98 protein-coding genes and 1 riboswitch (2 of these 99 running past the window's edge) are annotated in these 113540 nt (G+C 72.1%); of the genes, 32 read left to right on the top strand and 66 right to left on the bottom strand.

Annotated elements, in window-relative coordinates; translation table 11 throughout:
- Positions 1-146: the 5' portion of a serine hydroxymethyltransferase gene (gene glyA, locus ABZY12_RS01480; RefSeq protein WP_356885913.1), read on the bottom strand. The gene continues 1123 nt to the left of window position 1, outside the view; only the first 146 of its 1269 coding nucleotides appear in the window; its start codon is at positions 144-146; its stop codon lies beyond the left edge, outside the window.
- A 71-nt stretch (positions 147-217) separates the two neighbouring features.
- Positions 218-308: riboswitch (ZMP/ZTP riboswitch) on the bottom strand.
- 108 nt (positions 309-416) lie between these two features.
- Here glyA and rocD point away from each other — a divergent pair.
- A complete protein-coding gene (rocD, locus tag ABZY12_RS01485) occupies positions 417-1622 on the top strand; it encodes an ornithine--oxo-acid transaminase (RefSeq protein ID WP_356885915.1) in 1206 nt (401 codons plus the stop codon).
- 74 nt (positions 1623-1696) lie between these two features.
- On the opposite strand, the gene ABZY12_RS01490 is transcribed toward rocD, so the two are convergent.
- From ABZY12_RS01490 to ABZY12_RS01500, 3 genes are read right to left on the bottom strand one after another with little or no spacing between them, the layout of a single operon-like run.
- A complete protein-coding gene (locus tag ABZY12_RS01490; RefSeq protein WP_356885917.1) occupies positions 1697-2881 on the bottom strand; it encodes a glutathionylspermidine synthase family protein in 1185 nt (394 codons plus the stop codon).
- Positions 2882-2890: 9 nt separating this feature from the next.
- Complete coding sequence (locus ABZY12_RS01495; protein WP_356885919.1) at positions 2891-3169, bottom strand: hypothetical protein; 279 nt, start codon at positions 3167-3169, stop codon at positions 2891-2893.
- 57 nt (positions 3170-3226) lie between these two features.
- Positions 3227-4666: a PLP-dependent aminotransferase family protein gene (locus ABZY12_RS01500; protein WP_356885921.1), complete on the bottom strand. Its 1440-nt coding sequence runs from the start codon at positions 4664-4666 to the stop codon at positions 3227-3229.
- A 47-nt stretch (positions 4667-4713) separates the two neighbouring features.
- Between ABZY12_RS01500 and ABZY12_RS01505 the strand changes: the two genes are divergently transcribed.
- Positions 4714-5226: a carboxymuconolactone decarboxylase family protein gene (locus ABZY12_RS01505; protein ID WP_356885923.1), complete on the top strand. Its 513-nt coding sequence runs from the start codon at positions 4714-4716 to the stop codon at positions 5224-5226.
- 89 nt (positions 5227-5315) lie between these two features.
- Here ABZY12_RS01505 and ABZY12_RS01510 read toward each other — a convergent pair whose 3' ends face one another.
- From ABZY12_RS01510 to ABZY12_RS01520, 3 genes are all read right to left on the bottom strand, one after another.
- The gene (locus ABZY12_RS01510) at positions 5316-6305 is read right to left on the bottom strand and encodes a malate dehydrogenase (RefSeq protein WP_356885925.1); all 990 of its coding nucleotides are present in this window, start codon (positions 6303-6305) and stop codon (positions 5316-5318) included.
- 339 nt (positions 6306-6644) lie between these two features.
- On the bottom strand, positions 6645-7310 hold the full coding sequence (locus ABZY12_RS01515) for a DUF3017 domain-containing protein (protein WP_356885927.1): 666 nt from the start codon (positions 7308-7310) through the stop codon (positions 6645-6647).
- Positions 7311-7312: 2 nt separating this feature from the next.
- Entirely contained in the window at positions 7313-8173 is an 861-nt protein-coding gene (locus ABZY12_RS01520) for a bifunctional methylenetetrahydrofolate dehydrogenase/methenyltetrahydrofolate cyclohydrolase (protein WP_356885929.1), read from the bottom strand.
- 244 nt (positions 8174-8417) lie between these two features.
- On the opposite strand from ABZY12_RS01520, the gene ABZY12_RS01525 reads away from it, so the two are divergent.
- Entirely contained in the window at positions 8418-9044 is a 627-nt protein-coding gene (locus ABZY12_RS01525; protein ID WP_356885931.1) for an RDD family protein, read from the top strand.
- Positions 9045-9137: 93 nt separating this feature from the next.
- Here ABZY12_RS01525 and ABZY12_RS01530 read toward each other — a convergent pair whose 3' ends face one another.
- From ABZY12_RS01530 to purN, 3 genes are all read right to left on the bottom strand, one after another.
- Positions 9138-10646: a DUF2079 domain-containing protein gene (locus tag ABZY12_RS01530; RefSeq protein WP_356885933.1), complete on the bottom strand. Its 1509-nt coding sequence runs from the start codon at positions 10644-10646 to the stop codon at positions 9138-9140.
- Between the two features lie 94 nt (positions 10647-10740).
- Positions 10741-12303, bottom strand: coding sequence for a bifunctional phosphoribosylaminoimidazolecarboxamide formyltransferase/IMP cyclohydrolase (gene purH, locus ABZY12_RS01535; protein WP_356885935.1), 1563 nt, complete (start codon positions 12301-12303; stop codon positions 10741-10743).
- Complete coding sequence (gene purN, locus ABZY12_RS01540; protein ID WP_356885937.1) at positions 12300-12914, bottom strand: phosphoribosylglycinamide formyltransferase; 615 nt, start codon at positions 12912-12914, stop codon at positions 12300-12302. Before purN ends, purH begins: the two co-directional genes overlap by 4 nt.
- 256 nt (positions 12915-13170) lie before the next feature.
- Between purN and ABZY12_RS01545 the strand changes: the two genes are divergently transcribed.
- Positions 13171-13872, top strand: a complete 702-nt coding sequence (locus ABZY12_RS01545) for a hypothetical protein (protein WP_356885939.1) — start codon at positions 13171-13173, stop codon at positions 13870-13872.
- Between the two features lie 51 nt (positions 13873-13923).
- On the opposite strand, the gene ABZY12_RS01550 is transcribed toward ABZY12_RS01545, so the two are convergent.
- Positions 13924-15477: a DUF6350 family protein gene (locus ABZY12_RS01550; RefSeq protein ID WP_356886276.1), complete on the bottom strand. Its 1554-nt coding sequence runs from the start codon at positions 15475-15477 to the stop codon at positions 13924-13926.
- Positions 15478-15605: 128 nt separating this feature from the next.
- Here ABZY12_RS01550 and ABZY12_RS01555 point away from each other — a divergent pair, with 128 nt between their 5' ends.
- Entirely contained in the window at positions 15606-17003 is a 1398-nt protein-coding gene (locus ABZY12_RS01555; protein ID WP_356885941.1) for a sigma factor-like helix-turn-helix DNA-binding protein, read from the top strand.
- 77 nt (positions 17004-17080) lie between these two features.
- Here ABZY12_RS01555 and sucD read toward each other — a convergent pair whose 3' ends face one another.
- The 6 genes from sucD to ABZY12_RS01585 all read right to left on the bottom strand — a co-directional run bounded on the left by sucD (position 17081) and on the right by ABZY12_RS01585 (position 25120).
- The gene (gene sucD / locus ABZY12_RS01560) at positions 17081-17965 is read right to left on the bottom strand and encodes a succinate--CoA ligase subunit alpha (RefSeq protein WP_356885943.1); all 885 of its coding nucleotides are present in this window, start codon (positions 17963-17965) and stop codon (positions 17081-17083) included.
- Positions 17966-17986: 21 nt separating this feature from the next.
- Positions 17987-19165: an ADP-forming succinate--CoA ligase subunit beta gene (gene sucC, locus ABZY12_RS01565; protein ID WP_356885945.1), complete on the bottom strand. Its 1179-nt coding sequence runs from the start codon at positions 19163-19165 to the stop codon at positions 17987-17989.
- Between the two features lie 563 nt (positions 19166-19728).
- The gene (locus tag ABZY12_RS01570; protein ID WP_356885947.1) at positions 19729-20910 is read right to left on the bottom strand and encodes a VWA domain-containing protein; all 1182 of its coding nucleotides are present in this window, start codon (positions 20908-20910) and stop codon (positions 19729-19731) included.
- Complete coding sequence (locus ABZY12_RS01575) at positions 20907-23477, bottom strand: DUF5682 family protein (protein WP_356885949.1); 2571 nt, start codon at positions 23475-23477, stop codon at positions 20907-20909. Before ABZY12_RS01575 ends, ABZY12_RS01570 begins: the two co-directional genes overlap by 4 nt.
- The gene (locus tag ABZY12_RS01580) at positions 23474-24598 is read right to left on the bottom strand and encodes an AAA family ATPase (RefSeq protein WP_356885951.1); all 1125 of its coding nucleotides are present in this window, start codon (positions 24596-24598) and stop codon (positions 23474-23476) included. The genes ABZY12_RS01575 and ABZY12_RS01580 overlap by 4 nt, the downstream gene beginning before the upstream one ends.
- A gap of 111 nt (positions 24599-24709) precedes the next feature.
- Positions 24710-25120: a hypothetical protein gene (locus tag ABZY12_RS01585; protein ID WP_356885953.1), complete on the bottom strand. Its 411-nt coding sequence runs from the start codon at positions 25118-25120 to the stop codon at positions 24710-24712.
- 161 nt (positions 25121-25281) lie between these two features.
- Here ABZY12_RS01585 and ABZY12_RS01590 point away from each other — a divergent pair, with 161 nt between their 5' ends.
- Both ABZY12_RS01590 and ABZY12_RS01595 read left to right on the top strand, forming a co-directional pair.
- Complete coding sequence (locus ABZY12_RS01590; RefSeq protein ID WP_356885955.1) at positions 25282-26676, top strand: SWIM zinc finger family protein; 1395 nt, start codon at positions 25282-25284, stop codon at positions 26674-26676.
- A gap of 271 nt (positions 26677-26947) precedes the next feature.
- Complete coding sequence (locus ABZY12_RS01595; RefSeq protein ID WP_356885957.1) at positions 26948-28549, top strand: DUF5691 domain-containing protein; 1602 nt, start codon at positions 26948-26950, stop codon at positions 28547-28549.
- Between the two features lie 578 nt (positions 28550-29127).
- Here ABZY12_RS01595 and ABZY12_RS01600 read toward each other — a convergent pair.
- Positions 29128-29535: a cobalamin B12-binding domain-containing protein gene (locus ABZY12_RS01600; protein WP_128976030.1), complete on the bottom strand. Its 408-nt coding sequence runs from the start codon at positions 29533-29535 to the stop codon at positions 29128-29130.
- A 300-nt stretch (positions 29536-29835) separates the two neighbouring features.
- Between ABZY12_RS01600 and ABZY12_RS01605 the strand changes: the two genes are divergently transcribed.
- Together ABZY12_RS01605 and ABZY12_RS01610 are read left to right on the top strand one after the other, a co-directional pair.
- On the top strand, positions 29836-30627 hold the full coding sequence (locus ABZY12_RS01605) for an alpha/beta fold hydrolase (protein WP_356885959.1): 792 nt from the start codon (positions 29836-29838) through the stop codon (positions 30625-30627).
- Positions 30628-30858: 231 nt separating this feature from the next.
- Positions 30859-32238, top strand: a complete 1380-nt coding sequence (locus tag ABZY12_RS01610; protein ID WP_356885961.1) for a peptidoglycan DD-metalloendopeptidase family protein — start codon at positions 30859-30861, stop codon at positions 32236-32238.
- A gap of 88 nt (positions 32239-32326) precedes the next feature.
- On the opposite strand, the gene pcrA is transcribed toward ABZY12_RS01610, so the two are convergent.
- Positions 32327-34774 (bottom strand): DNA helicase PcrA, encoded by a 2448-nt coding sequence (pcrA, locus tag ABZY12_RS01615; RefSeq protein ID WP_356885963.1) that lies wholly within the window; start codon positions 34772-34774, stop codon positions 32327-32329.
- A 274-nt stretch (positions 34775-35048) separates the two neighbouring features.
- Here pcrA and ABZY12_RS01620 point away from each other — a divergent pair, with 274 nt between their 5' ends.
- Entirely contained in the window at positions 35049-36221 is a 1173-nt protein-coding gene (locus ABZY12_RS01620; protein ID WP_356885965.1) for a C40 family peptidase, read from the top strand.
- A gap of 15 nt (positions 36222-36236) precedes the next feature.
- Here the strand turns inward: ABZY12_RS01620 and ABZY12_RS01625 are convergent, their stop codons facing one another.
- Entirely contained in the window at positions 36237-36590 is a 354-nt protein-coding gene (locus tag ABZY12_RS01625) for a hypothetical protein (RefSeq protein WP_356885966.1), read from the bottom strand.
- Between the two features lie 348 nt (positions 36591-36938).
- Between ABZY12_RS01625 and ABZY12_RS01630 the strand changes: the two genes are divergently transcribed.
- A complete protein-coding gene (locus tag ABZY12_RS01630) occupies positions 36939-38018 on the top strand; it encodes an NlpC/P60 family protein (RefSeq protein WP_356885968.1) in 1080 nt (359 codons plus the stop codon).
- A 41-nt stretch (positions 38019-38059) separates the two neighbouring features.
- Here ABZY12_RS01630 and ABZY12_RS01635 read toward each other — a convergent pair whose 3' ends face one another.
- Both ABZY12_RS01635 and ABZY12_RS01640 read right to left on the bottom strand, forming a co-directional pair.
- Complete coding sequence (locus ABZY12_RS01635; protein WP_356885970.1) at positions 38060-38767, bottom strand: response regulator transcription factor; 708 nt, start codon at positions 38765-38767, stop codon at positions 38060-38062.
- A complete protein-coding gene (locus ABZY12_RS01640) occupies positions 38764-40032 on the bottom strand; it encodes a PspC domain-containing protein (protein ID WP_356885972.1) in 1269 nt (422 codons plus the stop codon). Before ABZY12_RS01640 ends, ABZY12_RS01635 begins: the two co-directional genes overlap by 4 nt.
- 171 nt (positions 40033-40203) lie before the next feature.
- On the opposite strand from ABZY12_RS01640, the gene ABZY12_RS01645 reads away from it, so the two are divergent.
- The gene (locus ABZY12_RS01645; RefSeq protein WP_356885974.1) at positions 40204-41559 is read left to right on the top strand and encodes a PspC domain-containing protein; all 1356 of its coding nucleotides are present in this window, start codon (positions 40204-40206) and stop codon (positions 41557-41559) included.
- Positions 41546-41806, top strand: a complete 261-nt coding sequence (locus ABZY12_RS01650) for a hypothetical protein (protein WP_356885976.1) — start codon at positions 41546-41548, stop codon at positions 41804-41806. Before ABZY12_RS01645 ends, ABZY12_RS01650 begins: the two co-directional genes overlap by 14 nt.
- Here ABZY12_RS01650 and ABZY12_RS01655 read toward each other — a convergent pair.
- From ABZY12_RS01655 to guaA, 4 genes are all read right to left on the bottom strand, one after another.
- Complete coding sequence (locus ABZY12_RS01655; protein ID WP_356885978.1) at positions 41716-42258, bottom strand: DoxX family protein; 543 nt, start codon at positions 42256-42258, stop codon at positions 41716-41718. The two genes, ABZY12_RS01650 and ABZY12_RS01655, sit on opposite strands and share 91 nt — an antisense overlap.
- A gap of 119 nt (positions 42259-42377) precedes the next feature.
- Positions 42378-43586: a hypothetical protein gene (locus ABZY12_RS01660; RefSeq protein ID WP_356886278.1), complete on the bottom strand. Its 1209-nt coding sequence runs from the start codon at positions 43584-43586 to the stop codon at positions 42378-42380.
- Positions 43587-43758: 172 nt separating this feature from the next.
- Positions 43759-44547 carry a class II aldolase/adducin family protein gene (locus tag ABZY12_RS01665; RefSeq protein ID WP_356885980.1) on the bottom strand — a complete coding sequence of 263 codons (789 nt, stop codon included), beginning with the start codon at positions 44545-44547 and terminating at the stop codon, positions 43759-43761.
- A 125-nt stretch (positions 44548-44672) separates the two neighbouring features.
- Positions 44673-46274, bottom strand: coding sequence for a glutamine-hydrolyzing GMP synthase (gene guaA, locus ABZY12_RS01670; RefSeq protein ID WP_356885982.1), 1602 nt, complete (start codon positions 46272-46274; stop codon positions 44673-44675).
- A gap of 328 nt (positions 46275-46602) precedes the next feature.
- On the opposite strand from guaA, the gene ABZY12_RS01675 reads away from it, so the two are divergent.
- The 3 genes from ABZY12_RS01675 (at position 46603) to ABZY12_RS01685 (ending at position 49176) form a co-directional block, all read left to right on the top strand.
- Positions 46603-46938 carry a chorismate mutase gene (locus tag ABZY12_RS01675; RefSeq protein ID WP_356885984.1) on the top strand — a complete coding sequence of 112 codons (336 nt, stop codon included), beginning with the start codon at positions 46603-46605 and terminating at the stop codon, positions 46936-46938.
- A 626-nt stretch (positions 46939-47564) separates the two neighbouring features.
- The gene (locus ABZY12_RS01680) at positions 47565-48503 is read left to right on the top strand and encodes an RHS repeat-associated core domain-containing protein (RefSeq protein ID WP_356885986.1); all 939 of its coding nucleotides are present in this window, start codon (positions 47565-47567) and stop codon (positions 48501-48503) included.
- Between the two features lie 97 nt (positions 48504-48600).
- Positions 48601-49176 carry a hypothetical protein gene (locus tag ABZY12_RS01685; RefSeq protein ID WP_356885988.1) on the top strand — a complete coding sequence of 192 codons (576 nt, stop codon included), beginning with the start codon at positions 48601-48603 and terminating at the stop codon, positions 49174-49176.
- Between the two features lie 219 nt (positions 49177-49395).
- Here the strand turns inward: ABZY12_RS01685 and ABZY12_RS01690 are convergent, their stop codons facing one another.
- The 6 genes from ABZY12_RS01690 to ABZY12_RS01715 all read right to left on the bottom strand — a co-directional run bounded on the left by ABZY12_RS01690 (position 49396) and on the right by ABZY12_RS01715 (position 62474).
- A complete protein-coding gene (locus ABZY12_RS01690; RefSeq protein WP_356885990.1) occupies positions 49396-51228 on the bottom strand; it encodes a GMC family oxidoreductase in 1833 nt (610 codons plus the stop codon).
- A 48-nt stretch (positions 51229-51276) separates the two neighbouring features.
- Entirely contained in the window at positions 51277-52905 is a 1629-nt protein-coding gene (locus tag ABZY12_RS01695) for a succinic semialdehyde dehydrogenase (RefSeq protein WP_356885992.1), read from the bottom strand.
- Positions 52906-53060: 155 nt separating this feature from the next.
- Positions 53061-54659: a serine/threonine-protein kinase gene (locus tag ABZY12_RS01700; RefSeq protein ID WP_356886280.1), complete on the bottom strand. Its 1599-nt coding sequence runs from the start codon at positions 54657-54659 to the stop codon at positions 53061-53063.
- Positions 54660-54879: 220 nt separating this feature from the next.
- Entirely contained in the window at positions 54880-57765 is a 2886-nt protein-coding gene (locus tag ABZY12_RS01705) for a protein kinase (protein ID WP_356885994.1), read from the bottom strand.
- Positions 57766-57936: 171 nt separating this feature from the next.
- Positions 57937-60453 (bottom strand): protein kinase, encoded by a 2517-nt coding sequence (locus tag ABZY12_RS01710; RefSeq protein ID WP_356885996.1) that lies wholly within the window; start codon positions 60451-60453, stop codon positions 57937-57939.
- A gap of 314 nt (positions 60454-60767) precedes the next feature.
- Positions 60768-62474, bottom strand: a complete 1707-nt coding sequence (locus ABZY12_RS01715; RefSeq protein WP_356885998.1) for a glycerol-3-phosphate dehydrogenase/oxidase — start codon at positions 62472-62474, stop codon at positions 60768-60770.
- Positions 62475-62698: 224 nt separating this feature from the next.
- Here ABZY12_RS01715 and ABZY12_RS01720 point away from each other — a divergent pair, with 224 nt between their 5' ends.
- Positions 62699-63940, top strand: coding sequence for a nucleotide sugar dehydrogenase (locus tag ABZY12_RS01720; RefSeq protein ID WP_356886000.1), 1242 nt, complete (start codon positions 62699-62701; stop codon positions 63938-63940).
- Between the two features lie 66 nt (positions 63941-64006).
- Here ABZY12_RS01720 and ABZY12_RS01725 read toward each other — a convergent pair whose 3' ends face one another.
- The 4 genes from ABZY12_RS01725 to ABZY12_RS01740 form a co-directional block, all read right to left on the bottom strand.
- Positions 64007-65131, bottom strand: coding sequence for a GuaB3 family IMP dehydrogenase-related protein (locus tag ABZY12_RS01725; RefSeq protein ID WP_356886002.1), 1125 nt, complete (start codon positions 65129-65131; stop codon positions 64007-64009).
- 107 nt (positions 65132-65238) lie between these two features.
- Entirely contained in the window at positions 65239-66741 is a 1503-nt protein-coding gene (gene guaB, locus ABZY12_RS01730; protein ID WP_356886004.1) for an IMP dehydrogenase, read from the bottom strand.
- Between the two features lie 139 nt (positions 66742-66880).
- Positions 66881-67483, bottom strand: coding sequence for a sigma-70 family RNA polymerase sigma factor (locus ABZY12_RS01735; RefSeq protein WP_356886006.1), 603 nt, complete (start codon positions 67481-67483; stop codon positions 66881-66883).
- A gap of 308 nt (positions 67484-67791) precedes the next feature.
- Entirely contained in the window at positions 67792-68403 is a 612-nt protein-coding gene (locus ABZY12_RS01740) for a response regulator transcription factor (RefSeq protein ID WP_003948568.1), read from the bottom strand.
- A gap of 450 nt (positions 68404-68853) precedes the next feature.
- Between ABZY12_RS01740 and ABZY12_RS01745 the strand changes: the two genes are divergently transcribed.
- Positions 68854-69195 (top strand): WhiB family transcriptional regulator, encoded by a 342-nt coding sequence (locus tag ABZY12_RS01745; RefSeq protein ID WP_356886008.1) that lies wholly within the window; start codon positions 68854-68856, stop codon positions 69193-69195.
- 75 nt (positions 69196-69270) lie between these two features.
- On the opposite strand, the gene ABZY12_RS01750 is transcribed toward ABZY12_RS01745, so the two are convergent.
- Positions 69271-70164 (bottom strand): LysR family transcriptional regulator, encoded by an 894-nt coding sequence (locus ABZY12_RS01750; protein WP_356886010.1) that lies wholly within the window; start codon positions 70162-70164, stop codon positions 69271-69273.
- Positions 70165-70244: 80 nt separating this feature from the next.
- On the opposite strand from ABZY12_RS01750, the gene ABZY12_RS01755 reads away from it, so the two are divergent.
- Both ABZY12_RS01755 and ABZY12_RS01760 read left to right on the top strand, forming a co-directional pair.
- Positions 70245-70919 (top strand): MOSC domain-containing protein, encoded by a 675-nt coding sequence (locus tag ABZY12_RS01755; protein ID WP_356886012.1) that lies wholly within the window; start codon positions 70245-70247, stop codon positions 70917-70919.
- 85 nt (positions 70920-71004) lie between these two features.
- On the top strand, positions 71005-71778 hold the full coding sequence (locus ABZY12_RS01760) for an SDR family oxidoreductase (RefSeq protein WP_356886014.1): 774 nt from the start codon (positions 71005-71007) through the stop codon (positions 71776-71778).
- Positions 71779-71816: 38 nt separating this feature from the next.
- On the opposite strand, the gene ABZY12_RS01765 is transcribed toward ABZY12_RS01760, so the two are convergent.
- Positions 71817-73709 (bottom strand): DUF2264 domain-containing protein, encoded by a 1893-nt coding sequence (locus ABZY12_RS01765; protein WP_356886016.1) that lies wholly within the window; start codon positions 73707-73709, stop codon positions 71817-71819.
- A gap of 175 nt (positions 73710-73884) precedes the next feature.
- Between ABZY12_RS01765 and ABZY12_RS01770 the strand changes: the two genes are divergently transcribed.
- The 5 genes from ABZY12_RS01770 (at position 73885) to ABZY12_RS01790 (ending at position 79222) form a co-directional block, all read left to right on the top strand.
- Positions 73885-74991 (top strand): substrate-binding domain-containing protein, encoded by a 1107-nt coding sequence (locus tag ABZY12_RS01770; protein WP_356886018.1) that lies wholly within the window; start codon positions 73885-73887, stop codon positions 74989-74991.
- A 108-nt stretch (positions 74992-75099) separates the two neighbouring features.
- Positions 75100-76431, top strand: coding sequence for a sugar ABC transporter substrate-binding protein (locus ABZY12_RS01775; RefSeq protein WP_356886020.1), 1332 nt, complete (start codon positions 75100-75102; stop codon positions 76429-76431).
- A 3-nt stretch (positions 76432-76434) separates the two neighbouring features.
- The gene (locus ABZY12_RS01780; protein WP_356886022.1) at positions 76435-77325 is read left to right on the top strand and encodes a sugar ABC transporter permease; all 891 of its coding nucleotides are present in this window, start codon (positions 76435-76437) and stop codon (positions 77323-77325) included.
- Positions 77322-78176 carry a carbohydrate ABC transporter permease gene (locus ABZY12_RS01785; protein WP_356886024.1) on the top strand — a complete coding sequence of 285 codons (855 nt, stop codon included), beginning with the start codon at positions 77322-77324 and terminating at the stop codon, positions 78174-78176. The genes ABZY12_RS01780 and ABZY12_RS01785 overlap by 4 nt, the downstream gene beginning before the upstream one ends.
- Positions 78177-78193: 17 nt before the next feature.
- Complete coding sequence (locus ABZY12_RS01790; RefSeq protein WP_356886026.1) at positions 78194-79222, top strand: hydroxyacid dehydrogenase; 1029 nt, start codon at positions 78194-78196, stop codon at positions 79220-79222.
- Here ABZY12_RS01790 and ABZY12_RS01795 read toward each other — a convergent pair.
- Positions 79199-82750, bottom strand: a complete 3552-nt coding sequence (locus ABZY12_RS01795; protein ID WP_356886028.1) for a hypothetical protein — start codon at positions 82748-82750, stop codon at positions 79199-79201. The genes ABZY12_RS01790 and ABZY12_RS01795 overlap by 24 nt on opposite strands.
- 77 nt (positions 82751-82827) lie before the next feature.
- Here ABZY12_RS01795 and ABZY12_RS01800 point away from each other — a divergent pair, with 77 nt between their 5' ends.
- A complete protein-coding gene (locus ABZY12_RS01800) occupies positions 82828-83526 on the top strand; it encodes an ester cyclase (RefSeq protein WP_356886030.1) in 699 nt (232 codons plus the stop codon).
- 141 nt (positions 83527-83667) lie between these two features.
- On the opposite strand, the gene groL is transcribed toward ABZY12_RS01800, so the two are convergent.
- The 4 genes from groL to ABZY12_RS01820 form a co-directional block, all read right to left on the bottom strand.
- Positions 83668-85296, bottom strand: coding sequence for a chaperonin GroEL (gene groL, locus ABZY12_RS01805; RefSeq protein WP_356886032.1), 1629 nt, complete (start codon positions 85294-85296; stop codon positions 83668-83670).
- Between the two features lie 111 nt (positions 85297-85407).
- Positions 85408-85716: a co-chaperone GroES gene (groES, locus tag ABZY12_RS01810; protein ID WP_057584642.1), complete on the bottom strand. Its 309-nt coding sequence runs from the start codon at positions 85714-85716 to the stop codon at positions 85408-85410.
- Between the two features lie 174 nt (positions 85717-85890).
- Positions 85891-86118, bottom strand: coding sequence for a hypothetical protein (locus ABZY12_RS01815; RefSeq protein WP_356886034.1), 228 nt, complete (start codon positions 86116-86118; stop codon positions 85891-85893).
- On the bottom strand, positions 86115-87050 hold the full coding sequence (locus ABZY12_RS01820) for a polysaccharide deacetylase family protein (RefSeq protein WP_356886036.1): 936 nt from the start codon (positions 87048-87050) through the stop codon (positions 86115-86117). Before ABZY12_RS01820 ends, ABZY12_RS01815 begins: the two co-directional genes overlap by 4 nt.
- A 126-nt stretch (positions 87051-87176) precedes the next feature.
- On the opposite strand from ABZY12_RS01820, the gene ABZY12_RS01825 reads away from it, so the two are divergent.
- The gene (locus ABZY12_RS01825) at positions 87177-88358 is read left to right on the top strand and encodes a class I SAM-dependent methyltransferase (RefSeq protein ID WP_356886038.1); all 1182 of its coding nucleotides are present in this window, start codon (positions 87177-87179) and stop codon (positions 88356-88358) included.
- Positions 88355-88894: a hypothetical protein gene (locus ABZY12_RS01830; protein ID WP_356886040.1), complete on the top strand. Its 540-nt coding sequence runs from the start codon at positions 88355-88357 to the stop codon at positions 88892-88894. The genes ABZY12_RS01825 and ABZY12_RS01830 overlap by 4 nt, the downstream gene beginning before the upstream one ends.
- Here ABZY12_RS01830 and ABZY12_RS01835 read toward each other — a convergent pair.
- From ABZY12_RS01835 to tsaB, 7 genes are all read right to left on the bottom strand, one after another.
- Positions 88888-90129 carry an RNA polymerase sigma factor gene (locus ABZY12_RS01835; RefSeq protein WP_356886042.1) on the bottom strand — a complete coding sequence of 414 codons (1242 nt, stop codon included), beginning with the start codon at positions 90127-90129 and terminating at the stop codon, positions 88888-88890. The two genes, ABZY12_RS01830 and ABZY12_RS01835, sit on opposite strands and share 7 nt — an antisense overlap.
- A 29-nt stretch (positions 90130-90158) precedes the next feature.
- Positions 90159-90515 (bottom strand): YciI family protein, encoded by a 357-nt coding sequence (locus ABZY12_RS01840; RefSeq protein WP_356886044.1) that lies wholly within the window; start codon positions 90513-90515, stop codon positions 90159-90161.
- Positions 90516-90611: 96 nt separating this feature from the next.
- Positions 90612-91463 (bottom strand): polysaccharide deacetylase family protein, encoded by an 852-nt coding sequence (locus ABZY12_RS01845; RefSeq protein WP_356886046.1) that lies wholly within the window; start codon positions 91461-91463, stop codon positions 90612-90614.
- Between the two features lie 23 nt (positions 91464-91486).
- Positions 91487-91744 (bottom strand): hypothetical protein, encoded by a 258-nt coding sequence (locus ABZY12_RS01850; RefSeq protein ID WP_356886282.1) that lies wholly within the window; start codon positions 91742-91744, stop codon positions 91487-91489.
- 14 nt (positions 91745-91758) lie between these two features.
- On the bottom strand, positions 91759-92856 hold the full coding sequence (gene tsaD / locus ABZY12_RS01855; RefSeq protein ID WP_356886048.1) for a tRNA (adenosine(37)-N6)-threonylcarbamoyltransferase complex transferase subunit TsaD: 1098 nt from the start codon (positions 92854-92856) through the stop codon (positions 91759-91761).
- Complete coding sequence (rimI, locus tag ABZY12_RS01860; protein ID WP_356886284.1) at positions 92856-93314, bottom strand: ribosomal protein S18-alanine N-acetyltransferase; 459 nt, start codon at positions 93312-93314, stop codon at positions 92856-92858. Before rimI ends, tsaD begins: the two co-directional genes overlap by 1 nt.
- A gap of 29 nt (positions 93315-93343) precedes the next feature.
- Positions 93344-94000 carry a tRNA (adenosine(37)-N6)-threonylcarbamoyltransferase complex dimerization subunit type 1 TsaB gene (gene tsaB, locus ABZY12_RS01865; RefSeq protein ID WP_356886050.1) on the bottom strand — a complete coding sequence of 219 codons (657 nt, stop codon included), beginning with the start codon at positions 93998-94000 and terminating at the stop codon, positions 93344-93346.
- Between the two features lie 156 nt (positions 94001-94156).
- Here tsaB and ABZY12_RS01870 point away from each other — a divergent pair, with 156 nt between their 5' ends.
- A complete protein-coding gene (locus tag ABZY12_RS01870) occupies positions 94157-94696 on the top strand; it encodes a hypothetical protein (RefSeq protein ID WP_356886286.1) in 540 nt (179 codons plus the stop codon).
- A gap of 103 nt (positions 94697-94799) precedes the next feature.
- Here the strand turns inward: ABZY12_RS01870 and ABZY12_RS01875 are convergent, their stop codons facing one another.
- From ABZY12_RS01875 to ABZY12_RS01910, 8 genes are all read right to left on the bottom strand, one after another.
- Complete coding sequence (locus tag ABZY12_RS01875; RefSeq protein WP_356886052.1) at positions 94800-94988, bottom strand: hypothetical protein; 189 nt, start codon at positions 94986-94988, stop codon at positions 94800-94802.
- A gap of 164 nt (positions 94989-95152) precedes the next feature.
- A complete protein-coding gene (gene tsaE / locus ABZY12_RS01880; protein WP_356886054.1) occupies positions 95153-95644 on the bottom strand; it encodes a tRNA (adenosine(37)-N6)-threonylcarbamoyltransferase complex ATPase subunit type 1 TsaE in 492 nt (163 codons plus the stop codon).
- A gap of 10 nt (positions 95645-95654) precedes the next feature.
- Positions 95655-96830: an alpha/beta hydrolase gene (locus tag ABZY12_RS01885; RefSeq protein WP_356886056.1), complete on the bottom strand. Its 1176-nt coding sequence runs from the start codon at positions 96828-96830 to the stop codon at positions 95655-95657.
- A 72-nt stretch (positions 96831-96902) separates the two neighbouring features.
- Positions 96903-98057, bottom strand: a complete 1155-nt coding sequence (gene alr, locus ABZY12_RS01890; RefSeq protein ID WP_356886058.1) for an alanine racemase — start codon at positions 98055-98057, stop codon at positions 96903-96905.
- Between the two features lie 255 nt (positions 98058-98312).
- Positions 98313-99740 carry an NAD(P)H-hydrate dehydratase gene (locus ABZY12_RS01895; protein WP_356886060.1) on the bottom strand — a complete coding sequence of 476 codons (1428 nt, stop codon included), beginning with the start codon at positions 99738-99740 and terminating at the stop codon, positions 98313-98315.
- A 50-nt stretch (positions 99741-99790) separates the two neighbouring features.
- The gene (locus ABZY12_RS01900) at positions 99791-100159 is read right to left on the bottom strand and encodes a holo-ACP synthase (RefSeq protein ID WP_356886062.1); all 369 of its coding nucleotides are present in this window, start codon (positions 100157-100159) and stop codon (positions 99791-99793) included.
- Positions 100160-100166: 7 nt separating this feature from the next.
- Positions 100167-102014 (bottom strand): glutamine--fructose-6-phosphate transaminase (isomerizing), encoded by a 1848-nt coding sequence (gene glmS / locus ABZY12_RS01905; protein WP_356886064.1) that lies wholly within the window; start codon positions 102012-102014, stop codon positions 100167-100169.
- Positions 102015-102053: 39 nt separating this feature from the next.
- A complete protein-coding gene (locus ABZY12_RS01910) occupies positions 102054-102809 on the bottom strand; it encodes a hypothetical protein (protein ID WP_356886066.1) in 756 nt (251 codons plus the stop codon).
- 198 nt (positions 102810-103007) lie between these two features.
- Here ABZY12_RS01910 and coaA point away from each other — a divergent pair, with 198 nt between their 5' ends.
- Together coaA and ABZY12_RS01920 are read left to right on the top strand one after the other, a co-directional pair.
- Positions 103008-104063 carry a type I pantothenate kinase gene (gene coaA / locus ABZY12_RS01915; protein WP_356886068.1) on the top strand — a complete coding sequence of 352 codons (1056 nt, stop codon included), beginning with the start codon at positions 103008-103010 and terminating at the stop codon, positions 104061-104063.
- 20 nt (positions 104064-104083) lie between these two features.
- The gene (locus ABZY12_RS01920) at positions 104084-105043 is read left to right on the top strand and encodes a DUF389 domain-containing protein (RefSeq protein ID WP_356886070.1); all 960 of its coding nucleotides are present in this window, start codon (positions 104084-104086) and stop codon (positions 105041-105043) included.
- 13 nt (positions 105044-105056) lie between these two features.
- Here ABZY12_RS01920 and glmM read toward each other — a convergent pair whose 3' ends face one another.
- The 4 genes from glmM to ABZY12_RS01940 form a co-directional block, all read right to left on the bottom strand.
- Entirely contained in the window at positions 105057-106415 is a 1359-nt protein-coding gene (gene glmM / locus ABZY12_RS01925; protein ID WP_356886072.1) for a phosphoglucosamine mutase, read from the bottom strand.
- A 174-nt stretch (positions 106416-106589) separates the two neighbouring features.
- Positions 106590-107108, bottom strand: coding sequence for a 30S ribosomal protein S9 (gene rpsI / locus ABZY12_RS01930; RefSeq protein WP_260229382.1), 519 nt, complete (start codon positions 107106-107108; stop codon positions 106590-106592).
- Positions 107109-107150: 42 nt separating this feature from the next.
- Positions 107151-107594 carry a 50S ribosomal protein L13 gene (rplM, locus tag ABZY12_RS01935; RefSeq protein WP_260229383.1) on the bottom strand — a complete coding sequence of 148 codons (444 nt, stop codon included), beginning with the start codon at positions 107592-107594 and terminating at the stop codon, positions 107151-107153.
- Between the two features lie 219 nt (positions 107595-107813).
- Positions 107814-109436: an ATP-binding cassette domain-containing protein gene (locus ABZY12_RS01940; protein ID WP_356886075.1), complete on the bottom strand. Its 1623-nt coding sequence runs from the start codon at positions 109434-109436 to the stop codon at positions 107814-107816.
- Positions 109437-109492: 56 nt separating this feature from the next.
- Between ABZY12_RS01940 and ABZY12_RS01945 the strand changes: the two genes are divergently transcribed.
- Positions 109493-110392 (top strand): hypothetical protein, encoded by a 900-nt coding sequence (locus tag ABZY12_RS01945; protein ID WP_356886077.1) that lies wholly within the window; start codon positions 109493-109495, stop codon positions 110390-110392.
- Here ABZY12_RS01945 and truA read toward each other — a convergent pair.
- The 4 genes from truA to rpsK form a co-directional block, all read right to left on the bottom strand.
- Positions 110363-111220 (bottom strand): tRNA pseudouridine(38-40) synthase TruA, encoded by an 858-nt coding sequence (gene truA, locus ABZY12_RS01950; protein ID WP_356886079.1) that lies wholly within the window; start codon positions 111218-111220, stop codon positions 110363-110365. The genes ABZY12_RS01945 and truA overlap by 30 nt on opposite strands.
- An 80-nt stretch (positions 111221-111300) precedes the next feature.
- Complete coding sequence (gene rplQ, locus ABZY12_RS01955) at positions 111301-111792, bottom strand: 50S ribosomal protein L17 (protein WP_356886081.1); 492 nt, start codon at positions 111790-111792, stop codon at positions 111301-111303.
- Between the two features lie 258 nt (positions 111793-112050).
- A complete protein-coding gene (locus ABZY12_RS01960) occupies positions 112051-113073 on the bottom strand; it encodes a DNA-directed RNA polymerase subunit alpha (RefSeq protein WP_003956430.1) in 1023 nt (340 codons plus the stop codon).
- Between the two features lie 121 nt (positions 113074-113194).
- Positions 113195-113540, bottom strand: the 3' portion of a protein-coding gene (gene rpsK, locus ABZY12_RS01965) for a 30S ribosomal protein S11 (RefSeq protein ID WP_003956432.1). It continues 59 nt past the right edge of the window; the window shows 346 of its 405 coding nt (coding positions 60-405); the start codon falls outside the window, past its right edge; the stop codon is at positions 113195-113197.

Below are 113540 nucleotides of genomic sequence, written 5' to 3' on the forward strand. Positions count from 1 at the left end.
GAGGCTTCGAGCACGGCCTGGGAGACGTAGTTCTCGCTGGGGATCAGCCGCAGGGTCTCGGCCTGCAACCGCTCCTCGGCGCCGACGAGCGCGGCGAGTTCGGGGTCGGCGGCGGACAGCGCGGGGTGGTGGACGGGGTGGTTCACGGCGTTCCTCCGGGCGTTCGGCGGATCCCGGGGCACTGCGTCGCATCGCGGCGCCACACGGGAATGGGGTCCCGTGGTGCCCAGGCGGGCGGCACCTCGTGTGGTCTGCCGCGCACGGCTCCCCCGGGGTCGCTTCCCCGTACGCCAGTCGCCGTGCGTGTTTCCAGCCTATCGGGCGCGCCGTCACCCAGGTTTCTTCGTCCGTCATCCGACCGACGATAAGAAAGGGGGCCACACCCACCCCAGGGCCGCAGGACGAACGGAGAACCCGTGTCGAGGACGCAAGACGCGATCGCTTCCGCGGAGGCGCGCAGCGCACACAACTACCACCCCCTGCCCGTCGTGGTCGCCTCGGCGGACGGGGCCTGGATGACCGATGTCGAGGGACGCCGCTATCTCGACATGCTCGCCGGTTATTCGGCGCTCAACTTCGGACACGGCAACCGCCGGCTGATCGACGCCGCGCGGGCGCAGCTGGAGCGCGTGACGCTCACGTCGCGGGCGTTCCATCACGACCGTTTCGCGGAGTTCTGCACGCGGCTCGCGGAGCTGTGCGGCAAGGAGATGGTCCTGCCCATGAACACGGGCGCGGAGGCGGTCGAGACGGCCGTGAAGACCGCGCGGAAGTGGGGGTACGAAGTCAAGGGCGTGCCGGACGGGCACGCGAAGATCGTGGTCGCGGCGAACAACTTCCACGGCCGTACGACGACGATCGTGAGCTTCTCCACGGATCACGAGGCGCGGGACCACTACGGCCCGTACACCCCGGGGTTCGAGATCGTTCCGTACGGCGATCTCACGGCGATGGAGGCCGCGGTCACCGAGAACACGGTCGCGGTGCTCCTGGAGCCGATCCAGGGCGAGGCGGGGGTGCTGGTGCCGCCGGCCGGTTATCTGCGCGGGGTGCGGGAGTTGACCCGGGCGCGGAACGTGCTGTTCATGGCGGACGAGATCCAGTCGGGGCTCGGCCGGACCGGGAAGACCTTCGCGTGCGAGCACGAGGGCGTGGTGCCGGACGTGTACATCCTGGGCAAGGCGCTGGGCGGCGGCGTCGTCCCGGTCTCCGCGGTGGTGGCGGACCGCGACGTCCTCGGGGTGTTCCGGCCGGGTGAGCACGGCTCGACGTTCGGCGGCAATCCGCTGGCCTGCGCGGTGGCCCTGGAGGTGATCGCGATGCTGCGGACCGGCGAGTACCAGCAGCGCGCGACCGAGCTGGGCGAGCATCTCCACGCCGAGCTGGGGCTGCTCGTGGGCGGAGGAGCCGTGGAGGCGGTGCGCGGCCGAGGACTGTGGGCGGGGGTGGACGTCGTCCCGTCCCGGGGCACGGGCCGGGAGATCTCGGAGAGGCTGATGGCCCGGGGGGTGCTGGTGAAGGACACGCACGGTTCGACGATCCGGATCGCTCCCCCGCTCGTGATCAGCAAGGAGGACCTGGACTGGGGCCTGGAGCAGTTGCGGACGGTCCTGTCGGACTGAGCGGACACGGCGGAAGGAGGGACGCCGGGGCGGCTGTCACGTACAGCGCTCCGGCGGCCCGTCCGCTCCGGGTCTCAGAGGATGACGTGCGGCAGGAAGCGGGCGTACTCGTCCGTGATCAGGCCCGCCGACTCCCGGATGCCGAGCCCGGCCGCCTCGTCCTCGACGACCCACGCCCCGAGCACGACCCGGTTGCCGTCGAAATCCGGCAGGGGGCACAGCTCCTGGTAGCAGCAGGGCTCTTCGCGTACGACGGCCGGGGCGCCGGGCTCGTGGATCGTGACGCCCGCGCCCTCGCGGCCGAGGAGCGGCTTGGCGACGTAGCCGCCGTGCGCGGCGAGTTCGCGCGGGCCGTCCAGGTAGGCGGGCAGCAGGTTCGGGTGCCCCGGGTACAGCTCCCACACCACCGCGAGCAGCGCCTTGTTGGACAGGAGCATCTTCCAGGCGGGCTCGATCCAGCAGGTGGTTCCGGTGCCGCCGCCGTTGTCGAGGGTGTCGAGGACGTAGGGGCCGAAGCGGTCCGTGGTCAGCCACTCCCACGGATAGAGCTTGAAGCAGCTGCGGATGAAGCGGAGCCGGTCGTCCACGAACCGCCCCGAAAGACGGTCCCAGCCGATGCGTTCGACCGACAGGGCCTCTGTGTCGAGTCCGGCCTGCTGGGCGGTCTCGCGCAGATACGCGACCGTCATCAGGTCCTCGCCGAGCTCGTCCCCGTCGGAGTGGACGAAGTGGACCGGGCTGCCGGGCGGCAGCAGCGCCGCCTGCCGCTTCCAGGCGTCGACGAGCCGCTCGTGGAGGGAGTTCCACTGGTCGGCGCCGGGGAAGCGCTCCTCCATCCAGAACCACTGCGGGCTCGCCGCCTCGACGAGGGACGTGGGGGTGTCGGCGTTGTACTCCAGCATCTTGGCCGGGCCCGTGCCGTCGTAGCGCAGGTCGAAGCGGCCGTAGAGGGAGGGAAGTTCGGCCCGGCGGTGCCAGGACTCGGCGACGAGGGAGGCGAGCCGGGGATCGGTCAGGCCCAGATCGGCGAAACGGTCCTTCTCGACGATGTGGGCGGCCGCCGCCAGGCACATGGCGTGCAGCTCCTCGACGACCTCCTCCAGCGCCTCGACCTCGGGGAGGGTGAAGGAGTAGTACGCGCTCTCGTCCCAGTAGGGGCGCAGCGAGCCGTCGGGGTAGCGGGTCAGGGGGTAGACGAGTCCCTGCTCCTCCACGGTCCGCTGCCAGCCGGGGCGGGGTTCGATGGTGTGGCGTTCCATGAGGGTGTGTCAGCCGCCGCCGGAGCCGGAGCAGCCGAAGCCGCCGGTGTCGACGGCCGACTTGTCGAAGCTGCCGCCGCTGACCCTGTTGTCGCTCACGCTGCCGCCGTAGTAGTACGTGCCGCGCGTGGAGCTGCCGCTGCGGCTCTCGCACTCGTAACTGGGCAGCTTCTCCCGGGTCAGCGGGTCGACGCACCGCTTGTCCGGCTCGGATCCACAGGAGGTGATCGTCGCCGCGAGCACCCCCATGCCGCCGAGCACCACGGTGCTCGACCTCAGCCTGCGCATGTCCGTCCTCCCCATCCCGTGTCGCGACCGCACAGTGTAGGCCGAGCGGTGTGTGCGCTACGGCAGCACCCGGCACAGCGCCCCCAGCGCCCCCGCCCAGCCGCTGTCGGGAGGTGTCGCGTAGCCGACGACCAGGCCGTCGAGCGTCCTGGGCACGTCGGGGTGGCGGAAGCGGTCGAGGCCGAGGACGGCGAGGCCGTGCCAGGCGGCGGACCGCAGGACGTCGGGCTCGGACCCCGGTCGGAGTCGCAGGACGGCGTGGAGACCGGCCGCGATGCCGCTCACCCGCGTGTCCGGGGAGTGTGCGGCCACCGCCGCCACCAGCTCGTCCCGCCGCCGCCGGTACCGCAGCCGCATCGCCCGTACATGGCGGTCGTACGCCCCCGAGGCGAGGAACTCCGCGAAGGTCAGCTGTTCCAGCGCACTGGACATCCAGTCCACCGTCCCCTTGGCCGCCGCGACCTCGTCCACCAGGCTCTCCGGCAGCACCATCCAGGCCAGCCGGAGCCCCGGCGCCAGGGACTTGCTGGACGTCCCCATGTAGACGACCCGCTCGGGGTCGAGGCTCTGGAGGGCGCCGACGGGCTGGCGGTCGTAGCGGAACTCGCCGTCGTAGTCGTCCTCCAGGACGAGGCCGCCCGAGCCGCGCGCCCAGTCGATGACGGCGGCCCGCCGGTCCGGAGGGAGGGCGCCCCCGAGCGGGAACTGGTGGGCGGCCGTCATCAGGACCGCGCCGACGTCCTTCATCCCGCCCAACTCCTCGGTGCGGGTGCCGAGTCCGTCGAGGGGCAGCGGCTGCAGCCGCAGCCCCGCGCCGGTCAGCACGTCCCGGTGCACGGAGAGCCCGTACGACTCGACCGCCACCTCCCGCACCTTCCCCCTACGCCCTGAGGGCGTGGGGGGACCCCCAGCCCGCAACACCTGTCCCATCAGCATCAGCCCGTGCACGAACCCGGAGCAGATCACGATCCGCTCCGGCCGCGCGTACACGCCCCGCGCCCGGGCCAGGTACTCGGCCAGCACGGTGCGCAGTTCGATCCGGCCGCGCGGATCGCCGTAACCGAACGCCTCGTGCGGCGCGGCCGTCAGCGCGCGCCGCGACGCCTTGAGCCACTCGGCGCGCGGGAAGGACGCGAGATCGGGCACGCCCGGCTTCAGGTCGTACGCCGGGCGTGCGGTGACCGGGCGGGCCGGCGCCGGCCGCGCGCCGGGCCCGGCCGCCGGGCGCGGGGCGGCCCGCCGGGCGACCCGCGTCCCGGAGCCCTGCCGGGCCGTGAGCCAGCCCTCGGCGACCAGCTCGGCGTAGGCGTCGGCGACGGTGTTACGGGCCACCCCGAGGTCGGCGGCGAGCGAACGCGACGACGGCAGCCGTACGCCCGGCTCCAGACGGCCGCTGCGGATCGCCTCCCGCAGGGCGTCCATCAGCCCCGTGCGCAGCTTGGGACCGCGGAGTTCCAGATGGAGGTCGGCCCCGAAAGTGGCCCAGCCATTCACCATGGAAATGGACCATACTCCCCGGCCATCCGGCTCGTACGGTGATCAGCATGACCACGATCGCGCACGACGCCGCACCGACCGGATACGCCCACGAGCACGCCCCCCGCCTCGCCCTCGCCGAGCTGGTCCCGGACTTCTACCGGGCGATGGTCCGGCTGGAGGCCGCTGCCGCGAAGGACCTCGACCCCACTCTGTACCACCTGATCAAGCTCCGGGCCTCGCAGATCAACCACTGCGCCTTCTGCATCGACATGCACAGCAAGGACGCGCTGGCGGAGGGCGAGTCGATCGAGCGGATCGTCCAGTTGTCCGCGTGGGAGGAGTCGCGCCACTTCTACACGGAGCGCGAACTCGCCGCGCTGGCGCTGACGGAGGCCGTCACCGTCCTCACCGACGGCTACGTCCCCGACGAGGTGTACGCGAAGGCGGCGGCCCACTTCGACGAGACCGAACTCGCCCGGGTCATCGCAGGAATCACCGTCATCAACGCCTGGAACCGGATCGGCGTCACCACCCGCATGACCCCCGGCCACTACGTCGCCGGGCAGTACCGGAAGTGAGCGCCGGCGCTCGGGCGGAGGCACCGGGCGACGCGAAGCGCCCCCGGCCCTGAGGACCGGGGGCGCTTCGCTCACTCAGTGCGGCGGGCTCAGATGAGGCCGAGCTCGCGGACCGCGTCGCGCTCCTCGGCCAGCTCCTGGACCGAGGCGTCGATGCGGGCGCGGGAGAACTCGTTGATGTCCAGGCCCTGGACGATCTCGTACTTGCCGTCCTTGCAGGTGACGGGGAAGGAGGAGATCAGGCCCTCCGGGACGCCGTACGAGCCGTCCGACGGGATGCCCATGGAGGTCCAGTCGCCCTCGGCGGTGCCGTTGACCCAGGTGTGGACGTGGTCGATGGCAGCGTTCGCGGCCGAGGCGGCCGAGGAGGCGCCACGGGCCTCGATGATCGCGGCGCCGCGCTTGGCGACGGTCGGGATGAAGGTGTCGGCCAGCCAGACCTCGTCGTCGACGACCTCGGCGGCGTTCTTGCCGGCGATCTCCGCGTGGAAGATGTCCGGGTACTGGGTCGCCGAGTGGTTGCCCCAGATGGTGAGGCGCTTGATGTCGGAGACGGCGGCGCCGGTCTTGGCGGCCAGCTGCGAGATCGCGCGGTTGTGGTCCAGGCGGGTCATCGCGGTGAAGCGCTCGGCCGGCACGTCCGGGGCGGCGGCCTGGGCGATCAGGGCGTTGGTGTTGGCCGGGTTGCCGACGACGAGGACCTTGATGTCGTCCGCGGCGTTGTCGTTGATGGCCTTGCCCTGCGGCTTGAAGATGCCGCCGTTGGCGGAGAGCAGGTCACCGCGCTCCATGCCCTTGGTGCGCGGGCGGGCACCGACGAGGAGGGCGACGTTGGCGCCCTCGAACCCCTTGTTCGGGTCGTCGAAGATGTCGATGCCGCGCAGCAGCGGGAACGCGCAGTCGTCGAGCTCCATGGCGGTGCCCTCGGCGGCCTTGAGGCCCTGCGGGATCTCGAGGAGGCGCAGCTTGACCGGCACGTCCGCGCCGAGCAGGTGGCCGGAGGCGATGCGGAAGAGCAGCGCGTAGCCGATCTGGCCGGCCGCGCCGGTCACGGTGACATTCACGGGAGTGCGGGTCATGGCGATCTCCGTAAGACAGCTGGCGGTGGGGGTCCCTGCCCCTGATCCTGGACGTCTCTCTTGATCGATCGGTGTCTCGATGTGAAGAGATATCCAGCGGTCAGGCTATCCGACCCGGGCCCGGTCGAACCCCCACCCCCTTGTGGTCCGGCTCACTGCCACCCGACTGCCTCCCCGTGTGCGCACCGGAGGTACCGGAATGGTCACCTCCGTGCCACAGGCCGCTGACGCCCCTTGAAGCCCTGTTGGCGCGTACATGACCCTGAATACCAGACGGCGCCCGTCCTCCCTCGGGGGAGAGGACGGGCGCCGTCGTTCGTTCCGAACCGGACCGGACTCTCAGGTGATCGTGAGGTGGAGGACGTCCTCCAGGAACGGGATCCTCAGCCACGGGGCCGGTTGCACCATGAGCGCGAGCAGCACGATGAGGGTGCCCATCAGCCCGTACGTGATCATGTCGGTGAAGCGCGACCGCACGGCGAGCATCCCCACCGAGGGCAGCGCGCGGCGCAGTCCGGCGCCGGTGAGCAGGGCGACTCCGACGAGGAGCGTGCCCACCCGGAACGACTGCGGGAACAGGTCGGTCCCGACGACGAGCAGGCCCAGGGCGGCCAGCCCCAGGACCGTGAGCAGCGGCCACTGCCGGGCCGGCGCGGGCGCGTCACCGGCCGCGGCACGTCCGCCGCCCTCCGGCCGCGCGGTGTCGGTGGTCATGGCGGGCGGCCGCCGGGACCGCGCGGAAGCAGCGCCTGTGGCGGCCTGCGCCCCGGCGGCGCGGGACCCTTCGATGCCGGGCTCATCGACACCGAGTCCGTCGACACCGGCCCCTTCGGCGGCGGCCTCCGGCCCGGGAGCGTCCACGGCCTCCGGCCCGGGCGCACCCGCCGCACCCGCCGCACCCGCGTTCGGCTTCGCACCGCCCCGGGGAGCCTTGGGCACCGGCCGCCGGGAGTCGCCCACGCCGTCGGCCCCGGCCCCGTCCGAAGCGGGGGTCCGGGCGGCCATCGTCAGAGCGCCGCGGCCGCGCGCTCGGCGGCCTCGACGACGTTGACCAGGAGCTGCGCCCGGGTCATCGGGCCCACGCCGCCGGGGTTCGGGGAGATCCAGCCGGCGACCTCGGCGACCCCGGGGTGCACATCGCCGACGATCTTGCCCTCGCCGTCGCGCGAGACGCCGACGTCGAGCACGGCCGCGCCCGGCTTCACGTCTTCCGGCCTGATCAGGTGCCCCACACCGGCGGCCGCGATGACGATGTCGGCCCGGCGCAGGTGCGCGGCCAGGTCCTTGGTCCCCGTGTGGCACTGCGTCACGGTCGCGTTCTCCGAGCGGCGGGTCAGCAGCAGCGGCATCGGGCGGCCGATCGTCACTCCGCGGCCGACCACCACGACCTCGGCGCCCTTGATCTCCACTCCGTGCCGGCGCAGCAGCGTGATGATGCCGTTCGGCGTGCACGGGAGCGGCGCGGGCTCGTTCAGGACGAGACGGCCGAGGTTCATCGGGTGCAGACCGTCCGCGTCCTTGGCCGGGTCCATCAGCTCCAGGACGCGGTTCTCGTCGATGCCCTTGGGCAGCGGGAGTTGGACGATGTACCCCGTGCACGCGGGGTCCTCGTTGAGCTCCCGTACGACGGCCTCGATCTCCTCCTGGGTCGCGGTGGCGGGCAGTTCACGCTGGATGGAGGCGATCCCGACCTGCGCGCAGTCGCGGTGCTTGCCGGCGACGTACTTCTGGCTGCCCGGGTCGTCGCCGACCAGGATCGTGCCGAGGCCGGGCGTGACGCCCTTCTCCTTCAGCACCGCCACGCGGGTGGTGAGATCGGACTTGATCGCGGCTGCGGTGGCCTTGCCATCGAGAATCTGGGCGCTCATGCGGCCATCCTCCCGGATGAACCCTGCCTTGTTCCAATTCGCCGCCGACGGACCCCCGGCGCGCGGATCTTGAGGTTGCACTTGCACAACACCCGCGCCACCGACTGGACAAAAAGTCGACGTTGCGACGACGATGATCCGCGCAGTGTCGCGGCAGCGCAGGGGGGCGGACCGCTCGAAATCAGTGATGTTCCTCCGCTCGGACCGCACAGTCCCCGCACCACCCCCACGGAGGAAACCCGTCATGAGCTTCGGTGAACCGAACAACCCGTACGGCCAGCAGCCGCAGCAGCCCCAGCAGCCCCAGGGGCAGCCGGGTTACGGCTACCCGCAGCAGGCCCCGCAGGGTGTGCCGCCGCAGTACGGGTACCCCCAGCAGCCCGCCCAGCCGTACGGCGCGTACCCGCAGGCCCCGCAGTACTCCCAGGCTCCGATGGGCTACGGCGCCATGCCCCCGCTGGCGCACTGGGGCTGGCGCGTCCTGTCCCGGCTGATCGACAGCGCGGTCCTGCTCGGCCCGTTCTACCTGCTGTCCGGCATCGGCGCGGCGGTGGGTGGCAGCGAGGGCAGCGCCGCCGCGACCATCCTCGGTCTGATCGGCTTCCTGTACCTGGTCTTCATGTTCTTCTTCCAGATCTACAAGGAAGGCTCCACCGGGCAGACGATCGGCAAGAGGGCCGTCGGCACCCGCACGCTGCGCGAGTCGGACGGCCGCCCGCTCGGCTTCGGCATGGCGTTCGTGCGTCAGCTGGCCCACTTCCTCGACGGCATCGCCTGCTACATCGGCTACCTGTGGCCGATCTGGGACTCGAAGAAGCAGACCTTCGCCGACAAGGTGTGCAGCACCCTGGTCATCAAGGAGAACGGCTGACAGCGGCCGCTCCCCGCAGCCGAAGGGCCCCCGGTTCGACGAACCGGGGGCCCTTCGCCGCTTCCTCCGCGCGAACGCCGCGGCGCTCGCCGGTCAGGCGCGCCGGAGCACCACGAAGTGTCCCGCCTGGAACGACACCTCGTAGCGCGCCTCCGGATGCAGCGACGCCGCCAGTTGGACCGGGTCCGCCACCGGTTGCGACCAGCCCGAGGCGAGGTCGAAAGCCAGGTAGTCGGGGGTGACGCCCTTCGCACCGCCGACCCAGTAGACCGTGTGGTCCGCGGTCAGATGCGCCATGAGCGTCACGTTGGTCTCCACGCTCGCCCCCTCGGGCACCGCGTCCACGGCCTTGCGCGCCTCCAGCGTCCGGGTGTCCGTGCGGTACGTCTCCGGTCGCAGCAGGTCCCGCAGCGGCAGGTCCAGGGCGAGCACGATCGAGACGGCCGTGACGACGGGGACGACGACCTTCCCGTACGAGACGAGCCAGCCGCGCGGCGAGGTGCGGACGGCCCGGACGGCGTCGACCAGGGCGAGGAAGACGACCGGCATCAGGATGGCGCTGTAGTGCCAGAGCATCCCCCAGTGGTTCGGGTCCTGGGAGAGGAAGCGCCAGCCGAGCGTCGGCAGCACGAGCAGCATCAGCGGGGAGCGCAGGGCGAGGAAGCCGGTGATGCCGACGAGGAAGAAGAGCATCTCCCACTTCTCGCCGGCGCCGAGCGAGGTGAGCAGCACCTCGGTGAAGGGGACGTCCGTGCCCGCGCTCGACTTCTCGATCTTGGCCCAGTAGTCGTACTGGCCGACGCGGCTCGCGGCCGGGATCAGGACCAGGACCGTCAGGGCGAAGGCGGCGACGCCGAAGGCGGCCAGGGCCGCGCCCAGCCGGCGGCCGCCGCGCAGGAAGAGGACCGCGCCGACCATGGCGACGGTGAGCCCCATGTCCTCCTTGACCAGGACGAGGGGGGCGGACCAGGCGACGGCGGCGGTCCAGCGTCCCAGGAGCAGGGCACGGCAGGTCAGGGCGAGCATCGGGACGGCGAAGGCGATCTCGTGGAAGTCGGATTTGACCGCTTCCTGAAGGCCCCAGGACAGGCCGTAGGCGACGGCGAGGCCCAGGCCCGCGGCCCGGCTGCCGAGCACCTGCTGGGCGGTACGGCCCACGACGGCGGCGGACGCGGCGAAGAGCGCGGCCTGGGCGAGGAGGAGCGCGAGCGGGGAGGACCAGATCCAGTACAGGGGCGCCAGGAGGGCGGTCACCGGACTGAAGTGGTCCCCGAGTATGAGGAAGCCGGGGCCCTTGATGTCGACGATGGGCGCGCGGAGCTCGGAGTAGGCCCGGACGGACTGCTCGAAGATCCCGAGGTCCCAGGAGGGGGTGCGGAACCGCTCGTACTGCACCCAGGAGTAGAGGAAGTAGAGGACGCCCAGGGCCCCGGCGAGGAGCGCGTACGGGCGGACGGGGACGCCGGGCCGGCTCTCCTCCGCCCGGGCGCGGGCGGTCTCCCGGCCGGCCGTCTCGGGGGCGGAGGTCGCCGTCGCGGCCCCGTTCTGCACATCCAACACCGCGAGCCCCCAGTACCAGCCGCCGACGAAAGAGCAACCCATTAGACCAGAGAGCCCAAGGCCGGTGGAATCGCCGATCATGGGCAGGGCCCGCCGGTACGTTCGCGTACCGGCGGGCCCTCGGCCCGTTCGCGGATCAGTGGAAGAAGTGGCGCGTGCCCGTGAAGTACATCGTCACGCCCGCCTTCTTCGCCGCCTCGATCACCAGCTCGTCCCGGACCGATCCACCCGGCTGCACGACCGCCTTGACGCCGGCCGCCGTGAGGATCTCCAGGCCGTCGGGGAACGGGAAGAACGCGTCCGACGCGGCGTACGCGCCGCGCGCCCGCTCCTCGCCCGCGCGCTCGACCGCGAGCTTCGCGGAGTCGACGCGGTTGACCTGGCCCATGCCGACGCCGACCGAGGCGCCGTCCTTGGCGAGCAGGATCGCGTTGGACTTGACCGCGCGGCAGGCCTTCCAGGCGAAGGCGAGCTCGGCGAGCTCCTCGGCGGACAGGGCCTCGCCGGTCGCCAGGGTCCAGTTCTCCGGCTGGTCGCCGTCGGCCTGGAGGCGGTCGGTGACCTGAAGCAGCGCACCGCCGTCGATCGGCTTGACCTCGACCGGGTTGGCCGGAGCGCCCTCGGCGCGCAGAACGCGGATATTCTTCTTCCTGGCCAGGATCTCGACCGCGCCGTCCTCGTACGCCGGGGCGACGATGACCTCGGTGAAGATCTCGGCGACCTGCTCGGCCATCGCCACGGAGACCGGACGGTTGACCGCGATCACACCGCCGAACGCCGACAGCGGGTCACAGGCGTGCGCCTTGCGGTGGGCCTCGGCGACGTCGGCGCCGATCGCGATGCCGCACGGGTTGGCGTGCTTGATGATCGCGACGCAGGGGTCGGAGTGGTCGTACGCGGCCCGGCGCGCGGCGTCGGTGTCCGTGTAGTTGTTGTACGACATCTCCTTGCCGTGCAGCTGCTCGGCCTCGGCGAGGCCGCCCGTGCCGTCGACGTACAGCGCGGCGCCCTGGTGCGGGTTCTCGCCGTAGCGCAGCACGTTGTTCCGCTCGTACGTGGCGCCCAGGAAGTCGGGGAAGCCCGAGTCGTCGACGGCGGCGTAGTCGTCGGCGAACCAGGAGGCGACGGCGACGTCGTACGCGGCGGTGTGCTGGAAGGCCTCGGCGGCCAGGCGCTTGCGGGCGGCGAGCTCGAAGCCGCCCTCACGGGCCGCGGTGAGCACGTCGGCGTAGCGGGCCGGGCTGGTGACGACCGCGACGGAGGGGTGGTTCTTGGCGGCGGCGCGGACCATCGAGGGGCCGCCGATGTCGATCTGCTCGACGCACTCGTCGGGGGAGGCGCCGGAGGCGACGGTCTCCTTGAACGGGTAGAGGTTCACGATCACCAGGTCGAAGGGCTCGACGCCCAGCTCGGCGAGCTGGTTGCGGTGGTCCTCCAGGCGCAGGTCGGCGAGGATGCCGGCGTGCACGCGCGGGTGGAGGGTCTTCACCCGGCCGTCCAGGCACTCGGGGAAGCCGGTCAGCTCCTCGACCTTGGTGACCGGGACGCCCGCCGCGGCGATCTTCGAGGCGGTGGAGCCGGTGGAGACGAGGGAGACACCCGCCTCGTGCAGACCGCGGGCCAGCTCCTCCAGGCCGGTCTTGTCGTAGACGCTGACGAGTGCGCGGCGGATGGGGCGCTTCGTACCTTCGGCGGTCACGGGATTGTTACCTTTCGTCCCTCAATGCGGTAGCCGTGCCGGGCCAGACGCCCCACGACCTCGACGAGCAGCGAACGCTCGACTTCCTTGATGCGCTCATGGAGAGCGGCTTCATCGTCCTCGTCCCGGACCTCGACCACGCCCTGGGCGATGATCGGGCCGGTGTCGACACCGTCGTCGACGAAGTGGACGGTGCATCCGGTGACCCGCACCCCGTAGGCGAGTGCGTCACGCACTCCGTGGGCACCGGGAAAACTGGGCAGCAGCGCGGGGTGCGTGTTGACGATCCGGCCGCCGAAACGGGAGAGGAATTCCTTCCCGAGGATCTTCATGAAGCCCGCCGAGACGACGAGGTCGGGCTCGTGGGCGGCGGTGGCCTCGGTGAGCGCGCGGTCCCAGTCCTCGCGGCCGGCGTGGTCCTTCACCCGGCACACGAAGGTGGGCAGCCCGGCGCGCTCGGCGCGCTCCAGGCCCGCGATGCCCTCGCGGTCGGCACCGACGGCGACGATCTCGGCGCCGTACCCCTCGGGGTCGGCGGCGATGGCGTCGAGCAGGGCCTGGAGGTTCGTGCCGGACCCGGAGACCAGGACGACGAGGCGGGCGGCGGCCACTGAGTCACTCTTTCCGTGGGTGTTTGTGTGGTCGTACGAACGAATCGTGCCCCTCGATACGGGGAACCCTACGAATGGCCCGAACGTCAGCAACGATACCGGCACACCGGACGGCCCCCACGGGACGGGGGCGTGGCCGGGAGGTAGCGTCTGGGATCGACGCCAGATGAGACATCCGTTGAGACAGCACGTGCGGCCGTACGTGAGATCGCACGTGAGACCGCAGTTGCGACGACAGAGGGAAGACGTTCAGCAGATGCCGGAACGCCAGTCGACGGACGACAACAATCCGTTCGCGCCGCCGCCCGAGGGGCAGCCGGACCAGCCGTGGCAGCCGCGGCGGCCGGAGGGCTCGGACGACGACTCGTCGTCCGATTCTTCGGGATCCTCCGGATCCTCCGGGGGTCGCTGGAGCAGCCGCCAGCCCGGCCGCTCCTCCGACGGCTGGGGTCGCCGCCCCGAGCGCCCGACGGGCCAGGGCGGCCCCGGAGAGGGCCAGGGTCCCGGCCTGAAGTGGGACCCGACGGACCCGGCACAGCGACGGGCGCGCTACGCGCTGCTCGCGGGCATGTGGGCGTTCTTCTTCGCCATCTTCGAGATCCAGGAACTGGCGCTGCTCCTGGGCGCCCTGGCCCTGTACTGGGCGGGCAGCGCCCTGCGCGCCAAGCCGAGGACGGCCGCGGCCACCGACCCGTCCACCCCGCCGGCTCCCGCCGCTCCGGCCGCCACCGGTCCTGGCGCCCGGACCGCTCCGGCCCGCGCTCAGCGCACGGCGGCCATCAGCGGTCTGGTGGCCGCAATCCTGTCCCTGCTGATCGTCGCGGGCGGCTTCACCCTCCAGCTCGTCTACCGCGACTTCTACACCTGCACCGACGACGCCCTGACCAGGTCGGGCCAGCTGGCCTGCAACGACCTGCTGCCGGAACCGCTGCGGGACGTCTTCGGGGTACGGGACTGACCTCCGGCTCCACTCGTCCACACGCGAGGGCGCCCGCGCTGGGCCACGCCTCTACGCGAAGGGCGCGGGGCGCTCGGGCGGCGGCGGGGGCGCGGGCGGAGTCGCGGGGAGCGGCGGGACCGGCGCGGGCGCCGTCGTCGGGAGCGGCGGGGCGGGCGCGGGCACCGTCGTCGGGAGCGGCGGGACCGGCGCGGGCGCCGTCGTCGGGAGCGGCGGGGCGGAAGGGGGCGGCGGAGGCGGCTCCCAGGCCGCCGGAAGATAGTCGTACGGCTCGAAACCGGAGTCGCCGTCCTCCTCGGACTCCCGGCGTCCGGCGGCTCCGTCCGGCACCGGCTCCGAGGCCGGCCCGAGCCCCGGCGCCGGAGCCGAGGCCGCCGGACCGGGGGCCCCGGCCGGGACCACCGGTCGCGGCCGGGGCTCCCGCCGCGCCCAGGCCCGTACCCCCAGCGCCGTCGGCACGCCCACCACCACGCTCCACAGCACCGCCGCGGCCCCCGTCTGCCACCACACCGGGCCGAAGTCCGCCAGCCGGCCAGACCCCAGCGGGCCGCCGGCGACGGCCGCGAGCACCGCCATCGCCGCTCCGCACAGCCCGGCGGCCGGCAGGACCGTCAGCGCCGCCTCCCGGGCCCTCCACAGCCGCGCGGACCGTCCCACGCTCCAGCCCAGCGCGAGCGCCGCCGCCAGCGGCACCGCCACCGCGACCCACTGGGGCCAGGAGCCCTGGCCTTCGGCGGGCAGCGCGGCCAGCAGGGGGAACGGCGGAACGGCCGCCGCGCCCGTGAGTTCCAGCGGTGTCGCCACGGCGCCGGTGCCCAGCGCGAAACCGGGCCCGAGTCCGTACGCCGCACCCCAGACGGCCGCGTTCGGCAGCAGCGTCACGGCGAGGAGCAGCACGGAGACCCGCCCCGACCAGTCCCTCGCGAGGTCCGTGAAGGACTCCCCCGTCGCGCCCGCGTGCCAGCCCAGGGAGACGCCGACCAGGACCGCTCCGCCGCCGAGCAGGGCGACCAGGGCCGGCGCGGCCGACCGCAGCGCCACGGCCGCCTGCTCCCGCTCCGGCAGGGGCCGCCCGACCGCGGTCCAGACGCCGAGCCCCGCCGACGCCACCACGACGGCGGGCGGCCACAGCGCGGTCGTGAGCGGGTCGGGTGACAGCGGACCGCTGGCCGCGTAGACCACGACACCGGCCGCGACCAGCAGATACCCGGCGGTGACCGCGGCCACCGCGCCGCCCCGGGAGGGCTTCGGACGGTCCGCGCCCGATTCCAGCGTGTCCCGGGCGGCGCGGTGCGCCAGCCAGCCCGGCAGAGCCATCAGCAGCAGCGGGGAGACCCCGAGGGGCGCGGGCGCTCCGGACAGGGTGTCGGCGCGTACGAGGTCGGCGCCGTGGGCGAGCAGCCAGAGCCCGGCGGCCGTGTGCAGCGCCCCGCCCGGCCCGCTGTCCGGGTACGGGGAGCCGATCCAGGCCGCCATGACCAGCACCGCCAGCGCGCCGAGCCCGAGCCCCGCCGCGGCCCCGCCCCGCACGCAGGCGGTGACCAGCGCGGCGGAACGGCCGCCCCGCACCAGCGGCTCGGCCGGCGACATGGGGCGCTCGGTCATTTCGGTCACGCGCCCATGCTGCCAACGACACGCGCTTTTCACGCGTAACAGGCAAACCGCCGTGGTGTCGCTCAATATACGTTTATGTACTTTTCCGCCCAGAGGAGCTCTGCGGGAGGTCGACACCGATGAGTCAGACGAGTCGGAGCACCGCCGATTCCGTCTCCTCCGCCGCGCTGCCCTCGCCGAAGGAGCGGCGCAGACTGCGGGAGGCCCTGGCCCTGAGCGAGGACCAGGTCGCCGAGGCCATGGGTGTCACCCGGGCCACCGTCCGGTCCTGGGAGACGGGACGGACCGACCCACGGGGACGGAAGCGGGAGGCGTACGCGAAGCTTCTCGGCGCGTGCGAGGACGAGTCCACGCCCCCCCGTGCGGACCCGGCGCCCCTCGCGGAGGCGCCCCGCCCCGCGCCCGAGCCCCTGGCGCGCACCAAGACCGTCGCGACCACCCGGCCGAAGACGGCGGTCAAACGGGCCGCCAAGCCCCCGAAGACTCCCGGTCCGACCGCCGCGGCACCCGTTCCGGGCCGCAAGGCGGCCCAGAAGCCGCTGGAACGCCTGAAACCCGCGGGGGAGGTCCGGTCGGTCCTGGCCGCCCATGAGGCCGAGCCGGCGCCGTCCGCCGCGGTCACCCGGACCATGACGGAGCCCGCCCCCGAGGACGCGGCAGATTACGCCCCCGACATGGGCGCCGAGCGCCCGGCGGAGCCCGCCGCGCAGCGCTCCTCCCTCACTCCGGAGGAGGCCTTCGACGCGCTCTACGCCTACGCCGCCCCCGCTCTCGTCCACCAGACCTACCTGCTCACCGGCCGCCGCCGGCTCTCCCGGGAGTCCGTGGAGCGGGCCTTCCACCACGCCTGGCAGCACTGGCCCGAGATCGCGGTCGACCGGGACCCGGTGGGGTGGGTGCGGGCGGCCGCGTACGAGTACGCGCTCTCCCCCTGGCACCGCCTGCGCCGCGCGCACAGGCACCCCGACGCCCTGCCCACCGAGGCCGGGCGGCGGGCGCTGCTCACGGCCCTGCTGGAGCTGCCGCCGCCCTACCGCCGTACCGTCCTGCTCTACGACGGGCTCGGCCTCGACCTGCCGGACACGGCCGCCGAGACCGAGGCGAGCACCCCCGCCACCGCCCACCGGCTGATGCACGCCCGTACCGTCATCGGGCAGCGCGTGACCCAACTCGCCGACCCGGACGCCCTGCACAGGCGGCTCGTCGCGCTGGTCACCGAGGCGCCGACGGCGACGCTCCCGGCGGCCAGGAGCGTACGGACGAAGAGTGAGCGGCGTGCGCGGCTGTGGACCCGGGCGGCGCTCGGCACCACGGCGGCGCTCATCGGGTTGACGGCCTTCACCGCCGCCACCGCGCCGACCCAGTACCTCCCGGTCCACGCCCCCGGCGAGACGGTCAACGGCGTCCCGGTCCGTGGCGGCTCGCCGAAGCTCACCCCGGAGGACAAGGAGTTGCGGGAGATGCTCCGTGCCCGGCCGCACCCCGGCCCGGAGCGGCTGGTCCCCGCCCCGCACTGACCCCCGTACGCGAGAGGGCCCCGCCCTTCCCGGAGACCGGGAAGGGCGGGGCCCTCTCACCTGTGCGGCAGTCTGGTTCAGCCCGCGAGAATGGCGCGCGCCAGCTTGGCCGTCTCCGTCGGCGTCTTGCCGACCTTGACGCCGGCGGCCTCGAGGGCCTCCTTCTTCGCCTGGGCGGTGCCGGAGGAGCCGGAGACGATGGCGCCGGCGTGGCCCATGGTCTTGCCCTCGGGCGCGGTGAAGCCCGCGACGTAGCCGACGACCGGCTTGGTGACGTTCTTCGCGATGAAGTCGGCCGCACGCTCCTCGGCGTCGCCGCCGATCTCACCGATCATGACGATCAGGTCGGTGTCGGGGTCCGCCTCGAACGCCGCGAGGGCGTCGATGTGCGTCGTACCGATGACCGGGTCGCCACCGATGCCGACGGCGGACGAGAAGCCGATGTCACGGAGCTCGTACATCATCTGGTACGTCAGCGTGCCGGACTTCGAGACCAGGCCGATGCGGCCCGGCTTCGTGATGTCGCCCGGGATGATGCCGGCGTTGGACTGGCCGGGGGTGATGAGACCCGGGCAGTTGGGGCCGATGATCCGGGTCTTGTTGCCCTTCGACTGCGCGTACGCCCAGAAGGCGGCGGAGTCGTGGACGGCGATGCCCTCGGTGATGACGACGGCCAGCGGGATCTCGGCGTCGATCGCCTCGACCACGGCGGCCTTGGCGAACGCCGGCGGGACGAAGAGGACGGAGACGTTGGCGCCCGTCTTCTCCATCGCCTCGGCGACGGTGCCGAAGACCGGGACCTCGGTGCCGTCGAAGTCGACGGACGTGCCGGCCTTGCGCGGGTTCACGCCACCGACGATGTTGGTGCCGTCACCCAGCATGAGCTTGGTGTGCTTCATGCCCGTGGCACCGGTCATGCCCTGGACGATGACCTTGCTGTCCTTGGTGAGGAAGATAGCCATGGTGTGCTGTGACCTCGTCCCTTACTTCGCAGCCGCGAGCTCGGCGGCCTTGTCGGCCGCGCCGTCCATGGTGTCCACGCGCTGCACGAGCGGGTGGTTCGCGTCCGAGAGGATCTTGCGACCCAGCTCGGCGTTGTTGCCGTCGAGGCGCACGACCAGCGGCTTGGTGACCTCTTCGCCCTTGCTCTTGAGGAGCTCCAGGGCCTGGACGATGCCGTTGGCGACCTCGTCACAGGCGGTGATGCCACCGAAGACGTTGACGAAGACGGACTTGACGTCCGGGTCGCCCAGGATGATCTCCAGGCCGTTCGCCATGACCTCGGCGGAGGCGCCGCCGCCGATGTCGAGGAAGTTGGCCGGCTTCACGCCGCCGTGGTTCTCACCGGCGTACGCGACGACGTCCAGGGTCGACATCACCAGGCCGGCGCCGTTGCCGATGATGCCGACCTCGCCGTCGAGCTTGACGTAGTTGAGGTTCTTGGCCTTGGCAGCAGCCTCGAGCGGGTTGGCTGCGTCCTTGTCCTCGAGCGCCTCGTGCTCGGGCTGACGGAAGTCGGCGTTGGCGTCCAGGGACACCTTGCCGTCCAGGGCCAGGACGTCGCCGGAGGCGACCTTGGCCAGCGGGTTCACCTCGACGAGGAGCGCGTCCTCGGCGATGAAGGTGTCCCACAGGGTCACGAGGATCTCGGCGACCTTCTCGGCCACGTCGGCCGGGAACTGCGCCTGCGCGACGATCTCGCGCGCCTTCTCGATGGTGACGCCCTCGTTGGCGTTGACCGGCACCTTGGCGAGCTTCTCGGGGGTCGTCGCGGCGACCTCCTCGATGTCCATGCCGCCGGCGACCGAGGCCATGGCCAGGAAGGTGCGGTTGGTGCGGTCGAGGAGGTACGAGACGTAGTACTCCTCGAGGATTTCCGGAGCGGTCTCCGCGATCATCACCTTGTGGACCGTGTGGCCCTTGATGTCCATCCCGAGGATGTCCGTCGCGCGGGCGACGGCCTCGTCCGGGGTGGCGGCCAGCTTCACGCCGCCGGCCTTGCCGCGGCCGCCGACCTTCACCTGCGCCTTGACGACCGACTTGCCGCCAAGACGCTCGGTGGCCTCGCGCGCCGCCTCAGGCGTGTCGATGACTTCACCGGCCAGCACCGGTACACCGTGCTTGGCGAAGAGGTCCCTCGCCTGGTACTCGAACAGGTCCACGCGCGTCCGTCCCTTTTCTGATGATCGCGGTTCGTTGTCTGCGTGGGCGTGCCGCGAAGGGCAACGTGACTGCGCTGTCACAAGGGAGGCGTACACGGTGTCCGTGGACGCGGCATGTCCGTCTCGCAGGTTATCCCCGAGGGACGTGGGTCCCTAAATCGCAGATCACACCGGAGCGGTGATACGGGTCACAGATCGTAGGGGGTGCGGGGCTGTCCGTAGGGGCGCAGCCCGGGGCCCGTGAGGCCCAAGTGGCAGGCGGGGGCCGGGCTTCACGGACCTCACGACGCGCCCTGCCCCGGGGTGAGGGGCTCCCGGGAGGTGGTGTGATATGGGCCTCAGTACCGTGTGCGGCGTCCGGCCGAATGGTGGCGGGGCTACGGAATCCGCAGCCCGGACGGCCCTTCTCGCCGGCTTCCGCGAGCCTCCCGACGGCCCGTCGCGCCGACGCTCCTCGCCGCCCCGCTGCCCCTGGCGTCCTCGTCGCCTGGCGCCTGCCCCGTCGGCCGCCGGCCTGGTCCTGGCCCTGGCCTTGGCCCACCACGTCCGTCGGGTGTCCGCGGCTACCGGGGTGCCGCGGTGTCCGGTACGGGCAGCGGGCGTTTCTCGATCGCGGCCGCCATCACCTCCGGAAAGAGGTCGGGGGTGCAGGCGAAGGCGGGGGCGCCGAGCGCCGCCAGGGCGGCCGCGTGCTCGCGGTCGTAGGCCGGGGCTCCCTCGTCGGAGAGTGCGAGCAGGGCGACGAACTGCACGCCGGCCGCCTTCATCGCCGCGACCCGCTTCAGCATCTCGTCGCGTATCCCTCCTTCGTAGAGATCGCTGATGAGGACGACGACGGTGTCGGCGGGCCGGGTGATCCGCGACTGGCAGTAGGCGAGGGCGCGGTTGATGTCGGTGCCGCCGCCGAGCTGGGTGCCGAACAGGACGTCGACCGGGTCGTCGAGCTGGTCGGTCAGGTCGACGACCGCCGTGTCGAAGACGACGAGCCGGGTAGCGATCGACCGCATGGAGGCGAGGACCGCGCCGAACACGGACGCGTACACCACCGATGCCGCCATCGAGCCGGACTGGTCGATGCAGAGCACGACCTCCTTCTTCACCGACTGCGCGGCCCGGCCGTAGCCGATGAGCCGCTCGGGGACGACCGTGCCGTACTCGGGCAGATAGTTCTTGAGGTTGGCGCGGATCGTACGGTCCCAGTCGATGTCCCGGTGCCGGGGCCTGCTGACCCGGGCGGAACGGTCGAGGGCGCCGGTGAGCGTGGCCCGGGTGCGGGTCGCGAGGCGCTTCTCCAGGTCGTCGACGACCTTGCGGACGACCGCGCGCGCCGTCTCCCTGGTCGTCTCGGGCATGGCCTTGTCGAGGGAGAGCAGGGTGCCGACGAGATGGACGTCCGCCTCGACGGCCTCCAGCATCTCGGGCTCCAGGAGCAGGGTGGAGAGGCCGAGCCGGTCGATGGCGTCGCGCTGCATGACCTGGACGACGGAGGTGGGGAAGTAGGTGCGGATGTCGCCGAGCCAGCGGGCCACGGACGGTGCCGAGCCGCCGAGGCCGGCGGAGCGGTTCCGTCCGCCGGACGTCCGGGGGTCCGTGCCCGAGCCCGCGCCGCGTCCGTAGAGCGCGGCCAGGGCTCCGTCCATCGCCGCGTCCGTACCGGTGAGGGAGCACCCCGTGCCGTCCGCCTCGCCTCCGCCGAGGACCATGCGCCAGCGGCGCAGCCGCTCGTCGTGTCCGGTCCCGTTCATCGGCCCACCTCCACGGGTTCCTTCATGGGTTCGGCGGCGTCGAGCAGCAGGCGCAGGACGGGCAGGACCGCCTCGGCCCGCGCGTCGTCGAGGTCGGGGGCGAAGCCGGCCACGCCTGCCTCCAGGTGCGCCCGGCCACCGGGTGACGGGCCGCGGGCGACCAGTTCGCCCAGGGTGCGGCGGGCGCCCGGTTCGTACGCGGAGAACGTGCGGCGCAGCAGCGGCAGCACGTCGGTGAACGCGTGCGCGGGCACCGACGTGAGCCAGTCGTCGACCAGGGCGAGGAGGCGTTCGTCGTGGACGAGGAGCATGCCTCCGCCCGAGGCGCCGCCCACGAAGCCCTCGATCCAGGCGGCCGCGTCGGCGGGCGGGGTGCCGGGTGAGAGGGCGAGGCCCATGAGGCGGGCGGCCTCGCCCTCGTCGAGCCGCCCCTCGTCGAGAAGGAGGCGGGCGCATCGGCCGCGGAGGGTGCCGGGGACGGTGTCGCGGGTGGCGAGCCCGCGCAGCACTCCCGTCCAGCGGTCGGTCAGCCGGGCGCTGTCGGGGAGCAGTCCGAGGGCGGTGTGGACGCCGTCGAGATGGCCGCGCATCTCGACGGCGGCGTCGGTGTCGAGTCCGGTGCAGGCGGGTGGCAGCCCGACGCAGATCCGCTCGGCGAGTCCGGCCGCGACCTCGCCGAGAGCCGCGGTGTCGGTGGCGCGTACGTCTCCGTACCGCAGGGAGCGGGCGAGCGCGGGCAGGGCCTGGGCGAGGTGGCCGACGTCGGTGTCGAGCGCGGCCCGGTCGGCGAGCGCCGTCATGACCGTGGGCAGTGCCTCGGCGAGTCCGGCGAGGAGGCACCGCTCGGCGAGGGCGGTGATGTCGGCGAGGGCGGTGGCCTCCCGGGCGCGGCTCTCTGCCTTGGCGGTGGCGGCGGAGGCGACGGTGGTGCCCCAGACGCCCGCTTCGGCGACTTGGACGTGCAGTTCGGGTTGCCAGCGCAGCCGCCAGCTCTCCCGGAAGGTGCCGGTGCTGCCGCGGCCGGCGACCGGTTCGCCCCAGCCGACGGCGAGCAGCGTCAGCCGGTGCAGGAGCCGGCTGCGGGCGGCGTCGTTCTCCTTGCGCAGATCGAGTTCGAGCTCGCGCTCCCGCGCCTCGGGTTTGAGGCGCAGACCGCGCTGGAGCCTGGCGAGGTCCCGCTGGAGCGGTACGGCGGGGGCGTCGGCCGGGACCTCACCGAGGACGTCGCCGACGACGAGGCGGTCGCGTACGAGGTCGAGCGGGACGTCGGAGCCGTCGCACATCACGGCGCGTACGGCGTCGGTGGTCTCGCCGAGTCCGGCCAGCGGACGGCCGCGCATCGCCGCGAGGGTCTCCGCGAGCCGAACGGCTTCGATGACATGGGCGGAGGACACCATCCGGTCCTCCTCCCTGAAGAGGCCGGCGACCTTGGTCATCCAGCGTTCGACCGGCCGGTCGGGGGCGGCGAAGAGGTGTCCGTACCAGCCGGGCGAGTCGATGCCGGCGCCGTACCCCGAGCGGCGGGCCAGCCGGCGGTGGGTCCAGGGCACCCAGGTCATCTCGGTCTTCACCTTGGGCAGGCCCTTGAGCAGGGCGCGGTCGGCGGTGGCGGTGGTTCTCGCGGTGAGCGCCGGAACGTGCCAGGCGCCGCACACGACGGCGACCCCGTCTCCGAACTCCTTGCGGGCGGCCCGCAACCGGAGCCGCATATGGGCCTCGCGTACGAGGTCACGGGGGTGGCCGCCGTGGCCGTAGGCCTCCCGCAGGGCTCCCATGGCCGCGGCGAGCGCGGCGAACGGGGCCAGCGGGTCGCCGGGGCCGCGGTGTTCGACGACGTCCTCCCACCAGCGCTCGGGGTCGTCGTAGCCGGCGGCGTCGGCGAGTTCGGCGATCGGGTCGATCCGGACCGCCTGGTCGGCCCCTTCACCCTCACTGTCGCCCTCGCCGTCGCTCCAGGTGGGGTCGGTGGCGGCCAGGGTGTGGGCGGCGGGCAGGTCGATGAACCGAACGGCGACGTCGTGGGCCAGCGCCCAGCGGATGGCCACCCATTCGGGCGAGAACTCGGCCAGCGGCCAGAAGGCGGCGCGGCCGGGGTCGTCGACCGCGTGCGCGAGCAGCGCCACGGGCGGCCGCATGGCCTCGTCGGCGGCGAGGCCGAGCAGCCCGTCCGCCTCGGGCGGCCCTTCGATCAGCACGGCCGCGGGCCGCTCGGCGTCGAGCGCGGCCCGCACGGCCCGGGCGGACCCGGGACCGTGGTGCCGGACACCGAGGATGAGCGGCTCCCGGCGTGGTACGCCGTCGCCCCGGCCCCGGGGCGCCCTGCCCGCGTCGGCGACGGCGACGCCCCCCGCCGGGGATCCGGCTCGGGCTCCGGTTCCGGCTCGGGCTCCGGTTCCGGCTCGGGCTCCGGTTCCGGTTCCGGCTCGGGCTCCGGCTTCGGTTCCGGCTCGGGGCCCGGCTCCGGTTCCGGCTCGGGGCCCGGCTCCGGTTTCGACGGGGCGGGGGTCGCGGGTGGCGCCCGCGTCGTGCGGGCCGGCGGGCGTGAGCGCGCGGGTGGCGGCCGTCATGCGCTCACCTCGCGGCAGGCGCGGTAGAAGTCTTTCCAGCCGTCTCTCTCCCGTACGACCGTCTCCAGGTACTCCTGCCAGATGACGCGGTCCGCCGCCGGCTCGCGGACGACCGCGCCCAGGATGCCGGCGGCGACGTCGCCGGGGCGCAGGATGCCGTCACCGAAGTGCGCCGCCAGGGCGAGGCCGCCGGTCACGACGGAGATCGCCTCGGCCGTCGAGAGGGTCCCCGAGGGGGACTTGAGCTTGGTACGGCCGTCCGTGGTGATCCCGTCGCGCAGCTCGCGGAAGACGGTGACGACCCTGCGGATCTCCTCGACGCCCTCCGGTACGGCGGGCAGGTCGAGGGAGCGGCCGATCTGGTCGACGCGGCGCGAGACGATGTCGACCTCCGCCTCCGGGCTGGCGGGCAGCGGCAGTACCACCGTGTTGAAGCGGCGGCGCAGCGCGCTGGAGAGGTCGTTGACCCCGCGGTCACGGTCGTTGGCGGTGGCGATGAGGTTGAAGCCTCGGACGGCCTGCACCTCCTGTCCCAACTCCGGTATGGGCAGGGTCTTCTCGGACAGGATCGTGATGAGTGTGTCCTGCACGTCCGCGGGGATGCGGGTGAGTTCCTCGACGCGGGCGGTCAGGCCCTCGGACATCGCGCGCATGACGGGGCTGGGCACGAGCGCGTCCCGGCTGGGCCCATGGGCGAGCAGCCGGGCGTAGTTCCAGCCGTAACGGATCGCTTCCTCGGGCGTGCCGGCGGTGCCCTGGACGAGCAGGGTGGAGTCTCCGCTGACGGCGGCGGCGAGATGCTCGGAGACCCAGGTCTTGGCGGTGCCGGGCACGCCGAGCAGGAGCAGCGCCCGGTCGGTGGCGAGTGTGGTGACGGCGACCTCGACGATCCGGCGCGGCCCGACGTACTTGGGCGTGATCACCGTCCCGTCGGGGAGCGTGCCGCCGAGGAGATAGGTGGCGACGGCCCACGGGGAGAGCTGCCAGCGGACGGGCCTGGGCCGGTCGTCGGCGGCCGCGAGCGCCTTGAGTTCGTCGGCGAAGGCGTGCTCGGCGTGCGGCCGCAGGGCCTCGCCGCCGGCGTCCGGCGCAGCACTCGCGATGGTTTCGGGCACGGTCATGGATCCCCCTCCAGATCGTTCGACCTGATGTGGGATCCACCGTGCACCATGCCACTGACAATCGGCCGTCGCCGCAGCTCAGAGCCGCAACTCGGCGCTTTGGGAAGGGAGTCAGCCGGCGAGCGGGGAGACCGCGACACAGCCTCCGGTCATCGCCTCCTCGCCCTTCGCCTCCTTGAGGACCTTGCCCTCGTGGATGACCTTGCAGGTGATGTCGGCGGGGTTGAGCGAGACCGGCATGACGGCGGGCGGCATGATCCCCTTCAGCGTCACCGTCTTCTTCCACGGCGTGGCCGGCTTCTTCTCCGACTCCATCTTCGGTTCCATGGCCGTGCCGCCACCGGCGTGGTACTCGATCGACTCGACGCCCTTGCCGCTGACTTCGTAGGTGACCTCGTAGGTCTCGTTCACGGCCTTGTCGACCTGGTCGACGGCCGTGGAGCAGGCGCCGAGGCCGAATGCCAGGCCGGTGACGGCGAGGGCCGAGGCGGCGGTGCGGACGGTGCGAGCGGTGCGCTTCATGGCGGGGTCCCCCTGAACTGCCGCGAGTGCGGCGGATGGTGTGGTGAGCTCTCGCAGAAAATCGTAAAGAGAGAGTAAAGTCAAGCGGCGTTTCGGTCGGTCGTGGGGCGTGAAACAGCAGGCCGGGGGCGTTGTCAGTGGTGCCCCCTACCGTCGGGGGCATGGATACACAGGGGGTGCGCTGGACGGCGGATCAGGTGCTGGCTCTGGCTCCTGACGACGCCTCGCGCAGAGCGGGAAGCAAGCTGGGGACGGCCGGGCCGTGGTCCGGTGCGGGCAGCGGCGAGGGAGCCGTCTGGGGCCTGTGCCGGGGCAGCGGCAGCAAGCCGTACCGGACGGTGGTCGACACCACGGGCCCGGCGTACCAATGCAGTTGCCCGAGCCGGAAGTTCCCGTGCAAGCACGCGCTGGGGCTGCTGCTGCTCTGGGCCTCGGACGGCGCGGCCGTCGGCGGCGGCGAGGTCCCGGACTGGGCCGCGTCATGGCTGGAGACACGGCGGGAGCGCGCGGCCGCCGCTCGGACGGACGGCGGGGAAGGCGGGGCCACGGCCGCGCCCGCCGACCCCGAGGCCGCGCGCCGCCGGGCCGAGCGCCGGGCGGCCAGGATCACCGCGGGAGCCGAGGAGTTGGAGCAGCGGCTCACCGATCTGCTCCGCGGGGGCCTGGCGTCGGCCGAACAGTCCGGCTACGCCCTGTGGGAGGAGACGGCGGCCAGGATGGTCGACGCCCAGGCTCCGGGTCTCGCCGGGCGCGTCCGGGAGTTGGGGGCGATTCCGGGCTCGGGACCGGGCTGGCCGGTACGGCTCCTGGAGGAGTGCGCGCTCACCCATCTCCTCGACAGGGCCTGGCTCGGCGTCGACCGGCTCCCCGGTCCGCTCGCGACCACCGTCCGCACGCGCGTCGGCCTCACCGCGCCCGCGCAGGGCCCGACGGTACGGGACCACTGGCTGGTTCTCGCCCAGTACGACGCGGCCGACAGCAGACTGACGACCCGCCGCATCTGGCTCCGCGGCCGGGAGAGCGGACGCACGGCCCTGCTCCTCTCCTTCGGAGCGGCGGGACGAGCGCCTCGACTGACCCTCCCCGTCGGCTCCGTCCTCGACGCGGCGGTCACCCTCCACGCGGGCGCGGGCGCGCTGCGGGCCGATTGGGCCGAGCAGTTCTCCGCCCCCGCGCCACTCGACACCCCACCTCCGGGCGGCACGGTCACCGACGCCCTCACGGCCTATGGCAACGCCCTGCGGGAGGACCCGTGGTTGGACTCCTGGCCGGCGACCCTGACCGATGTCGTTCCGATCCCGACGGAGTACGGCTGGCAGCTGGCGGACGCGAGGCCGGCGGGCCGCGATGACCTCGCCGGCGCCTCCGGAGGGCCCCTCGGCGGCGAGGCGGTGCCGTTGAGCGCTCCGGCGCTCGCGCGGCCCGGCCTATGGCGGCTGGCGGCACTGTCCGGCGGCCGGCCGGTGACCGTCTTCGGCGAGTGCGGGCACCGCGGTTTCACCCCACTCGCCGCCTGGTCGCCGGAGGCTCCGGGCGAAACGGTCCCGCTCCACTGACCGCCCGACCTCCCATGACGGGGCCGCTTCGGTGCGGCCGGTGCGACTCCCTCGCCGGCCGACGCGCCGACGTCAGCCCCTCCGGACACCGACCCGAGGGGTGGCCGCCGCGTACGACCGACCCCGCGTCGGAGCCACCCGGCCACCCCAACCCGAGCACCCCCAGGGGGTGCCTCTGCCCGCGTCACGGCCGACGCCTGAGGCCGAACCACCTGGCACCACCCCACATCCGGCGGCGACCACCCGACCGACGACAGCCTGGAGGACTTTGATGGACGCCTGGGAAGAGCTCGTCACCTCGGCCCTGCTCGGCACCGATCGGCGACCGCCCACGTCGCGCGCGCCGTCCGGTACGGCGACGGCCGATGGCGACGCGCCCGTCGTCCTGCTCGACGCCGCGGCCCTGCACACCGTGCGCCGCAGGGCGGGGCTGCGCCCCGGCCCCGCCGCCCCGGCGCCCGAGCCCGCGCCCGACGATCACCGTCGGCCGCTGCCGGAGGCAGCCCGTCGCCGCCTCGGCCGGCTGCTCGCGGACCGGGCGGCACCGGCCCCGTCCGGCGGGCGACGAGGAGCCGCGCCCGACCTCGCCGAGCTGCTCCCGCAGTGGCTCGCCGCCGCCAACGAGCACGGCTACAAGGCCCCCGCGTCCTCGCTGCCCGCCCTCCTCGACGCCGCACGCGCCCGCACCGACCTGCGGCCCCAGGCGCTCGCCCTGGCCGGGCCGCGCGGACTGTGGCTCGCCGGGCTCAACCCGGAGTGGAGGTTCGCCCTGCGCGGAGCGTCCGGCAGCGCCGTGCTGCCCGACCCCCGGGACGACGAGGCGGTCCGGGCCCTGTGGGCGGAGGGCCTGTTCGCCGAACGCGTCGCGCTGCTCTCGTCCCTCCGGGCGGCGGACCCGGCGGCGGCGCTCTCCCTGCTCCGCTCCACCTGGGCGGCCGAGCGGGCCGAGGACCGGCTGATGTTCCTGGACTCCCTGCGGGGCGGACTCTCCGCCGCCGACGAGGAGTTCCTGGAGGCGGCCCTGTCCGACCGCAGCCGCAACGTCCGTTCCACGGCCGCCGAGCTGCTCTCCGCGCTGCCCGGATCGGCGCTCGCCGGCCGCATGGCGCGCCGGGCCGCGTCCTGCGTCAGCCTGGACCGTACGGAAGGGGCCGAGACGATCGTCGTCGAGGCACCGCACGAGTGCGACGCGGGCATGCAGCGGGACGGCCTGATACCCACCCCGCCGACCGGGCGGGGCGAGCGGTCCTGGTGGCTGGGGCAACTCGTCGAGTCCGCGCCGCTGTCGTGCTGGCCGGCCCGGTTCGGCGGGCGCGGCCCCGAGGAGATCGTGGCCCTGCCCGTCGCCGACGAGTGGCGGGCCGAACTGCACGCGGCCTGGTGCCGGGCCGCCGTACGGCAGGGCGACGCCGCCTGGTCGAGGGCCCTGCTCGGGCCCCCTTCGGCCCCGCCCGCGACGGGGCCGGGCACCGCGTCCCTCGCCGAACGCGCGAAGCTCCTCTCGACCCTCCAGGACGAGGAGCGCGCCCGCTGGGTCGCCTCCTTCATCGCGGCGCACGGCCTGTCGGAGGCGTTCCAGCTGCTCGGCGTCTGCGCGGTCCCCTGGGCGGAGCCCTTGGGCGGCGCGGTGATCGACGCCCTCGACATCGCACGGGAGGCGGGCAGTTACCCGTGGAGCTTCAGCGGGGTGATGGGCCTGGCCGAACGCTGCCTCTCCCCCGACGCGGCACCCCAGCTGGAGTCCCTGACGACCCTCCCGGCCGAACCGGAGGACGCCTCGCCCGGGGCGGGCGGTTACTGGTCGGAGGCGTTCCAGCGCCTGGTGTCGACACTGCGCCTGCGCGCGGAGATGCTCGCGGAGCTGACGGGGTGAGCCCCGCCCTGCACGAGCCTCGACCGGCCCCGGCGAGCCACAGGGCGTTGCGGCGTTGACCTGGCCATCACCGCGTACGTCACAGGAACACGCCCAACGCCGCCGAGGCCGAGAACGGGCCCGGCCCGAGGGCCCGTGCGGCTCCGAACGGCGGCCGGGGGCAGGCACAGCCAACGGGCCCACCTCGAACCGGGCGAGCCCGGGCCCGAGCGCGGGCTCGGACCATGGGCACGATGGACTCGCGGCAGCCCGGGAAACAGCACAGCCCGAGGCCCGGGTGCGGCTCCGGAGGAGCCCCGCAAGACAGGCACAACCCGCACGCCCGATACGGCGCCGGACCAGCCCTGGTCCCGTACGGCCCCCAAGGCCCGGTCCGGCCCGGCTGCCGGCCGTCGAGCCCGACCGCTCCACAGCCCGACAGCCCGTAAGCCCGGACGCCCCGGAGCGCGCGTCACGCCGAACGCCACGGCGGCCCGAGTGCGCCTCGGGCAACCGGCGCCGGGCCGTCCGTAGGCCCCCGGCGCCCGTGACCCGGCGCCCCGGGCGCACCCCGAGCCTCCGCCCCGGCCGCCCAGCGGCTACGCCGCGACGCGCACGTTCGCGTTGACCCAGTCCACGATCGACGCCGTCGTCGCGCCCGGGGTGAAGATCGCCGCGACGCCCTTCTCCTTCAGCGGCGCGATGTCCGCGTCGGGGATGATCCCGCCGCCGAAGACCTTGATGTCCTCCGCGTCGCGCTCCTTCAGGAGCTCCAGGACCTTCACGAAGAGCGTGTTGTGCGCGCCCGAGAGGATCGACAGGCCGATCGCGTCGGCGTCCTCCTGGATCGCCGTGTCCACGATCTGTTCGGGCGTCTGGTGCAGGCCGGTGTAGATGACCTCCATACCGGCGTCACGCAGCGCCCGCGCGATCACCTTGGCCCCGCGATCGTGGCCGTCGAGACCCGGCTTGGCCACCACCACGCGGATCGGACCGGTCACACCCATCACTGCCTCCACATGCGACCCCCGCGCCTGTTAGCCGGGGAGGTGAACGAACGTTATCGCCAGCATCCCGCAAGCAACCGTTTCGCGGTGGGCAGCGAGGGGGAAATCACACGGAGGGACATGTTCGCTCTGCGCCGCACCCTCCCCGGGCCCTCCTCCTGGGCCCTTCAGCCGCAAACCGGGTCGTGCGCAAGGGAGCCGCGACGGGGGTCGCAGGGCTCCGGGCCGTCAGCGGGACGGAACGGGCGCCCGGCAGGCCGACCGCCGTTCGGCGCCCGCGTGCCGTTCGGGAGGCCGCTCATGGTGCTCATCAGGCTCACCAAGGTCACGACCGCGCTGAAGGCCAACGCGCTGGAGCTGGCGATCCTCACCGGCCACATGCTTCTGTACCCCTCCGGAATCGTCCGTGAGCGCCCCGTCACCGTGTCCGCCTCGGGGCAGGGCTCCGGCCGTCCGGTCGTCCTCCTCCACGGCCTGGTCGACAACCGGTCCGTCTTCGTCCTGCTGCGGCGCGCGCTCGTCCGCAACGGCCGTGACTGTGTCGACTCGCTCAACTACTCTCCGCTCACGTGCGACCTGCGCGCCGCGGCCGACCTGCTCGGCCGCCGGATCGAGGAGCTCTGCTCCCGCACCGGCCACGAGCGGGTCGACCTCGTCGGACACAGCCTCGGCGGACTCATCGCCCGCTACTACGTACAGCGACTGGGTGGTGACGCACGGGTACGCACCCTGGTCATGCTCGGCACCCCGCACGCCGGGACCACCGCCGTCCCGTGGGCCGGCGCCCATCCCCTGGTCCGGCAGATGCGCCCCGGATCCGACGTGCTGCGGGAGCTGGCCGGGCCCGCGGCCGGCTGCCGGACCCGTTTCGTCAGCTTCTGGAGCGATCTGGACCAGGTGATGGTCCCGGTCGAGACGGCCCGCCTCGACCACCCCGATCTGCTGGTCCACAACGTGCGCGTCAGCGGGATCGGCCATCTCGCCCTGCCCGTGCATCCGACGGTCGCCGCCGGGATCCTGGAAGCCCTCGACGCCGAGGAGCGGGAGAGCGGCGCACCGGGGAACGAACCCGGAGCCGCCTCCGTCGCCTGACGGGCCGCCAGAAGAAGTCTGTTCTTCGAACGTTCCTCGAACACAGAGCCAAAGCTCTTCCCTCAGACCGCCGAAACACGGCCGATTGCCCGTTTCCTGCGGACCCAAAACCTTCCGAAGATTGTCGCTTGCGCATACCGCCGGGTACAGTCGCGCCACTGCTTACCCCCGGGACACCCCTCGTCGGGCCCGCCCCGGACTGGTCCTGCCGCCGAGGCGAGAGAGAAGTTGGTGAACGACCAGCACCCCCACGCCGGATACGTCGGAGACGACGCCCACACCACCGGCAGCTTCGCCACCGACCCGCTGTTCGGCGCCCTCCCGGGCGGTTACGACGCAGGTCACAGCGGTCAGTACGACACCACTCAGTGGAACGGCAGCCAGCAGTGGGACGCCGGCACGTACGACACCTACGTCGCGCAACAGCCGATTCCCCAGCAGTACGACGCCACCGGTCAGTGGGACGCCACCGCTTGGAGCGAGGCGCAGCAGACCGGTCAGTACGAGACGGCGCACTTCTCCTCGTACGACACCACCGGCCAGTGGACGACCCCCTCCTTCGAGACCGGTACGTACGACGCCACCGCCTGGAACTACGCCGCCGCGCCCGAGGACGAGCCGCAGCTCGCCGAGCCCGTGGTTCCGCAGCAGTACACCCCCGAGTACGAGTTCGTCGCCGAGCAGGGCGTCGAGCACACCGCACAGTTCGAGGCCGTCGCGACCGACGAGCAGGCGTACGACTACGGCTACGACTACGAGACCCCGGCGGAGGCCGAGGAACCGGCCGTCGAGATCCTCGCGGAGTCTCCGGCCACCGCCACCCCCGCCGCCCGCCCCGTACGCCGCTCCTCCGGCGGCAGCCGCGGCCGCCGCCGCACCCCCGCCAAGCGTTCGGCGCTCCTGACCGTCGCCGTCCCGTCGGCCTGTGTCATGGGCGTCGCCGGGATCGCCGCCGCTTCCGTCGGCGGGCTCGCCGAAGCGGGTGCCGAGGCCAAGGACGACACGACCGCCCTCGCCGCGGCCGATCCGTCGTCGGTGAAGCCGGTCGCCGCCAACAACGAGCTGGACACACAGCTCGCGGCGCTGAGCGCCGAGGCCCGCGACTTCGGTGACCGCGCCAGCCGCACCCAGGAGCGCATCGACCTCAAGCTGCGTCAGGAAGCGGAGCGGAAGAAGCGCGAGGAGGAGGCGGCCCGCAAGGAGGCGCTGCGTCCGAAGTTCGCCCTGCCCGTGAAGCTGCACCAGCTCAGCGCCCGTTACGGCCAGGCCGGCGTCAACTGGATGTCCGTGCACACCGGTATCGACTTCCCGGTCCAGTACGGCTCGAAGGTGATGGCCGCGACCGACGGCACCGTCCGTACGCAGTGGAACAGCGCCTACGGCAACATGGCGATCGTGACCGCCGAAGACGGCACCGAGACCTGGTACTGCCACCTGAGCAGCACCAAGATCCGCTCCGGCAAGGTCAAGGCCGGTGACGTCATCGCGTACTCCGGCAACTCCGGCAACTCCACCGGCCCGCACCTCCACTTCGAGGTCCGGCCGAACGGCGGGGCGGCGATCGACCCCGAGTCGTGGCTGCGCAGCCACGGCATCAGCCCGACCGGCTGACGTACACGAGCACAGAGCGAAGGGCCCCGGCCGAAGCCGGGGCCCTTCCTCGTATGCGTACGGTCTCGTATGCGTACGGTCAGCGGGGTCAGAGCTTCTCGACCGGCGCGTACCGCAGCAGCAGTCGCTTCGGCTTCTCGTCGCCGAAGTCGATCGTCGCCTGGGCGTCCGCGCCCACGCCCGTCACCTGCATGACCGTGCCGAGGCCGAACTGGTCGTGCGTGACCCGGTCCCCGACCTGGAGCGCGATCACCGGCTTCTCGCCGGCGCGGCGCGTCGCGAAGCCCGAGGGGCCGGTGCGCGAGCGCGAGGAGGAGAGCTGGGAGGTGATCCCCGAGGTCGGCCCGGCGGGCTTCACCATCGGACCGGTCCGCTTCCACTCCAGATACGTCGCCGGGATCTCCTCCAGGAAGCGCGAGGCCGGGTTGTACGAGGGCTGGCCCCAGGCGCTGCGCATGGAGGAGCGGGTCAGATAGAGCCGCTCGCGGGCGCGCGTGATGCCCACGTACGCCAGGCGCCGCTCCTCCTCCAGCTCCTTGGTCTGGCCGAGCGCGCGCATGTGCGGGAAGACCCCGTCCTCCATGCCGGTCAGGAAGACCACCGGGAACTCGAGGCCCTTGGCGGTGTGCAGGGTCATCAGCGTGATGACTCCGGACCCCTCCTCGTCCTCGTCGGGGATCTGGTCGGAGTCGGCGACGAGGGCGACCTGCTCCAGGAACTCGGCGAGGGTCCCACCCTCTTCGCCGCGCTCCTGCTCGAACTCCAGGGCCACGGCAGCCAGTTCCTGGAGGTTCTCGATCCGGGTCTCGTCCTGCGGGTCGGTGGAGGCCTGCAGCTCGGCGAGGTAGCCGGTCCGCTCCAGTACGGCTTCGAGGACGACGGCCGGGCCCGCGCCGGAGTCGACGACGGTGCGGAGCTCCTCCATGAGGGCGTTGAAGCGCTTGACGGCGTTGGCGGATCGGGCCGCCATGCCGTACGCCTCGTCGACCCGCTTCAGCGCCTGCGGGAAGGTGATCTTCTCCCGCAGCGAGAGGGCGTCGATCATCGCCTCGGCGCGCTCGCCGATGCCCCGCTTGGGGACGTTGAGGATGCGGCGCAGCGGGACGTTGTCCTCGGGGTTGGCGAGCACGCGCAAGTAGGCGAGGACGTCGCGGACCTCCTTGCGCTCGTAGAAGCGCACGCCGCCGACGACCTTGTACGGCAGGCCGACGCGGATGAAGATCTCTTCGAAGACTCGCGACTGGGCGTTCGTACGGTAGAAGACGGCGACGTCGCCGGCCTTCGCCTCGCCCGCGTCGGTCAGCCGGTCGATCTCGTCGGCGACGAACTGGGCCTCGTCGTGCTCGGTGTCGGCGACATAGCCGGTGATCTGCGCGCCCGCGCCCGCGTTGGTCCACAGGTTCTTGGGGCGGCGGCTCTCGTTGCGCTCGATGACGGCGTTGGCGGCGGAGAGGATGGTCTGCGTCGAGCGGTAGTTCTGCTCGAGCAGGATCGTCGTCGCGTCGGGGTAGTCCTCCTCGAACTGGAGGATGTTGCGGATGGTCGCGCCGCGGAAGGCGTAGATCGACTGGTCCGCGTCACCGACGACGCACAGCTCGGCGGGGCCCAGGTCTTCGTAGCCGGTGCCGACCAGCTCCCGTACGAGGGTGTACTGGGCGTGGTTGGTGTCCTGGTACTCGTCGACGAGGACGTGGCGGAAGCGGCGGCGGTAGTGCTCGGCGACGTCGGGGAACGCCTGGAGCAGATGGACCGTCGTCATGATGATGTCGTCGAAGTCCAGGGCGTTGGCCTCGCGCAGCCGCGCCTGGTACATCCGGTACGCCTCGGCGAGCGTCTTCTCGAACCCGTCGGCGGCCTGGTCGGCGAAGGTCTCCTCGTCGATCAGCTCGTTCTTCAGGTTCGAGATCTTGGCGCTGAACGACTTCGGCGGGAACTTCTTGGGGTCCAGGTCCAGGTCCCGGCAGACCAGCGCCATCAGGCGCTTGGAGTCGGCGGCGTCGTAGATCGAGAACGAGGACGTGAAACCGAGCCTCTTCGACTCGCGGCGCAGGATGCGGACGCACGCGCTGTGGAAGGTCATGACCCACATGGCGTTGGCGCGCGGGCCGACGAGCTGCTCGACACGCTCCTTCATCTCGCCGGCGGCCTTGTTGGTGAAGGTGATCGCCAGTATCTGGCCCGGGTGGACGTGCCGGGTGGCCAGGAGGTGGGCGATGCGGTGGGTGAGCACCCGGGTCTTGCCGGAGCCGGCTCCGGCGACGATGAGCAGCGGGGTGTCGGTGTGCGTGACGGCGGCGCGCTGCTGTTCGTTCAGCCCCTCCAGGAGCGCGGCGGCGTCCACGACGGGGCGCGGGGCTCCGTCGCGGTAGTGCGCGTCCCGGGCCGGGGGCACGTCGAACCGGCCTCCGAAGAGGTCGTGCGGGACCTCCGCCTCGGCCGGGGCGCCGTGCTCATGGTCCTCGGGCGGGGGCGGGGGCTCCTCCGAGGAGTGGTTCTGGAGGCTCGCCAGGAAGCTGTCGTCAAAGAGGCTGCTCATCGCCTAACGAGTCTAGGCCGCCGGACTGACAGCCCGCTCCCACCTCTCGAAGTGAGGCCGAAGTCACCGAGGGTGATCATCCGCTTCAGGTCACGAAAATGTATCGGGCATATCGAACATCGGTCTTCCCAGCTGCCGTACGGGTTGGCTAGCGTGCTCGGCCAAGCAGCCCGTCCCCCTCCGACGGCGAATCACGCCGAGCGGGCGGCCCACGCCGAGCCCGGCCCTGCCGCGAGGCAGTCGCGCCCGTCCGCACCGGCGTCCACGGAAGGAGATGCCGGTCTTGGCGTCCCATCGCAAGCCGCGCAGCACACGTCAGCACTCCCCCGCCGTCGGGGTCACGACGGCCGCCCTCGCCTCCGTCACGCTGCTGTCCGCGCAGAGCGCCGGGGCGGCCCCCGCCGCTCCGGCGAAGCCGACGGTGGAGGAGATCCAGAAGAAGGTCGACGACCTCTACCGGCAGGCCGGCACGGCGACGCAGGAGTACAACCGGGTCAAGGAGGCCACCGACCAGCAGCGGCGCAAGGTCGACCGGATCCTGGACGACGTGGCCCGGCGGACGGACGCGATCAACGAGTCGCGCCGCACCCTCGGCTCGTACGCGGCGGCGCAGTACCGGGCCGGGGCGGTGGGGCCGACGGCGGCGCTGATCTTCGCGGACAGTCCCCAGTCGTACTTCGACCAGACCCACCTCATGAGCCGGCTCTCCGAGCGGCAGCGCGGCGCGGTGGAGGACTACGAGACCAAGCGGGCCGCGGCGGCGAAGCAGCGCGCGGAGGCGACGCGGAGCCTGGAGAGCCTCACCGCGTCGCAGACGGCGCTGCGCACCAGCAAGCAGACGGTCCAGCGGAAGCTGGCCGAGGCTCGTACGCTCCTGGCCCGGCTCACGGCCGAGGAGAAGGCCCGGCTCGCGGAACTGGAGCGCAGGCGCGAGGCGGAGGCCCGCCGCAAGGCGGAGGAGCGGGCCGAGGCGGAGGCGGCGGAGGCGGCGGCCGAGGCCGAGCGGCGCCGGCAGGAGGAGGCCCGGCGGCAGCAGCGGCCCGGGGCGCCCGCGACCACCCCGCCGCGCACCGGCGGCGGCTCCACCTCTCCGTACGCGGCCGAGGCCGCGAAGGCGCTGGCGTTCGCCCGGGGCCAGATCGGCAAGCCGTACGTGTGGGGAGCGACGGGCCCGAGCTCGTACGACTGCTCCGGCCTCACCCAGGCCGCCTGGAAGGAGGCGGGCGTCGACCTGCCCCGTACCACCTGGGACCAGGTGGAGGCGGGGACGCGGGTCGCGACGGACGATCTGCTGCCGGGCGATCTGGTCTTCTTCTACGACGACATCAGCCACGTCGGCCTCTACATCGGCGGCGGGAAGATGATCCACGCGCCGAAGCCGGGGGCGAACGTGCGCGAGGAGTCGATCTACTCCATGCCGATCCACGGCAGCGTGCGGCCGGCCTGAGACCTCATCGGACGGTCACGTCCACAGGGTCGCGATGAAGACGTTGGCGACGGTCAGACCGCCGACCGCGCCGAAGAGTCCCTTGGCGACCCTCTCCTCGTCCCGCTTCACATAGACGAGGGCGAGGATGACGACGAGGACCGCCATCTTGACGCCGATCTTCACGTTGTCGACGGTCTGGTCGTCCGCCTGGTTCAGGCCGACCAGGGCGATGCCCGTGACCAGCATGGTCAGCGCGCCGTGCAGCATCGCGGGGATGAAGCGGGCCGTACCCGCGCCCATCGCCTTCATCTGCGTGAGGAACCCGCCGAGCAGGGACGCGATTCCGATGATGTGCAGGGCGACGAAGACATTGATGAGGACGTCCATGGAGCGGGAGCCTAACCGGGCCATAGCACCTCCCTCCGGTCGGGGGCGCCCTCTCCGGCACACCGGTCACGCCCGAGCCGGAAAGCGGCGCCCATTCGCCGCCGGGGCCGGACGCGATCGGTCCCAGAGCGTCAACTGGCGCCAATAACGGTCATCCCCCCGCCCGGCCGCGACGCCCAGGTTTAGCGTCCTGCCCCAGGTGGCCGGCTCCCCACCACCGCCGGTCCTCCCGGCGGCCGTCGGCCGCCCCCGCCGAGAAAACCCGGCGGCGGCCCGTCTCCCCTGTGCGGGCCGCCGTCGGGCCCGGTGGGCATCGACCCCCACAGGGAGAGGATGTGACCCGCCCTCGTGGCAGCGCACCGGAAGCCCAAGCAATCCCCCCTCGGCGGCCAGGCGGCACGGACCGCCGCCACGCTCGCTCTCGCCTCGGCGGCGACGGCGACGGTGTTCGAGGGCTCCGGGCACGCCGACCCCCGGCCGACCCCCGCCCAGGTGAGGGCGGAGGTGGACCGGCTGTACCAGGAGGCCGAGGTGGCCACCGAGAAGTACAACGCGGTGAAGGAGAGGGCCACCGAGGCGCGGGGCGCGCTGGACCGGCTGCGCGACGAGGCGGCCCGCAGGACCGAGCGGCTCAACACCCTCCGCGGCGGCCTCGGTGCGATCGCCACCGCGCAGTATCGTTCCGGCGGCCTGGACCCCACCATGCGACTGGCCCTCACCTCCGATCCGGACCAGTATCTGGCGCGGGCCGCGATCGCCGAGAGGGCCGGGGAGCGGCAGGCCGCCGCTCTCGGCTCCGTACGCCGAGAGCTCACCGGGATCGGGCAGTTGCGCGCCGAGTCGGCGCGGCGGCTGACGGAGCTGCGCGGTCACGAGGCCGATCTGCGCCGGCAGGAGGCGGCCGTACGGGCCAAGCTCGGCGAGGCGCGCGCACTGCTGGCCCGGCTGACCGCCGAGGAACGGGCACGGTACGAGGCGGCGACGACGGGATCGGGGCGGGGCGGAGCGGGTTCAAGCGGTGCGTCCGGGGGCCGGGCCGACCGGGACTCCCTGGCGCGCGGGCCGGTGACGGCGCCGAACGCCCGCGCCGCGCAGGCCATCTCCTTCGCCCGGGGCCAGCTGGGCAAGCCGTACGTGTGGGGGGCGACGGGACCCTCGGCGTACGACTGCTCGGGGCTGACGCAGGCGGCCTGGCGGGCCGCGGGCGTCGCGCTGCCCCGCACCACCTACACGCAGATCAACGCTGGGCAGCGGGTCTCACGCTCCGAACTGGCCCCGGGCGACCTGGTGTTCTTCTACTCGGGCATCAGTCATGTGGGCCTCTACATCGGCGGCGGGCAGATGATCCACGCGCCACGACCGGGCGCACCGGTGCGGGTCGCACCGATCGACGAGATGCCGTTCGCCGGCGCGACCCGGGTGGGGTGACGCCGGCCCCGGCCCCGGGGGCGCGCGCCGGAGGCGGCGGGTCAGACCAGGCGGCGGGCGGTCGCCCAGCGGGTCAGCTCGTGCCGGTTGGAGAGCTGCAGCTTGCGCAGTACGGCGGAGACGTGCGACTCGACCGTCTTCACCGAGATGTAGAGCTGCTTGGCGATCTCCTTGTACGCGTATCCACGCGCGATCAGCCGCAGCACCTCCCGCTCCCGCTGGGTGAGGCGGTCCAGATCCTCGTCCACCGGCGGGGCGTCCGTGGAGGCGAAGGCGTCCAGGACGAATCCGGCCAGGCGCGGGGAGAACACCGCGTCGCCGTCCTGGACCCGGAAGATCGAGTCGACGAGATCGGTGCCGGTGATCGTCTTGGTGACATAGCCCCGGGCACCGCCGCGGATGACGCCGATGACGTCCTCCGCGGCGTCGGAGACCGAGAGGGCCAGGAAGCGGACCGGGTTCTCGGGCGCGGCCATCAGGTTCGCGCAGCGGCGCAGCACCTCGACCCCGCCGCCGCCCGGGAGGTGCACGTCGAGCAGGACGACCTCGGGACGGGTGGCGGTGATCACCGTGACCGCCTGGTCGACGTCGGCCGCCTCGCCGACGACCTCGACACCGGTGACGTCGGTCCGGCCGATCTCGGCCTGCACGCCCGTGCGGAACATCCGGTGGTCGTCGACGAGGACGACCCGCACCCGGCGGTCCGTGGTCCGTTCCTCCGTCGTCCCGGTCCCGGTCTCGTCGCTCATCCGTCCGCCCTCTCCATCTCAAGCTCCACTTCGGTGCCTCCGCCCGGCACGGACCGCAGCCGGGCCGAACCGCCGTTGCGCTGCATCCGGCCGATGATCGATTCTCGTACGCCCATCCGGTCCTCGGGTACGGAGTCCAGATCGAAGCCCGGCCCCCGGTCGCGGACGGAGACGAAGACCGTACGGCCCTCGACCTCGGCGTAGACCTGCACCGCCCCTCCCTCGCCACCGTACTTGGCGGCGTTGACCATCGCCTCGCGCGCGGCCTGCATCTGCGCGGCCAGTTTCTCGTCGAGCGGGCAGTCGCCGACGACCACGACCTCCAGCGGGACACCGTGCTTGTCCTCGACCTCGGCGGCGGCCTTCTTCACCGCCTCGGCGAGGGTGTCGGGCTCCTCGTCCTCGTCCTTGCCCGTGCCCTCCGGTCTGTACAGCCAGTTCCGCAGCTCCCGCTCCTGTGCGCGGGCGAGGCGGCGCACCTCCCCGGGCTCGTCGGCGTTCCGTTGGATGAGGGTGAGGGTGTGAAGGACGGAGTCGTGGACGTGGGCCGCGACCTCCGCGCGCTCCTGGGCGCGGATGCGCATGGTCCGCTCCTCCGAGAGGTCCTGCGACATCCGGACCAGCCAGGGCCCGGCGAGCAGGGCGATGCCGGTGAGCACGGCTATGGCTGCGGTGAACGCCGTGCCGAGCTGGGCGGCGGAGCCCCGGACCACCATGAAGGCGGTCAGCCCGAGGCCGACCAGGGCGACGCCCGCGAAGCCGCGGGCGAGCTGGAGGGTGCGCCGGCGGCGGCCCGGCTCGGACCAGCTGGCCCGGCGGGCGTTGTCCGCCTGGCGCCAGACGAGCACGACGCCCACGCCGATCAGCAGCGTCGGCCAGACGTAGCGGTCGGCCTGGTTGCCGAAGTCGACGTTGCCGACGAAGACGGCGGCGCCGAGCGCCAGCGCGATCAGCGCGAAGACCTGGCCGCGGTCCGGCTTGCGCAGCCGCCGCCGACCGTCCGCGGTGGTATCGAACACGGGCCGGGGCGCGGCCCGTCCGCCGACGCCCAGCGGGACGACGATCCAGAAGACCGCGTACAGCAGGGCGCCGAGCCCGTCCGCGAGGAGCAGCGCCACGAACACGGCGCGGACCCAGACGACGGGCAGCCCGAGATGTCCCGCGAGGCCGCGTGCGACGCCACCGAGCCACCGTCCGTCGGCGCTCCGGTAGAGCTTGCGCACGGGCGGTTCGTCGGTCTCGGAGACGCGGGCGGCTGCTGGCATGCACCGATCGTCACACGCCCGCCCGGGCCCGGACATCAGGGTCGGCCCCTGAGATGGCCCCTAGGTGGGCGGCCCTAGGCTCTCGTCGGGGTGGGCGGGCACCGGAATATCAGGGTCGGGCCAGGGTCGCTCCCGGTGCCGCCGGGGGTCACGGGCCGTCACCATGGACGCATGACGAGTTCGACGCCTTCCTCGCACGAGGCCCCGCCGCCGGCGGAGGCTCACGCCGTCGCGCCGCTGCGCCGCTCGCGGGGGCACAAGGTCGTGGGCGGGGTGTGCGGCGGTCTGGGGCAGCACTTCGATCTCGACCCGGTGATCTTCCGGATCGCGATCGGTGTGCTGTCGGTGACCGGCGGCATAGGGCTGATCTTCTACGGTTTCGCGTGGCTGCTGATCCCGCTCGCGGGCGAGGAGGAGAACGAGGGCCGCAAGCTGCTCTCCGGCCGGGTCGAGGGCGCCTCGCTCGCCGCGCTGCTGATGGCCCTGGTCGGCTGCGGCGTGTTCCTGTCCATGCTGCACAACGGCGGCACGATCGCGTTCTCGATGATGCTGTCGACAGCGGTGTGCGGCGCTGCCGTCTGGTCGCAGCGGCGTCGGCAGGCCTTGGGCGGCGACACCGAGAGCCGGCTGGACGCGGCGACCGCCGCCGCGGTCGCCGAGGCGCCCCCGGAGGCCAAGGCGCCGCCGCTCGTGGAGTTCACGTCCTGGTGGAAGGACCCGATCGTCAAGGACGGCTCGACCGGCCCCATAGCCGTCGGCTACCTCTGGGGGCCGCACGGTGTGAACGCCGACGGGCTGACCGCGGACGGCGAACGGCCGGTCCCCGGCAGCCAGTGGGGCACATGGGTCCCGGAGCCCGGCCGGCCGGTCCCCGCCACGCCCGCGGCCCGGCGCGGTCCTCGCTCCATCGGCGGCCTGGTCTTCCTCCTGGCGCTGGTGGCGGGCGGACTGGGCACGTTCCTGGCCTGGGAGGGACATCCGCTGGGCACGAGCTTGCAGATCGGGCTCGTGGCCGCGCTGGTGGTCTTCGGCCTGGGACTGGTGCTCAGCAGCTTCCTCGGCCGGACCGGCTTCGGCACGATCTTCATGACCGTCGTCACGGCCGGCCTGCTCGCGGTGGCGGCGGCGCTGCCGAAGGAGATCTCCACGGACTGGGTCCGTACGGACTGGAAACCGACGTCGGTCACCGCCGTGCAGCCGCGCTACGAACTGGGCACGGGCGTCGGCACGCTCGATCTGTCCGGGGTCGCGGTCCCCGCGCGCACGACGGTCGGCACCACGGTGGAGGTGGGTGCCGGGAAGCTGGAGGTGGTCGTCCCGAAGAACGTCACGGTGAAGGTGCGGGCTCAGGTGGGTCTCGGTGATCTGCGGCTGCCGGAACAGCCCCCCGGCGACATCGACATCGCGCCGGACCGCGACGAGACCCGTACGCTCACCCCTCCGGAGGGCACCGTCCCGGCCGGAACGCTCGACCTCTCCCTGGAGGTCGGCCTCGGACAGGTGGAGGTCACCCGTGCTGCTTCATGAGTTCCGTCCGGGTCGGTTCGTCGCCGGCGCGACCGCCCTCGCCCTCGCGGTGCTCTTCGCGGGCGATGCCGCCGACGCGTGGGTCACGCCCTGGTACGACGTGGTCCCGGTGCTCTGCGGCGGCCTGGGAGCCGCCGCCCTGGTGACCTGGGTCGCCTACCGCATACGCCGCCGGTCGGCCCGGACCGCGTCGAGCGAGAACATCGAGGCCCCGGCGAGCACGAGCGGCAGCCAGGACATCAGATAGGCGAGGTCGTTCCCGTAGTAGTACGGGTCGCTCTGCCAGCTGACGGTCAGCCACAGGCTCAGCGAGATCAGCGCCCCGCCGAGTGCGGCCAGCCTGGCGAAGAACCCCACCAAAGTTCCGATGCCGACGGCCAGCTCGCCCAGCGCGATGGTGTACCCGAAGCCGACGGGGCTCTTGAGCGCCAAGTCGACGAGGGCGGGGACGGCGGAGCTGTCCCGGACGCCCCGCATCATCTCGCCGATCGATCCGTTGCCGGTCTCGGCCATGAAGGAGGAGTCGGTGAGCTTGTCGAGGCCGGCGTAGATGAAGGTGACGCCTAGGAAGACGCGCAGCGGCAGCAGCGCGTACCGCGAGGCGGTCTCCTTCCACCTGGCCGTGCCTCCGCCGCGACCGCCCGCGTGTCCGCCCCCGCCCGTGCCGTACGACCCGTTCGTCCGCCGCATCCGTGTCATCGCCGGCCCGCCTCTCCACGCCAGTGTCCGGGGAATCGATTGTCCTCGGACGCCCCGCATCTGGATACGTGGGAGACCTGCCGGTGGTTCAGGCGAGCAGGCGGTCGTGCCCGGACGGCTCAGTCGACGACGTCGATCGTGACCCGGTTGGACTCCGCGCCGGCGGCGGTCACCACCCAGACCTCCACGCGTCCCGGCTCGACGTCCGCCGGAAGCGGCACGGTGAGGGTCGCGTCGGTGGGGTTGGCGAAGCCGCCGGGGACGGGGACGAGCGGGACACGGGCGTGGACCGTGCCGATGCGCACGACCAGGCGGGTGAGCGGGTCGGGGCCGTGCGCGCCCGGCGGGACGAAGCCGACGCCCCGGATCTCGATGTCGTCGCCGGTACGGATCGGGGCGTCCAGGTCCCCCGCCTCGCGGGACCGGACGACGGAGAGGATCACGGGCCGGCCGCCCTCGACGCACTTCCCGGCGAGGTAGCCGGCCGCGGAGAGGGAGACGAGCAGCACCAGGGACCAGGGAGGCACCGGCAACCGGTCGGGTTCACGCACCAGCCGCACGGCGCACAGGAGGAGGGCGGCGGTGGAGACCAGGACGTACTGGAGGTCGGTGAGACAGGCGCGGCCGTCGTCGTCGGAGACGAGGTCGGCGGCCCGGGGGCGGTCGGCCCGGACTTTCTGCAGCCGCTGCCCCAGGATCCTTCCCCACACGATCCGGCGGACGGCGACGGCCACCGCCGACGTCACGGCGAAGGCCGTGAGCAGCCCGGCGGAGCGCGCGAGCCCGAGGCCGACCCGGTCGGCTCCCGTGACCAGGCGCAGCGCGAGGAAGAGCAGGGCGTAGAGGGCGAAGAGCAGCCAGCCGGCGGCGACCGCGCGGGATGTGGAGAGCCGGTTGTCCTCGCCGATCAGCGGCGCGAGGACTCCACCGTGTGCCCGGTGACCGTGGGCGGCGCCGGTGAGCAGGCCGGCCAGGGCGAGCGCGGCGCCCAGCGCCGCGGTGCGCGGGCCCGTCCATCCGGTGCCGATCGCGGTGAGCGCCTGCCCGAGGAGCAGCGCGACGACAGCGCCCCAGACGGCCCCGAAGGTGGCCGGACGCACGCGCCGGAGCCATGCCTCGCCCGCCTCGCGGCCGCGCGTGGCGACGGTACGGGCGGACTGACCGAGCTCGTCGGAGACCCACTGGCGGGAGGCGACCGGTGAGTGGGCGACGGCGGCGGGCACGCCGTGACCCGCGGCGAGTTCGTCGCGCAGGGCGAGGAAGGCGGCGACGGCACGACGGTGCCCCGCTCGCCCGCCCGGGGCGCATGGCCCGTCGTCACCGCACAGCGTCGACTTCTGGCACCGTCTCGCCTCTTGCACCGCCACGGCGCTCACTTCCCGATCCGTCAACCAGCCGTTGATATTTGGGAATTGTGCCGCACCCGAACGTCCCCCATCTGCTCCGAGCGCCCCGCGCGAGAGTGATTGAACAGTCATCACATTGACGTAAAGGCACGTTCTACGACAGGAGTTCGGGCTCCGCGCGACTGATCCCGCGCCACAGCGGCTGGTAGTTGATCCACGCGGCGAGATCGGTCCCGAGCTGCTCGCGGGTGGCCAGCGCCTCCCGGTGGGCGATCGGCACCGGCTTGCCCGCGGCCCGCGCGGTCAGCTGCACCTGGGCGCACCGCTCCATCGCGATGAACCACCAGGCGGCGGCGTCGACGGTGGTGCCGACCGTCAGCAGCCCGTGGTTGCGCAGCACGATCGCCTTGTACGGGCCGAGGGCGGCGGCGATCCGCCGTCCCTCCTCCGGGTCCACCGCGACGCCGGTGTAGGCGTCGAAGAGCGCGTGGTCCTGGTAGAAACCGCAGGCTTCCTGGGTGATCGGCTCGATCAGCTCGCCGAGGGCGGCGAGCGCGCGCCCGTAGGTGGAGTGGGTGTGCGCGACGGCGACGACCTCGGGCCGGGCCCGGTGCACCTGGGCGTGGACGGCGAAGGCCGCCTGGTTGACGTGATGACCACCGTGGACGACCTGCCCGTCGCCGTTGACCAGGATCAGCTCGCTCGCGGTCAGCTCGGCGAACGGCACCCCGAACGGGTTCACCCAGTAGCAGTCGGGGAACTCCGGGTCCCGGGCGGTGACGTGACCGGAGACGCCCTCCTCGTACCCCAGCCGCCCGAAGAGCCGGAGGGCGCCCGCGAGTCTCCCCTTGCGGTACGCCCGCTCCTCCTCCGCGGTCTCGTGGACGGGCGGCATGGCGAAGTGGAGCTGCTCGACCGGTACGGGCGCGGGTGTCTGGCTCATGGGCGGGAAGGTAGCTCCGGGCCGTGCAACTGACCAGAGAGATCACACGACGACCAGAGGGGCACACGACGAAACCGCCGCCCCGTGGAGACGGGACGGCGGTTTTCACACGCGTACGGGAGGGGTCACTCCCACTCGATGGTGCCCGGCGGCTTGCTGGTCACATCGAGCACGACGCGGTTGACGTCGGCGACCTCGTTGGTGATCCGGGTCGAGATCTTCGCGAGCACGTCGTACGGCATGCGCGTCCAGTCCGCCGTCATGGCGTCCTCGGAGGAGACGGGGCGCAGCACGATCGGGTGGCCGTAGGTCCGGCCGTCGCCCTGCACGCCCACGGAACGCACATCGGCGAGCAGCACGACGGGGCACTGCCAGATGTCGCGGTCGAGACCGGCGGCCGTCAGCTCCTCGCGGGCGATGGCGTCGGCCTCGCGCAGCAGGTCCAGGCGCTCCTTGGTGACCTCGCCGACGATCCGGATGCCGAGGCCGGGGCCCGGGAAGGGCTGGCGCTGGACGATCTCCTCCGGGAGGCCGAGCTCCTGGCCGACCATACGGACCTCGTCCTTGAACAGCTGGCGCAGCGGCTCGACGAGCTCGAACTCCAGGTCCTCGGGGAGGCCGCCCACGTTGTGGTGGGACTTGATGTTCGCCGTGCCGGTGCCGCCACCGGACTCGACGATGTCGGGGTAGAGCGTGCCCTGGACGAGGAAGGCGACGTCCTCGCCGGTGCCGGCCGACTCGGCGACGATCTCGGCCTGCGCCTGCTCGAAGACGCGGATGAACTCCCGGCCGATGATCTTCCGCTTCTCCTCGGGGTCGGAGACCCCGGCGAGCGCGGTGAGGAATCGCTCCTGCGCGTCGACAACCTTCAGCTGGACGCCGGTCGCGGCGACGAAGTCCTTCTCGACCTGCTCGGTCTCGTCCTTGCGCATCAGACCGTGGTCGACGTACACGCAGGTCAGCTGCGAGCCGATGGCCTTCTGCACGAGCGCCGCGGCCACCGCCGAGTCGACGCCGCCGGAGAGACCGCAGATGGCGCGCTTGGTGCCGACCTGCTCGCGGATGGCCGCGACCTGCTCCTCGATGACGTTGCCGGTGGTCCACGTCGGCTCGATGCCGGCGCCCCGGTAGAGGAAGTGCTCCAGGATCTGCTGGCCGTGCGTGGAGTGCATCACCTCGGGGTGGTACTGCACGCCGTACAGCTTCTTCTCGTCGTTCTCGAAGGCGGCGACCGGCACGACGTCCGTGGAGGCGGTGACGGTGAAGCCCTCGGGGGCGGCGGAGCAGGCGTCGCCGTGCGACATCCACACGGACTGCTCGGTCGGCGTGCCCTCGAAGAGGGTGGAGCCGGCCTTGGAGACGTGCAGCGGCGTACGGCCGTACTCGCGGGCTCCGGTGTTGTCGACGGTGCCGCCGAGGGTGGTCGCCATCAGCTGGAAGCCGTAGCACATGCCGAAGACGGGGACACCGGCCTCGAACAGTGCTCGGTCCAGGCGCGGGGCGCCCTCCGCGTACACGGACGACGGGCCGCCGGAGAGGATGATCGCCTTCGGGTTCTTGGCCAGCATCTCGGCCACCGGCATGGTGGACGGGACGATCTCGCTGTATACCCGGGCCTCACGGACTCGGCGGGCGATGAGCTGGGCGTACTGGGCGCCGAAGTCGACAACGAGGACTACGTCCGGGTTGGAGACGTCGGGCGCGGCAGCGGGAGTCGCTGATGACACTACGGCGGCCTTCCGGCGGTAGGAGAGGTTCCCCGAAAAGAGGGGGGCTATTTGTCGATTCTACCGGCGCGCCGGTGTCGCTTTTCGTCTCACCATCCGAACCCGGTTTGGCCGGGGGCGCGGGGCGGGGTCCATACTGTCCGCATGCGCAAGCTCACGACCTTCGTCTTTACCTATGGCACCGGCCCGTCCGGCTGCCATGGTCGTGCTGCTTGATCTGACAAGCGACTTCCCAGGCGCCCCGGGCCGACAAGGCCCGGGGCGTTCTGTCGTTTCCGGGCCGTGCCGCTCCGGGGCCTCCGACACCCGACACCACGAGGAGCCCCCGATGACCACCACGACCGCCGCCGCGAAGACCGTGACCGAGAAGACCCTGACCGCGAAGACCGTGGCCGAGAAGACCGGCGCCCGTACCGACGAGGCGGCCGCGCTCATCGGTGACGCCCGCGACCGGATCGACGCGCTCGACGACCGGATCATCGGCCTGATCCAGGAACGGATGGCCGTCTCGGCCGTGATCCAGGAGGCCCGGATCGGCTCGGGCGGCCGCCGCGTGAACCTCGCGCGCGAGATGGAGGTCCTCGGCCACTACAGGGACGCGCTGGGCAAGCCGGGCACCACCCTCGCCATGACCGTGCTCGAGCTGTGCCGGGGCCGGGTCTGACCCGCGGGGACGGGGGTACGGACCTGAGTTCGGACCCGCTCTCACCCGTACGGCGCGTGACCGGTTCCCGCACCCTTCGTTGGTCCCGATGTCCGTGCCAGCCAGGGGCGGGCCCGAAGAGACCACGCGTGGCTCCGCTGGGGCGTGTGGCGTACCACCGGTACGTCGTGGGACCTCGCCCCAGCGCGCGTGACCGGACGGCAGGGGACAGCAGCCCGGTCACCCATTAAGGGCGGTCGGCCCCGGGGACGCCCGGGGCCGACCGCAACCGGCCCGACGGATGCCCGGCCGCATCCGCCCAGCACGACGCGATCCACTCCCGCGTACCGTCCCGACCCCCGAGTCCCCCCACCCAGGCGGCGCCTCCTCCCCCCGGGCGCCGCCCTCCGCCGGCACCGCCCCTGCCCTGACACCGGTGCCGCCCCCAAGGGCCCCACGGCGCGACCGAAATCGCACCGTGGGGCCCTGTTCGTCACCCGTCACCTCGGACGGCTACCTGAGTCACCAGGTGCCGGGCTCCGCGTGCCAGAACGGTACGGGGCTGTCGAAATCACCGTCGCCTTTCCTGGTGAAGGTGTAGGCCCGACTGCCACCCTCCGAGCTCTCCCACCATTGCGGTGTCGTCGATGCCGTTGGCGTTGGTGTCACCGGCGACCGAGCGCATGATCCAGTCCCTGGTGTGGGACCGCGAGGGCCACCTCAAGAAGGTCACCGAGGGCTTCGGCGACACCGCCAAGACCACCGAGTACCTCTACGACGCCGACGGCAGCCGCCTCATCCGTCGCGATCCGACGGGCACCACGCTGTATCTGCCCGGCACCGAGGTCAAGCTGGACAAAGCCGGGAACGTGATCAAGGGCACGCGCTACCACGTGCACCCGGCCGGTCCCGTGATGGTGCGTACGGCGGAAGCGGGGAAGATCACCACGTCGTACCTGTTGAGTGACGCCAACGGCATCGCTACCACGTCGGTGGACTCACTCACTGGAGCGGCCACCCGCCGGAAGTTCACTCCCTTCGGGGAGAGTCGGGGCGCCAAACCGACGATGTGGCCCGGCGAAAAGGGCTTCGTCGGCGGAACGATGGACGAGTCGACGGGACTCACGCACCTGGGAGCCCGCGAGTACGTCCCTGCGCTTGGCCGGTTCGTCTCGGTCGACCCGACGCTCAACGTGGCCGACTCGAAGTCGATGAACCCGTACGTCTACGCGAACAACAACCCGGTCACGTTCAACGACGCGAGCGGCCTCTGCGTCGACATGGGCAACGGCAAGTGCGAGTCGGGCACGCGTCCCGGACAGACCGGGCACAAGCGGCCGACCGGCAGCTCGACACCTGGTGGCGGCCAGAGCGGCACTTCCTCGGTCGGCGGGCTTCCTCCGGCGCCGTCCAAGCCGACCCCGGTGTCACGATCGTCGATGCGTCGGTTCCGGGCGAATCGATACCGGCGTCAGCCTTCCGCAAGACCATGGACGGTATCGTTTCTGGAAGGGCAGCAAGGGGGAACGCAGGCGACGCCCTCAACCTCGTGCAGGTCGCACAGACAGGTGCAGACATCTACTTGACCAACGATGCGAACACACTGGGCCGGGTGTTCGGCCGCGCGGGAACCATCACCATCCCTGGCACTGGCGGTTTGAGCCTGAACTTTAAGGTCCTGCGATGAGTCGGAACATTACCTTCAGGGGTCAGAGGGCCGTCCCCCTTCCCGGGGACCGCGAGATGCACGGCGTCATGCACGATGACGAGCGCCTGCGGCTGTATGTAGCGGACAGCCTCGGCTCTGTTCTCTGGGAGGCGGATCTCGGCGACCTCGGGGAGGACCCGAGCTACCAGCACGCTGACTCGAGAACGAGCGACTACGGCTGCCTCTACTGGGAGACCCCAGACGTACTGGTGATTCTCGGTGACACAGCGGCGTTGGTTCTGAGCGCATCCACCGGAACGGTCGTGAAGTCCTACCCGCTGCTGCCGGTCGGCAAGTCGTCACTGGAGGTGTCCGGCATCACCCCGGTGCTCGACGGGCGAGGGCTGGCGATCACAAGCGCCAAGCGGATCTGGGTGATCGGCCCGGACTTGGAGACTGCTGCGAGATTCGACAGCGACTCCCTCTTCGCATCCGTTCCCTCAGTCGAGGGCGATGCTCTCGTCGTCGAGGAGTACGACTTCGAGAGCCCAGAGGGGGGCAAGCTCACACGCCGGCTGCCTTTCGGAAGGTTCTTGCCCGACCGCGGTTGAGCCGGAACAGCATGCATAGCTATCGGGTCCTTCGCCACATGCGAGGGGCCCGATAGTTCCTCCACGTCCACCACCCGACCATCACAGTGACGCGCGTCACACAACGATTCCGTGCATCCGCTACAACCAATCCCCCGGGCCACAGGTCATGCATGCAGCACCACCCAGAAGCTGGAGAGGCGCTGCACTCGGAGGGGGGTGCAGCGCCTCTTCCGTGTGTCAGGAGACTGAGGTGTCGGGGCTCGGCTGTGGCCGCTTCGGCGGGACCGCCGGGATGCCCAGGAACGGCAGGTTCAGCGCGCCGAAGGCGTCCGCCGGGACTGCCGGGGACTTCGGCGCGACCGGGGACAGTCGCACGTACCCCTCGCCCTGGCGCGGGCGCGGGTCCTCCTCGCCCTTGTTCGGCCAGAAGGACATCGCCCGCTCCGCCTGCGCCGTGATCGTCAGCGAGGGGTTGACGCCCAGGTTGGCGGAGATCGCCGCTCCGTCGACGACCGAGATGCCCGGGTGGCCGTAGAGACGGTGGTACGGGTCGATGACGCCGGACTCGGCGTCGGCGCCGATCGGGCAGCCGCCCAGGAAGTGTGCGGTCAGCGGGGTGCCCATCAGCTCACCGATGTTGGAGCCGGCGAAGCCGTTGATCTCCTCGGCCATCAGGGAGGCGGCGCGGGTGGCCGCCTCGATCTGGGTCGGGTTGGGGGCGCCGTGCCCCTGGCGGGCGGTGAGCAGGCCCTTTCCGAGGCCGCCGGGCTTGCGGTAGGTGGTGAGCGAGTTGTCCAGGGACTGCATCACCAGGCCGATGATGGTCCGCTCCGACCAGCGGCGGTTGGACAGCGAGCGCAGGGCGAGGGCGGGGTGCCTGACCATCTCCAGGAGCCACTTGCGGACCCGGTGGGCGCCGTAGGGCACCTGGAGGACGGTCAGACCGCCCATCGAGTTCGAGCCCTTGCCGTACCGCACCGGCTCGATGTGGGTGTTCTCGTCCGGGTGGATCGACGAGGTGATCGCGACGCCCCGGGTGAAGTCGACCCGGTCCTTGCCGTGCCGCTTGCGGTAGCGGCGGTCGGTGGTCTGCGAGCCCACCAGCGCCTCGGAGTTGGTACGCGTCAGCTCGCCGAGGCGGGCGGAGATCCGGGGCAGAAGACCGGAGTCCTTCATCCGGTGCAGCAGGGTCTGGGTGCCGTACGTGCCGGCCGCGATCACCACCTTGCGGGCGGTGAAGGTCCGCCCCGCGCCCTTCTTCCGGTTGTCGGTCGGCAGGGTCTTGACGGCATAGCCGCCCCGCGAGTCCTCGCTGAGCGCGACGACCGAGGTCATGGGGTGGACGACGGCGCCGGCCTTCTCCGCGAGGTGGAGGTAGTTCTCGTTGAGGGTGTTCTTGGCGCCGTGCCGGCAGCCGGTCATGCACTCACCGCACTCGGTGCACGCCTTGCGGGACGGGCCGGCGCCACCGAAGTACGGGTCGGCCACCTCGCCGCCCGGCTTCGCCTTGGCCGTGCCCTCGGCGTCCTTGCCGTCGCCGAAGAAGACGCCGACCGGCGCCATGTGGAAGGTGTCGCCGATCCCCATCGCCTGGGCGGTGGCCTTCAGGTGCACGTCGGAGGGGGTCATCGTCGGGTTGAGCCGCACGCCCAGCATCCGCTTGGCCTGGTCGTAGTACGGGGTGAGCTCGTCGCGCCAGTCGGTGATGTCACTCCACTGCGGGTCCTCGAAGAACGGCGCGAGCGGCTCGTAGAGGGTGTTGGCGTAGTTGAGCGAGCCGCCGCCGACCCCGGCGCCCGCGAGCACCATGACATTGCCCAGCAGATGGATGCGCTGGATGCCGTAGAGACCGAGGGCGGGGGCCCAGAGGAAGTTCTTCAGGTCCCAGGAGTTCTTCGGCAGGGTCGCGCGCGTGAAACGGCGGCCGGCCTCTAGGACGCCGACCCGGTAGCCCTTCTCGGTCAGGCGCAGGGCCGTGACCGAGCCGCCGAAGCCGGAGCCGACGACGATGACGTCGTAGTCGTACGCACCGTCGTCTTCCTGATTTTGGGCAGGGGGTACCGCGGTCATGGCTCTCCTCGTGCGGAAAAGTGCGGAACGTGCGGAAACGGACGGGGGTCAGCGCAGGCGCAGGGCCTTCATCGCCTTCAGGGACACGCTCATGAACGCGGCGTACTTCTCGTCGTCCATGCCGAAGGACGGCGCGAGCGGGATCAGCCGCTGCTGGGCGACGGTCTGGGCCTCGGTGAACTTCAGGATGCCCTCCGAGCCGTGGCGCCGGCCGAGCCCGGAGTCCTTCATGCCGCCCATCGGCGCCTGGACGCTTCCGTACGCCGGGGCGTACCCCTCGTTGATGTTGACCGTGCCGGTGCGCAGCCGGGCGGCGATGGCGTGGCCGCGGCGCGCGTCCTTCGTCCAGACGGAGGAGTTGAGGCCGTACGGCGTGCCGTTGGCCAGCTCGACGGCCTCGTCCTCGTCCTTGAACCGGTAGATCGAGACGACCGGGCCGAAGGTCTCCTCCGTGCAGACGGCCATCGGCGCCTCGACGCCGTCGAGGATGGTCGGCTCGTAGAAGAGCGGGCCGATGTCGGGGCGGGCGACGCCGCCCGCGACGACCTTGGCGCCCTTGGCGACGGCCTCCTCGACGTGCCGGGTGACGGTCTCCAGCTGCCGGTCGCTGACGAGGGAGCCCATGTCGGCTCCGTAGGCGAGGGAGTTGCCGAGCCGCATCGCCTTCGTACGGGCGGCGAACCGGGCGACGAAGTCGTCGGCGATCGACTCGTGCACGTACAGCCGCTCGATGGAGATGCAGAGCTGTCCGGCCGAGGAGAAGCAGGCGCGGACGGCGCCGGCGGCCGCCTTCTCGATGTCGGCGTCCTTCAGGACCAGCATGGCGTTCTTGCCGCCGAGTTCGAGCGTGACGCCGACGAGCCGGGCGGCGGCGCCCTGCGCGACCTCGCGGCCGGTGCGGGTGGAGCCGGTGAAGGAGACGTAGTCGGCGTGCTTGACGACCTCGGGGCCGACCACCGGTCCGTCGCCGAGGACGACCTGGAAGACCTCGGCCGGCAGCCCCGCCTCGATGAGCAGATCCCGGGCCCACAGCGCGGTGAGGGCGGTCTCGGTGTCCGGCTTCATCACCACGGCGTTGCCCGCGACGAAGGCGGGCAGCGCGTCGCCGACGGAGAGTTCCAGCGGGTAGTTCCAGGGGGCGATCTGTCCGACGACACCGCGCGGCTGGCGCAGCTCGGTGACCTTGGTGAGGGTCGGTACGACTCCGGTGTGGTGCTTGGGGCGCAGGTAGGAGGGGGCCTTGCGGCCGTAGTGGCGGGCGGCGACGGCCACCGCCTGGACCTCCTCGTGGGCGTGGAGCCGGGCCTTGCCGGTCTCCAGCTGGATGAGGTCGAGCACCTCGGCCTGGCGCTCCAGGACCAGGTCGTGGAAGCGGAGCAGGACGGCGGCGCGAGCCCGGACCGGGGTCGCGGCCCAGGCGCCCTGAGCGGCGCGGGCGCGGGCGAAGGCCTCGGCGACGTCCTCGGGGGTGGACTCGGGCAGCTCGGCGAGCCTCTCCCCGGTGAAGGGGGTGTGGTTCGCGGTACGGCCGGAGCCGACGACTCCACGGGTGAGCTGGGCGACCACCTCGGGCGTCACGACGTCGGCGGCGGTACGGGCACCGGCCGGCGAGGGCGCGAGGGGGTTCGTGCCGAGAGTGGCGGTGGCCGGGGTCGTGGGTGCCTGCGAGTCCGTCATGAGGGCGAGAGTAGGCCGCGAACCGGCCTTTGGGTACCCGTCGGTAATACGTTTTCACCACGTGCGCACAATCACGCCAGCGATCGCTGGCACATAAGCCCTGATCAGGGGCTCACGGTCGGGCGCGACTGCGACTTCCCGGATTTCGCGCCCGCTCAGTCCGCCTGCTCGCCCGGCGCCCGCCAGTGCCGCAGGACGATGTCGAACTGCTCCCGGGTGGTGGCCCAGCTCGACTCCGGCGAGGACATGTACAGGGCGTACTCGGTACCGTCGTCCGTGAAGTACAACTGGTCGATGGCGTGTCTCGGGCCCGGGAACTCCTGCTTCTCGTACCAGGTGAATTCCCACCGGGCGGAGCGGACCTGGTCGCGGTAGGTGTTCTGGTTGAGCTTGATCCGCTGGTACTTCATCCGGTTCTTGAGGGTCTTCTCCAGGTCCAGGACGTGCACGTACGGGTTCTCGAAGTCGGGCGTGGGGTCGATGCTGATCCGGATCCGGTGGCGGCCGTTGTCCGGGGTGTAGTCGATGTTGTCGCCGTCGGTCTGCCGCTTCCAGCCGTCGGGTACGAGCAGGCTGAAGCCCTCCGGGTCGTGGACCCGGTGCCAGCCGGCCGGGATCGCGGGCGGGGTCTGCCCCGTCACGGCGGGAGCCGTGCCGCCACGGCCGGAGTCCCCGCCCTCACCTCCGCCGGAGTAGTTCATGGCGGCGAAGACGGCTCCTCCGGCGACCAGACCGGCGAGGACGGCAGCCAGGACCGCCGTACGCCAGCGTCCACGGCCCTTGGGCCCGGGACCGGCGGGCCGGGGCGACACGGTGGCGGGGTGCGCGGACAGGGACGCGGGGGTGGCCGTGGACGCGGAGTCGCCCTGGGCCGGGAGCGGGGTGGTGGCGGAGGTCAGCTCCTCCCGTCCCACCCGCTGCGTCGGTACGTACGCCTGCGCGGCCTGGGGGGTGCGGCCCTCCATGGCGTCGAGCAGCATCCGCTCGGCCTCGTCCGCGAGCGGCCGGTGCGCCGGGTCCTTGCGGAGCAGCGCGACGATGACCGGCGCGAGCGGGCCGGCCTTCCCGGGATGCGACGGTTCCTCCGTCACCACCGCCTGCATGGTGCTGATGGGAGAGCTCCGCCGGAACGGCGAGCTGCCCTCCACCGCCGTGTACAGCGTCGCGCCCAGCGACCACAGGTCGGAGGCGGGACCGGGGTCCCCACCCCGTACCCGCTCGGGCGCCAGATAGTCGATCGAGCCCACGAGTTCACCGGTGCGCGTGATCGTCGAGTCGCCCTCGATAGCCGCGATCCCGAAGTCGGTGAGCAGGACCCGTCCGTCGCGGGCCAGCAGGACGTTGCCGGGCTTGACGTCCCGGTGCAGCACCCCGGCCGCGTGCGCGGCACGCAGGGCGCCGAGGACGTGCAGGCCGATCCGGGCCGCCTCCCGGGGCTCGATCGTGCCGGCCTCCTTCGCGGCGTCGGCGAGCGAGGGCCCGTCTACGTACTGCATCACGATCCACGGCCGGTCGTCGTGCTCCAGGACATCATGGACGGTGACCACACCGGGGTGGGTGATCCGGGCCGCGGCGCGGGCCTCCTTCTGCGTACGGGCGTGCAGCACGAGGCGATCGGCCTCGGCCACGAACCGACCGGCCGTCAACTCCTTGACGGCGACGATCCGGTGCAGCACCTCGTCATGGGCGCGCCACACTTTGCCCATGCCCCCGCGGCCGATCGTCTCGCCCAACCGGTAGCGCCCGGCCAGCAGGAGACCCTCTCCCGCGTCCGGCCCAACCCCGGTCCCCGCGCCTGCGCTCTGTGAATGTTCCACTTGCCCCCGCCCGTTCCTTCGGAGGCCAGATTACGGAGGCGGAACGGGCGGCGGAACCTCGGGGCGGGCAACGGAACAAGCCTGTGACCGCGCGGCGGACGGGTCGCCGGAGGGGCGAACGGCGGTCGACCGGTCGGCGGAGAGCCGGCCGGCCGCCTCAGCGTGTCGCGCGGTACGCCTTCACGGCCTGGTCGTAGATCTCGGACACCTTGTCGCGTTCGGTCTCCGGGCCGATGACCTGGACCACGTGGTAGCGGCCGCTCTCGATCAGGGCCAGGTTGCGGACGAACACCTCGCGGCCGGTGCTGTCCTGCCAGGTGAACTGCCCCACCGCCATGGACTGTCGGCCGACGTCGATGCGGCGCAGTCCGGAGGCGCTGGACCAGGAGGAGTCCCGCCAGGGCTGGAGTTCGCGCTCCTTGGTGCGCTGGTACGCCATCGGGTCCGCGCCGTTGGCCTGCACGGTGTCCCGTCCGGGCACCACGATGAGGGTGAATTCGCCGCCTGTGTAGCGGACTTGACCGGCGTCGTTGATGGGGCTGCGCCGCCAGCCCTCGGCGACGCCGACCTGGAAGCCTTCCGGGTCCTTGCGCAGCGAGTAGCCCGCCGCGAGGTCTGCGGTGGCGGCCGGCGGAGTGGTCCTGCTCGTGCTCGGTTTCGTGCTCGGGCTCGGTTTCGTGCTCGGCGTGGTGGTCTTCTCCGGGCCGGGGTCCGAGGGCGCGGCGGACTGCCCGCCCGGTTGCCCGGCGGCGCGTTGGCCCCCGGCGCCACCCTCCTTGGGCATGAACATCACGGCGTACGCGACGGCCCCGCCGAGCAGCAACAGGATCAGGAGCAGGAGCGTACGTCCGAGGGCACGCGGGGAGCGGGCGGCTCCGGGCGACCGCGAGGGCCGTGGGGAGCGTGGGGCCCGCTGCGGGAGTTCCTCGTGGAACTCCTCCTGCCGGAACTCCTGGCGGAACTCGTGGCGTAGGTCCTGGCGACGGGCCTGACGTGGCGCGGCGGGCTCATGAGGCTGATGGGTCTGATGGGGCTTGTAGGGCAGCTTGCCCTTCTTGTGCCGATGGCGGCCGCCGGCCGCTCCCCCACGACGCCTGCGCACCAGTTCGCCGCGGCGGCGCACGATGGGCAGCCGGGTGGCGTCGACGGACGGCAGCGGGACGACCCCCACGCCGGCGTCGGGCTCGGGCGCCGACCGGACGAGGGAGCGCAGCCAGCCCCGCAGCTCCTCGAAGTCAGGGCGCTCGGTGGGGTCCTGGCGCAGCAGGGACTCGACGACCGGGCGCAGCGGCCCGCACTCCTCGGCGAAGGCGGGGGGCTCGGCGCACACGAGCTGGACCAGCTCGGCGGCGTTGTCCTCCGGGTACGGGGCGTGGCCCTGGACCGCCCGGTAGAGCAGCGCGCCGAGCGCCCAGAGGTCGGTGGCGGGGCCGATGGGCGGAGCCAGCCGCCAGTTCTCGTGGACCGGTCCCGCCTGCTCGGGGGCCCAGCGCTCGGTGACGGCGCCGACGACGGCGATCCGCGTCTGCCGGGCCCGCTCGCCGGCGAGCCGGGTGGCGGGACCGCGGTACGGGCGCCCCGGGCCGTCCGCGTCCGGCGCGGGCTCGTCCCAGCGGCCGACGGCCGGCACGGGCACAGGGACCGGGGCGGTGGGTACAGGGACGGGCACCGGATTCGGAGCCTGCGCCGGGGTGTAGCCGGCGGGGAGAGCGGGACGGCCGGAGCCCGGGAGCACCTGGCCGCTTCCCCGGCCTCCGGCCGGGCCCGACCCGCCCGCCGGGATCGGCCCCGAGCCGTCGCGCGAGACGTGCGGTCCGTCGCTCCAGGAGCCGGCGAGCAGCGCGCGGGGCGGCCCGGCGCCCTCGTCCTCGTCGTCTTCGTCGTCCTCGGCATGGGACCACCACTGCGGCTCAGGACCGAGTCCCTGCGCGGGCACGGGCGCGGGTTCGCGTCCCGGGCCGTGGGCGGGCCCGGGGTCGCGTTCGAAACCCGGCTCGGGTTCCCGGCCGGCATCGGACGCGTCACCGGGATCCGGGTCCGGGTTCGGGTCCTGGTCCGGGTGGGGGGCCGGGTCCTGGTACGGGTCCGGGCGCCGCGCCGGCTCCGGTCCGGTGTCCCCGAGTCGCGCCGCGGCGCGGGCTCCCGCGCGGTACGCGGCGATGGCACCCGCGCGGGCCGCCCGTACGTCCGTGGTCGGGCTCGCCACCGGGGCGCCCGACTCGTCGGCCGGCCCCGGCCGTTCGGGTCGCGCCGCCTCGATCTCCGTACGCGAGCGTGCGCCGGGAACGGGAACGGCGGCCGTCCCCGCGTCCGGCCGCTCGGCGGCGACGGGAACGCGCGGCTCCACGGAGGCCCCGGAGTCCCCGACGGATGCGACGGCCTCTGAGACCCCGGCGGCCTCGGACAGTTCGGCCGCTCCGGTGGTGTACCGCCGGTCGTCCTCCTCGGGCTCCGGCACCGGCGCGTACCCGCACAGGGCCTCCTCCGCCGCGCCCGTCGCGAGCCCGGTGAGCACCACCCGTCCGTCGTCGCAGACGAGCACCGTCCGCGGGGTGATGTTCCGGTGGGTCCAGCCATGGGCGTGCAGTGCCCGCAGGGCGGTGAGGACGTCGGAGCCGATCTCCGCCGCCCGGTAGGGAGTGAGGGGACGCTCGGCGAGGAGCGCGGCCAGCGGCCTGGCCGCCACCAGTTCACTCACTATCCACAGCGAACCGGCTTCGGCGAACACGTCGAAGACCTGGTCGAGACGGGGATGGTCGGGGATCTGCGCGGCGGCCTGCGCCGCCTCGACGGCCCTCCGCACGGCGGGGTCGGCCGGGCGCCGGGTCGTCCGCCCCTGGGCCGGGTGAGCCACGGACCCGCCGCCGGTGTCACCGTCGAGGAACTCGGCGTCGACCACCTCGGGCAGCGGCACCTGGCGGACCAGGACCTCCTGCCCGCTGTATGTGTCGAAGGCGCGCGTCTCCACGAGGTCGTACGCGTCCGACGGCGGCAGCGGCAGGCGGTAGCGGTCGGCGAGCACCCTGCCCGCGTAGTCCTCCACGACGCCTCCCCACCGAGCGCGCTGTCCCCCTGTTCCCGCGATCCCGCGGATCCCGTACACCCCAGGGATCTCACAGATCGTACGGAACCGTCAATTATGGTCGGAACCCGTGCAGTTGTCGGCTCTGTCCAGCGGCGTACGGTCCCCGACCCTCACGATACGTGCCGTCGGTCAGTCCTTGGGGCTGAACGTGGCGAACGCCGTGTCCCGCAGCGTCTTGCATTCGGCGGCGTCCCACGCGTCCGCCTTGCAGCTGATCATGATGGAGTAACCGCGCTTGGCGTCCACCTTGAAGCCCCGGTTGAGGATCCGGACCCGGATGCCGCTCTGATTGCGCTCGAACTCCCAGTCGGCGACGGTCGGATATCCCTTGTACGAGACGGGCTTGATGCCGATGTGGCGGTAGCCGTTGCTGCTGGCGGACACCCCGGCCACGGCACCGGCCCACGCGCTGGCCGCGTCGTCCTTCGGGCTGTCGTTGAAGTCGACCTGGACGCGCGGGAAGCCGCCGTTCGCGTTGAATATCCCGCCGGAGTTCCGGCCCGCTATCGCGTTGAGCTTGAAGGACGCCGGCATCGCCATGCCGAAGTGGAAGCGGTCGTTGGCCACCATGACGTACCCGGCGGGCAGCGATGTGCCGCCCGCACCGGGGCCGCCGGTGCTGGGCTTCCCCGACGGCGTGCCGCTCTGCTCGCCCGTGCCGCCGGGCTGCTCGCCGGGGCCGCTGGGTGTCTGCCCCTGCCCCTGCGTCTTTCCCTGCTCCTGGGTGTCACCGTTTCCCGCCGTGGCACCGGCCGAGGTCACCTGGTCGCCGCCTCCCGTGCCGCCGCCCTTGTTGTCCGTGCCGCCGTCGCCTCCGCCCAGCGCGACGGCCAGGATGGTGCCGAGCAGGGCGAGGACCACGATCGCGGCGATGATCACCAGCGTGCGGCGCGGCACCACGTCCGTGAGCGACGCCCGGGCCTGAGCCGGCCTGTTGCCGCCCTGCGCCGGCTTCGGCGCGGCGGCGGCGTTGCGCACGGACTTCAGCGCGCCGAGCATCCGCTCGGCCGCCGCCTCGCCGCTCTTCTCCGTGGTGGCGGGTCCGAACGGCGGCTTCGAGGGCACCGGCGGCAGCGGAACGACCCGGGTGGCCTCAGGCGACGGCTCGGGCACGAAGGTGGGCGCGGGCGCGTCGAGCACGGCCCTGAGGAGCACGCGGGCGCCAGCGTCGTCGAGCCGCTGGGCGGGGTCCTTGGCGAGCAGGCCGTAGATGACCTTCTCGAGCAGCGGCCCCGCGTTCTTCGGCGGGTCGACGGGCTCGGTCATCACGGCGGTGAGCGTCGCGATCGCGGAGCCCTTGTCGTACGGCGGGCTGCCCTCGACGGCCGCGTACAGCAGTCCGCCGAGCGACCACATGTCGGCGGCCGGTCCGGGCTTGTGACCACGGGCCCGCTCCGGCGAGATGTACGAGGGGGCGCCGACGAGCATGCCGGTGGAGGTGATCGACGGGTCACCCTCGACCTGGGCGATGCCGAAGTCGGTGAGGACGACACGGCCGTCCTCGGCGATCAGCACGTTCGACGGCTTCACATCGCGGTGCAGGATGCCCTCACGGTGCGCGGAGCGCAGCACGTCGAGGATGGCGAGGCCGACCTCGGCGGCGCGGTGGGGCGTGAGCGTGCCGTCCTCCCGGACGGCGTCGGCGAGCGACTTGCCCTCGATCAGCTCCATGACGATCCAGGGACGGTCGTCCTCGTCGACGACGTCGTAGACGGTCACGGCGCCGTTGTTACGGATCCGGGCGATGGCCTTGGCCTCGCGCAGGGTCCGGGTGATGAGGCGTCGCTTCTCCTCCTCGTCGATGCTGTTGGGGAAGCGAAGCTCCTTGACGGCGACCGTCCGTCCGAGCGTCTCGTCCACGGCACGCCACACCGTGCCCATGCCTCCGCGCCCGAGCACCGCACCGAGCCGGTAACGGCCGGCCAGCAGGCTGCCCTCGGTCGTCGCCCCGGCCGCCGCCGCCTTCGCGGAGCGTCCGGGCGCACCGGCCTTCCTGGCCCCCGGGGCCCCTCCGGCGGCGACGCCCGTACCCTTCACGGCCGGCTTGGCGTCGACGGGCCGGTCTTCGGCACGCCCCACGCCCCCCGCCTTCACGTCGCCGGGCCGCGCATCGACAGGCGGCTTCGCATCGACCGGCTTCGCGTCATGCGGCTTCGCATCGACAGGCTTCGCATCGACCGGCCGGGCATCGACCGGCTTCGCGTCGTCCGGCTGAGCGGACGTGAGACCGGCCGGGCCCTCGCCCGCCGGGTCGGCCTTCTTCGGCGCGCTCTCGGTCGGCTTGCCGCCGGCCGGGACCGCGTCCACCGGCTCGCCGCCGGCCGGGGCCGCATCCGATCGAGCCCTGTCCACGGGCTTCGCGTCCGCCTCCGGGGGCACGGCGTCCGTGCCCGGCTTCGAGGCCGTCGCGTCCTCCCCGGCCGTCGCCGGTCCGGGTACCTTGCCCGCCCCGGCGTCCGAGGGCTCGACGGCGACTTCGGCGCTGCTCGCGCCGCTCGCCTTGCCCGTCTCCGCGCCGGAGTCCCCGTCCCGCTCCGCCTCACGCGCCGCTGGGACCACACCCCGGTCGCCGTCGGTTCCGGCACCCGCGCCGGCGTCCCGCCGAGGGTCCCGCGCCGTGCCCCGCGACTGCTCCGCCTCCGACATGCGTCCCCTCTGCGATCCCTGATCTTCGCCCGCGCCTGCCGCTTCCCGCGCGATGCGGTAACCCGCCCTGGAAGAGAGCCCATTGTCTCTCACTCCGGGACCCGCACTGCTCCCGGGTCCGCAGTCCGAGAAGACGGCCCCGGGGAACGACACTCCCACCATGCCACCCGACGCCCAGCCACCCCTCCGAGGTTCCCCGACCCCGTGAACAGGGCGACACGCGCAGCCGCCAACATGCCGAGCAGGCCGCCGAGTTGGCGTCCATTCTCCCCCCTGCTCCACGCTTTCCGTGCCGCCCCGATCCCGACAGGGCGTCAGATCGGCACGATGTCCGGCGCGCCGAGACGCGCCGCGTCCGCCGTCAGATCGTCCGGCTGCCGCTGCGACTCCCGCTCCGCCTCCACCCGCTTCTCGTAGTGCTCCACCTCCTTCTCGATCTGCTGCGTGTCCCAGCCCAGCACCGGCGCCATCAGTTCCGCGCACTCCCGCGCGCTGCGCGTCCCCCGGTCGAAGGTCTCGATCGAGATCCGGGTGCGCCGGGTCAGGACGTCGTCCAGGTGCCGGGCCCCCTCGTGGGAGGCGGCGTAGACGATCTCGGCCCGCAGATAGTCCTCGGCGCCCGTCAGCGGTTCGCCGAGACTCGGGTCGGTGGCGACCAGCTCCAGGATCTCCTCCGTCAGGGCGCCGTAGCGGTTGAGCAGATGCTCGACCCGTACGACGTGGAGCCCGGTCCGGGCCGCGATCCTGGCCCGCGCGTTCCACAGGGCCTTGTAGCCCTCGGCGCCGAGGAGCGGGATGTCCTCGGTGACGCAGGCGGCGACCCGCTGGTCGAGCGCGTGCACGGCCTCATCTACGGCGTCCTTGGCCATCACGCGGTAGGTGGTGTACTTGCCGCCGGCCACGACGACGAGACCGGGGACGGGGTGCGCGACGGTGTGTTCGCGCGAGAGCTTGCTGGTGGCGTCCGACTCTCCGGCGAGGAGGGGCCGCAGCCCGGCGTACACCCCCTGGACGTCGTCCCGGCCGAGCGGGACGGCCAGCACGCTGTTCACGTGCTCGAGGAGATAGTCGATGTCGGCGCTGGACGCGGCCGGATGCGCCTTGTCCAGGTCCCAGTCGGTGTCCGTGGTGCCGACGATCCAGTGCCGCCCCCATGGGATCACGAAAAGGACGGACTTCTCGGTGCGCAGGATCAGTCCGGTGTTCGAGTGAATCCGGTCCTTGGGCACCACCAGATGGATGCCCTTCGACGCCCGTACGTGGAACTGCCCCCTCTCCCCGATGAGCGCCTGGGTGTCGTCCGTCCACACCCCGGTGGCGTTCACGATCTGCTTGGCGCGGATCTCGTACTCACCGCCGCCTTCGACATCCTTCACCCGGGCGCCGACCACCCGTTCGCCCTCGCGCAGGAAGCCGATCACCCTCGCCCGGCTGGCGGCCTGCGCGCCGTAACTCGCCGCGGTCCGTACGAGTGTGGCCACGAAGCGGGCGTCGTCCATCTGGGCGTCGTAGTACTGCAGCGCCCCGACCAGCGTGTCCTTCTTCAGACAGGGCGCCACCCGCAGGGCGTGACGCCGTGACAGATGCCGGTGGACGGGGAGACCGCGACCGTGTCCCGACGACACCGACATCGCGTCGTACAGCGCGACGCCCGAGCCCGCGTAGAACCGCTCCCAGCCCTTGTGCCGCAAGGGGTAGAGGAAGGGCACGGGTTTCACCAGATGGGGCGCGAGCCGCTCCAGGAGCAGTCCGCGCTCCTTCAGCGCCTCCCGTACGAGCGCGAAGTCGAGCATCTCCAGATACCGCAGGCCGCCGTGGATCAGCTTGCTCGACCGGCTGGAGGTGCCGGACGCCCAGTCCCGGGCCTCCACCAGGCCGGTCGAGAGTCCTCTCGTGACCGCGTCGAGGGCGGTCCCGGCGCCGACGACACCGGCGCCCACGACCAGTACGTCCAGTTCACGCTCGGCCATCGTCGCGAGCGCTTCCGCGCGCTCGGCGGGTCCCAGTGCCGCTGTCCTCACCGCTGCCTCCCGTCGTCCCCCCGTGGTCGGGCTCACAGTCTCGATTCTGTCCCGGCCCTCCGACTTCAGCCACCGCCTGTGGATAACACTCGGCGACCTTCGACCTCGCAATCCCGCATATCGGTCATATTTACGCCTAGTCTGACATTGCGCTCGCCCCCGTTCTGTCCACAGGGCTTGCGCGTCTCGTCCCCTCCGGCTACTGGGAAGGACGTCCCACCTCCATGCCCGCTGATCTCGCCGTCATCGGCCTCGGCCACCACGGACTCCCCCTCGCCCAAGCCGCCGTCGCCGCCGGCATCGACACCATCGGCTACGACATCGACCCACGCCCCGTCGCCGAACTCGCCGCCGGCCGCCCGCCCGTCGACGGCTCGCTCAGCGCGTCGGAGATCCGCCGGATGCTCGCGGGCGGCTTCCGGCCCTCCACCGACCCGGCGGAGCTCGGCCGGGTCCGTACGGCCGTCATCTGCGCCCCCACCCCGCTCGGCCCCGACCGGGCTCTGGACCTCGCCGCCGTCGCCGACGCCGCCCGCGCCCTGGCCGCCCGGCTGCGCCCGCACACCACCGTTCTGCTGGAGTCGCCCGTCCACCCCGGCACCACCGAGGGCATGCTGCGCGACCTCCTCGAAGAGGGCTCGGGTCTGCGCGCCGGTCGCGACTTCCACCTCGCGTACTCTCCCGGCCGTCTCGACCCCGGCAGCCGCACCCACGGATTCGCCGGGACGCCCAAGGTCATCGGCGGCCTCACCCCCGCCTGCACGGAGTCCGCCGCCGCCTTCTACGGCCGTGTCACCGACAAGGTGGTACGCGCGCGTGGCCCCCGCGAAGCCGAGACGGTCAAGCTCCTGGAGACCAACTTCCGGCACGTCAACATCGCTCTGGTGAACGAGATGGCGGTGCTCTGCCACGAGCTCGGCGTCGACCTGTGGGACGTCATCCGCTGCGCCGAGACCAAGCCCTTCGGCTTCCAGGCCTTCCGCCCGGGCCCGGGCGTCGGCGGCCACGGCGTCCCCGTCGACACCATCGGGACCCACCGCCCGCTCCGTATGGTCGAACTGGCGAGCCAGGTCAACGAACGCATGCCGCAGTACGTCATCCAACGCTGCGCCACCCTGCTGAACGAGCACGGCAAGTCGGCCCGCGGCGCCCGGGTGCTTCTGCTCGGCGTCACCTACAAACCCGATCTCGCCGACCGCGAGGGCTCACCCGCCGACGAGATCGCCCGCCGCCTGATGGACCTGGGAGCCGTGGTCAGCTACCACGATCCGTACGTCCCGGACTGGCGCGTCCGCGACGTCCCGGTCCCCCGCGCGGACTCCCTCTACGAGGCCGCCGCCCACGCCGACCTCACGCTCCTGCTCCAGCACCACCGCACGTACGACCTCCAGGGCCTGTCGGTCAAGGCCCAGCTGCTCCTCGACACCCGCGGCGCCACCCCCGCGGGGGCCGCCCACCGCCTCTGACCCGCGGACACGGAGAGGGCCCCGCACCGGGTGGTGCGGGGCCCTCTCCGTACGTACGGGAAAGCGTCAGCGCTTGTGCTGCGCGTCCGCGACCGTGACCTCGACGCGCTGGAACTCCTTGAGCTCGCTGTAGCCCGTGGTGGCCATCGCGCGGCGCAGGGCGCCGAAGAAGTTCATCGAGCCGTCCGGGGAGTGCGACGGACCGGCCAGGATCTCCTCGGTCGTGCCGACGATGCCCAGGTCGACCAGCTTGCCGCGCGGCACGTCCTCGTGGACGGCCTCCATGCCCCAGTGGTGGCCCTTGCCCGGGGCGTCCGTGGCGCGGGCCAGCGGGGAACCGATCATGACCGAGTCCGCGCCGCAGGCGATCGCCTTCGGCAGGTCGCCCGACCAGCCCACGCCGCCGTCGGCGATGACGTGGACGTAGCGGCCGCCCGACTCGTCCATGTAGTCGCGGCGGGCAGCGGCCACGTCGGCGACCGCGGTCGCCATCGGGACCTGGATGCCGAGGACGTTGCGCGTGGTGTGCGCCGCGCCGCCGCCGAAGCCGACCAGGACACCGGCGGCGCCGGTGCGCATCAGGTGCAGGGCCGCGGTGTACGTGGCGCAGCCGCCGACGATGACCGGGACGTCGAGCTCGTAGATGAACTGCTTCAGGTTCAGCGGCTCGGCGGCCCCGGAGACGTGCTCGGCGGAGACCGTCGTGCCGCGGATGACGAAGATGTCCACCCCCGCGTCGACGACGGCCTTGGAGAACTGCGCGGTGCGCTGCGGGGAGAGCGCGGCGGCGGTGACCACACCCGAGTCGCGCACCTCCTTGATCCGCTGCCCGATCAGCTCCTCCTTGATCGGAGCGGCGTAGATCTCCTGCAGACGGCGGGTCGCGGTCGCCTCGTCCAGCTGCGCGATCTCGTCGAGCAGCGGCTGCGGGTCTTCGTACCGCGTCCACAGGCCCTCGAGGTTCAGCACGCCCAGGCCGCCCAGCTCGCCGATGCGGATGGCGGTCTGCGGCGAGACGACGGAGTCCATGGGGGCGGCCAGGAAGGGGAGCTCGAAGCGGTAGGCGTCGATCTGCCAGGCGATCGAGACCTCCTTCGGGTCCCGGGTGCGCCGGCTCGGTACGACGGCGATGTCGTCGAACGCGTACGCCCTGCGGCCGCGCTTGCCGCGCCCGATCTCGATCTCAGTCACGATGTGTGGCCTTTCCCTCTATGTCTGCGCCTACCAGTATCCCCGACACAAGCGTGAGGGGCGGTTCCGGCCACATTCCGGAACCGCCCCTCACGCGTCGCGCTCTGTTACTTCCTGCTGTAGTTCGGCGCCTCGACCGTCATCTGGATGTCGTGCGGGTGGCTCTCCTTGAGACCCGCCGAGGTGATCCGCACGAAGCGGCCCTTGGACTCCATCTCCGAGACGGTGGCGGCACCCACGTAGCCCATGGTCTGACGCAGGCCGCCGACGAGCTGATGCAGGACGTTGGACAGCGGGCCGCGGTAGGGCACCTGACCCTCGACGCCCTCGGGCACGAGCTTGTCGTCGGAGCTGACCTCGGCCTGGAAGTAGCGGTCCTTCGAGTACGACCTGCCCTGGCCGCGGGACTGCATGGCGCCGAGCGAGCCCATACCGCGGTACGACTTGAACTGCTTGCCGTTGATGAAGAGCAGCTCGCCGGGCGACTCCTCACAGCCCGCGAGGAGGCTGCCGAGCATGACGGTGTCGGCGCCGGCGGCGAGCGCCTTGCCGATGTCGCCGGAATACTGCAGACCGCCGTCGCCGATCAGCGGGACACCGGCGGCACGGGCCGCGAGAGAAGCCTCGTAGATGGCGGTGACCTGCGGGACGCCGATGCCCGCGACCACGCGGGTGGTGCAGATCGAGCCGGGGCCCACGCCGACCTTGATGCCGTCGACACCGGCGTCGATCAGCGCCTGCGCGCCGTCACGCGTGGCGACGTTGCCGCCGATCACGTCGACGTTCACGCTCGACTTGATCTTCGCCATCCAGCTCAGGGCGTTGCTGTTGTGGCCGTGCGAGGTGTCGACGACCAGGAAGTCCGCCCCGGCGGCGGCGAGCGCCTGGGCCCGCTCCAGCGCCTCGGGGCTCGCGCCCACGGCGGCACCGACGAGCAGGCGGCCCTCGGCGTCCTTGGCGGCGTTCGGGTACTTCTCCGCCTTGACGAAGTCCTTGACGGTGATCAGGCCCTTGAGCACGCCCTCGTCGTCGACCAGCGGCAGCTTCTCGATCTTGTGGCGGCGCAGCAGCTCCATGGCGTCGACGCCGGAGATGCCGACCTTGCCGGTGACCAGCGGCATCGGCGTCATGACCTCACGGACCTGGCGGCTGCGGTCGCTCTCGAAGGCCATGTCGCGGTTGGTCACGATGCCCAGCAGCTTGCCGTCCGGGTTGGTGACGGGGACACCGCTGATGCGGAACTTGGCGCACAGGGCGTCCGCCTCGGCGAGCGTCGCCTCCGGGTGCACCGTGATGGGGTCGGTGACCATGCCGGACTCGGAGCGCTTGACCAGATCGACCTGGTTGGCCTGGTCCTCGATGGAGAGGTTGCGGTGCAGCACGCCGACGCCGCCCAGACGGGCCATCGCGATCGCCATGCGGGACTCGGTCACCTTGTCCATCGCCGCCGAGAGCAGCGGGATCTGGACCCGGACGTTGCGGGAGATACGGGACGAGGTGTCGACCGCGTTGGGGAGCACCTCCGACGCGCCCGGCAGCAGCAGCACGTCGTCGTAGGTCAGCCCGAGTGTCGCGAATTTCTCGGGCACTCCGTCGACGTAGACAGTCATGACACCTTCCCCAATGGCCTTGATCGGTGCGGATGTCCATGCTAACGGGCCTCGACGGTGTCTCATTCCACGATCAAGATCAGAGAGCAGCTTTGGACGTTCGCACGTGTACGTGAGGGCCATCCGGCCCCTTCGACCCTTACTGTTCGGCCAGCGCCCGCAGCCGGCTCAGGGCGCGGTGCTGCGCGACCCGGACCGCCCCGGGCGACATGCCCAGCATCTGCCCGGTCTCCTCGGCCGTCAGCCCGACGGCCACCCGGAGCACCAACAGCTCCCGCTGGTTCTCCGGCAGATTGGCGAGCAGCTTCTTGGCCCATTCGGCATCGTCGCTGAGCAGCGCACGCTCCTCGGGGCCCAGCGAGTCGTCGGGCCGCTCCGGCATCTCGTCGGAGGGCACCGCCGTCGACCCGGGGTGGCGCATCGCGGCCCGCTGCAGATCGGCGACCTTGTGCCCGGCGATGGCGAAGACGAAGGCCTCGAAGGGCCTGCCCGTGTCCTTGTAGCGCGGCAGAGCCATCAGGACCGCGACGCAGACCTCCTGCGCCAGGTCCTCGACGAAGTGGCGAGCGTCACCGGGCAGCCGGCTCAGCCGGGTGCGGCAGTAGCGCAGGGCGAGCGGGTGCACGCGCGCCAGAAGGTCGTGCGTCGCCTGTTCGTCGCCGTCGACGGCACGGTGAACGAGTGCACCGATCTCCCCCGGCCCTACGGGCATGGGTGACCCCACGGTCTCGTCGTCGCGCATCGCTCCATGGTGCCTTGGCGCCCGAGGATCCGCGGCACCGCGTCCGTAGTTGTGCACCGAAGCGTTATGAGTAGGTGCGCCGGAACTCATCTCCTGCGCCCTCCCCTTCCGCTCGATCGACTCGTCCCCGAGGAACTCCACACCCTCAAGGATGCGGCATCGGGAGAGTTACTGACACAAGCCGCTGCCTCGGTGGGGACAGAAGCCGCCCCGCCCGCCGATGGCGGACGGGGATGCGACGGGCCACGGGCGCCTGGAGAGTGTCCGGTGGATCAGGGCCGACCGCCCCGAGTCACCGGGCGACCGACCTAGCGCACCAGGCCCCAGCGGAAGCCGAGCGCGACCGCGTGCGCGCGGTCCGACGCGCCCAGCTTCTTGAACAGGCGGCGCGCGTGCGTCTTGACGGTGTCCTCGGAGAGGAAGAGCTCGCGTCCGATCTCCGCGTTGGACCGGCCGTGACTCATCCCTTCGAGGACCTGGATCTCACGGGCGGTGAGCGTCGGGGCCGCGCCCATCTCGGCCGAACGCAGCCGGCGCGGGGCGAGCCGCCAGGTCGGGTCCGCGAGGGCCTGGGTGACCGTGGCCCGCAGTTCGGCGCGCGAGGCGTCCTTGTGCAGGTAGCCACGGGCACCGGCGGCGACCGCGAGCGCGACGCCGTCCAGGTCCTCGGCGACGGTGAGCATGATGATGCGGGCGCCGGGGTCCGCGGACAGCAGTCGGCGGACGGTCTCCACGCCGCCCAGACCGGGCATGCGTACGTCCATCAGAATCAGGTCCGAGCGGTCCGCGCCCCAGCGGCGGAGGACTTCCTCGCCGTTGGCCGCGGTGGTCACGCGCTCCACGCCGGGCACGGTCGCGACCGCGCGGCGAAGCGCCTCTCGGGCAAGCGGGGAGTCGTCGCAGACGAGGACGGATGTCATGGCCGCCCTCCGCAGCTGATGCGCGTCACCTTGAGCCTCCAGGGCTGGTACGTATCGTCACCTGTGCGGTTGACGCTCTCGGACGCCTGCCCGAGCGCTTCTTCCTTCAACCGCCTCCGCACTCTCAACGACGGTCACTCGAAAGAGTTACGGGTCGGACGGACGCCTTCGGCACTCTACGTGAGGGAGCGAACGCGGAGGAGAGCGCCGCAGGTCATCCGCCCTTCATTGGAAGCTATGCCCCATTTAGCGGGTTTTCTTCCCTTTTTGCAGTGTCTGTGGCTAGATTCGCAATGAGTCATATTTACATCTACTTAGACAGTAGTTGTAACGTCGGGTCGAACCCGCGAGAGCGGGTACGCGAGACCCATGGGGGGCGAAGGGCCCCCGTACATCAGCCATCCACCCGCCCACCAATCCGTTCGACACGGTTTCAAGGGGACAAGCGCAATGGCAGATTTCTCCCGCCTTCCCGGACCCAACGCCGATCTTTGGGACTGGCAACTCCTCGCGGCCTGCCGCGGAGTCGACAGCTCCCTGTTCTTCCACCCCGAGGGAGAGCGCGGCGCGGCACGGAGTGCGCGTGAGAACTCGGCGAAAGAGGTCTGCATGCGGTGCCCGGTACGCGCGGAGTGCGCGGCACACGCACTCGCCGTACGGGAGCCCTACGGCGTCTGGGGCGGCCTCACCGAGGACGAACGCGAAGAGCTCATGGGACGAGCCCGCAATCGCCTGATCACGGCACCGGCTTCGGCATCGGCATCGAGTTCGGCAGGCGTGGGGCGCGCCTGAAGTAACGTTTCTGCAGGTCACTGACGGGTTCAGTGAGGGGCCGGGCCCGCATCCCACCCGGCCTCGGTGCACGCACTACGCGCGCGTGGCCGCGCGGCTCAGTTCGTCCAGGGTCGCCGCGACGGCGGGCACCTGCGCCAGGTCGGGCAGCGTCAGGGCCACGATCTCCCGCTCCACGGCCGGCTCGACGGCCACGGTACGCGCGCCCTTGGGCCGTACCGATTCGAGGGCGAGCCGCGGCAGGACCGCCACGCCCAGGCCCGCGCCCACGAGGCCCACGACGGCCGGGTAGTCGTCGGTCGCGAAATCGATGCGCGGGGTGAAGCCGGCCTCCTCGCAGACCTCCACCAACTGGCGGCGGCAGCGCGGGCAGCCCGCGATCCACGGCTCGTCGGCCAGTTCGGCGATGCCCACCGACTCCGCGTCGGCCAGCCGGTGCGAGTCCGGGACCAGGCCGACCAGGCGGTCGGCGAGCAGCGGGCGGACGACCAGGTCGTCCCACTCGGCGGGGCCCGCCCCATACCGGAAGGCCAGGGCCACGTCGCAGTCCCCGTCGCGCAGCATCTCCACCGAGCGCGGCGGCTCGGCCTCCACCAGGGAGACCCGGGTGCCGGGGTGGGCCGCGCGCAGGGCGGCGAGGGCGGTGGGGACGAGGGTGGAGCTACCGCTGGGGAACGAGACCAGGCGGACGCGGCCGGCCCGCAGTCCGGCGATGGCGGCCACCTCCTCCTCCGCGGCGGTGAGCCCGGCGAGGATGCCCGAGGCGTGCCGGACCAGCGCCTCGCCGGCCTGGGTGAGGCGCATCTCGCGGCCGGTGCGGATGAGCAGCGGAGTGCCCGCGGAGGACTCGAGCGCCTTCATCTGCTGGCTCACCGCGGGCTGAGTGCAGCCCAGTTCCCGCGCGGCGGCCGAGAAGGAGCCGGTGGCGGCGACGGCGCGCAGAACGCGGAGATGACGGGCCTCGATCATCCTTCGAGCATAAGCGAGTCTTGGACCCCGAGGCGAATATCCCTTCCTCGCTTTGGGCCGGTTCGCCTAGGGTGCCCCTCATGAAGGTGCTGACTGTGAACATCGGCCGGGCCAAGGCCGTGGAGTACACCGACGCCCCCTCGGGGACGACGGGCGTCGACAAGCATCCGGTGGAGGGTCCGGTACGGGTCGAGGCGCCGGGGCCGCGCGGGGTGGGGGCGAGCGGGGTCGCCGGGGACGACGTGTGCGATCTGCGCTTCCACGGCGGTGACGACCGGGCCGTGTACGCCTTCGCGCGGGAGGACATGGACCTCTGGGAGCGCGAGCTCGGCCGGCCGCTGCCGAACGGTTGCTTCGGAGAGAACCTCACCACGCTCGGGCTCGATGTGAACGGGGCGCTGGTCGGGGAGCGTTGGCGGGTCGGCGACGTGGTCCTGGAGGTGACCGGTGGCCGTATCCCCTGCCGTACCTTCGCGGGTTTTCTGGGGGAGAAGGGCTGGGTACGGCGCTTCACGCAGTCGACGGCGGGGCCGGGGGCGCTGCTGCGGGTGATCGAGCCCGGCGAACTCATGGCGGGCGCCCCGGTGTCGGTCGTGCACCGGCCGGACCACGCCGTCACGGTCTCGCTCCTGTACCGGGCCGCGACGACGGAGCGCGCGCTGCTGCCGAGCACGCTGGTCGCCGCCGAGTGGATGGAGTCCGGCCTGCTGGACCTCGCCCGCACGTACACGGAGAAGTACGGCACCGGCGCCTGACCCGTCCGAAAAGCCAAGGCGGGGCCTCCCCGGCGGTGGGACCGGAGGGCGGGGTGGGGCGGCGTGGGCGGCTAACGTGCCGCGTATGACGACTGCACTGATTACGGGCGCGACGGCGGGGATCGGGGCCGCCTTCGCGCGGAAGCTGGCGGCGGACGGGCACGACGTGGTGCTCGTGGCCCGCGATGTGACGAGACTGCGGGAGCAGGCGACCGAACTGCACGACCGGCACGGGGTGGAGGCCGAGGTCCTCGCGGCGGACCTGGCCGAGGAGAAGGGGATCGCGGCCGTGGAGGCCCGGCTCTCGGATCCGAGACAGCCGGTCGACCTGCTGGTGAACAACGCCGGGTTCGGCAACAAGGGCCGGTTCCTGGACGTGTCCATGGCCGACGAGTTGAAGATGCTGACGGTGCACTGCGAGGCGGTGCTGCGGCTGACGTCGGCGGCGGCCCGGTCCATGCGGACCCGGGGCCGGGGCGGGGTGGTGAACGTGGCCTCGGTGGCCGCGTTCGTCCCCCGCGGCACCTACGGGGCGTCGAAGGCGTGGGTCGTTCAGTTCACCCAGGGCGCGGCGCGGGACCTGGCGGGCAGCGGGGTGCGGCTGATGGCGCTCTGCCCGGGGTTCGTGCGGACGGAGTTCCACGCGCGGGCCGGGATGGGGACGGACAACATCCCGGGCTGGATGTGGCTCGACGCCGACAAGCTGGTCACCGCGGCGCTGGCCGATCTGGCGCGGGGAAAGACGCTGTCCGTCCCGGACCCCCGTTACAAGGCGCTGATGGGTGTGGTGAAGCTGGCGCCTCGCGGCCTGCTCGGCGGGGTGTCCGCCAAGGCGGGCCGCAAGTACGGCCCGAAGTGACCCCGGTGCGGTGCGGCCGCACGCGGAGCAGCGCGTGATCAGGCCTCGAAGTCGAGGGCGAGTCGGGCCGTGGTTCCGTTCCGCCAGGTCACGGCGATCGTGCGGCCGTCGACCTGGACCGTGGCGAGGGTGCCGACGGGGGCGGGTTCGGGTTCGGCGGTGAGGGAGGCCAGGGCGACGAAGAGGGTCTCGGTGCCGCTGGTGGTGCCGTGCAGGGCGGGCGTGCGGCTGTCCGTGCCCTGGAGGGTGGCGCCGGTGGCGAGTTCGACGGTCTCGGCGGCCGGGGGGTAGCCGTGGACCGGGTGGAGCTGGGACACGGGTCCGCCCGGGGTGGTGGCCCAGCCGGTCTGGCGTACGGGAGTGCCTTCGGGGGCTCCGATGACGAGATGGGCGCGGACCTCGGCGCGGCCGTGGGCGAGGGTGGCGGAGAGGATCCGGATGCCGGGTCGGGGGGTGTGCAGGGAGGCGGCCCAGCCGGGGCCGGTGCCCCGGGGGCTCGCGGGGCCACGCCGGGTGAGGCGGCCGTCGACGACGAGGGCGAAGTGGTTGTCGGCGGGGGCGGGAGGGGCGGTGGCGCCGGTGCGGGTGGAGTAGGCGAAGCGGGCGTAGCCGGAGTCGTCCTCTCCCGCGGGGTCGCCGGCGACGTGGTTGCTGCCGTGGTTGTGGAGGCGTACGAGTCCGTCGGCGGCGGTGGAGTGGATGAGCAGGCCGGCCGGGGCGACCGGACGTACGGTGTCGGCCCGTTCGGCGGGCAGGGGCTCTTCGGCGTCGGTCCAGGCGGGGTGTTCGGCGGGGAGGAGCAGCCCCAGGAAGCCCTTGGAGGCCCAGTAGGGCGAGCCGGGCCCGGAGTAGCTCTGGACGATCGGCGGGTGGGGGCCGTGCCAGCCGAGGGTGAGCAGTCCGTGCTCGTCGCGGGCGCCCCGGTCGAGGAAGTACCGCAAGGTGCCGGAGGCGAGCCGGCGGGTGGCTCCCGGGGTGAGGGGGGTGTGGCCGGTGAGGGCTCCGAGCCAGGGTGCGGCGGCCGCGGCGAAGCGGTAGACGAGGGAGCGGCCGTACGGGAGGGGGGCGCCGTGGGTGTCGAAGAGGTGGACGTAGTCGCCGAGGTGAGCGCGGAGCCGGGGGCCGTAGCGGTCGAGGAGGTCCTGGTCGCCGGAGAGGTGGGCGTGCAGGACGGGGTAGAAGTGCAGGGCCCAGGCGTTGTAGTGGTCGAAGGCGCGGTTGTCGCCGTCGCTGTACCAGCCGGCGCCGAGGTACCACTCCTCGATCCGGGCGAGGGAGCGGTCGATGGTCGCGACGGCCCGGTCGGTCTCGATGCCGGCGTCCTGGAGGAAGCCGGCGACGGTGAGGCCGAAGAGCCACCAGTTGTTGTCGACGGGGGACGGGGCGAGGGCGGGCAGCAGCCAGTCGACGGTGCGTTGGCGGGTGCGGTCGTCGAGGGTGTCCCAGAGCCAGGGCCGGGTCAGGCGCAGTGCGAGGGCGATCGAGGCGGATTCGACGATCGCCTGGCGGACGTCGGTGAGGAGCGGCCAGGATTCGGGGGCGGCGGTGCCGGTGGTGCCGGTGCCGGTGGTGCCGACGGCAAGGGGCGAGCCGGCGGGGCCGATGCCGACGGTGGCTGGTCGACCGGTGCCGGGCTCCGCCGTTCCCGCCGCGAGGCCTTCGGCATAGCGCGCGAGATGACCGTGCGGGTCGTCACCGTGGGCGCCCGCGACGCGAAATGCGGCGAGGAGGAACGTACGCGCGTACCCTTCGAGACCGTCGGAGCGGGCGCCGGACCAACTGGGCCGGGGCCCGGGGAGGTCGACGAGTCCGTGCCGGGCGGTCGCGTACGGGCGGACGGCGAGGAGCAGTCGGTCGGCGTGGTCCTCCCAGTGGGCGCGGGTCCAGCCGGTGAACGGGCTGAGCTCACGGTTCTCGGGCGGCGTGGGCATGATGCTCCCCCTGGCGCGGACATCGGCGTCGCCGGGAATCATGAACGGGGTTCGATCGAACGTCAATGGATCGGACCGAATGATCGAAACTCCCTACAGTTCGATCATCTTGCATTACAGTCGGGGCCCGGGGACGGCGTCCCGCCGGACCACCACACCGCGAGGGGAACACGCCGTGCGCGAGAGTGCCGCTGAACGTCACGACCGACTGCTGACCCTGGTGCGCGAGCGCGGCACCGCACGCGTCGCCGACCTGGCCACCCTGCTGGGGGTCTCCCCCGTCACCGCCCGCCGGGACGTGGAGGCGCTGGCCACCCGGGGGCTGCTCGACCGCGTGCACGGCCAGGTGTCCTGGCCGGGACGCCAGGGCGAACCGGGGGCCGGGCGTTCCGGCGAGGGCCTGGTCCTCGGCCTGCTCGCCCCCTCCGCCACGTACTACTTCGCCGAGGTCATCCGGGGCGCACACGAAGCGGCGGCGCGGGCTGGCGCCCGGCTCATCCTGCGGATCTCGGACTACCGGCCCGAGGAGGACCGGGCGCGCGCCGAGAGCCTGCTGGCGGCGGGTGCCGAGGGCGTGCTCGTGGCGCCCGGCTGGCGCGGGCCCGAGGACCGGCTCGCGTACGGCGACTGGCCGGCCGAACTGCCCGTGCCGGCCGTGCTCCTGGAGCGCCGCGCCGATCCCGGCACCCCGCTCGACGGCCTGGACCGGGTGGTCTCCGACCACGGTCACGGCGTCCTGCTCGCCCTGCGCCATCTGCTGGACCTGGGTCACGGCACCCCGCTGCTGGTGGCTCGTGCCGACAGCCCGACCGCGCTCGCGGTGCGCACCGGATACACCGAGGCGCTGGCGGCGCTGGGCGTCGAGGCCCCCGGCCCGGTGATCGCCTCCGTACCGGCCGACCAGGATCCGGAGGGGTTCGGGCGCGCGGTACGGGCGTTGCACGAGGCGGTCGCGTCCGGCCGCGCGAGCGCGGCCCTGGTCCACAACGACGTGGACGCGATCGAGATCGTGCGGCGGCTGGCCGACCTGGGCGTCAAGGTGCCCGAGGACCTGGCCCTGATCGCGTACGACGACGAGGTCGCCGCCCTCGCCGACACCCCGCTGACGGCGGTCGCGCCGCCCAAGCGTCAGGTGGGCCGCCACGCCACGGAGTTGCTGGTGGAGCGGCTGACGCAGCCTCAGGTACCGGACGAGGAGCCCGCGCGGCGCCACCTGAGTCTGCTGCCACGGCTTCGGGTGCGGGCCTCCTGCGGGGCTTCCGGAGGGGTCCGCTCCACCTGATCGATTCGATCTTTTTTCGATCAATCAATCTTTCGCTCTTGACTTCGGTCATGGGCGGTCGCAGGATCACGGCCACACACCCCGTGCCGTCGTCCCAGGAGCCGTGCCGTGAGCCGTACTTGGAACAGAACGTCCCGTGCCATAGCCGGCACCGTCACCGCCCTCGCCGTCCTCACGGCGTGCGGCGGTGGCGGTGACGACTCGTCCGCCGCCGGATCCAAGGGAACCGACGGCAAGCCCGTGACCATCACCTTCTGGGGCTGGGCCAAGGGCTCCAAGGACGTGGTGGACGCGTTCAACGCCTCCCACAAGAACATCCAGGTGAAGTTCGAGGAGATCCCCTCCGGCACCGCCGGCGGCTACGCCAAGATCTCCAACGCGGTGAAGGCGGGCAACGCACCGGACCTGGTCTCCATCGAGTACTCCTCGCTCCCCGAGTTCGTCAGCTCCGGCGCTCTGCAGGACATCGGCGGCGAGTTCACCGAGGCCGACCGGAGCAAGCTGCTGCCGCAGGCGGTGGAGCTCACCACGCTCGGCGGCAAGACCTGGGCCGTCCCCTTCGACGCGTCCCCGCAGGCCTTCTTCTACCGCAAGGACCTCTTCGCGAAGTACCAGGTCGAGGTGCCCACCACCTGGGACGCGTTCAAGGCCGCGGCCGAGAAGGTGAAGAAGGCCGACGCCAAGGCCCGTATCGCCACCTTCTTCCCCGACGACCCGACGACCTTCGAGGCGATGGCCTGGCAGGCCGGCGCCCAGTGGTTCAAGGCCGAGAACGACACCTGGAAGATCGACACCACGGACCCGGCCACCACCAAGGTCGCCGACTACTGGCAGGGCCTGATCGACGCCGACCTCGTCCACAAGAACGCCTCGTTCAGCCCCGAGTGGACCGGCTCGCTCAAGAACGGCACCACCATCGGCTACCTCGGCGCCTCCTGGGGCGCGGGCGTCCTCAAGGGCACCCTGCCCGAGCAGAGCGGGAAGTGGGCCGTGGCGCCCATGCCGAGCTGGGACGGCAAGCTCGCCAGCGGCATGCTCGGCGGCACCTCCTTCGCCGTGACGAAGGACAGTGGGAAGAAGGCGGCGGCCGTCGAGTTCGCCGAGTGGATGTCCACCACCGAGGCGGGCGTCAAGGCGCGCATCTCCTCCGGCACGTCCAGCGCCTTCCCCGCCGCGACCGCGCTGCGCCCGGTCGCCAAGCAGGTCTTCGACGCCGGCTATTACGGCGGCCAGGACATCTACGCCCTCTTCGAGGAGTCCGGCGCCGCCATCGGCGGGAACTGGGCCTGGGGTCCGACCACCGGCACCACCAACACCGCCATCAAGGACCAGTTCGGCAAGATCACCAAGGGTGGCCCCACGATCGCCGACGCCATCAGGACCGGCCACGAGGCGACCGTCGCCGAGCTGAAGAAGCGCGGACTGAAGGTCGAGGGCTGACCGATGAAGGCCCGCACCCGTGCCGCAGCGTTCCTGCTGACCCCCTTCTTCCTCCTGTTCACCGCGGTGATGGTGGTGCCGATCGGATACGCGGTCTGGCTCAGCCTGTTCACCGAGAAGCAGTCGGGGCTGGGCTTCGGCGGCACCGAGACCGTCTTCACCGGCCTCGACAACTACACCGCGGCGCTGGGTGACCAGGCCTTCCGCGAGGGCTTCGGCGTCCTGCTCGGATACTGCCTGTTCTACATTCCGCTGCTGCTCGCCGGGGCCCTCGGTCTCGCCCTGCTGCTCGACTCGGCACTCGCCCGCGCCCGCCGCTTCTTCCAGCTCGCGCTCTTCCTGCCGCACGCCGTCCCCGGCATCATCGCGGCGCTGATCTGGGTCTACCTCTACACGCCGCAGCTCAGCCCCGTGGTTCAGGCGATGGAGGCCGGCGGCATCGGCTTCGACTTCTTCTCCCCCGAGGGCGCGCTCCCCTCCGTGGTCAACATCGCGCTCTGGGAGTGGCTCGGCTACAACATGGTGATCTTCTACGCCGCGCTGCAGGCCATCGACCGCTCCGTCCTGGAGGCGGCCACCGTCGACGGGGCGGGCGCCTGGCGCATCGCGTTCAGCATCAAGGTCCCGCTGATCCGCGCCTCGCTCGCGATGGTCGGCCTCTTCACCGTCATCGGCTCGCTGCAGCTGTTCACCGAACCGCTGATCCTCAACAAGGGCACGGGCTCCGCCGTCACCTCGACCTGGACGCCGAACATGTACGCGTACACCGCGGCCTTCGACCGCAACGACTACGGACTGGCCGCGGCCGCGTCCGTCCTGCTGGCCCTGACGGCCGCACTGCTGTCCTTCGGCGTCACACGCCTCACCGGACGCCGGAAGGAGAAGGCGGCATGACCAAGCCCCGGCACCAGAGCGCCTGGCTGTCCAGGACCGCCGTCAACGGCGCGCTCGTCCTCGCCGTCGTCTACATGCTCTTCCCCCTCGTCTGGCTGCTGACCGCCGCCACCAAGGACGCGGGCGGCCTGCTCGCCGGAAACGCCTTCTCCTTCGAGGGCTTCGACCTGGGCGGCAACCTCACCCGGCTCGCCGAGTACAACGACGGCATCTACTTCCACTGGTACGTCAACAGCCTCCTCTACGCCGGCGTGGGCGCCCTCGCCTGCTCGCTGATCAGCGTCGCCGCCGGGTACGCCTTCGACAAGTACGACTTCCGGGGCAAGGAGAAGCTCTTCGGCGTCGTCCTCCTCGGCGTGCTGGTGCCCACCACCGCGCTCGCCCTGCCGATGTACCTCCTCGCCAGCGAGGTGGGCGTCGTCAACACCTACTGGGCCGTGCTGATCCCCGTCCTGGTCAACCCCTTCGGGGTGTACCTCTCCCGGGTCTTCAGCGCCGGCTACATCCCCGACGAGGCCCTCGAAGCCGCCCGTATCGACGGAGCCGGCGAACTGCGCACCTTCTGGTCGATCGGTCTGCGCATGGTCATGCCCGGCTTCGTGACCGTCTTCCTCTTCCAGTTCACCGCGATCTGGAACAACTTCTTCCTCCCCCTGGTGATGCTCTCGGACCAGAAGCTCTACCCGCTGAGCCTCGGCCTGTACGCGTGGAACAGCAACGCCCACGCGGAACCCGACTTCTACCCCCTCGTCGTCACCGGATCCCTGCTGGCCGTCGTCCCCCTCGTCGTCGCCTTCGTCTCCCTCCAGCGCCACTGGAAGGCCGGTCTGACCGCCGGCAGCGTCAAGTGAGGAGCCCGGGTCCCACGATGCACCCCGCCACTGACAATCGCCCCGCCCTCCTGCTCTCCATGGGCCCGGGCATCGCCGAGCGGCTGCTGACCGACTCCCACCGCGAGCGTCTCACCGCCCTGACCCGCACCGACCCGCACCTCGTCGCCCACGATCTGACCGCGCCCACCCCCCGTGTCGCCGAAGCCCTCGCCGAGGCCGAGATCCTCCTCACCTGCTGGGGCGCCCCGCCGCTGACCGCCGCCGTCCTGGACCGCGCCCCGCGCCTGAAGGCCGTCGTCCACGCGGCCGGTTCGGTCAAGCACCATGTCACCGACGCCTGCTGGGACCGGGGCCTCGCCGTCACCTCGGCCGCGGCGGCCAACGCGCTGCCCGTCGCCGAGTACACGCTCGCCGCGATCCTCTTCGCCGGGAAGCGGATCCTCCACTCGGCCCGGCGGTACGAGGAGGTCCGCGCCGACCACGCCTGGCTCGCCGAGTCGGCGGCCTGGGGCAACTACCGCCGGACGGTGGGACTGGTCGGCGCCTCCCGGATCGGCCGCCGCGTGATCGAGCTGTTGCGCCCCTTCGACTTCGAGGTGCTGCTCCACGACCCGTACGTGGAGCCTGCCCAGGCCCGCGCACTGGGCGTGGAACTCGTCGGCCTCGACGCCCTGTGCGCCCGCGGCTCGATCGTCTCCGTCCACGCGCCTCAACTTCCGGCCACGCGCCGGATGATCGGTGCGCCACAGCTGGCCCTGATGCCCGACGGCGCCACCCTCGTCAACACCTCACGCGGCTCCCTGATCGACGAGACCGCGCTCCTCCCCCATCTGGCATCGGGCCGCCTCCACGCGGTCCTCGACGTCACGGACCCGGACGTCCCGGCGCCGGACTCCCCGCTCTGGACGCTCCCGAACGTGCTTCTCACCCCGCACGTGGCCGGCTCGCTGGGCAACGAACTGCACCGGATGGCGGACCAGGCGCTGGAGGAGGTGGCGCGGTACGGGCGGGGGGAGCCGTTCACGGAGGAGGTGCGGGCCTCAGACCTGACGCGGTCGGCGTAGGGCGTCGACGACCACCGGGACGGTGCGGGGTTCGAGGCGCAGGAAGGCGTGGAGCGCGTCCATGAGGTTCATGTCCCGGAGCTGCCGGGCGAGCGGCACCCGGCCACGCTCCGACTCGATCGCCAGGGCGAGGGCGGGCCAGACGGAGAGGGGGCCCCGGCCGTCGTCGGTGCCCCGGTCCCGCGCGAGCCGCGCCTCGTCCGCCGCCCGGCCCTCCTCCCCGGCTTCGACGAGGTCCTCGATGAACCCGCATCTGAGAGAGCCGGAAGCCTTGCCCCGGTCGTCCAGACCGGCCACCAAACTCCGTGCGCGGTCGTACTCGCCCGCCTCCACGAGGGCGCTCACGACCCCGCCGAAGAACCACGGGACCGCGTGCTCGACCAGTTCGGCGATCGCGGTGTCGCCCTCCTCGTACCGACCCAGCAGGAAGAGGGCGCGGACCACGTCGGTGAAGTCCAGGGAGGTGCCCTCGTCGCGCACGTCCCGCACCAGGGCTTTCGCGAGCGCCGTGTCCGCTTCCGCGTGATGGCCCGCCCTGGCCCGCTCCGCGGCGATCCGGGCCCATCCCATGAGCCGCATGCCGGGCAGGCTGAGCTGCCCGGTGTACGACTCGGCGGCCTCCCAGTCGCCGGCGGCGGCCGCCGCCTTGGCCATGGCGAGGCGGAGCTGGTCCCGCACCCCCGGACGCGTCTCCTCTTCGACCAGGGCGAGGGCGGGAGCGAACCGTCCGGCGTGAGAGAGCCGTTCGACGAGGACGAGGCGGGCCATCGACGACGAGGGGTCGGCCGTGATCCGCCGCGCCAGAGCCGTGGCGCGGTCGAACTCGCCCGCCCAGGCGAGGGCTTCGACCGCGAACCCCGCCCGGACCTGCCATCCGATGGACTCGTACGACTCCGGTGCGGACCCATCCGTGGGCAGGACCTTCGACTCGATGCCGTCGAGCAGGGTCCGCGCCTGGTCGAGGTATCCCGCCTCGACGAGGACCTTCGGGGTGTGGACGGGATCGAGCGTGCCGCCTCCGCTCCGCGCCCGGATCCGGCTCTCCACCTCCTCGACCACCTCGGCGGCGCGTGCCCGCATCTCGACGTCGGCCGCCCCGGCGTTCACCGCCGCGGTCACCGCTCCTCTGACCAGGGCGAATGCGCCGTCGTCGTGGGCGATGGCCGCCGCGAGAGAGCGGGCCCGCGCGAAGTGCCCGGCCGCCGCCAGCGCCTCGACGACGAAGACCATCGGGTCGTCGGCGTCGGTCTCGTGCGCGCAGTCGCGTGCCAGCCTCTCCGCCCGCTCCGTCTCCCCGGCTCCGGCGAGAGCCGCGACCACGCGGTTGAGCGCCCGCTCCCGGCACCTCTGGTCGTCGATCGTGCGGGCGAGCTCCTCCGCCCGTTCGTACGCGCCGCTGCCGGCCGCTCCCGCCGCCACGCCGAGCCGCGCCGACGCCTGGGCGGGTGCGTGCTCGATCCGGCCCGCCAGTTCCCACGCACGGTCGATCTCCCCGGCGGCCGCGAGGGCGATGACCGGCACGCGCTGGGCCCATCCTCGCTCCTCGGGGTCCGGGTGCAGCAGGGCGGCGGCGGCGGCCCGGTCGTACTCACCCGCGTCCGCCAGCGCACCGACCACATCGGTCAGGACCGGCGAGACGCACAGGACGGCGTCCAGCCGCGCCAGGGCCTCGTCCGCGGCCGCCCGGTCACCGGCCCGCCGCAGCTCCCCCGAGACGACCGCCAGCGCCAGGCTTTCGGATCCGGCGTCCTCGGTCACCGCCGACCGCACCGCCCGCGCCGCGTCCCCCGCCGTGGCGCGGGCACGCGCCACGGCGGCGAGGCCCAGGGCGCGTACCCGATCGTCCGCCTCGGACAGACACAGTGCCCTGGCCCGGGCTTCCTCCCCCTGCCGCGCCCGGGCATGCGCCAGTTCGGGCAGCAGCCGCGCCCGTACGTACGGATCGTCCACCGCCCGGGCCACGTCCTCCGCGCGGTCGAGGAGCCCCGCGCCCACCCAGGCCCGGCTCACCTCCGCCAAGGTGGTGTCCCGCTCGTCGCCGAAGGCGTCGGTGTACCGGCGGGCCGCCGCCTCGGCGTCCTCCAGGACCCGCCGAGCATCCTCCGCGCCACCCCGGGCGGCCAGCTCCGCCGCGACGTCGACGAGTGCGAGAGCCCGCCAGTCCAGGCTCGGGATGCTCCGGGCGAGGGCCTCGGCACGGCCGGTCCTGCCGAGCGCCGCCCAGGCCCAGGGCAGCGTCCTCGGGATGCGGTCGTTGCGCTCCACCAGCTCCTCCCGCCGGATCACCAGGCGCACCAGGTCCACGAGATCCGGCACACCCGCCCCGACGAACGCCTCCTCCGCCAGCCGCACCTCGTCCAGCGCCACGATGTCGCCGCCCGTCGCCTCCAGCAGCCGGTCATGGCGTACGGAATCCAGCGCGCACCCCACCATCCGCTCCACGTCCCCCGCCGCACGCAGCATCGAGAAGTACCCGCGCAGCAGGTAGTCGGGGGTTTCCGCGGGCCAGTCGCGGGCTTGCCACTCCTCCGCCCAGGCATGGAGCACCCGCCGGTAACGGTCGAGTTCGCGACGGCCCAGCATCTCCACCGCCTGGGCCTGGAGCTCCTCGTGGGCAAGGAGGTACGCGTCCGAGCGCGCAGCGAACGTCCGGCCCGGTCCCGTGCGCAGGACGTCCCGTACGCGGTAGGGCACCGCGCCCGTCAGCTCCGCCAGGTCGTCGGCCGTCAGACCGCCGCCGGCCGCGGTGAGCAGGGCGAGGAGGTCGTGCTCGAGGCCGCCCGCCTCCAGGAGGCGTTTCAGTTCGCGCTCCGCCTCGGCGCGGATCGCGCGGGCGGACGGGGAGGGCTCCAGGGTCCGTACGACCGCGGGGTCACGCAGCGGGTGGCCGGCGGGGACGTCGACCGGTACGGGCGGGTTGAGGCGGCCGGAGACGATCGTCGGCAGCGATATGGGGAGCAGGCTCGCGATCGAGTGCGCGTCCGGGCCCGTGGTGACGCCCCGGTCCTCGTCCAGGCCGTCGACCAGCAGGACCAGGCGTTCACCGCGCTCGGCGCAGGCGCGGGCCGCCTCCCCTTGAAGACGCAGCAGATGGGCCTCGCGGGTCGAGGCCGTCAGGTGGGCCGGGATGCCCTCGCCCGCCAGCTCGGCGAGTTGTTCCAGGACGACGTCGACGTACGCGACCACGTCGTTCTGCGCGCCCCAGCGCGCCGTGATGAAGAAGGGAACGATCCGCACCCCCGGCGGCGGGTTGAGCGCGAACCACGCCATCAGGGCCGTCTTGCCCGCCCATGCCTCCGCCCGCCACCAGACGTACGACGGGCCGGAGTCGGCCAGGCAGAAGGCGGCGAGCGACGCCAGCTCCCGCTCCCGGTCGACCAGTTCCACCGGAGCGATCCGGCGCACCTGCTCCCAGTACGCCGACCGCACCGGCGGCACGGCGGTCACGAGCTGGTTGTGGTCACCGGTGACGACGATTCCCGCGTCACCTCCGACCACGACCGACCGCTTCCCCCGCGCCTGCTGCATGGTGGCCATGCTGCCAGACGGGTCCGACGGCCCTCCGCGCCTAAAATGGAGGTGTCCCACCCGGTCCGGGAGGCGTCATGACATTCGTACAGATCATCGATTGCAAGACCAGCCGGTTCGACGACATGAACCGGCTCATGGACAAGTGGGTCGAACAGACCCGGGGCAAGCGCACCGCCACCCACAACATCATCGGCAAGGACCGCTCCGACGCCTCCCACTTCGTGGAGATCGTGGAGTTCCCCTCGTACGACGTGGCGATGACGAACTCGCAGCTCCCCGAGACCGACCGGATCTTCCGGGAGATGGTCGCGCTCTGCGACGAGATGCCGACGTTCACCGATCTGGACGTCGTCCGGGACGAGCAGCTGTACAAGGCGACGGCCCGGCGTTTCTTCGAGCTGGCCTCGACCGGGGGCGAGCTGCCACCGCTCGACGAGATCTTCGACGAGGACTTCCACGACCACGATCCCGCCAACGCGCAGGACGTCATCGGCATGGACGCGGTCCGGCGGGAGCTGGACGAGTGGCGGGGCGGCTTCCGGTTCCAGTTCACCGTCGACGACCAGATCGCGGAGGGCGACCGGGTCTGCACCCGCTGGACCTGGAACGCCACGCACACCGGTGACTTCATGGGGATCGAGGCGACCGGCAAGGAGGTCTCGATGTCCGGGACGGTGATCCACCGGTTCCGCGAGGACGGCAAGATCGTCGAGGGATGGTGGCAGTACGACCTGCTCGGGCTGATGGGGCAGCTCGGCGCCGTGGAGGTCTGAACGACGGGAACGACCAGAAAGGCCGGAAAGGCCGGAAAGGCCGGGAAAGACGAGAAGGACGAGAAAGGCCGAGGCCCGGCGCCCCCGTCAGGGGGCACCGGGCCTCAGTGATCAGCTGTGCGAGCGACCGGGTGACGGGGCTCAGTGCGAGTGGCCGTGACCGTGGCCGTGGCCCGCGTCCGCCGACTCCTCTTCCTTCTTCTCCACCACGAGGGTCTCGGTGGTGAGGAGGAGGGAGGCGATCGAGGCGGCGTTCTCCAGCGCGGAGCGCGTGACCTTCACCGGGTCGATGACGCCGGCCTTGACCAGGTCGCCGTACTCGCCGGTCGCGGCGTTGAAGCCGTTGCCCTTCTCCAGCTCCGCCACCTTGGAGGTGATGACGTAGCCCTCGAGGCCGGCGTTCTCGGCGATCCAGCGCAGCGGCTCGACGGCGGCGCGGCGGACGACGGCGACACCGGTGGCCTCGTCGCCCTCCTTGCCGAGGTTGCCCTCGAGGACCTTGACGGCGTGGACCAGAGCGGAGCCACCACCGGAGACGATGCCCTCCTCGACCGCGGCGCGGGTCGCGGAGATGGCGTCCTCCAGACGGTGCTTCTTCTCCTTCAGCTCCACCTCGGTGGCGGCGCCGACCTTGATCACGCACACGCCGCCGGCCAGCTTCGCGAGGCGCTCCTGGAGCTTCTCGCGGTCCCAGTCGGAGTCGGTGGTCTCGATCTCGGCCTTGATCTGGTTGACGCGGCCCTGCACGTCCTCGGAGTTGCCGCCACCGTCGACGATGGTGGTGTCGTCCTTGGTGACGGTGACGCGGCGGGCGGTGCCCAGCACGTCCAGACCGGCCTGGTCGAGCTTGAGGCCGACCTCCTCGGCGATGACGGTGGCACCGGTGAGGGTGGCCATGTCGCCGAGCATCGCCTTGCGGCGGTCACCGAAGCCGGGGGCCTTGACGGCCACGGCGTTGAAGGTGCCACGGATCTTGTTCACGACCAGGGTCGACAGGGCCTCGCCCTCGACGTCCTCGGCGATGATCAGCAGCGGCTTGCTGGCGCCGGCCTGGATGACCTTCTCGAGGAGCGGCAGCATGTCCTGGATCGAGGAGATCTTGCCCTGGTGGATCAGGATGTACGGGTCGTCGAGGACGGCCTCCATACGCTCCTGGTCGGTGACCATGTACGGGGACAGGTAGCCCTTGTCGAAGGCCATGCCCTCGGTGAAGTCGAGCTCCAGGCCGAAGGTGTTGGACTCCTCGACGGTGATGACACCGTCCTTGCCGACCTTGTCCATCGCCTCGGCGATGAGCTCGCCGACCTGCTGGTCCTGCGCGGAGAGGGCGGCCACGGCGGCGATGTCCGACTTGTCGTCGATCGGGCGCGCGGTGGCGAGCAGCTCCTCGGAGACGGCCTTGACGGCGGCGTCGATGCCCTTCTTCAGGGCGGCCGGGGAGGCACCGGCGGCGACGTTGCGCAGACCCTCGCGGACCAGGGCCTGGGCGAGCACGGTGGCGGTGGTGGTGCCGTCACCCGCGATGTCGTTGGTCTTGGTCGCCACCTCCTTCACCAGCTGGGCGCCGAGGTTCTCGTACGGGTCGTCGAGCTCGACCTCGCGGGCGATCGTGACACCGTCGTTGGTGATGGTGGGGGCGCCGAACTTCTTGTCGATGACGACGTTGCGGCCCTTGGGGCCGATCGTCACCTTCACCGTGTCGGCAAGCTTGTTGACGCCGCGCTCAAGGGCGCGACGGGCGTCCTCGTCGAACTTCAGGATCTTCGCCATGGGAGCGGTTCAGCCCTCTCGGATTTCGTGTGTAACGAACCGCGCCCCCGGACGCCCAGTGCGGGGTCAAGGGGCGCAGCTCAAAGCATCTGCTTCGGATACTTCGGTGAATTACTTCTCGATGATCGCGAGCACGTCGCGAGCCGAGAGGACGAGGAACTCCTCGCCGTTGTACTTCACCTCGGTGCCGCCGTACTTGCTGTACAGCACGACATCGCCGACCTTCACGTCGAGCGGCAGGCGCTCGCCGTTCTCGAAGCGGCCCGGACCGACGGCGAGGACGGCGCCCTCCTGGGGCTTCTCCTTCGCGGTGTCCGGGATGACCAGGCCAGAGGCGGTGGTCTGCTCGGCGTCGAGCGGCTGGACCACAATGCGGTCCTCGAGCGGCTTGATGGCAACCTTGGAGCTGGTGGTCGTCACGATCCGACCTCCCCCTTCGGAGATCTCACGGGGTTAACTGTCTGAGGTGGCGACCAGGTGGATCCGTCGTCGCGGGTGCCGGACCTGCCCGTCGCTGTGTTGGCACTCTCCGGTGGGGAGTGCCAGACCTGAGACTATGACTGCGATTAGCACTCGGTCAAGCGGAGTGCCAATTCAGTGCCGTGTGGCGGTTTCGGGAACGGTCCGGCCACGGTCCCCCGGGGCGCCCGCGACCCCCGCCTCGCCCGAGGCGCCCGCCGTGTCCGACGGGCGCGGGGTCATGTGACGCGCCGCCTTGCGGCCCAGGCGTTCGAACGGGTCGACCGACGGGGCGCAGGCCGTCGCGCCCAGCAGCGCGCCGGCCAGGACCAGTCCGGCTGTCAGCCGGCGCGCGGGGGTCACACGTAGTCCTCGAGCCTCGCGACCGCGTAACCCTTGGCCGTGATCGTGCTCATCACTCGGCGGATCATGTCCGGCATCGAGCCCTTCCAGTCCTCCTTGCCCCGGAAGTGGGTGAGCACGATGTCGCCGGGGTGCAGGTCCCGGTCCCATTCACGCCACTCCATCCGGTCCGGGAACGCCTCCGAGGCCCACAGCGGAACCGCCTTCACCCCGCACGCCTTGGCCGCGCGCAAGGTGTTCTCGTTGTAGTTCCCGTACGGCGGCCGGAAGAGCGACGGCCGCTTCCCGTACCGCTTCTGGATGGTGTCCTGCATCCCGCAGATCTCCCGCTTCTGCGCCGTGTACGAAAGCCCGGGCATGTAACGGTGGTTGAGGGTGTGGTTGTGCAGGGAGACACCGGCGTCCTGCATCTTCTTGAAGTAGCCGTAGTCCTCCTTGACCAGGTAGTCGCTGAGGAAGGCGCTGTACGGGATCCGCAGCTCGCTCATCATCCGCAGCAGCTCGGGGTCCTTCTCCGCGCCGTCGTCGATCGTCAGGAAGACGACCTTCTCCTTGGTCGGCACGGTGGTGAAAACGGGCGGCAGGCCCTCGCCGTCGGTCTCGAACCCCTTGCGGGTGGTGATCTTCGGCTTGACGGCGGGCGGCGCCGGAGCCTCCAGCGGGGGCCGGTCGAGCCCCCACTTCTTGGCCGCGAGCACCCGGGCGGCCCGCTGCTTGCGGATCTTCTCGACGTACGCGTTGAGGGCGCCGGACGCGCCCTGCGGCTGCCCCTGGGGCTGACCGGGGGCGGGCCTCCCCTGCGCGCCCGGGCCGCCGCCGGAGCCGTCGGAGGGCGCCGCGCAGGCCGAGGCGACGGCGGCGACGAGCAGCGCCGTGGCCACCGCCCTCCGCGGGTGACGCACGCCCCGGGGCTTTTCATACCGGAGACCCATTTGCTCTGTTTGTCGTACTAGCTGCATGGCGCCGCATCCTGTCAGCGCCGAGCTTCTCCGCCCCGGCGACACCGCCGCGCCACGCGCACCATCCCCCGGCCGGCCCACAGGCGGCCAGGCACCACAATGGGGCGGGTGACCGACCTCGCCGCCTTCACCGCCCTGCTCACCCCCGAGGGCCAGACCCTGCTCGCCGCCCTGCGCGACCACGACCCCGCCCAGGAACTTGCGGTCGTCTCCCGGCTGCGCCGGGACCATCCGGCCGAGCTGGTCACGGCGGCCGTCGGGCAGGCCAGGCTCCGGCAGCGCGCGGTGGCGAAGTTCGGCGCGGACGACGCGTACCGGATGTACTTCACGCCCCACGGCGTGGAGCAGTCCACCCGGGCGACCGTCGGGGCCTACCGGGCCCGCCGGTTCAGGGAGCTCGGCGTCCGCTCCGTCGCCGACCTGTGCGGCGGCATCGGCGGGGACGCCATCGCCTTCGCCCGTGCCGGGATCTCGGTCCTCGCCGTGGACCGCGACCCGCTGACCGCCGCGGCCGCCCGTGCGAACGCCGCCGCGCTCGGGCTCGACGAGCTGATCGAGGTCCGCTGCGCGGACGTCACGGAGATCGACACGACCCCTTACGACGCGGTCTTCGTCGACCCGGCGCGGCGCGGCGGGCGGGGCAGGATCTTCGACCCGGAGGCATACTCGCCGCCGCTCTCCTGGGCGATCGAGGCCGCACGCCGGGCCCCGCACGCGGCACTGAAGATCGCCCCCGGTGTGCCGCACGAGGCCGTCCCGGAGGACGCGGAGGCGGAGTGGATCTCGGACGGCGGCGACGTGAAGGAGGCGGTGCTGTGGTTCGGCACGTCTCCCGGCGCCGTCCGCGCCACCCTCCTGCCCTCCGGCGCCGGCCTGACCGGCCGCGGCCTGCCCGACCCCGCCGTCCGCCCGGTCGGCCGCTACCTCTACGAGCCGGACGGCGCCGTCATCCGCGCCCACCTGGTCGCCGAGGTCGCCGAGACGCTGGACGGCGGCCTGATCGACGAGACGATCGCCTACGTCACGGCGGACGCGCTCGTCCCGACCCCCTACGCCACCGCGTACGAGATCACCGACCGGCTGCCCTTCAACCTCAAGAAGCTGAAGGCTCTGCTGCGTGAGCGCGAGGTGGGCACCCTGACGGTGAAGAAGCGCGGCTCGGCCGTCGAGCCCGAGGAGCTGCGCCGCAAGATCAAGCCGAAGGGTCCGCACTCCGCCACGGTCTTCCTCACCCGTGTCGCGGGCGCCCCGACGATGCTGATCGGCCGGCCGGCGCGTTGACCGGCGCGCCCCTCCACGACGAGCCCTTTCCCGAACTGCTCGGGAATCCGACCCAGGTGGCCGTCAGCGCCGACGAGCGGTGGATCGCGGTCAGCTCGGTGGCGCACCTCCGGAGCCGGGTGGCCGTCTACCGGGCCGCCGACCTCTCCTGCGCGCACCTGCTGACGTTCACGATGGACGCGGCCCCCGAGACGGTGCTCTTCACCGTCGACGCGCCCCTCGGCCGGGCGGTGTACGTCGCCGACGCCGCGGGCCCCGCGCTGCTGCACGGAGAGACGGAGCTGGTCCGCCGGGCCTTCCCCGCCGGGGACGTCCTCTGGAGCCGGCCCCTGCACACCGAGGTCCTCGACCTCGACGCGCACGCCGGTGTCGTGCACGCCCTGTGCGCCGACGACACCCTCGTCTCGGTCGACACCACCGACGGGACCGTCCTCGGCCGGCGCCCCCTGCCCCCGTACGGACCGCTCTCGCTGCACGCGGCCCCCGACGGCACGGTCATCGTCGGCACCTCGGCCGGGCAGATCCTGCGCTACTGAACCCCTGTTCCCCGGGCGCGACCGAGGAGGAGTTCGCGCTCCCGCTCGTTGCGGGTGAGCGCGGCCGCCCGCTCGAACTCCGCACGGGCCTCCTCGGACCGCCCGAGGCGCGCCAGCAGGTCTCCTCGCACGCTCGGCAGCAAGTGGTAGCCCGCCAGCGCGGGTCCGTCGCTCAGCGCGTCGACGAGCGCGAGCCCGGCCTCCGGGCCCTCGGCCATCGAGACGGCGACCGCCCTGTTCAACTCGACCACCGGGGAAGGCGCGACGGCCGCCAGCCGGCCGTACAGGGCGGCGATGGTCCGCCAGTCCGTCTCCTCGTACGTCAGCGCCTTCGCGTGGCAGGCGGCGATGGCCGCCTGCAGGGCGTACGGCCCGTACGTGCCGCCCTCCGCGGCCCGCTCCAGCGAGGCGAACCCCCGCAGGATCATCAGCCGGTTCCAGCGGCTCCGGTTCTGGTCGGCGAGGAGGACCGGCTCCCCGTCCGGCCCCGTCCGCGCCGCCGTGCGGGACGCCTGGATCTCCAACAGGGCGGCCAGCCCGTGGACTTCGCCCTCCTTGGGCATCAGCCCGGCGAGCACCCGGGCCAGCCGCAGCGCGTCCTCGCAGAGCGCCGGCCGCAGCAGGTCGTCGCCCGCCGTGGCCGCGTAACCCTCGTTGAAGATCAGGTAGATGACGTCGAGGACGGAGCCGAGCCGGGCCGCCCGCTCCTCCCCGTACGGCACTTCGAACTCGACGCCCGCCTTCGCCAGGGTCCGCTTGGCCCGCACGATCCGCTGGGCGACCGTCGGCTCCGGTACGAGGAAGGCGCGGGCGATCTCGTCCGTGCGCAGTCCGCCGACCAGCCGCAGGGTCAGTGCGGTGCGCGCCTCGGCGGAGAGCACGGGGTGGCAGGCGGTGAAGATCAGCCGCAGCAGATCGTCGTCGATGTCCCCGGGGCCGGAGGGCTCGGGGTCGTACGACTCCTCCGCCAGCTCGCGGCCCGCCTCCGCGAGCTTGCGGGCGTACGTCTCCCGGCGCCGCACGAGGTCGACCGCGCGGTTCTTGGCGGCGGCCGTCAGCCAGGCGCCCGGCCGGTCCGGGACCCCCGTCGCCGGCCACTGCTCCAGCGCGGCGACGAGCGTGTCCTGGGCGATCTCCTCGGCGATACCGACGTCACGGACGATCCTCGCCGCGGCGGCGATGATCCGTGGCGACTCCATCCGGAAGACGGTGTCGAGTGTGCTGTGCACTGTCACGGTTCACATGACAGCACAGCCTCCCGCCGTCAGCCCTCGTCGAGCTGGCGCACCTCGCAGGTGACGGTCCACTGCTCCGGGTGGATCTCCAGGAAGCGCTTGGCCCACTCCAGCGCCTCGGCCTTGTCCTTGCACTGCATCATGGCGTAACCACCGACGACCTCCTTCGTCTCGGTGAAGGGTCCGTCGGTGTAGCTGAGCCTGCCGCCGGACCAGGTCACCCTGGTGCCTTCGGAGGTCGGCTTGAGTCCGGCCGTGTCCAGCATGACGCCGGCCTTGGTGATCTCCTCGAAGAGCGCTTCCATCCGCTCGCCGAAATCGGCCGGGGCCTCCTCCATGGCGAAGGCGTTCTCCTCGATGCGGATCAGCGACATGAAGCGGGGCATGGTGACTCCTCGGTGTGCGACGACGGGGCCGTTCCCCGCCTCTCACTCTTACGTCGAACGGGCGCCGCCCGCATCGACACGGCGAGGAGAGAATTTTCAGACGTAGTCCTCCAGGCGGGCCACGGTGAAGCCCTGGTCCTGGATGTGCCGGAGCATGTTGGCCGTCATCTCGGTCATCGTCGTGCCCTTGAGCTCGGCCGGGCCGCGGAAGTGGGCCAGGATGATGTCGCCGGGGCGCAGCTTCCCGTCCCCGCGCTGGTACTGCATGTTCGTGATCTGCATCGATTCGCGCCACAGCACGATCGCGTCCACCCCGCAGGTGCCGGCGGCGGCGCGGGTGTCCTCGTTCCAGTTGCCGTAGGGCGGGCGGAAGAGCCGCGGGGCCGTCCCGTACTCCTTCGCCAGCTTCGTCTGCTGTCCGCATATCTCCCGCTGCTGGGCGGCCCGGCCGAGGGTGCGCAGGTTGGGGTGGGTGAGGGTGTGGTTGGCGACGCCGTTGCCGAGGGCGGCGAGCGGCTCGAAGTACGCGTAGTCGGTGCGGATCGCCGAGTCGGTGAGGAACATCGTCACCGGGACCTTGAGATCCTTCATCATCTCCACGAACCGAGGGTCCTTCTCGGCACCGTCGTCGACGGTGATGAAGACGATCTTCTCGGTCGTCGGTATCTCGCTGATGACCGGCACGGGGCTGCCCGGGGGCCGCTCGACCGGCTTGACGGCGGGCGGCTCCGGCGGGGCGGCGAAGGGCTTGAGCCCCCACTTCCGGTACGCGGCGGCCGCTTCGGCCGCCTGGTCGGGGGCCGCGCCCGGGCCCCCGGGCGCCTTGTTCCCGGCCGAGGGCGTCGCCGAGGGGGCCGTACGCGGGGCGGCGTCGGCGCCCGACGTGCACCCCGTCACGAGCAGGGCGGCGACGGTCAGCACCGCCCACGCCACGATCTTCTTGTCCACGCCGTGTTTGATGCGGGTTCCGGCTAGGAGGTTGCTCCCGTGTCCACGGAGACCGATTCGAAGCGCCAGCGGTGCACCGGGCGGGTGACCAGGTCCCCGGTCGGCTCGGGCAGTTCGGGCGGATCCGCGCCGACGGCTGCGTCCCACCAGGTCAGCACGAGGACGCGGTCCTGCTCGGCGCGGAAGGTCTCACGGCGCAGCGGCGCGTACGGCAGGGTCTGCGCCCGTGCCCACTCCAGGAGTTCGGCGCCACGGCCCTCGACCGCCCGCGCCTCCCACATGAGCGTCACGGTCGTCACGGGTACAGGTTCTCCTTGCTGACCTCGTGCACATGGTCGTGGCCGTGGTCGCCTGGCACGTGCGGGTCCGTCACCGGGAGGGACGAGTCCGCGGACAGCTCCAGGTCGGAGGCCGGCCGGTTGCGCGCCACCATCTCGGCGCCGAGCGCCGCGACCATCGCGCCGTTGTCCGTGCACAGCCCCGGCCTCGGCACCCGCAGCCGGATGCCCGCCCGCTCGCATCGCTCCTCGGCCAGCGCCCGCAGCCGCGAGTTGGCCGCCACGCCGCCGCCGATCATCAGGTGGTCGACGCCCTCGTCCTTGCAAGCGCGGACGGCCTTGCGGGTCAGCACGTCGACGACCGCCTCCTGGAAGGACGCCGCCACGTCCCGTACCGGCACCTCCTCGCCCGCCGCCCGCTTCGCCTCGATCCAGCGGGCCACGGCCGTCTTCAGCCCGGAGAAGGAGAAGTCGTACGCGGGGTCCTTGGCGCCGCTCAGGCCGCGCGGGAAGGCGATCGCGTTCGGATCTCCCTCCCGGGCCAGCCGGTCGATGACCGGGCCGCCGGGGAAGCCGAGGTCGAGCACGCGCGCGATCTTGTCGAAGGCCTCGCCGGCCGCGTCGTCGATCGTGGCGCCCATCGGCCGCACGTCGGCGGTGATGTCGGGCGCGAGCAGCAGCGAGGAGTGGCCGCCGGAGACGAGGAGCGCCATCGTCGGCTCGGGCAGCGGGCCGTGCTCCAGCTGGTCGACGCAGATGTGCGAGGCGAGGTGGTTCACGCCGTAGAGCGGCTTGTTCAGGGCGTACGCGTAGGCCTTGGCGGCCGACACACCGACGAGCAGGGCACCGGCCAGGCCGGGGCCGGCCGTGACCGCGATGCCGTCGAGGTCCTTCGCGGAGACCCCGGCCTCCTTCAGGGCGCGCTCGATGGTCGGGACCATCGCCTCCAGGTGGGCGCGGGAGGCGATCTCCGGCACCACTCCGCCGTAGCGCGCGTGGGTGTCCACGCTGGACGCGACGGCGTCGGCGAGCAGGGTCGTGCCCCGCACGATGCCGACGCCGGTCTCGTCGCAGGAGGTCTCGATGCCGAGTACGAGCGGTTCGTCAGCAGCCATCAGTCAGTCGTCTCTGTTCCTTGAACGGTCAATCGCATGACAAGCGCGTCCACGTTGCCGGGCTGGTAGTAGCCGCGCCGGAAGCCGATGGGCTCGAAGCCGAAACGCTCGTACAGCTTCTGGGCCCGGGTGTTGTCCACCCGTACCTCCAGCAGCACCTCGTCGCACTCGAAGGCGGTGGCGTGCTGGAGCAGATCGGTGAGCAGCCGGGCGCCGAGCCCGGTTCCCCACTGGTCGCGGGCGACGGCGATCGTCTGGACGTCGCCGAGGCCGCCGGCCGCGGCGAGCCCCGCGTAGCCGACGAGCCGGCCGCCGGCCTCCGCGACGACGTAGCGGCGGGTGGCGCGCGGGCCGCGCGCGTGCGCGAGCTCCGACCAGAACATCCCCTCGGACCAGGCGTCCTCGGGGAAGAGCTCGTGTTCGAGTGCGAGCACGGGCTCGATGTCCCACCAGCGCATCTCCCGCAGCACGGCGGCGGTCACGGCGGTCACTTCGGGGTGACCACCTTGTAGTTCTTGGGCACCTGGGCGTCGGGGCGGCGCAGGTACATGGGCAGCGGGTCGAGGAAGTCCGTGCTCCCGGCCGCCAGCTTCTCGGCCGCGAGGGCGGCGAGCGCCGCGGCGGACTGGTGCTCGGGGTCGCGGGCGTCGGTGAACACCTCGGGGTAGAGGCGGGCTCCGGCGCCGACCGCCGGCAGGCCGGCGACGTCCCGGGCGATGTCGGCGGGCCGGTCGACGGCCGCGTCGGTCACCCGCGTACGGCGGTCGTCGTACCGGGCCCAGTAGACCTCCTTGCGGCGGGCGTCCGTCGCGACGACGAACGGCTCGTCGATCCCGGAGGCGTAGGCGAGCCCGTCCAGCGTGCACAGACCGTGCACCGGGACGCCGAGCGCGGAGGAGAAAGTGGCGGCGGTGACCAGACCGACCCGCAGTCCGGTGTACGGCCCCGGGCCGACCCCGACGACGACACCGGTGACGGCGTCGAGCTTCAGCCCGGCCTCCTTCATGACCCGGTCGACGGCGGGGAGCAGCAGCTCCCCGTGGCGACGGGCGTCGACCTGGCGCGACTCGGCGACGACGGAGTCGCCGTCGTGGAGGGCGACGGTGACGGCGGGCGTGGCGGTATCCATGGCGAGCAAGAGCACGCGAACAGCCTACGGCTCCCGGCCACCGGGCACGGCGCCCCGTACCGCCGGTCCGCTGCTGCTACCGTCGCCTCGAACAGGACATGGGGGAACCACCCGGGCCGAAGGCTCCGGGAGAGAAAGGTGGCACGGGTGGGTAGGAGCAGCTCGGGATTCGTGGCCGGGCTCACCGCGGCGGCCGTCGCCGCGGTCGCCTTCCTCGCCTATCAGGCGTCGGCGAACGCCCCGGCCGATGTGTCGGCGAAGCCGCGGACGCCGAGCGCGGCACCGTCGGCGGCGACGACCGGCGGCCCCGCGAAGCCGGTCAGGGACCCGCTGGCCGTCCCGGGGAACTCGGGCACGGGCGCGCGCGTCGTGTACGCGCTGTCCGAGCGGCGGGTCTGGCTGGTGGACGAGAAGAACCAGGCCACGCACACCTTCTCGGTGATGCCGAGCACGGTCCATCCGGTCCCCGGGGCGTACCGCGTGACCTCGCGCTCGGCCAGTGTGAAGGGCTCGGACGGGGTGCGGATCGAGCACGTGGTGCGGTTCACGACCGTCGAGGACGTCACGATCGGTTTCAGCGCGGCGGTCGACGGCTCGCTGCCGACGCCGGATCCCGTACGGAAGACCGGCGGCATTCGGATGAAGCGGGCGGACGGCGACGCGCTGTGGGCCTTCGCCACCATCGGCGCGAAGGTCGTCGTCGTCGCGTAGCCGCTCGCGTTCGCCGTCGCACGCCGGGCCTCGCGCTTGCCGCGCGGCGGCTCGCGCCTGCCGTCGCGCGAACGGCCGCGCGCGGCGGAATCGCCCGTACGGGTTACGCGGCCTCGGGCCGGACCGCGCGCTCCTGTTCGATCTCACCGACCTCGTCGATCTCCGGCTCGGCCTGTGGCTCCGCCTGCCGCTCGCGCGGCGGAGTCGACACCGCGTCGGCGGCGGCGCAGGACGCCAGCAGATCGCTCATCGAGATCCGGTCCGCTGCGCGTGCCCGCTCTGGCGTCGCCATGGTTGCCTCCCGTAGGTTAGGTACACCTAACCAGCTCGTGCCTCCATGTCACCACGGCTCGTAGGACCGATGCAACATCTTCCCGACACCTTGTCGGAACCTACGGACGTTCCCCGCCCGTTCCTCCGCTCCGCCCGCCGAGCCGCCGTCACCCGAGTCCGAGGTCAGCCGAGTCCGAGGTCCTCGCCTGCCCAGCGGTCGCCGATCCCGCGCAGCACGACCGTGCGCCGGTCGTCGTCCGTGTCCCCGACGACGCGGTGGATCAGCACGTGCAACCGGTCGTCCGTCAGGTCCTCTACCTTGCCGTCGCCCCACTCCACGACGACCACCGACTCGGGCAGCGAGACATCGAGGTCGAGGTCCTCCATCTCGTCCAGGCCGCCGCCGAGGCGGTACGCGTCGACGTGGACCAGGGCCGGGCCGCCGACCAGGGACGGGTGGACGCGCGCGATGACGAAGGTCGGCGAGGTGACGGCGCCGCGCACCCCGAGGCCCTCGCCCAGGCCGCGGGTGAGTGTCGTCTTTCCGGCGCCGAGCTCGCCGGTGAGCATCACGAGGTCACCGGGGCGGAGGAGTTTCGCGAGGCGGCGGCCGATCTCCTGCATGCGTTCGGGGGAGTCGACGTCGAGCGTGGCTGCGTTGTGCGGTGCTTCCATACGGGCCAACTTAGCCGTTGCCCGAGCCCGCCTTCGCGCCCGTCGCCGCCGGGACCGCGCCGACCCGGGCGAGGAGGTCCGCCAGCCGGTCGGTGACCGCCTCGGGGTGCTCCAGCATGACCAGATGGCCGCCGTCGGGGACGATGACCAGCTCGCTGTCCGGCAGCAGATCGGCGATGGCCTCGGTGTGCGAGCTGGGCGTGACGAGGTCGCGGTCACCGGCCAGTGCGAGCACGGGGACCTCGCGGAAGACCGGGAGCACGTGCGCCCTGTCGTGCTCGGCGAAGGCCGGATAGAACTCGGCGACCACGTCGATCGGGGTCGCCTCGATCATCCGCTCCGCGAACCGGGCGACCGCCGGATCCACGTCCTTCGAGGAGAACGAGTACTTCTTGATGAGCCCGGCGAACAGGTCTGCGGTGGCCCTGCGGCCCCGCTCCACCAGCTCCGCCCGCGAGCCGAGGGCCTTCAGCACGCCGGGCAGCACGCGCCGCACGGCGTTGACCCCCGCTATCGGCAGGCCGTAGTTCACCTCGCCGAGCTTGCCGCAGGAGGTCCCGACGAAGGCGACGCCGACGACCCGTTCGCGGATCAGCTCGGGGTACCGCTCGGCGAGCGCCATGATCGTCATGCCGCCCATCGAGTGCCCGACCAGGACCAGCGGCCCCTCGGGCGCGGCCGCGTCGATGACGGCCTTCAGATCACGGCCCAGCTGGTCGATGGAGACGGGTACGCCGTCGGGCCCGGACTGGGCGGCCCCGCGGCCCGAGCGCCCATGACTGCGCTGGTCCCAGTGGACGGTGCGGACCAGTCCGCGCAGGGCCGCCCGCTGGAAGTGCCAGGAGTCCTGGCCGAGGCAGTACCCGTGGCTGAACACGACCGTGACGGGGGCGGGCGCCTTGCGGCCGAAGAGGCGCCGTTTGCGCGGGGCGCCGGCCTCCGGGTCCACCTCGTCGATCTCGTAGTACAGCTCGGTGGTGTCGTCGGCGATCGCCTTGCCGGGGGTGCCGCGCAGGGAGCCGTAGGGGCCGGAGGCGTCGAGCGCGAGCCGCGCCTTCTGCCGCATGCCGCGCCCGACCGTGAGCCGCTCGATCGCGACGCCCGCGGCCGCGCCGGCCGCGAGGACGCCCAGCGCGGCACCGGCGACCCCGGCACGGCGCCAGGTGTCGTTACTGGACTCGCTCACTCCCGCTCCCTGATGACTCGTACCGCTCGTTGCCGGTCGTCCCACCCGTTCAGGTAGACGCGCGGGGCACGCCTACCCGTTCAGGTAGACGCGCGGGACGCGCGCGCCGATGCGTGTGACGATCTCGTACGCGATGGTGTCGGCGGCCACGGCCCAGTCCTCGGCGGTCGGCTCCCCCCGGTCGCCGGGGCCGAAGAGCACCGCCTCCGCGCCGGGCTCGACGGTGTCACGGCCCAGGTCGACCACGAACTGGTCCATGGCGACCCGGCCGGCCACCCGGCGGACCCGGTCGCCGACGAGCACGGGCCCGCGCCCGGAGGCGTGGCGCGGGACCCCGTCGGCGTAGCCGAGGGGCACGAGCCCGAGGTGGGTCTCGTCCTCGGTGACGTAGTGGTGTCCATAACTGACGCCGTGCCCGGCCGGGACCTGCTTGACCAGGGCGATGCTCGCCTTGAGCGACATCACGGGCCGCAGGCCGAAGTCGGCGGGGGTGCCGAGCTCGGGGCTGGGCGAGACGCCGTACATGGCGATGCCGGGCCGGACGAGGTCGAAGTGGGCCTCCGGGAGGGTGAGGGTGGCCGGCGAGTTGGCGATGTGCCGGACCTCGGGCTCGACGCCGGCCTTCTCGGCGTACTCCAGCATCGTGTGGAAGACGTCGAGCTGGGAGGCGATGGAGGGGTGGCCGGGCTCGTCGGCGCAGGCGAAGTGCGACCAGAGGCCGGTGATCCGGACCAGGCCCTGGCCCTCGGCCTTCAGGGCCTCGCCGACGAGCTGGGGCCAGTCGGCTGGCTGGCAGCCGTTACGGCCGAGTCCGGTGTCGGCCTTGAGCTGGACGCGCGCCCGCTTCCCGGTGGCGCGCGCCGCTTCGACGACCTCCCGCAGGGCCCACAGGCCGCTGACGGACATGTCGAGACCGGCCTCGATGCCGTCGGCCCACGGGTCGCCGGGGGTCCACAGCCAGCACATCACCCGGGCGTCCGCCTCCGTGATGCCGGCCGCGCGCAGGGCGAGCGCCTCGTGCGGGGTGGCGGTGCCGAGCCAGGTGGCGCCCGCTTCGAGGGCGGCGCGGGCGCAGCGTACGGCGCCGTGTCCGTACGCGTCCGCCTTGACCACGGCCATGACCTGGGCGTGGGGCGCGACGCGGGCGCGCAGCGTGCGGACGTTCGCACGCAGCGCACCGAGGTCGATCTCGGCGCGGGCTCGGCGGGGCGGCGGTGTCTCAGTCATCGCGCCCAGTCTCTCAGGTGTCGGCCCCCGGGCCGATTTCCCCGGATGTAGACCCGGTCACCCTGGGCGCGGGAAGTCCCCGAGCTTCGTGGGCGGGGCCGAGAGGGACGCGGCGGCGGCCACCGGTGGGCGTGCCGGCCCGCCCGCCCAACCCCACGCGCGTGCTTACGCCTTGGGCCGCCCCACGCGCGTGCTTACGCCTTGGGCCGACCGGAGTCACCCCGGCCGAGCCGCGACGGCTGGGCGCCGAGCGCGCTACGACGTCACGTCACGCCACGCGTCGGGCAGGGCCGTCGCCACCTGCGCCGCCGTGATCGGCCCGCCGCCGGACGCGCGGCGGGCCGCGAGCCCGTGCAGGTACGCGGCCGCAGACCCCGCGTCCAGAGCCGACAGCCCCGCCGCGAGCAGCGACCCGGCGAGGCCCGACAGCACATCACCGCTGCCCGCCGTCGCCAGCCAGGACGTGCCCGTGGGGTTGACCCGTACCGCCGCGTCCGGCCCGGCCACCAGCGTCGTCGAGCCCTTGAGCAGCACCGTCGCGTCGAAGCGCGCCGCCAGGTCCCGTACCGCCGCGAGCCGCCCCGCCTCCACCGCCTCCCGGGAGACGCCGAGCAGCGCCGCCGCCTCCCCCGCGTGCGGGGTGAGCAGCGTCGGAGCCGTACGCCCGCGCACCACGGACACCGGCAGGTCCCGCAGTCCGTCCGCGTCCACCAGGACCGGTACGTCCGAGGCGAGGACGTCCGCGACCCCGGGCCCGTCCCCGAGCCCCGGGCCCACCACCCACGCCTGGACCCGGCCCGCCTTCTCCGGCGGCCCGGCGTGCACCAGGGTCTCGGGGAAGCGGGCGATCACCGCGTCCCCGGCCGGGCCCACGTACCGCACCGCGCCCGCACCGCCCCGCAGCGCTCCCGCCACCGCGAGGACGGCCGCGCCCGGGTAGCGCGCGGACCCGGCGACCACGCCCACCACACCCCGCCGGTATTTGTCGCTCTCCGCGCCCGGCACGGGCAGCAGCCGCGCCACGTCCTCGTGCTGGAGCGCCTCCAGGTCGGGCACCGAGGGCAACAGGTCCGCGAGTCCGATGTCGACGAGCCGCAGCGCCCCCGCGTACTCCCGCGCCGGGTCGATCAGCAGCCCCGGCTTGTACGCCCCGAACGTCACGGTCGCGTCCGCCCGCAGCGCCTCCCCCGTCACCTGGCCCGTGTCCGCGTCGACGCCGCTGGGCAGGTCGACGGCGACCACGACCGCGTCCGAGCCACGCGCCGCCCGCGCGACCGGGACCGCGTCCGGGCGCAGTCCGCCGCGCCCGCCGATGCCGGTGATCCCGTCCAGGACGAGATCGGCGGCGGCGAGCGGCTCGAACGGGTCCTCCGCGACCCGCCCGCCGGCCGCCCGCAGCGCGCCGAGACCGCCCTCGTGCGCCCGCGAGCCGAGCAGGACGGCCGTCACGCCGGCCCCGCGCCGGGCGAGCCGCGCACCCGCGTACAGCGCGTCGCCGCCGTTGTCCCCGCTGCCGACGAGCAGCACGACTCTCGCCCCGTACACCCGGCCCCGCCCGAGGAGCGAGACACAGGCGGCGGCGAGCCCCGCCGCCGCCCGGTGCATCAGCGCGCCCTCCGGCAGACGGCTCATCAGCTCGGCCTCTGCGGCCCGTACGGACTCCACGCGGTAAGCGGTACGCATGTTCCGCAGTCTGCCGCACCTGCCAAGCCCCCGCCCGCAGAAGAGGGTTGTCACCCCTCGGCGATCACCACCGCCGACGCCACGCCCGCGTCGTGACTGAGGGACACATGCCAGTGCCTCACCCCGAGTTCGGCCGCCCGCGCCGCCACCGTCCCGCGCACCCGCAGCCGGGGCTGCCCGCTGTCCTCGACGTACACCTCCGCGTCCGTCCAGTGCAGGCCGGCGGGCGCGCCGAGCGCCTTGGCCACCGCCTCCTTCGCGGCGAAGCGGACCGCGAGCGAGGCGGGTCCGCGCCGCTCGCCGCTCGGCAGCAGCAGCTCGCGCTCGACGAAGAGCCGCGCGAGCAGCCCGGGGGTCCGCTCAAGGGAGGCCGCGAAGCGGTCCACCTCGGCCACGTCGATCCCCACCCCGATGATCATTCGCTCATCACTCCACGGTCACAGATTTCGCCAGGTTCCGCGGCTGGTCCACCTCGTTGCCGCGCGCCGTCGCCAGCTCGCAGGCGAAGACCTGCAGCGGCACGGTGGAGACCAGCGGCTGGAGCAGCGTAGGCGTTGCCGGGATACGGATGAGATGGTCGGCGTACGGGACGACGGCCTCGTCGCCCTCCTCCGCGATCACGATGGTCCGCGCCCCGCGCGCCCGGATCTCCTGGATGTTGGAGACGATCTTGTCGTGGAGGACGGACCGGCCCTTGGGGGACGGCACGACCACGACGACCGGCAGATCCTCCTCGATGAGTGCGATCGGCCCGTGCTTGAGCTCACCGGCGGCGAAGCCTTCGGCGTGCATGTACGCGAGTTCCTTCAGCTTCAGCGCGCCTTCCAGGGCCACGGGGTAGCCGACGTGCCGGCCGAGGAAGAGGACCGTGTTCTTGTGGGCGAGCGAGCGCGCCAGCTCGCGCACCGGCTGCATGGTCTCCAGGACCCGCTCGACCTCGTCGGCGATCCGCGCGAGCTCCCGGATCACGGCGTGGATCTCGTCGCCCCACTTCGTCCCGCGCACCTGCCCCAGATACAGCGCGACGAGGTAGCAGGCCACGAGCTGCGTCAGGAAGGCCTTCGTCGACGCCACGGCGACCTCGGGCCCCGCGTGCGTGTAGAGGACGGCGTCGGACTCGCGCGGAATGGTCGAACCGTTCGTGTTGCAGATGGCCAGCACCTTCGCGCCCTGCTCGCGCGCGTGTCGCAGCGCCATCAGGGTGTCCATGGTCTCGCCGGACTGGGAGATGGCGATGACCAGGGTGCGCTGGCCGAGGATCGGGTCGCGGTAGCGGAACTCGCTGGCCAGCTCCACCTCGCAGGGGATCCGGGTCCAGTGCTCGATGGCGTACTTCGCGATGAGGCCGGAGTGGAAGGCGGTGCCGCAGGCGATGATGACGACCTTGTCGGCCTCCCGCAGCACGGCGGCGGGGATGCGCACCTCGTCGAGCGTGAGGTGTCCCTCCGCGTCGATCCGCCCCAGCAGGGTGTCGGCGACGGCCTTCGGCTGCTCGGCGATCTCCTTGAGCATGAAGTAGTCGTAGCCGGCCTTCTCGGCGGCCGAGGCGTCCCAGTCCACGTGGTACGCCCGTACGTCGGCGGGCGCGCCCTCGAAGTCGGTGACGGTCACCCCGTCCCGGCGCAGCTCGACGACCTGGTCCTGTCCGAGCTCGATCGCGGACCTGGTGTGCGCGATGAACGCCGCGACGTCCGAGGCGAGGAAGAACTCGCCCTCGCCGACGCCGACCACGAGGGGTGAGTTGCGGCGCGCGCCGACGACCACGTCGGGGTCGTCCGCGTGCACCGCGACCAGGGTGAACGCCCCGTCGAGGCGCCGGCACACCAGCCGCATCGCCTCGGCCAGGTCCCCGCAGGAGGAGAACTGCTCGGCGAGGAGATGGGCCACGACCTCGGTGTCCGTCTCGGACGCGAGGTCGTGGCCGCGCTCCTCCAACTCGGCGCGCAGGGCGGCGAAGTTCTCGATGATGCCGTTGTGGACGACGGCCACGCGCCCCGCGTTGTCGAGATGCGGGTGCGCGTTGGCGTCGGTGGGCCCGCCGTGCGTGGCCCAGCGGGTGTGCCCGATGCCGGTGGAGCCGCTCGGCAACGGCCGGTCCACCAGCTCCTTCTCCAGATTGACGAGCTTGCCCGCCTTCTTCGCCGCGGCCATGCCTCCGTCGGAGAGCACCGCGACCCCGGCCGAGTCGTAGCCCCGGTACTCGAGCCGCTTGAGGCCCGCGATCACCACATCAAGCGCCGACTGCCCGCCGACGTAACCCACGATTCCGCACATGGCGGCAGCCTACGACCGAAGACGGCCGTGGGCCCGGACTCAGCGCAGCTTGGCGGCCTGCGCGTCGATGACGACCTTGGGCAGCGCCTTGACCTCGCCACCGAGGCTCATGGTGGCGAAGGAGGCCACCGCGTTGCCCTTGCGGAACACCGCCAGCTTGGTGACGAACTTCTGCCCCTCCATGTCACTGGTGACCGTCCAGGCGAGCGCCTCGTCACCGGCGGTCAGGGTCTCCGGGGCGATCTTGGTGACCTTGGTCTTGGCGCCGCTCGCCATGACGGTGAACCCGCCCGTGCACTCGGTCCCGGCGGTCTTCAGGGTGGCGAAGGCCTTCTCGGCGCCCTGGCCGCTGTACGAACCGAGGGTCACGGTGGTCATGGGGGCGGTGAGGGCGCCCTTGATGTCCTCCGGCGACGCCGCGGTGCCCTTGCTCACCTCGACCGCCTTGCGCTGCGTGCTGGCGCCCGCGTCGCCGGGGGCGACGGACGACAGGGCCTCGGCGAGCGGCTCGCAGGCGGGCTTGTCGGCGCCGACGTCCCCGGCGTTCAGGATGTCGGCGGCCTTGGCCTTCTGTACCTGGTAGCCCTTGAGGTCGGCCTGCTCGACGATGAGCTTCTCCAGCTCGGCGGCGGAGAGCGCCTTCACGTCCGGCTTCGCGGCGGCGGACGCGGAGGCGTCGTTCTCGCCCTTCGGCTTGCCGTCGTTCGCGTCCCCGCCGCACGCGGTGAGCAGCATCGCCAGGGACGTAGCGGCGGCGGCGACGGCCGCGGTGCGGCGGAGGGTGGTGGCTCTCATGGTTCAACTCTCTACTCGGGCAGGCGAATCTGTGAGCAGCCTATGCAAGCGATCACCGCGATGATCACCGCGTTATCAACCGGTATGCGATCGCAATCATCCCGCGAGCCCCTCCGTGTGTGCGAGCACCTCGGAACGGATCCGCCACGTGACCCAGCCCACCACCCACGACGGCCCCGCACCCCCGACAATGGCCCTGTGATCACTTCGCCGCCACGAAGCGCCCCGGGCAACGGCAACGACCCCGGCTCCGGCACAGGCACCGGCTCCGTTCCCAGCCACGGCAAGGGGAACGGCAACGGCCAGCGCCGGGCCGAGGCGTCGCCGTACGTCGACCTCACCAGGGCCGAGTGGAGTGCGCTGCGTGACAAGACGCCGCTGCCGCTCTCCGCCGACGAGGTCGAGCGGCTGCGCGGCCTCGGGGACGTCATCGACCTCGACGAGGTGCGGGACATCTATCTGCCGCTGTCCCGGCTGCTCAATCTGTACGTCCAGGCCACCAGCGGTCTGCGGGGCGCGCTGAACACCTTCCTCGGCGAGAACGCCGAGCAGCGCGGCACGCCGTTCGTCATAGGAGTCGCCGGCTCGGTCGCCGTCGGCAAGTCGACGGTCGCCCGGCTCCTCCAGGCGCTGCTCGCCCGCTGGCCCGAGCACCCGCGTGTGGAACTGGTGACCACCGACGGCTTCCTGCTGCCGATGGAGGAGCTGAAGGCGCGCGGGCTGCTGTCCCGGAAGGGTTTCCCGGAGTCGTACGACCGCCGTGCGCTGACCCGGTTCGTCGCCGACATCAAGGCCGGGAAGGACGAGGTCACCGCCCCCGTCTACTCCCACCTCATCTACGACATCGTGCCCGGCGAGCGGCTCGTCGTCCGCCGCCCCGACATCCTGATCGTCGAGGGGCTCAACGTCCTCCAGCCGGCGCTGCCCGGCAAGGACGGCCGCACCCGGGTGGGCCTCGCCGACTACTTCGACTTCTCGGTGTACGTCGACGCCCGCCCCGAGGACATCGAGAGCTGGTACCTCAACCGCTTCCGCAAGCTGCGCGAGACCGCGTTCCAGAACCCGTTCTCGTACTTCCAGCGCTACACCCAGGTCTCCGAGGAGGAGGCACTGGACTACGCCCGCACGATGTGGCGGACCATCAACAAGGTGAACCTCCTCGAGAACGTGGCCCCGACGCGCGGCCGTGCCACGCTCGTCGTCCGCAAGGGGCCCGACCACAAGGTCCAGCGCCTCTCCCTGCGCAAACTCTGATCCCCCGTTAGGGTGCGGCCATGCTGCATCTGCGGATGATCACCCCGGCCGACCGCACGGACGCCGTCCTCGAACTGATCGGCAAGACGGTGGGCACCACCCACCTGGCGGTGTTCACCGGTGCCGCCCGCGATCCGGCCGGCGACATCGTCCTGTGCGACGTGGCCCGCGAGGCCGGTGACGAACTCCTCAACGGGCTCCGCGACCTGGGCCTCGACAAGGACGGGTCGATCGCGGTCGACCACATCGACCTGTCCCTCTCCGAGCGCGCCGACCACGCCGAGAAGGAGGCCCCCGGCGAAGGGGCGGACGCGGTGGTGTGGGAGCAGCTGACCGAGGCGACCCACGAGGAGTCCACCCTCAGCATCACCTATCTGCTGTTCCTCACCCTCGCGACGATGATCGCGGCCTGCGGTGTGGTCCTCGACAACGCGATCCTGATCGTGGGCGCGATGGCCGTCGGCCCGGAGTTCGGTCCGCTCGCCGGAATCTGTACGGGTCTGGTGCGGCGCGCTCCCCGGCTGACCTGGCGCTGTCTGGTCGCCCTCCTGGCCGGTTTCGCGGTCGCGATCGCGGCCACCACCGTCTTCAGTCTGGTGATGGACGCCTGGGGCCAGTTCGACGAGGGCATGCTCGACAACCCGCGCCCGAACACCAGCTTCATCTGGCAGCCGGACCCGTTCTCCTTCATCGTGGCCCTGCTCGCGGGCGCGGCCGGCGTCCTCTCGCTCACCTCGGCGAAGTCCGGCGCGCTGGTGGGCGTGGCGATCTCGGTGACGACGGTCCCGGCCGCCGCGAACGCCGCGGTGGCCCTCAGCTACGGCGACGTGGGCCAGATGTGGGGCTCCGCCGAGCAGTTGCTGCTGAACCTGCTCGGCATCATCCTCGCCGGTGTCCTCACCCTCGTGGGCTGGAAACTGCTGTGGCGTACCCAGCGGGGACGGATGACCCGCCCGCCGGGTACGCCACGAGGCAGGTAGCCCGGGCCGGAGGTCAGCCGAGCGCCGACTTCACCACGTCCGCCAGGCGGCCCGCCACCGCGCGGGCCTGCTCGATGTCGGCGGCCTCCACCATCACGCGTACCAGCGGCTCCGTGCCGGAGGAACGCAGCAGTACGCGGCCGGTGTCGCCCAGCTCCCGCTCGGCCTCGGTGACCGCGCCGGCCAGCTCCGCCGAGGTCGTCACCCGCGACTTGTCGACGTCGGGCACGTTGATGAGGACCTGCGGCAGCCGCTCCATCACGGAGGCCAGCTCCGCCAGCGACTTGCCCGTGGCCGCGACCCGGGCAGCCAGCATCAGGCCGGTCAGCGTGCCGTCGCCGGTGGTCGCGTGGTCGAGCACGATCACATGGCCGGACTGCTCGCCGCCGAGCGCGTACCCGTGCTCCTTCATGGCCTCGAGGACGTACCGGTCGCCTACCGCCGTCTGGACCACGCGCAGCCCCTCCCGCTCCATGGCGAGCTTGAAGCCGAGGTTGGACATCACGGTCCCGACGACGGTGTCGCCGCGCAGGGTGCCCGCCTCACGCATGGCGAGCGCGAGCACCGCGAGGATCTGGTCGCCGTCGACCTCGTCGCCGGCCGCGTCGACCGCGAGGCAGCGGTCCGCGTCGCCGTCGTGGGCGATGCCGAAGTCCGCGCCGTGCTCGACGACGGCGGCCTTGAGCAGCTCCAGGTGGGTCGAGCCGCAGCCGTCGTTGATGTTCAGGCCGTCCGGGGCGGCGCCGATCGTGACGACCTGGGCACCGGCCCGCGAGAACGCCTCGGGCGACACGCGCGCCGCGGCGCCGTGCGCCTCGTCGAGGACGACCTTCAGTCCGTCGAGCCGGTTCGGCAGGACGGCGATGAGGTGGGCGACGTACTTGTCGAAGCCCTCGTCGTAGTCACGGACCCGTCCGACACCCGCGCCGGTCGGCCGCTCCCACGGGGCACCGGTGCGGTGCTCCTCGTAGACGGACTCGATCCGGTCCTCCAGCTCGTCCGCGAGCTTGTGGCCGCCGCGGGCGAAGAACTTGATGCCGTTGTCGGGCATGGCGTTGTGGCTCGCGGAGAGCATCACGCCGAGGTCGGCGCCGAGCGCTCCGGTGAGATAGGCCACGGCGGGGGTGGGCAGCACGCCGACGCGCAGCACGTCCACACCCGCGCTCGCGAGGCCCGCCACGACGGCGGCCTCCAGGAACTCTCCCGACGCACGCGGGTCCCGCCCGACCACCGCGGTCGGCCGATGACCTTCAAAGGTTCCCGCCTCGGCGAGCACATGCGCCGCGGCGACCGACAGGCCGAGCGCGAGCTCCGCCGTCAGATCCGCGTTGGCCACACCGCGCACGCCGTCCGTGCCGAAGAGTCGTCCCACAACTGTCCTCCGAAACTGCTCCGAAAATGCGATCCCGTGCAGATCCTCTGACCGGCTGATGCCCGTTTCCATACCGACGCCGCCCAGAAGTGCCCAAGGTGATGAAAAAACGTACGCCCCGGCAGCACGGACAGTGCCGCCGGGGCGTACGTACAAAGCAGACCGAGCAGGCGATTAGCGCTTGCTGTACTGCGGGGCCTTGCGGGCCTTCTTGAGACCGGCCTTCTTGCGCTCGACCGCACGGTCGTCGCGGGAGAGGAAGCCGGCCTTCTTCAGCGGGCCGCGGTTGTTCTCCACGTCCGCCTCGTTCAGCGCGCGGGCCACGCCGAGACGCAGGGCGCCGGCCTGGCCGGAGACGCCGCCACCCGCGATGCGGGCGATGACGTCGTAGCGGTTGTCGAGCTCGAGCACCTTGAAGGGCTCGTTGACTTCCTGCTGGTGCACCTTGTTCGGGAAGTAGTCCTCGAGGGTGCGACCGTTGATCTTCCACTTGCCGGTGCCCGGAACGATCCGGACGCGGGCGATGGCGTTCTTGCGACGGCCCAGGCCGGCGGCCGGCTGCGGGTCGCCGAAGCGGGACGCCAGGGACTCGGAGGTGTACTCACCCTCGACGGGGACCTCGGACTCGAAGGTGGTGACCTCGGCGTAGGTCTCCTCGCCCTCGATGGGGTTCTCAACAGTGGTCTCGGCCACGATGCTCCTCAGATTTCTTTTCGTCTTAGGGGGTGGCCGGAACTACTGCGCGACCTGGGTGATCTCGAACGGGACCGGCTGCTGAGCAGCGTGCGGGTGGTTCTCGCCCGCGTAGACCTTCAGCTTCGAGAGCATCTGACGGCCGAGGGTGTTCTTGGGGATCATGCCCTTGATGGCCTTCTCGACGGCCTTCTCGGGGTTCTTCTCCAGCAGCTCGTCGTAACGGACGGAGCGCAGACCACCCGGGAAACCGGAGTGGCGGTACGCCAGCTTCTGGGTCTTCTTGTTGCCGGACAGGTGGACCTTGTCAGCGTTGATGATGATGACGAAGTCGCCCATGTCCATGTGGGGCGCGTAGACGGGCTTGTGCTTACCCCGGAGGAGGTTCGCAGCCGTCGTCGCCAGACGGCCCAGGACAACGTCCTGCGCGTCGATGATGTGCCACTGGCGAGTGACATCGCCGGGCTTGGGGCTGTACGTACGCACTTCGTAGCCTTCGCTTCTTCAGTGGATGGAGTCCAGACACACCTGAAGCGATCATGCAGCTGGGGCCTGCACTGCCGGGACACTGCCCGTATGCGAGCCACTGGTAACTGCTCCAGGGAACCTGCGTAAGGGCCCTTCGCGTGAGAACGACGAAGCCGATACGCATAACAAACCGCAACAGTACCCGCGCCACCTCGGACGGGTCAAAACGCGCCGCCCCTACCGCGCCCGCTCCACCCGCCGCTCGTCCCACACCGGCTCCGGCGTCTCCCGTACGACCCCGTCCGAGCCGAAGACCAGGTACCGGTCGAAGGTCTTCGCGAACCAGCGGTCGTGCGTGACCGCCAGGACCGTGCCGTCGTACGCCTCCAGGCCGTCCTGGAGGGCCTCCGCCGACTCCAGGTCCAGGTTGTCCGTCGGCTCGTCGAGCAGCAGGGCCGTCGTCCCCGACAGCTCCAGGAGCAGGATCTGGAAGCGGGCCTGCTGGCCACCGGAGAGCTTCTCGAAGGGCTGGTCGCCCTGGCCCTCCAGTTCGTAGCGGCGCAGGACCGACATCGCGCCGCCCCGGTCCTTGGCGTGCTCCGACCAGAGGATGTCCACCAGGGACCTCCCCTGCAGCTCCGGGTGCGCGTGGGTCTGGGCGAAGTGGCCCGGCACGACCCGCGCGCCCAGCTTCCACGTCCCCGTGTGCGCCACCGACGGGTCACCGGCGAGCAGACGCAGGAAGTGTGACTTGCCCGACCCGTTCGAGCCGAGGACGGCGACCCGCTCGCCGTAGAAGATCTCCAGCGAGAACGGCTTCATCAGACCGGTCAGCTCAAGGTTTTCGCAGGTCACCGCCCGCACACCGGTACGGCCGCCGCGCAGCCGCATCCGGATGTCCTGCTCGCGCGGCGGCTCCGGCGGCGGGCCGGCCTCCTCGAACTTCCGCAGCCGCGTCTGCGCGGCCGCGTAGCGCGACGCCATCTCGTGGCTGACCGCCGCCGCCTGCCGCAGATTGATCACCAGCTTCTTCAGCTGCGCGTGCTTCTCCTCCCAGCGCCGCTTCAGCTCCTCGAAGCGGGCGAACCGCTCCCGCCGCGCCTCGTGGAAGGTCTCGAAGCCACCGCCGTGCACCCAGACGTCCGACCCGGCCGGGCCCGGCTCGACAGCGACGATCTTCTGGGCGGCGCGGGCGAGGAGTTCCCGGTCGTGGGAGATGAAGAGCACGGTCTTACGGGTCTCCCGCAGCCGCTCCTCCAGCCACCGCTTGCCGGGGACGTCGAGGTAGTTGTCCGGCTCGTCGAGCAGCAGCACCTCGTCGGTGCCCCGCAGCAGGGACTCCAGGACCAGCCGCTTCTGCTCACCGCCGCTGAGCGTGCGCACCTCGCGGAACTGCGCCTTCTCGTACGGGACGCCCAGGGCCGCCATCGTGCACATGTCCCAGAGGGTCTCGGCCTCGTACCCCTGGACCTCGGCCCAGTCGCTGAGCGCCTGCGCGTACGCCATCTGCGCGGCCTCGTCGTCCACGGTCATGATCAGGTGCTCGGCCTCGTCGACCGCCTTCGCCGCCTCGCGGATACGGGGCTGGGCGACGGAGACCAGCAGGTCACGGACCGTACGGTCATCCCGCACCGAGCCGACGAACTGCGGCATCACCCCGAGTCCGCCGCTGACGGTGACCGTGCCGCCGTGCGGCTGCAGCTCACCGGCGATCATCCGGAGCAGCGTCGTCTTCCCGGCGCCGTTGGCCCCGACCAGGGCGACCACGGCGCCCTCCCCCACCCGGAAGGAGGCGTCGGCGAGGAGCACCCTCCCGTCCGGAAGGTAGTACTCCAGATGCGCGGCCTCGACATGTCCCATGGAGTGCATTGTCGCCGCCGACGCCCCTGTCTCCCAACCGGATTAGGATGCGCGGCATGAGCTTTGGGGGACCGCAGTGGCCGCAGGAGCCGCAGCAGCACGGCGGGCAGCCGTACGGACAGCAGCAGCCCAACCCGTTTCCCGGCGCGCACGCGCCGGACACACCGGACTGGAGCGCGCTCGCGGAAGCCTCGGCGGCCCGTAGCCGCCGCAAGCGCCGGATGATCTTCGGCGGCGGCGCGCTCGCGGTCCTCGTGGTCGGCGCGATCGTCGCCACCGCGATCGTGAGCGGCGGCAGGAGCGACGACACGGCCAAGAACGGCTCGGTCACCCCGACCGACTCCGCCGGCCCCGATGACTCCCTCACGCCCACCCCGACGTTCTCCTCCGTGGCGCCGCCGCCCCCGCCCGACCCCAAGGACTTCATCTCGAACGAGACGAAGGACAAGGCACCGCTCAGCGCCGAGGGCCTCTTCCCGGGCAAGAAGCTCACCATGAGCGGCCGCGCCTACAAGAAGGGCGCGACCTCCTCCACGACGGACTGCGCGAGCGTCACACAGGCACCGCTCGGCTCCATCCTGCGGAAGAACGGCTGCGACCGGGTACTGCGCGCCACGTACGTGAAGGACGGGGTCGCCATCACCGTCGGCGTGGCCGTCTTCTCCACCGAGGCCGAGGCCCTGAAGGCGAAGCAGCAGGCCGACGGCGGCATCGCCCCGCTCGCCGGCTCGGGCGTGGCCGACTTCTGCCGCGCGACCGTCTGTCTGCGCCGCTCGAACTCGATCGGCCGGTACGCCTACTTCACCCAGGCCGGCTTCACCGACGGCACGAAGGTCACCACGGCGGACAAGGCCGTCTACCAGGTCAGCGACGACCTCGGCACCTTCGCGTTCAACCAGATCTACGCCCGCGGCCGCACCCAGGCCTCAGCAGCAGCCGGCGCTCCCGGGGAGTGACCGCTTGTTCCTGGCCTCCAGATTGCGGGCGGCCAGGAGCTCGTCGGCCGGGTAGCCGACCTCTTCGAGGGTGAGGCCGTGCGGGCGGACGACGTGCACGGCCGAGTCCCGTACGCCCGCCGCCAGGACCTTCGCCGGCCAGTCCACCGGCCGGTGTCCGTCACCGACGAACAGCAGCGCGCCGACCAGCGAGCGGACCATGTTGTGGCAGAAGGCGTCCGCCTTGACGGTCGCCTCCAGGATGCCGCCGGGCCGCCGCTCCCAGCGCAGCTCCTGGAGCGTACGGATGGTGGTGGCGCCGTCGCGCTTCTTGCAGTAGGCCGCGAAGTCGTGCTCGCCGACGAGACGCTCGGCCGCGGCGTTCATGGCGTCCATGTCGAGGGTCCAGTCGTGCCACAGGACATGGCCGCGCAGGAGCGGGTCGACGCCGCCGGGGTTGTCGGTGACGCGGTAGGCGTAGCGGCGCCAGACGGCGGAGAAGCGCGCGTTGAAGCCGCTGGGGGCCTCGGTCAGCCGCCAGACCCGTACGTCGTGCGAGAGGCGCCCGGCGAGCCGCCGCAGCAGCTTGTCCCGGTGCTCGGCCCACAGCTCGACGGGCAGATCGACGTGGGCGACCTGGCCGCGGGCGTGCACCCCCGCGTCGGTGCGGCCGGCGACGGTCAGCTCGTACGTCTCCTTGGACCGGGTGACGGTCTTCAGGGCGTCCTCGATGTCACCCTGGACGGTCCGCTGCCCGCGGGCCTGCTTGGCCCAGCCGGAGAAGTCCTTGCCGTCGTAGGACAGGTCGAGCCGGATGCGTACGAATCCGTCCTGCACGTCGTCGCTCACGCGGGGTCATCCTCTCAAGAACACGGGAACGGGCCCGCACCCCGAGGGGTACGGGCCCGCACACGAGACAGTCAGAACGCTCAGGCGTCCTTCGACTCCTCGGCCGGAGCCTCGGCGGCGTCCTCGGCCTTGGTCTCCTCGACCTTGGCCTCGTCCTCCTTGACCGCACGCTTGGTGGCGGCCTCGGCCTCGGCGACGGTCGCCTTCTTGGCGATCTCGCCCTCGACCAGCTCGATCACGGCCATCGGGGCGTTGTCGCCACGACGGTTGCCGATCTTGGTGATACGGGTGTAGCCACCCGGGCGCTCGGAGTAGCGCGGCGCGATCTCGGTGAAGAGGGTGTGGACGACGCCCTTGTCGGTGATCGTCTGCAGCACCAGGCGACGGTTGTGGATGTCGCCCTTCTTCGCCTTGGTGATCAGGCGCTCGGCGACCGGACGCAGGCGGCGGGCCTTGGCCTCGGTCGTCGTGATGCGGCCGTGCTCGAAGAGGGACTTCGCCAGGTTGGCGAGCAGCAGACGCTCGTGAGCGGCGCTGCCACCGAGACGGGCACCCTTGGCGGGACGCGGCATGGTGTTTCTCCTTGTGATCTGCACCGGCCGTATGAGGTACCGATGTCAGTGTCCGCACGGGCGGGTCTGCCCGACGGAGATCCGGGCAAGCCCGGAATACCCGGGCCGCGAGGCCCGGAAGTCGTGCGGCGCGCGGCCGACAGGCCGCTGCGCGGTCCCCCGGCCGAAAGCCCGGGGTCCCGGGGGCGGAGCCCCCGGGGGTCGTCCACCGCGGCGGGGCCGGAGCCCCGGAGGGGTCCGGTCCCGCCGGCGGAGGGACTAGTACTGCTCGGTCTCGACGAAGCCCGCGTCCGCGTCGTCGTCGGCGCCGAAGGCGTCGGCGGCGGCGGTCGGGTCGAATCCGGGCGGGCTGTCCTTCAGGGCCAGGCCCATGCCGGCCAGCTTCGCCTTGACCTCGTCGATCGACTTCGCACCGAAGTTGCGGATGTCGAGCAGGTCGGCCTCGGAGCGCGCCACGAGCTCACCCACGGAGTGGATGCCCTCACGCTTGAGGCAGTTGTACGAACGAACGGTGAGCTCGAGCTCCTCGATCGGCAGCGCCAGGTCGGCGGCGAGGGCGGCGTCCGTCGGGGACGGGCCCATGTCGATGCCCTCGGCGTCGATGTTGAGCTCGCGCGCCAGACCGAACAGCTCGACCAGGGTCTTGCCGGCGGACGCCATGGCGTCACGCGGGCGCATGGCCTGCTTGGTCTCGACGTCGACGATCAGCTTGTCGAAGTCGGTGCGCTGCTCGACACGGGTCGCCTCGACCTTGTACGTGACCTTGAGCACCGGCGAGTAGATGGAGTCGACCGGGATACGGCCGATCTCCTGGCCCACCTGCTTGTTCTGCACGGCGGAGACGTAGCCGCGACCGCGCTCGACGGTCAGCTCCATCTCCAGCTTGCCCTTGCCGTTGAGCGTGGCGAGCACCAGGTCGGGGTTGTGCACCTCGACACCGGCCGGCGGGGCGATGTCGGCAGCGGTGACCAGGCCGGGGCCCTGCTTGCGCAGGTACATCACGACCGGCTCGTCGTGCTCCGAGGAGACGACCAGCTGCTTGATGTTCAGGATGAGGTCGGTGACGTCCTCCTTGACGCCCGGCACGGTGGTGAACTCGTGCAGGACACCGTCGATACGGATGGACGTGACGGCCGCACCCGGGATCGAGGAGAGGAGCGTACGACGGAGGCTGTTGCCGAGCGTGTAGCCGAAGCCCGGCTCCAGGGGCTCGATGACGAACCGCGAGCGGTACTCGTCGACGACCTCTTCGGTCAGCGAGGGACGCTGAGCGATCAGCATGATGTGAATCCTTCAGTCATGGACACCCACTATTTGATGTCCCGAGGTACTGCAAGGGTACGGGCGGCACGCCTCCGAAGAGCCGTACCGCCCAGTACCTCAGACCGTTGCCGGTCGTGCGTCAGACGCGACGACGCTTCGGCGGACGGCAGCCGTTGTGCGGCGTGGGGGTGACGTCCTGGATCGAACCGACCTCGAGGCCCGTGGCCTGGAGGGAGCGGATCGCGGTCTCGCGGCCGGAGCCCGGACCCTTGACGAAGACGTCGACCTTGCGCATGCCGTGCTCCTGCGCGCGGCGAGCGGCCGACTCGGCGGCCATCTGCGCGGCGAACGGGGTCGACTTGCGCGAGCCCTTGAAGCCGACGTGGCCGGCGGAGGCCCAGGAGATCACGTTGCCCGAGGGGTCCGTGATCGAGACGATCGTGTTGTTGAACGTGCTCTTGATGTGCGCGTGGCCGTGAGCGACG

Source organism: Streptomyces sp. NPDC006551 (assembly GCF_040611675.1).
In the GTDB taxonomy this organism is placed as follows: domain Bacteria; phylum Actinomycetota; class Actinomycetes; order Streptomycetales; family Streptomycetaceae; genus Streptomyces.

Excerpts from the sequence above, each read along its gene's own strand:
- ABZY12_RS01850 (WP_356886282.1), bottom strand. The coding sequence starts at position 91,744 with ATGTGGGAGGCGCGGGCGGTCGAGGGCCGTGGCGCCGAACTCCTGGAG.
- ABZY12_RS01695 (WP_356885992.1), bottom strand. The coding sequence starts at position 52,905 with ATGACGGACTCGCAGGCACCCACGACCCCGGCCACCGCCACTCTCGGC.
- ABZY12_RS01750 (WP_356886010.1), bottom strand. The coding sequence starts at position 70,164 with ATGATCGAGGCCCGTCATCTCCGCGTTCTGCGCGCCGTCGCCGCCACC.
- tsaE (WP_356886054.1), bottom strand. The coding sequence starts at position 95,644 with ATGGAAGCACCGCACAACGCAGCCACGCTCGACGTCGACTCCCCCGAA.
- ABZY12_RS01780 (WP_356886022.1), top strand. The coding sequence starts at position 76,435 with ATGAAGGCCCGCACCCGTGCCGCAGCGTTCCTGCTGACCCCCTTCTTC.
- ABZY12_RS01665 (WP_356885980.1), bottom strand. The coding sequence starts at position 44,547 with ATGAGCCAGACACCCGCGCCCGTACCGGTCGAGCAGCTCCACTTCGCC.
- ABZY12_RS01795 (WP_356886028.1), bottom strand. The coding sequence starts at position 82,750 with ATGCAGCAGGCGCGGGGGAAGCGGTCGGTCGTGGTCGGAGGTGACGCG.
- ABZY12_RS01685 (WP_356885988.1), top strand. The coding sequence starts at position 48,601 with ATGAGTCGGAACATTACCTTCAGGGGTCAGAGGGCCGTCCCCCTTCCC.
- glmS (WP_356886064.1), bottom strand. The coding sequence starts at position 102,014 with ATGTGCGGAATCGTGGGTTACGTCGGCGGGCAGTCGGCGCTTGATGTG.
- ABZY12_RS01840 (WP_356886044.1), bottom strand. The coding sequence starts at position 90,515 with ATGCCCCGCTTCATGTCGCTGATCCGCATCGAGGAGAACGCCTTCGCC.
- ABZY12_RS01595 (WP_356885957.1), top strand. The coding sequence starts at position 26,948 with ATGGACGCCTGGGAAGAGCTCGTCACCTCGGCCCTGCTCGGCACCGAT.
- ABZY12_RS01825 (WP_356886038.1), top strand. The coding sequence starts at position 87,177 with ATGGGGCGGGTGACCGACCTCGCCGCCTTCACCGCCCTGCTCACCCCC.
- ABZY12_RS01655 (WP_356885978.1), bottom strand. The coding sequence starts at position 42,258 with ATGACACGGATGCGGCGGACGAACGGGTCGTACGGCACGGGCGGGGGC.
- ABZY12_RS01625 (WP_356885966.1), bottom strand. The coding sequence starts at position 36,590 with ATGGACGTCCTCATCAATGTCTTCGTCGCCCTGCACATCATCGGAATC.
- rimI (WP_356886284.1), bottom strand. The coding sequence starts at position 93,314 with ATGCGCTGGTGGGACATCGAGCCCGTGCTCGCACTCGAACACGAGCTC.
- ABZY12_RS01680 (WP_356885986.1), top strand. The coding sequence starts at position 47,565 with ATGCCGTTGGCGTTGGTGTCACCGGCGACCGAGCGCATGATCCAGTCC.
- ABZY12_RS01910 (WP_356886066.1), bottom strand. The coding sequence starts at position 102,809 with ATGAGAGCCACCACCCTCCGCCGCACCGCGGCCGTCGCCGCCGCCGCT.
- ABZY12_RS01555 (WP_356885941.1), top strand. The coding sequence starts at position 15,606 with ATGAGTCAGACGAGTCGGAGCACCGCCGATTCCGTCTCCTCCGCCGCG.
- pcrA (WP_356885963.1), bottom strand. The coding sequence starts at position 34,774 with ATGAGCAGCCTCTTTGACGACAGCTTCCTGGCGAGCCTCCAGAACCAC.
- ABZY12_RS01790 (WP_356886026.1), top strand. The coding sequence starts at position 78,194 with ATGCACCCCGCCACTGACAATCGCCCCGCCCTCCTGCTCTCCATGGGC.
- ABZY12_RS01585 (WP_356885953.1), bottom strand. The coding sequence starts at position 25,120 with ATGAAGCGCACCGCTCGCACCGTCCGCACCGCCGCCTCGGCCCTCGCC.
- ABZY12_RS01900 (WP_356886062.1), bottom strand. The coding sequence starts at position 100,159 with ATGATCATCGGGGTGGGGATCGACGTGGCCGAGGTGGACCGCTTCGCG.
- ABZY12_RS01765 (WP_356886016.1), bottom strand. The coding sequence starts at position 73,709 with ATGCCCACGCCGCCCGAGAACCGTGAGCTCAGCCCGTTCACCGGCTGG.
- ABZY12_RS01490 (WP_356885917.1), bottom strand. The coding sequence starts at position 2,881 with ATGGAACGCCACACCATCGAACCCCGCCCCGGCTGGCAGCGGACCGTG.
- alr (WP_356886058.1), bottom strand. The coding sequence starts at position 98,057 with ATGACTGAGACACCGCCGCCCCGCCGAGCCCGCGCCGAGATCGACCTC.
- ABZY12_RS01515 (WP_356885927.1), bottom strand. The coding sequence starts at position 7,310 with ATGGCCGCCCGGACCCCCGCTTCGGACGGGGCCGGGGCCGACGGCGTG.
- ABZY12_RS01575 (WP_356885949.1), bottom strand. The coding sequence starts at position 23,477 with ATGACGGCCGCCACCCGCGCGCTCACGCCCGCCGGCCCGCACGACGCG.
- ABZY12_RS01530 (WP_356885933.1), bottom strand. The coding sequence starts at position 10,646 with ATGGGTTGCTCTTTCGTCGGCGGCTGGTACTGGGGGCTCGCGGTGTTG.
- ABZY12_RS01940 (WP_356886075.1), bottom strand. The coding sequence starts at position 109,436 with ATGGGACATGTCGAGGCCGCGCATCTGGAGTACTACCTTCCGGACGGG.
- ABZY12_RS01800 (WP_356886030.1), top strand. The coding sequence starts at position 82,828 with ATGACATTCGTACAGATCATCGATTGCAAGACCAGCCGGTTCGACGAC.
- ABZY12_RS01495 (WP_356885919.1), bottom strand. The coding sequence starts at position 3,169 with ATGCGCAGGCTGAGGTCGAGCACCGTGGTGCTCGGCGGCATGGGGGTG.
- ABZY12_RS01590 (WP_356885955.1), top strand. The coding sequence starts at position 25,282 with ATGGATACACAGGGGGTGCGCTGGACGGCGGATCAGGTGCTGGCTCTG.
- ABZY12_RS01960 (WP_003956430.1), bottom strand. The coding sequence starts at position 113,073 with ATGCTGATCGCTCAGCGTCCCTCGCTGACCGAAGAGGTCGTCGACGAG.
- ABZY12_RS01675 (WP_356885984.1), top strand. The coding sequence starts at position 46,603 with ATGACCACCACGACCGCCGCCGCGAAGACCGTGACCGAGAAGACCCTG.
- ABZY12_RS01520 (WP_356885929.1), bottom strand. The coding sequence starts at position 8,173 with ATGAGCGCCCAGATTCTCGATGGCAAGGCCACCGCAGCCGCGATCAAG.
- rplQ (WP_356886081.1), bottom strand. The coding sequence starts at position 111,792 with ATGCCGCGTCCCGCCAAGGGTGCCCGTCTCGGTGGCAGCGCCGCTCAC.
- tsaD (WP_356886048.1), bottom strand. The coding sequence starts at position 92,856 with ATGGCTGCTGACGAACCGCTCGTACTCGGCATCGAGACCTCCTGCGAC.
- ABZY12_RS01920 (WP_356886070.1), top strand. The coding sequence starts at position 104,084 with ATGCTGCATCTGCGGATGATCACCCCGGCCGACCGCACGGACGCCGTC.
- ABZY12_RS01785 (WP_356886024.1), top strand. The coding sequence starts at position 77,322 with ATGACCAAGCCCCGGCACCAGAGCGCCTGGCTGTCCAGGACCGCCGTC.
- ABZY12_RS01505 (WP_356885923.1), top strand. The coding sequence starts at position 4,714 with ATGACCACGATCGCGCACGACGCCGCACCGACCGGATACGCCCACGAG.
- sucD (WP_356885943.1), bottom strand. The coding sequence starts at position 17,965 with ATGGCTATCTTCCTCACCAAGGACAGCAAGGTCATCGTCCAGGGCATG.
- ABZY12_RS01645 (WP_356885974.1), top strand. The coding sequence starts at position 40,204 with ATGACGAGTTCGACGCCTTCCTCGCACGAGGCCCCGCCGCCGGCGGAG.
- ABZY12_RS01605 (WP_356885959.1), top strand. The coding sequence starts at position 29,836 with ATGGTGCTCATCAGGCTCACCAAGGTCACGACCGCGCTGAAGGCCAAC.
- ABZY12_RS01745 (WP_356886008.1), top strand. The coding sequence starts at position 68,854 with ATGGCAGATTTCTCCCGCCTTCCCGGACCCAACGCCGATCTTTGGGAC.
- ABZY12_RS01620 (WP_356885965.1), top strand. The coding sequence starts at position 35,049 with ATGCCGGTCTTGGCGTCCCATCGCAAGCCGCGCAGCACACGTCAGCAC.
- ABZY12_RS01945 (WP_356886077.1), top strand. The coding sequence starts at position 109,493 with ATGAGCTTTGGGGGACCGCAGTGGCCGCAGGAGCCGCAGCAGCACGGC.
- ABZY12_RS01580 (WP_356885951.1), bottom strand. The coding sequence starts at position 24,598 with ATGACCGTGCCCGAAACCATCGCGAGTGCTGCGCCGGACGCCGGCGGC.
- ABZY12_RS01640 (WP_356885972.1), bottom strand. The coding sequence starts at position 40,032 with ATGCCAGCAGCCGCCCGCGTCTCCGAGACCGACGAACCGCCCGTGCGC.
- ABZY12_RS01875 (WP_356886052.1), bottom strand. The coding sequence starts at position 94,988 with ATGGCGACGCCAGAGCGGGCACGCGCAGCGGACCGGATCTCGATGAGC.
- ABZY12_RS01755 (WP_356886012.1), top strand. The coding sequence starts at position 70,245 with ATGAAGGTGCTGACTGTGAACATCGGCCGGGCCAAGGCCGTGGAGTAC.
- ABZY12_RS01710 (WP_356885996.1), bottom strand. The coding sequence starts at position 60,453 with ATGTCGGAGGCGGAGCAGTCGCGGGGCACGGCGCGGGACCCTCGGCGG.
- ABZY12_RS01510 (WP_356885925.1), bottom strand. The coding sequence starts at position 6,305 with ATGACCCGCACTCCCGTGAATGTCACCGTGACCGGCGCGGCCGGCCAG.
- ABZY12_RS01635 (WP_356885970.1), bottom strand. The coding sequence starts at position 38,767 with ATGAGCGACGAGACCGGGACCGGGACGACGGAGGAACGGACCACGGAC.
- ABZY12_RS01735 (WP_356886006.1), bottom strand. The coding sequence starts at position 67,483 with ATGCGCGACGACGAGACCGTGGGGTCACCCATGCCCGTAGGGCCGGGG.
- ABZY12_RS01545 (WP_356885939.1), top strand. The coding sequence starts at position 13,171 with ATGCCGGAACGCCAGTCGACGGACGACAACAATCCGTTCGCGCCGCCG.
- ABZY12_RS01690 (WP_356885990.1), bottom strand. The coding sequence starts at position 51,228 with ATGACCGCGGTACCCCCTGCCCAAAATCAGGAAGACGACGGTGCGTAC.
- groL (WP_356886032.1), bottom strand. The coding sequence starts at position 85,296 with ATGGCGAAGATCCTGAAGTTCGACGAGGACGCCCGTCGCGCCCTTGAG.
- ABZY12_RS01525 (WP_356885931.1), top strand. The coding sequence starts at position 8,418 with ATGAGCTTCGGTGAACCGAACAACCCGTACGGCCAGCAGCCGCAGCAG.
- ABZY12_RS01550 (WP_356886276.1), bottom strand. The coding sequence starts at position 15,477 with ATGACCGAGCGCCCCATGTCGCCGGCCGAGCCGCTGGTGCGGGGCGGC.
- ABZY12_RS01600 (WP_128976030.1), bottom strand. The coding sequence starts at position 29,535 with ATGGGTGTGACCGGTCCGATCCGCGTGGTGGTGGCCAAGCCGGGTCTC.
- ABZY12_RS01740 (WP_003948568.1), bottom strand. The coding sequence starts at position 68,403 with ATGACATCCGTCCTCGTCTGCGACGACTCCCCGCTTGCCCGAGAGGCG.
- ABZY12_RS01760 (WP_356886014.1), top strand. The coding sequence starts at position 71,005 with ATGACGACTGCACTGATTACGGGCGCGACGGCGGGGATCGGGGCCGCC.
- guaB (WP_356886004.1), bottom strand. The coding sequence starts at position 66,741 with ATGACTGTCTACGTCGACGGAGTGCCCGAGAAATTCGCGACACTCGGG.
- ABZY12_RS01720 (WP_356886000.1), top strand. The coding sequence starts at position 62,699 with ATGCCCGCTGATCTCGCCGTCATCGGCCTCGGCCACCACGGACTCCCC.
- ABZY12_RS01570 (WP_356885947.1), bottom strand. The coding sequence starts at position 20,910 with ATGAACGGGACCGGACACGACGAGCGGCTGCGCCGCTGGCGCATGGTC.
- ABZY12_RS01895 (WP_356886060.1), bottom strand. The coding sequence starts at position 99,740 with ATGCGTACCGCTTACCGCGTGGAGTCCGTACGGGCCGCAGAGGCCGAG.
- ABZY12_RS01820 (WP_356886036.1), bottom strand. The coding sequence starts at position 87,050 with ATGGGTCTCCGGTATGAAAAGCCCCGGGGCGTGCGTCACCCGCGGAGG.
- ABZY12_RS01500 (WP_356885921.1), bottom strand. The coding sequence starts at position 4,666 with ATGGTGAATGGCTGGGCCACTTTCGGGGCCGACCTCCATCTGGAACTC.